This is a genomic window from Enterobacter sp. 186315 (genome assembly GCF_053290175.1).
In genome coordinates, this window is the sequence record NZ_JBPTTK010000006.1 from 172,245 (window position 1) to 263,351 (window position 91,107).

Here is a 91,107-nt window from a genome sequence, read left to right on the forward strand (position 1 = left end):
CCAACGCCTACGCCGCCGGGGAGGAGTATTTCCCGCAGGAAATGGCACAAACTCGCTATTATCACCCGACAAACAGAGGTCTTGAGGGCAAGATTGGTGAAAAGCTCACCTGGCTTGCCGGACAGGATCAAAATAGCCCTATAAAACGCTATCGTTAGCGCGATCGTTGCGGTAATGTTTGCAATTGTATCTTTGTGGCCGCAGGCTGTGGCCACATTTCCTATTTAATTCGATAAGCACAGGATAAGCATGCTCGATCCCAATCTGCTGCGTAATGAGCCAGACGCAGTCGCTGAAAAACTGGCACGCCGGGGCTTTAAGCTGGATGTAGATAAGCTGCGCGCTCTTGAAGAGCGTCGTAAAGTTTTGCAGGTACAAACTGAAAATCTGCAAGCAGAGCGTAACTCTCGATCGAAATCCATCGGCCAGGCGAAAGCGCGCGGGGAAGACATCGAGCCATTACGCCTGGAAGTGAACAAGCTGGGTGAAGAGCTGGATCAGGCGAAAGCGGATCTGGATGTGCTTCAGGCTGAAATTCGTGATATCGCCCAGGCGATCCCGAACATCCCTGACGACAGCGTTCCTGTCGGTAAAGACGAAAACGACAACGTTGAAGTTAAACGCTGGGGCACGCCTCGTGAGTTCGACTTTGAAGTTCGCGATCACGTCACCCTGGGTGAAATGCATTCAGGTCTGGACTTTGCCGCTGCGGTTAAGCTGACCGGCTCTCGCTTTGTGGTTATGAAAGGCCAGATTGCTCATCTGCACCGCGCCCTGGCGCAGTTCATGCTGGATTTGCACACCGAGCAGCACGGCTACAGCGAAACCTACGTCCCGTATCTGGTAAACCACGATACGCTGTACGGTACCGGTCAGCTGCCGAAATTTGCCGGCGATCTGTTCCACACTCGTCCTCTGGATGAAGAAGCAGACAGCAGCAACTACGCGCTGATCCCAACGGCTGAAGTGCCGCTGACCAACCTCGTTCGTGATGAAATCATCGACGAAGACGATCTGCCAATTAAGCTGACCGCGCATTCTCCATGCTTCCGTTCTGAAGCCGGTTCTTATGGTCGCGACACCCGTGGTCTGATCCGTATGCACCAGTTCGACAAAGTTGAAATGGTGCAGATTGTCCGTCCTGAAGAGTCCATGGACGCGCTGGAAGAGATGACCGGCCACGCTGAAAAAGTGCTGGAGCTGCTGGGTCTGCCGTACCGTCGTATGGCGCTTTGCACTGGTGATATGGGCTTTGGTGCCTGCAAAACCTACGATCTCGAAGTCTGGGTTCCTGCGCAGAACACCTACCGCGAAATCTCCTCGTGCTCCAACGTCTGGGATTTCCAGGCTCGCCGCATGCAGGCGCGCTGCCGCAGCAAATCTGACAAGAAGACCCGTCTGGTCCACACCCTGAACGGTTCCGGTCTGGCTGTGGGTCGTACGCTGGTTGCCGTGCTGGAAAACTACCAGCAGGCAGACGGTCGTATTGAGATCCCGGAAGTGCTGCGTCCTTACATGAAAGGTCAGCAGTACATCGGCTAATAGTTTGCCCTAAAACAAAAAAAGCGCCTTTGGGCGCTTTTTTTATGCCTCTGCTTTGACACGAGGCAATAACTCCTCCCTCCAAAGTAGTAATACTCCCCGAACGAAAGTCAGCATAAAAGACCAGAAACGAAGTAATTCGTTATATATAAAACTACATAGCAGCCTGTGCCGCCTCTCTTTTCTTTGTGAGCAACCAAAGTGAGTCTTTATGAAAATCAAAGCGCCTGAAGCATTAATGGCTGCCGAGGTCACTCGCCGTGGGTTGATGAAAACCACGGCAATTGGCGGACTGGCCGTTGCCAGCAGCGCGTTCACTTTACCTTTTTCACGTCTGGCATCGGCGGCGGACGCGCTGTCCCCGGCCACGGCCCCGGAAAACGTAGTGTGGAGCGCCTGTACGGTAAACTGTGGGAGTCGTTGCCCGCTGCGTATGCATGTGGTGGATGGCGAGATCAAATATGTCGAAACCGATAATACCGGGGACGATAGCTACGAAGGGTTACACCAGGTTCGCGCCTGTCTGCGTGGCCGCTCTATGCGCCGCCGCGTCTATAACCCGGATCGCCTCAAGTATCCAATGAAGCGCGTCGGCAAGCGTGGGGAAGGAAAGTTCGAGCGTATCAGCTGGGACGAAGCCTACGAGATCATCTCCACCAACATGCAGCGGCTGATCAAAGAGTACGGTAACGAGTCTATCTACCTCAACTACGGTACAGGTACGCTGGGCGGCACCATGACCCGCTCATGGCCGCCGGGAAAAACGCTGGTTGCCCGTCTGATGAACTGCTGCGGCGGTTATCTGAATCACTACGGCGATTACTCTTCCGCACAGATTGCCGAGGGCCTGAATTACACCTACGGCGGCTGGGCAGACGGCAACAGCCCGTCCGATATCGAAAACAGTAAGCTGGTGGTGCTGTTCGGTAACAACCCTGGCGAAACCCGCATGAGCGGCGGCGGGGTGACTTACTATCTTGAACAGGCGCGTGCGAAATCCAACGCGCGGATGATCATTATCGATCCGCGTTACACCGATACCGGTGCCGGACGCGAAGACGAGTGGATCCCAATCCGTCCGGGCACCGATGCCGCGCTGGTAAATGCTCTGGCGTGGGTGATGATCACCGAAAACCTCGTTGACCAACCTTTCCTCGATAAATACTGCGTCGGCTATGACGAGAAAACCCTGCCGGCCAGCGCGCCTGCAAACGGGCACTACAAGGCCTATATCCTCGGTCAGGGCAGCGATGGCGTGGCGAAAACGCCGGAGTGGGCATCAACCATCACCGGGATCCCTGTCGAGCGTATCGTTCAGCTGGCGCGTGAAATTGGCTCGGCAAAACCGGCCTATATCAGCCAGGGCTGGGGACCGCAGCGCCACGCTAACGGTGAAATTGCGACGCGTTCGATTTCCATGCTCTCCATTCTGACCGGCAACGTGGGGATCCACGGCGGTAACAGCGGCGCGCGTGAAGGGTCGTATTCCCTGCCGTTTGAGCGTATGCCGACGCTGGACAACCCGGTTCAGACCAGCATCTCCATGTTTATGTGGACCGACGCCATCGAGCGCGGCCCGGAAATGACCGCTCTGCGCGATGGCGTGCGCGGTAAAGATAAGCTGGATGTGCCGATCAAGATGATCTGGAACTATGCCGGTAACTGCCTCATCAACCAGCACTCCGAAATCAACCGCACCCATGAGATCCTCCAGGACGACAAGAAGTGCGAGATGATTGTGGTAATTGATTGCCACATGACCTCGTCGGCGAAATATGCCGACATCCTGTTGCCGGACTGCACCGCGTCCGAGCAGATGGACTTCGCGCTGGATGCCTCCTGCGGCAACATGTCCTACGTAATCTTTACTGACCAGGCCATCAAACCACGCTTCGAGTGCAAAACCATCTATGAGATGACCACCGAGCTGGCGAAGCGTCTTGGGGTTGAACAGCAGTTTACCGAAGGGCGTACCCAGGAAGAGTGGATGCGCCATCTGCATGAACTTTCCCGCGAGAAGATCCCCGGTCTGCCTGATTTCGATACTTTCCGCAAGCAGGGTATTTACAAACAGCGCGATCCGGAAGGGCACCATGTTGCCTATAAAGCCTTCCGTGAGGATCCGCACGCCAATCCGCTGACCACCCCGTCGGGCAAAATCGAAATTTACTCCGAAGCGCTGGCGAAAATCGCGGCGACCTGGGAGCTGCCGGAAGGGGATGTTATCGATCCGCTGCCAATCTACACGCCGGGCTTCGAAAACTACAACGATCCGCTGGCGGCGAAATTCCCGCTGCAATTGACCGGTTTCCACTACAAGGCGCGCGTTCACTCCACCTACGGCAACGTCGACGTGCTGAAAGCCTCGTGTCGTCAGGAGATGTGGATCAACCCGATGGATGCGAAAGCGCGCGGCATTGCCAATGGCGATCGCGTACGCATCTTCAACGGCCGTGGCGAAGTGCATATCGAAGCCAAAGTCACACCGCGCATGATGCCTGGCGTTGTCGCGCTGGGGGAAGGGGCCTGGTATAACCCGGATGCAAACCGCATCGACCAGGCAGGCAGCATTAACGTGCTGACCACACAGCGTCCGTCGCCGCTGGCGAAGGGCAACCCGTCCCACACGAACCTCGTTCAGGTTGAGAAGGTGTAAGGAGTAACCGATGACAACCCAGTATGGATTTTTTATTGATTCCAGCCGCTGCACCGGTTGCAAAACCTGCGAACTGGCCTGCAAGGACTACAAAGATTTAACCCCCGACGTCAGCTTCCGCCGTATTTATGAATACGCGGGCGGCGACTGGCAGGAGGACAACGGCGTCTGGCATCAGAACGTCTTCGCCTATTACCTGTCGATTGCCTGCAACCACTGCGAAGATCCGGCCTGTACCAAGGTCTGCCCGAGCGGGGCGATGCACAAGCGCGACGACGGCTTTGTGGTGGTGAACGAAGATGTCTGTATCGGCTGCCGCTACTGCCACATGGCCTGCCCGTACGGTGCGCCGCAGTACAACGAAGCCAAAGGGCACATGACCAAGTGTGACGGCTGCCACTCCCGCGTGGCCGACGGCAAAAAGCCGATCTGCGTCGAGTCCTGCCCGCTGCGCGCGCTGGACTTCGGCCCGATTGAGGAGCTGCGTAAAAAACACGGTCAGCTGGCGGCGGTTGCGCCGCTGCCGTCCGCGCACTTCACCAAACCGAGCATTGTGATTAAACCTAATGCCAACAGCCGCCCGACAGGGGACACCACCGGCTACCTGGCAAACCCGAAGGAGGTGTGAGATGGGAAGTGGATGGCATGAATGGCCGCTGATGATCTTCACGGTCTTCGGGCAGTGCGTGGCGGGTGGTTTTATTGTGCTCGCGCTGGCGCTGTTAAAGGGCAATCTGAACGCCGAGCAGCAGCAGCGTGTCGTGCTGAGCATGTTTGGCCTGTGGGTGCTGATGGGGATTAGCTTTATCGCTTCAACGCTGCACCTTGGTTCGCCGATGCGCGCCTTTAACTCGCTGAACCGCGTGGGTGCCTCTTCGCTCAGCAATGAAATTGCCAGCGGCGCAATTTTCTTTGCCGTCGGCGGTCTTGGCTGGCTGCTGGCTGCACTGAAAAAATTACCTGCGGGTCTGCGCGGTATCTGGCTGATCGTCACGATGGTGCTGGGCGTGGTCTTCGTGTGGATGATGGTGCGCGTTTATAACACCATCGACACCGTCCCGACCTGGTACAGCGTCTGGACGCCAATGAGCTTCTTCCTGACGATGTTTATCGGCGGGCCGCTGCTGGGCTTCCTGCTGCTGCGCGTAGCGGGCGTGAACGGCTGGGCGATGCGTCTGCTGCCGGTGGTTTCCATGCTGGCGCTGCTGGTGAGCGCGGTCGTCGCGCTGATGCAGGGGGCAGAGCTTGCCACTATTCACAGCTCCATTCAGCAGGCGTCTGCGCTGGTACCTGACTACGGCTCGCTGATGGCCTGGCGCGTGGTGCTCCTGACGGCGGCGCTGGCGTGCTGGGTTGTGCCTCAGGTGAAGGGTTATCAGCCCGCGCTGCCGCTGCTGTCCCTGGCCTTTGTGCTGGTGCTGGCAGGTGAGTTGATTGGTCGCGGAGTGTTCTACGGCCTGCATATGACGGTTGGTATGGCTATCGCCAGTTAATACCGTTATTTGTTATATAAAGCCGGGACTTAGTGCCCGGCTTTCTTTTTTTGAATCATGAAATTTTTCGACTGTCGTCCGGCCTATATTTTTCCCTTAAATAAACAAAAACAATCAGATAATAAATATTGGTAGCAGGCGTTGCATTAGCAGGATTAGTTTTTTAAATCGACGCTGTACATATCGTGCTTGCCGCGTAAATCGGTGGATTGACTTTGTTTTTGCCAGTGGCATGATGCGCACGAAATCTGAACTTCCTCACGGTTTTTAATCCATGACCACTTATACCCGGCCAGTGCTCCTGTTGCTCTGTGGCCTGCTTCTGCTGACCCTGGCGATCGCAGTGTTAAATACGCTCGTCCCGCTGTGGCTCGCCCATGAAAACTTACCGACCTGGCAGGTGGGTATGGTTAGCTCGTCCTTTTTTACCGGGAACCTGCTGGGCACGTTATTAACCGGTAGCCTGATTAAGCGCGCGGGCTTTAACCGCAGCTATTATCTTGCCTCGCTGATTTTCGCCGTGGGATGCGCGGGGCTGGGCCTGATGGTCGGCTTCTGGAGCTGGATGCTGTGGCGCTTCATTGCGGGCGTAGGCTGCGCGATGATCTGGGTAGTCGTGGAAAGCGCGCTGATGTGCAGCGGCACGTCACGCAACCGCGGCCGTCTGCTGGCGGCCTATATGATGGTTTACTACGTGGGTACCGTGCTGGGCCAGCTGATGGTCAGCAAGCTGCCAACCGACCTCATGAGCGTCCTACCGTGGGTGACGGGCATGGTGCTGGCTGCGATTTTGCCGCTGCTGTTCACGCGTATCGTGAACCAGCAGAGCGAGCATCAGGAAGCGACCCACGTCTGGCCGATGCTGAGACTGCCTCAGGCGCGCCTCGGCGTTAACGGCTGCATTATTTCGGGTATCGTGCTGGGCTCGCTCTACGGGCTGATGCCGCTTTATCTGAACCATCAGGGCGTGAGCGATTCCGGTATCGGCTTCTGGATGGCGGTGATGGTCAGCGCGGGGATTGTCGGTCAGTGGCCGATTGGCCGTCTGGCGGATCGCTTTGGTCGTCTGCTGGTCCTGCGCGTGCAGGTGTTTGTGGTAATTATGGGCTGCGTGGCCATGCTCAGCAACGCAGCGATGGCGCCAGCGCTGTTTATTCTGGGCGCGGCGGGTTTTACGCTTTATCCGGTGGCGATGGCCTGGGCCTGTGAGAAAGTGGAACACCATCAGCTGGTGGCGATGAACCAGGCGCTGTTGCTGAGCTACACCATCGGCAGTTTACTTGGGCCGACGTTTACCGCGATGCTGATGCAGAACTATTCCGACAATCTGCTGTTTATCATGATTGCCAGCGTGTCGTTTATTTATCTCCTGATGCTGCTGCGTAAAGCGGGTGAACATCCAACCCCGGTTGCGCACGCCTGATTAAATAAAAGCCTGTCGATGACAGGCTTTTTTGTCTCCGTCACAACTAAGAGTTTTACTTATTGTTTGTTTATTGCGCCGGGCGATAATTCAGGTGAGTCCTACCACTATAAGGCAGCCATCATGTCTATTCGTCGTTTATCCACTGCCGCACTGGCAGTAGTGTTGTCTTTAACCTTTGCAACGGCTCCGGTTATGGCGAACCCGGGAAACGGGAACGGTCACGGAAATGGTAACGGACAAGGTAATAGCGGCAATCATGGAAACGGAAATTCCGGTAACCATGGCAATAAACAAAATAACGGTCATCAGGATCCCGGCAAATCGAATAAAAGCGTCGGTGATGATGTAGATGCCCGCGTGAGCTTCGATCATGCCCGCCACCTGGCGCTGAATTATGGGCTGACAGGCTATGATTCACTGCCGCCGGGCATTGCGAAAAATCTCGCTCGGGGTAAACCTCTGCCTCCGGGAATAGCTAAAAAGACGGTGCCTGCCTCGATGCTCGGCCAGCTTCCGTCTTATCCGGGCTATGAATGGCGGGTCGTGGGGGACGACCTGGTGTTAATTGCGCTCAGCACGGCAATCGTGACCACGATTATTAACGGCGTCTTTAAATAGAATAAAAAAAGCCCGGTGCAATCACCGAGCTTTTTATTATCACGTCTAAACCCTCACCTGAGGAGTTGTGATTAATACATCACTTTGTGACCGTACTGCTCAAGAATGCCTTTAACGCGCTCCATGGTCTCTTTCTTCGGCGGCTTCACGCCATCGAGCTTATACTCTTCGCCCATCGCCACCCATTTATGTTTACCCAGCTCGTGGTAAGGCAGCAGCTCAATTTTCTCAACGTTACCCATGTCGCGGGTAAACTCGCCGAGGCGGTGCGCGGAATCGTCATCATCTGACCAGCCTGGCACAACCACATAGCGGATCCAGGTTTTAATGCCTTTACCGGAGATGTATTTCGCAAACTCCAGGGTACGGTGGTTAGACACGCCAACCAGATTCTGGTGGATCTCGTCGTTCATCTGTTTGAGATCGAGCATCACCAGGTCGGTCACTTCAAGCAGCTCATCAATGACCGGATCGTAGCGGCGCACGAAGCCGTTGGTATCGAGACAGGTGTGAATACCTTCTTTGCGGCAGGCGCGGAACCAGTCGCGCACGAACTCTGCCTGAAGGATAGCCTCACCGCCGGACGCGGTTACGCCGCCGCCGGATGCATTCATAAAGTGACGGTAGGTCACGACCTCTTTCATCAGATCTTCAACGGTGACCTCTTTGCCGCCGTGCGTGTCCCAGGTATCGCGGTTGTGACAGTACAGGCAACGCATCAGGCAGCCCTGGAAGAAGGTAATGAAGCGGATCCCTGGGCCATCAACGGTGCCACAGGATTCAAAGGAGTGAATGCGACCAATAATTGACATTGCGGTGATATCTCCGAATTTGGCCCATCCGGGGGCCTATGTAGATGCATAGCTCAAAGGCTATGTCGAGTCTGTTTTGGCTGTTATCCATCAAGTATAGATAACGGACAAAAGAGACTGGGGTGGGGGAGGTGCTAAAAAGGCCCCACTGACGTGGAGCCTTTATTGTACGCTTTTTAACGCGTGATTTCAGTCAAATCCAATTACATGGACTGAGTGAAGGTACGGGTAATAACGTCCTGCTGCTGTTCTTTAGTCAGGGAGTTAAAACGTACTGCGTAGCCAGATACGCGGATGGTCAGCTGAGGATATTTCTCAGGATGTTCCATTGCGTCGAGCAGCATTTCACGGTTCATCACGTTCACGTTCAGGTGCTGACCACCTTCGATGGACGCTTCGTGGTGGAAGTAACCATCCATCAGACCCGCGAGGTTAGTTTTACGCACTTCGTCGTCTTTACCCAGCGCATTTGGAACGATAGAGAAGGTGTAAGAAATACCATCTTTAGCGTAAGCAAACGGCAGTTTCGCAACGGAGGTCAGAGAGGCAACTGCACCTTTCTGGTCACGACCGTGCATTGGGTTAGCACCTGGGCCGAATGGCGCGCCAGCACGACGACCGTCTGGGGTGTTACCGGTTTTCTTACCATACACAACGTTAGAGGTGATGGTCAGAACAGACTGAGTCGGGATAGCGTTACGGTAAGTAGTCAGTTTCTGAATTTTCTTCATGAAACGTTCTACCAGGTCAACCGCCATGTCATCAACGCGAGAGTCGTTGTTACCAAACTGCGGGTATTCGCCTTCGATTTCGAAGTCTACAGCCAGGCCGTCTTCGTCACGAATTGGTTTAACTTTCGCATATTTGATTGCAGACAGGGAGTCAGCAGCAACGGACAGACCTGCGATACCACACGCCATGGTGCGGATAACGTCACGGTCGTGCAGAGCCATCAGGGAGGCTTCGTAGCTGTACTTGTCGTGCATGTAGTGGATAACGTTCAGTGCGGTAACGTACTGTTTTGCCAGCCAGTCCATGAAGTGATCCATGCGGTCCATGACTTCGTCGAAGTTCAGAACGTCGCCTTTGATCGGTTCAGATTTAGGACCAACCTGCATTTTCAGTTTTTCATCAACGCCGCCGTTGATTGCGTACAGCATGGTTTTCGCCAGGTTTGCACGCGCACCGAAGAACTGCATTTGTTTACCAACAACCATTGGGCTTACGCAGCAAGCGATAGCGTAGTCGTCGTTGTTGAAGTCCGGACGCATCAGGTCATCGTTCTCGTATTGCAGAGAAGAGGTATCGATAGACACTTTAGCGGCGAATTTCTTGAAGTTCAGAGGCAGTTTTTCAGACCACAGAACGGTGATGTTCGGCTCCGGAGAAGGACCCATGGTGTACAGGGTGTTCAGGAAGCGGAAGCTGTTTTTGGTAACCAGAGTACGGCCATCAACGCCCATACCACCGATTGACTCAGTTGCCCAGATTGGGTCACCAGAGAACAGTTCATCATATTCAGGAGTACGCAGGAAGCGAACCATACGCAGTTTCATGACCAGGTGGTCAATCATTTCCTGAGCGTCTTGTTCGGTGATTTTGCCTGCTTTGATATCACGTTCGATGTAAGCATCCAGGAAGGTGGATACGCGACCGAAGGACATTGCTGCACCGTTCTGAGACTTAACTGCGGCCAGGTAGCCGAAGTAAGTCCACTGGATAGCTTCCTGAGCGTTGGTAGCAGGACCAGAGATATCACAGCCGTATTTCGCTGCCATTTCTTTGATCTGACCCAGCGCGCGGTGCTGTTCAGCGATCTCTTCACGCAGACGGATAGTTGCTTCCAGGTTTACGCCGTTTTCCAGATCGGATTGCAGAGAAACGAACTGTGCGTATTTGTCTTTCATCAGGAAGTCGATACCGTACAGCGCAACGCGACGGTAGTCACCGATGATACGGCCACGGCCATACGCATCTGGCAGACCAGTCAGAACGCCAGACTTACGGCAGTTCAGAATGTCTTTGGTGTAAACATCGAATACGCCCTGGTTGTGGGTCTTACGGTATTCGGTGAAGATTTTTTTCAGCATTGGGTCCAGCTCGCGGTTGTACGCTTTGCATGAACCTTCAACCATTTTGATACCACCGAACGGGATAATCGCGCGTTTCAGTGGTGCTTCAGTTTGCAGACCAACGATTTTCTCAAGGGCTTTGTTGATGTAGCCAGCATCGTGAGAAGTGATGGTGGAAGCAACGGAGGTGTCAAAATCAACTGGCGCGTGAGTGCGGTTTTCCAGTTTAACGCCTTCCATTACGCTGTCCCACAGCTTGGTGGTCGCGTCAGTTGCGCCAGCCAGGAAGGATTCGTCACCTTCATACGGGGTATAGTTTTTCTGAATGAAGTCACGGACGTTTACTTCATTCTGCCAGTCACCTTTAGTAAAACCTTCCCAGGCTGTGGCTAACTTTTCATTAAGCTCGGACATGTAACACCTACCTTCTTAAGTGGATTTTTTATTTTCTGCCTGAAGTAACCATCAATGATGGTCGCCACCACGCAGATAAATGACCCAGTATGTCAACCCAACTAGCAGACCCCCACCGATAATGTTCCCAATAGTGACGGGGATCAGGTTATCAGTAATAAAGTTCATGATAGTCAGGTGAGAGAAACTTTCCGGGGATGAACCAACTGCGGTCCAGAACTCCGGGCTCGCAAAGTCGCGGATGACGATACCCATCGGGATCATAAACATATTCGCGATACTGTGCTCAAAGCCGCTGGCAACAAACATCGCAACCGGCAGAACCATAATTAAGGCTTTGTCCATCAGGCTGCGACCCGAGTAGCTCATCCATACAGCCAGGCAGACCATGAGGTTAGCGAGGATGCCGAGAGCGACGGCTTCGATAAATGTGTGGTGCATTTTGTGGTCGGCGGTTTGCAGGACGTTGAGTCCCCAGGCGCCGTTGGCGGTCATGTACTCGCCAGAAAGCCACATCAACAAAACAAAGAGCAGACAGCCAACCAGGTTTCCAACGTAGACGTTTAACCAGTTGCGTGCCAGTTGGCCCCAGGTAATTCTTCCGCTGGCTTTCGCGACAACGATCAGCACCGTCGAGGTGAAGAGGTCAGCACCGCAGATGACGCAAAGAATCAGACCCAGTGAGAAGCAGATACCACCAATCAGTTTCGCGATGCCGAAGGGCATTGCAGCAGTACCGGTTGTGGCGGTGATGTAGAAGACAAAAGCAATCGAGATGAACACGCCCGCGGTGATAGCCAGATAGAAGGTTTTCATCGGGTGCTTCGTTGCTTTATAGACACCCGCTTCTTCGGCAACTTTGGCCATCGCAGCTGGGAGTAATAGATCAAAAGGGTTGTCAGCTTTCACACTAACTCTCTCTTTATTAAGTCGGCGACGAGATACTAACAAAGCATTATAGAAGAGAAATTGATATAGATCATATCTCGCCTGGCTTATAGGCCCGCAATGTGTATGGTTTTACAGCAAATGCGGAGTAAGTATTTGATTATCCGTATAAAAATAAATTTTAAAAGTTACGAAAAGAGTTGAATTATTTTGTTCGCGCTCCCTTAAAACAGTTAATTAAAATGGAGTATTTATCATAAATAGTAACAGTCAAACCTGGATAAGTATTATTATATTTACCCGTGATTAACTTAATTATTACAATTAAAAATCATTGCGAAAAAAATAAAAAAACGGGGCAATGAAATTGCCCCGTAATATAGCCCAGGCGATTGAATACGCCTACAGTCTGTAATGTTGTATGCGCTTATTTTGACCAGTAAGCGGCTTTTGCTTTTTGCAGTTTCTCGTACGCCTTCAGCAGCGACTGGTGTGCCGGGAAGGCCTTAAGATCGCTATCGACAGCCTGAAGGCCATAGAACGGCGCTTCACCGCTCAGCGCCGCGCTGGCGGCTTCTACCGCATCCGCACCGTACATCCGCACGAACGCATTCAGGTATTGCAGCGGCTGACGATCTTCTTCCAGTGCCAGCAGCAGCAGGGTTTGCAGGCAGCGGTAATAGTTTGCGCGCTCCGGGCTGAAGACCGACTGGTTGAACTCCATCGTCCATTCCGTCCACGCCAGCGCCTGATCCAGATCGCCGCCCGCCAGTGCCAGCATCGCTTTCAGCTCGCCAATACGCAGGGTGTACCAGCCATTGTCTTTGCCGGTCGCCAGACCTAAGAGTTCACGAACGCGCGTAAAGTCATCGTGGCCTTCATCGTCCAGCTGTGCGATCAGATTCAGATAATCTTCTTTTTCCCACTCGCTGCCAGGCAGGGCGAGGATAGTGTCACGATGATGCGCGCCCATGCTGTTATTGGCCAGCCACAAATCTTCTGCCGGATAAATATCAGACATGCCCGGGACCAGAATACGGCATGCGTAGACGCTCAGGTGTTCGTAGTCGGCGATATAGACTTCTTTATCTTCCGCGTTGAAAATCGCCATCAGCGTGGCGAACTCCTCTTCGGTTGTTCCGGCAAAGCTCCAGTCCACGAACGGGTAGTCGGCGTCTTGCTTGAACATATCCCATGAGATCAAACCGCTGGAATCGATAAAGTGGGTTTCGAGGTTCGCGTGTTCAGCCACTTCTTCGTCATCAAACGTCGGCGGGGTAAACACGTCCAGATCTTTCAGCCCGCGGCCCTGTAACAGCTCGGTGACGGTACGCTCCAGCGCCACGCCAAAGTCCGGGTGCGCGCCGAAGGAGGCGAAGCAGGTTCCGTTAGCCGGGTTGAACAGCACCACGCAGATAACCGGGTATTTACCGCCCAGCGAGCCGTCGTAGGCAAAAATTGGGAAACCTTCTGCTTCCAGTTTGGCGATGGATTCCACCACGCCAGGGTAGCGCGCCAGCACGTCGGCCGGGATTTCTGGCAGGCTGATGGATTCGGCGATAATACGGTTTTTAATATGACGTTCGAAAACTTCAGACAGACCCTGAACGCGCGCTTCGTTGCGGGTGTTACCGGCTGACATGCCGTTAGACACGTACAGGTTGCCCACGATATTCATCGGAATATAGACGGTCTGCTCGTCAGACTGGCGGGTAAACGGCAGAGCACAAATCCCGCGCTCGTCATTACCTGACTGCAAATCAACCAGCATACTCGCGGTCAGCTCGTTGTCCGCATCGTAAAACGCGCGCAGACGCTCATCCAGAATGCCTTCCGGCAGTTCGTCGTCTTCAGGCAGTGGGAACCATTTTTCGTTCGGATAATGCACGAACGGGCCATTTGCGATGGTGTCACCCAGCCAGAAATCGGCGAAGAAATAGTTGGTCGACAGACGCTCAAAATACTCTCCCAGCGCAGAGGCCAGAGCCGCCTTTTTGGTGGCGCCTTTACCGTTGGTAAAGCACAGCGCGCAGTCTTTGTCGCGAATATGCACGGACCAGACGTGAGGCACCGGGTTAAGCCAGGAGGCTTCTTCGATATTAAAGCCCAGGTCGGTCAGTTTCTGCTGGAAGCGAGCGATGGAATCTTCCAGAGCGGCGTCTTTGCCGGGGATAAAGGTTTGAGTCATGGCGTTCACTTTATTCGTACGTAAAGCGCGCAATGATACGGGTTTTGCGTGACGGGTGCTATCTTCGGCGAAAATAAAAGACTGGACTATGCTTAATGGCAGTAACCTACTGTTAAGGCATAGAAAAATGAAAGCATTCGATCTCCAGCGGATGGCGTTTGATAAAGTCCCACCCGAATTTTTAGGCGAAGTCGCCCTGCGCAGCGTTTATACCTTCGTGCTGGTGTTTCTCTTTCTCAAAATAACCGGGCGTCGTGGCGTGCGGCAGATGTCGCTCTTCGAGGTATTGATCATCCTGACGTTAGGCTCGGCGGCGGGGGACGTGGCCTTTTATGACGATGTTCCGATGGTGCCGGTGTTTCTGGTGTTCGTCACCCTGGCGATACTTTACCGCCTGGTGATGTGGCTGATGTCTAAAAGCGAAAAGCTGGAAGATCTGCTGGAAGGAAAGCCGGTAGTGATTGTCGAGGACGGTCAGCTGGCCTGGGAAAACGTGCGCAGCGCCAACATGACCGAATTTGAATTCTTTATGGAGCTCCGCCTGAGCAGCGTCGAACAGCTCGGGCAGGTGCGTCTGGCGATCATGGAAACCAACGGTCAGATAAGCGTTTATTACTACTCCGACGAGGAGGTCAGGCCCGGCCTCTGTATCCTGCCGGACATGCTTATCGAGCGCCATACCACGGTGCCGGAAACGGGCGAGTACGCCTGCCTGAAGTGCAGCAACGTCCTGACCATGCAGGCGGGCGATCATCAGTTATGTCCGCGCTGCGCAAATCCAGAATGGACAAGGGCCAGCCGGGCGAAGCGTATCACCTGACAGCGATTTTGTCGGTTTTGTGACGGGAGGATGGCAGATTGTTTTGTGTGACGAGGGGCACATTTCTTCGGTCATAAGTTTTAGACATTGCGGCGCGTGTCACTGAATGATAAAACCGATATCCACAGTTATAACTTATTGCTTTTAGCGTGGTGAGGGGAAATGGCACAAGTCTTTAATTTCAGTTCAGGTCCGGCAATGTTACCGGCGGATGTACTTAAACAGGCTCAGCAGGAACTTTGCGACTGGAACGGTCTGGGTACGTCGGTAATGGAAATCAGCCACCGGGGTAAAGCGTTTATTCAGGTGGCCGAAGAAGCAGAACAGAATTTTCGCGATCTGCTGAACATCCCCTCGAACTACAAAGTATTGTTCTGCCACGGCGGCGGACGCGGTCAGTTCTCTGCGATCCCGCAAAACATTCTCGGTGACAAAACCACCGCAGACTATGTTGATGCCGGTTACTGGGCGGCCAGTGCTATTAAAGAAGCCAAAAAATACTGCACCCCGAACGTCATCGACGCCAAAGTAACCGTCGACGGACTGCGCGGCGTGAAGCCGATGAGCGAGTGGCAACTTTCCCGTGATGCGGCCTACCTGCATTACTGCCCGAACGAAACCATCGACGGCATCGCCATCCATGAAGAGCCAAACTTTGGCGAAAACGTGGTGGTCACCGCCGACCTCTCTTCGACCATTCTCTCTACTCCGCTGGACGTCAGCCGCTATGGCGTGATCTACGCGGGCGCGCAGAAAAACATCGGCCCGGCGGGTCTGACTATCGTTATCGTCCGTGACGATCTCCTCGGTAAAGCGCACACCTCGTGCCCGTCCATCCTTGATTACACGGTGCTGAACGACAACGACTCCATGTTCAACACGCCGCCTACCTTTGCCTGGTATCTCTCTGGCCTGGTCTTCAAATGGCTGAAGCAGAAGGGCGGCGTGGCTGAGATGAACAAGATCAATCAGCAAAAAGCGGAGCTGCTGTATGGCGTCATTGATAAGAGCGATTTCTATCGCAACGACGTCGCGAAGGCCAACCGTTCCCGCATGAACGTGCCGTTCCAGCTGGCGGACAGCAGTCTGGATAAGCTATTCCTTGAGGAGTCGTTCGCTGCTAGCCTGCATGCCCTGAAGGGCCACCGCGTCGTGGGCGGGATGCGCGCTTCTATTTATAACGCCATGCCGCTGGAAGGCGTTAAAGCGTTAACAGATTTCATGATCGATTTCGAACGTCGTCACGGTTAATCGCGCTGTTTTTCACCCCCGCAGTTTCGCTGCGGGGTTTTTTATTATGTTGAGTTGAGAGTTACGTTTCATGGAATCCCTGACCTTACAACCTATCGCGCGGGTAGATGGCACCATTAATCTGCCTGGTTCAAAGAGTGTCTCGAACCGCGCTCTGCTGCTGGCAGCTCTGGCAAATGGCACCACCGTCCTGACAAACCTGCTGGACAGCGATGATGTTCGCCACATGCTCAATGCGCTGAAAGCGTTGGGAGTCCGATATACCCTGTCTGACGATCGTACCCGCTGTGAAGTCACCGGCAACGGCGGCGCGCTGCGTGCTAATGAAGAGCTTGAGCTGTTTCTCGGCAATGCAGGCACCGCGATGCGTCCGCTGGCGGCGGCCCTGTGTCTGGGAAGTAACAACATCGTTCTGACCGGCGAGCCGCGCATGAAAGAGCGTCCGATTGGTCATCTGGTGGATGCCCTTCGTCAGGGCGGCGCGCAGATTGATTACCTGGAACAGGAAAATTACCCGCCGCTGCGTCTGCGCGGTGGGTTTACGGGCGGTTCCGTTGAGGTTGACGGCAGCGTATCAAGCCAGTTCTTAACGGCGCTGCTGATGACCGCGCCTCTGGCACCGCAGGACACGGTTATCACCATTAAAGGTGAGCTGGTTTCCAAACCTTATATTGATATCACGCTGCACCTGATGAAGACCTTTGGTGTTGAGGTTGAAAACCAGGCGTACCAGCGCTTTGTTGTGCGCGGAGGGCAGCAGTACCAGTCACCGGGCAACTACCTGGTCGAAGGCGATGCGTCATCCGCGTCTTATTTCCTCGCTGCCGGCGCCATTAAAGGCGGCACGGTGAAAGTGACCGGCATTGGCAGTAACAGCGTGCAGGGCGATATTCGTTTTGCCGATGTGCTGGAGAAAATGGGCGCCGTGGTGACCTGGGGCGATGATTTCATCTCCTGTACCCGCGGCGAGCTGAACGCCATCGATATGGACATGAACCATATCCCTGACGCGGCGATGACCATTGCAACGGCGGCGCTGTTTGCGAAAGGCACGACCACGCTTCGCAATATCTATAACTGGCGCGTGAAAGAGACCGACCGTCTGTTTGCGATGGCGACCGAGCTGCGTAAAGTCGGTGCCGACGTCGAAGAGGGCGAAGATTTCATTCGCGTCACGCCGCCTGCTCATTTGCAGGTTGCGGAGATTGGCACCTACAACGATCACCGCATGGCGATGTGCTTCTCGCTGGTGGCGCTGTCCGATACCCCGGTGACCATCCTCGACCCGAAATGTACCGCAAAAACCTTCCCGGACTACTTCGAGCAGCTGGCGCGTATTAGCACGCTCGCCTGATCTCCCCGCTTTGTCCTTTAGCGCCAGCCGTCCGGCTGGCGCTGTGCTGTCTGCTTCAGTACTTCCGCGTTATCAGACGCAATGTTAATATAATTATGCTTTAAGCATTTGATTTATATATATTAATTATTGATATCAACGGAAGATTCTCATGACTAATAAATCATTATTAATGGCACTTGCCATTTCCTCTGCGCTGCTAGCGGGATGTTCGAATAATCTTAATGGCGACATGCTGGCTAAGGCCGGCATGTCTGCCTATAAAGCCGCCACGCTCTCTGATGCGGACGTGAAATCACTTTCTGACGCATCTTGTAAAAAGATGGATAGCGCAAATCAGCTGGCAGGGGCCAAAAGCAAGTACACCAAACGCCTGAACAAAATCGCTAAAGCGCTGGGCAACAACATTGACGGCACGCCGGTTACATACAAAGTCTATATGACTAAGGATATCAACGCCTGGGCGATGGCTAACGGCTGCGTTCGCGTCTATTCCGGCCTGATGGACCTGATGACTGACAATGAAATTGAAGGCGTTCTGGGACACGAACTGGGCCACGTGGCGTTGGGACACTCTCGTAAAGCGATGCAGACGGCCTATGCCACGCTGGCTGCGCGCGACGCACTGGCAGCAACCGGTGGCGTTGCGTCTAAACTCTCGCAGTCACAGTTGGGCGATTTGGCGGAAGGCGTCATTAACTCCTCCTTCTCACGTAGCCAGGAATCAGATGCGGATGATTTCTCCTACGATCTGCTGAAAAAACGTGGCATCAATCCGCAGGGACTGGTCACGGGCTTCGAAAAATTCGCGACTATGGATGCAGGCCGCGCGAAATCGTTAATGGATTCCCATCCTACGTCTAACGATCGTGCCCGACATATCCGCGAGCGCATCGCCGCAGACAAAAAGTAAAACAATATAAACTTCCGGGCTGGTTCCTCCCCAGCCCGCTATAATTGCGCAATTATTCCTCATCTAAGCACAGACAATTCGGGTTTTTGAATGCAACGTTAACGATTGAGGCGCCTGACGCGTATAATGCGCGGCGTTCATGTTAACGGTATGCCTTTATTAAGGAGAGAAAGATGACGGCAGTTGCCCCGGTAATCACTATTGATGGGCCAAGTGGCGCAGGGAAAGGTACTCTGTGCAAAGCGATGGCGGAAGCATTGCAATGGCATCTTCTAGACTCGGGAGCAATCTATCGCGTGCTGGCTCTGGCTGCGCTCCATCACCATGTTGATGTGGCATCAGAAGAGGCGCTGGTGCCGCTGGCTGCCCATCTGGATGTACGATTTGTCTCCACCGATGGCAACCTCGAAGTGATTCTGGAAGGGGAAGATGTGAGCGGTGAAATCCGCACCCAGGAAGTCGCCAATGCGGCCTCCCAGGTCGCTGCGTTCCCGCGCGTTCGTGAGGCGCTGCTGCGTCGCCAGCGAGGTTTCCGTGAAGCGCCGGGCCTGATTGCTGACGGGCGCGACATGGGCACGGTGGTTTTCCCTGACGCGCCGGTGAAAATTTTCCTTGATGCCTCTTCGGAAGAACGCGCCCATCGCCGTATGCTTCAGTTGCAGGAAAAGGGCTTTAGTGTTAACTTTGATCGCCTTTTATCCGAGATAAAAGAGCGCGACGACCGCGATCGCAACCGCGCCGTTGCCCCACTTGTTCCGGCAGAAGATGCCTTAGTTCTGGATTCCACCAGTTTAACTATTGAGCAAGTGATTGAAAAAGCGCTACAATATGCGCGCCAGAAATTGGCACTCGCGTAATCGCGACCGATTTAGTAGTACCCCCGCTGCAATGGATTGTCGGCGGGTATGTGAAACAACCCCATCCGGCACGGAGCCAGGTGGACGTTAATATTAACCTGAAGATTAAACATGACTGAATCTTTTGCTCAACTATTTGAAGAATCCTTAAAAACAATCGAAACCCGTCCGGGTTCCATCGTTCGTGGTGTTGTTGTTGCTATCGACAAAGACGTAGTACTGGTTGACGCCGGTCTGAAATCTGAGTCCGCCATTCCGGCAGAGCAGTTCAAAAACGCCCAGGGCGAGCTGGAAATCCAGGTTGGTGACGAAGTTGACGTTGCTCTGGATGCAGTAGAAGACGGCTTCGGTGAAACCCTGCTGTCCCGTGAGAAAGCTAAACGTCACGAAGCTTGGATCACGCTGGAAAAAGCTTACGAAGAAGCTGAAACTGTGGTCGGTGTTATCAACGGCAAAGTTAAAGGCGGCTTCACTGTTGAGCTGAATGGTATTCGTGCGTTCCTGCCAGGTTCACTGGTAGACGTTCGTCCAGTTCGTGACACTCTGCACCTCGAAGGCAAAGAGCTTGAGTTCAAAGTAATCAAGCTGGACCAGAAGCGTAACAACGTTGTTGTTTCCCGTCGTGCCGTTATCGAATCCGAAAACAGCGCAGAACGCGATCAGCTGCTGGAAAACCTCCAGGAAGGCATGGAAGTTAAAGGTATCGTTAAGAACCTCACTGACTACGGCGCATTCGTTGACCTGGGCGGCGTTGATGGCCTGCTGCACATCACTGACATGGCGTGGAAACGCGTTAAACACCCAAGCGAAATCGTGAACGTTGGCGACGAAATCACTGTTAAAGTGCTGAAGTTCGACCGCGAACGTACTCGTGTATCCCTCGGCCTGAAACAGCTGGGCGAAGATCCATGGGTAGCTATCGCTAAGCGTTACCCAGAAGGTACTAAACTGACTGGTCGCGTTACCAACCTGACCGACTACGGCTGCTTCGTTGAAATCGAAGAAGGCGTTGAAGGCCTGGTGCACGTTTCCGAAATGGACTGGACCAACAAAAACATCCACCCATCCAAAGTTGTTAACGTTGGTGATGTAGTGGAAGTAATGGTTCTGGATATCGACGAAGAACGTCGTCGTATCTCCCTGGGCCTGAAACAGTGCAAAAACAACCCATGGCAGCAGTTCGCGGAAACCCACAACAAGGGCGACCGTGTTGAAGGTAAAATCAAGTCTATCACTGACTTCGGTATCTTCATCGGCCTGGACGGCGGCATCGATGGCCTGGTTCACCTGTCTGACATCTCCTGGAACGTTGCAGGCGAAGAAGCAGTTCGTGAATACAAAAAAGGCGACGAAATCGCAGCAGTTGTTCTGCAAGTTGATGCAGAGCGTGAGCGTATCTCCCTGGGCGTTAAACAGCTCGCAGAAGATCCGTTCAACAACTGGGTTGCACTGAACAAGAAAGGCGCAATCGTAAACGGTAAAGTGACTGCTGTTGACGCTAAAGGCGCAACCGTAGAACTGGCTGACGGCGTTGAAGGTTACCTGCGCGCTTCTGAAGCTTCACGTGACCGCGTTGAAGATGCAACTCTGGTTCTGAGCGTTGGCGACGACGTTGAAGCTAAGTTCACCGGTGTTGACCGTAAGAACCGCGCTATCAGCCTGTCCGTTCGTGCTAAAGACGAAGCTGATGAGAAAGATGCAATCGCAACTGTTAACAAACAGGAAGATGCAAACTTCTCTAACAACGCAATGGCTGAAGCTTTCAAAGCAGCTAAAGGCGAGTAATATCAAGTTCTCACATCCTTTGAGCCGTAACGCATTACAGTGAGAAGGATGACGAGCAGACTTGACAGATTGCAGGATTCGTCCTGTAATCAATAACAAAGGGCGGCTACGGCCGCCCTTGTTTAATGAGCTGTTCAGCTAAATGGTTTGAAGGAACCGGAGGAATCATGACCAAGTCAGAATTGATTGAAAGACTTGCCAGTCAGCAACCGCATGTCCCTGCCAAAGCAGTGGAAGATGCTGTTAAAGAGATGCTGGAGCATATGGCCACCACTCTTGCCCAGGGCGAGCGCATTGAAATCCGCGGTTTCGGTAGTTTTTCTCTGCACTATCGTGCACCACGTACCGGGCGTAACCCGAAGACAGGCGATAAAGTCGAGCTGGAAGGTAAGTACGTTCCACACTTTAAGCCAGGCAAAGAGCTGCGCGATCGCGCCAATATTTATGGCAACTGAGTTTGGCCTTACGGGTTGAACTGGGTTAAAGAAAAAAGCACCTTTGGGTGCTTTTTTTGTTTTTGTCTCACCTGTTCTGAAGCGTCGCCGCAATTTTGATTGCGCGCTTCTGCAAACCCGTCGAAATGCCTCAGCCCTCGCCGTAAATCTCACTTTCTCCACCTGACGCCCATCTATTACCGCCACATACTGCCCGAAACAGGGAGGTTGAGATGGGAATACCGTTAGTCAGCATATGCGCCATTCTGGCAATTTTGCCGTTGCTCTGGATGCCCGTTTTGCCGGGTATTCATACCCTCTGGGTGATGATAGGCGCCGGTGTGATGTTAGCTTCCCGCCGTTTGCTGGCTTTGCGATTTACCGGGCTGTGGCTGCTTATCTTCTCCCTTGGCGTGCTGGATGCCATGACGCAGGTATGGCCGATGCAGCACTTAACCTCTAAAGCGCAGCGGGCGGAGGTGGTGATTACGGAAACCGATGGCGCGACGAGCCACAAGGTCAATATTGTCGCCCTGGACGGTAAGCGCTGGTATGCGCAAACAGGTGTGGCGTTGTACGGCAATTATCTGCCGCAGCCTGCCTGTGCGGGTCAGCGATGGGCGATGACGCTTCGCCTGAGGGCCGTTCACGGTGAACTCAATGACGGCGGCTTTGATTCGCAGCGAAATGCATTTGCCCGGCATCAGACCTTAACCGGCAGATTTACCCATGCAGAGGCGATCGACAGCACCTGTAGCCTGCGCTCGCGCTACCTGAGCTCGTTGCAGCAGACGCTTTCGCCTTATCGCTGGGGGCCGGTGATCCTGGGACTGGGGTTGGGGGAACGCCTCGCAGTGTCCCGTGACATCAATAACTTGATGCGAGAGACAGGTACGCTGCATTTGATGGCGATTTCCGGCTTACATATCGCGCTGGCCGCGTCCGTGTTCTGGCTGCTGGCGCGTGGCTTTCAGCTAATCTTGCCTGCCCACAGGGTTAACTGGCGAATGCCGGTACTCGCGGGGCTGTGTTTCGCCGCGTTTTACGCGTGGCTGACAGGACTTCAGCCCCCCGCATTACGCACGGTGATTTCACTCGGCGTGCTGGCTGCACTGAAGATAAGCGGTCGCCGCTGGTCACCCTGGCAGGTCTGGTTGTGCTGCGTGGCGGTCATCGTCATTACTGACCCTATGGCGATCCTTTCCCAGAGCCTGGCGCTATCGGCCTTTGCCGTCGCGGCGCTGATTTTCTGGTATCAGTGGCTCCCGATACCGCCGCTTAACCGCTGGATCCGACCCTTTGCGAATTTACTTTATTTGCAGGCAGGGATGCTGCTGCTCCTGTTACCGCTACAGATCGTGATATTTCACGGATTCAGTATTTCATCGCTGGTGGCCAATCTCTTCGCCGTACCGCTGGTGACCTTTGTTTCGGTACCGCTGATCCTGCTCGGTATGCTGCTGCATTTAACACCGCTGGAGTGGCTTGAAACCGCCGTCTGGCAGGCGGCGAACAGCTCGTTGGCCGGACTCTTCTGGCTGTTGATGCGCCTGCCGGACGGCTGGGTGAACGTGGATGAGCGCTGGCAATATCTGACGCTGCTCCCGTGGTTAGCCACGATCGGCTGGCGTTTTCGTTGCTGGAAGGTCACACCTGCGGTATGCCTTGCGGGCTGCATCCTGATGACGTTTCCGCTGTGGCGAACAACGAAAAACGACGGCTGGACGCTGCATATGCTGGATGTCGGGCAAGGGCTGGCGATGGTGGTAGAGCGTCAGGGCAGGGCTATTTTGTATGACACCGGGCTTGCCTGGCCGGGTGGGGACAGCGCGCAGCAAATCATCATTCCCTGGCTGCGCTGGCATCACCTGATACCTGACGGCGTTATTCTCAGCCATGAGCATCTCGATCATGCCGGTGGGCTGGCATCGTTACAAAAAAGCTGGCCAGCCATGTGGGTAAGAAGTCCGCTGCGCTGGGCCGGGCATCGACCCTGTTTTCGCGGGCAGCAATGGCGGTGGCAGGGATTAACCTTCACCGTCCACTGGCCACCCCAGGAGCAATCGGTAAAGGGGAACAATCAGTCATGCGTGGTCAAAATCGATGACGGCGAACAGAGCGTATTGCTGACAGGGGATATTGAGGCGAAGGCAGAACTGGCGATGGTGAGCCACCATTGGCGCTATCTACGGTCTACACTCATTCAGGTACCGCATCATGGAAGCAATACGTCGTCATCGCTTCCGCTTGTACAGCGTACAGATGGAAAAATCGCCCTGGCCTCGGCTGCACGCTACAACGCGTGGCGATTTCCGTCGACGAAAGTGGTGAAACGCTATCGCAAAGAGGGCTATTTTTGGCTAGATACACCCCGGTCAGGACAAATCTCTGTGACCTTTTCGCAACATAGCTGGCAAATCCGACGCTTACGCGATCAAATTTTACCACGTTGGTATCATCAGTGGTTTGGCGTGCCCGTAGATAACGGGTAGAATATGCGGCTATTTCAACAAAGCTGGTTTTTTGAATGCATAACGACAAAGATCTCTCCACGTGGCAAACCTTCCGCCGACTCTGGCCGATGATTGCACCCTTTAAAACAGGCTTGATCGTGGCGGGCGTAGCGTTAATCCTCAACGCAGCTAGCGATACGTTTATGCTATCGCTCCTTAAACCGTTACTGGATGACGGTTTCGGTAAAACGGATCGCTCAGTGTTGCTATGGATGCCTCTGGTGGTTATCGGTCTGATGATCTTGCGTGGCATCACCAGCTATATTTCCAGCTACTGCATCTCATGGGTATCGGGGAAGGTGGTCATGACCATGCGCCGCCGCCTGTTCAGCCATATGATGGGAATGCCAGTCTCTTTCTTTGATAAACAGTCCACGGGTACGCTGCTGTCGCGTATTACGTATGACTCAGAGCAGGTGGCGTCGTCCTCTTCCAGCGCGCTGATTACCGTGGTGCGTGAAGGTGCGTCGATCATCGGCCTGTTTATCATGATGTTCTACTACAGCTGGCAGCTGTCGATTATCCTTATCGTTCTGGCTCCGATTGTCTCTATTGCTATCCGCGTGGTGTCGAAGCGTTTTCGTAACATCAGTAAAAACATGCAGAACACCATGGGGCAGGTGACGACCAGCGCCGAGCAGATGCTGAAAGGGCACAAAGAAGTGCTGATTTTCGGCGGCCAGCAGGTTGAAACCAAACGCTTTGACAAGGTCAGCAATAAAATGCGCCTGCAAGGGATGAAAATGGTGTCCGCCTCTTCCATCTCTGACCCGGTTATTCAGCTGATTGCGTCGCTGGCGCTGGCATTCGTGCTGTACGCCGCGAGCTTCCCGAGCGTAATGGAAACGCTGACTGCCGGTACGATCACCGTTGTCTTCTCCTCCATGATTGCGCTGATGCGTCCGCTGAAATCCCTGACCAACGTCAACGCGCAGTTCCAGCGCGGTATGGCCGCTTGCCAGACGCTGTTCAGCATTCTCGATTCCGAGCAGGAAAAAGACGAAGGTACGCGCGTCATTGAACGCGCTAAAGGCGACGTTGAGTTCCGCAATGTAACCTTCACCTATCCTGGCCGCGATACCCCCGCGCTGCGTAGCATTAACCTGAACATTCCAGCGGGTAAAACGGTTGCACTGGTCGGGCGTTCTGGCTCCGGTAAATCAACCATCGCCAGCCTGATCACGCGTTTCTACGACATCAACGAAGGCGAAATTCTGTTAGACGGCCACGATCTGAGAGAGTACACGCTGCAATCGCTGCGTAACCAGGTCGCGCTGGTCTCCCAGAACGTCCATCTGTTTAACGATACGGTCGCCAACAACATCGCCTACGCCCGTACTGAAGAGTACAGCCGCGAGCAAATTGAAACCGCGGCGCGCATGGCTTACGCAATGGACTTCATCAACAAGATGGATAACGGGCTTGATACGATCATCGGTGAGAACGGCGTCCTGCTTTCCGGCGGTCAGCGTCAGCGTATTGCGATTGCCCGTGCGCTGCTGCGCGACAGCCCGATCCTGATCCTTGATGAAGCGACCTCTGCGCTGGATACTGAATCTGAACGTGCTATTCAGTCTGCGCTGGACGAGCTGCAAAAGAACCGTACCTCACTGGTCATTGCGCATCGTCTGTCGACTATCGAACAGGCTGATGAAATTGTCGTGGTTGAAGACGGCGTTATTGTTGAGCGCGGTAGCCATGCCGACCTGCTGGCCCATCGCGGCGTTTACGCCCAGCTTCACAAGATGCAGTTTGGCGAATGATTGCCCGCATCTGGTCAGGTGAATCACCGCTGTGGCTGCTGCTTCTGCCGCTCTCCTGGCTTTATGGCCTGGTGAGCGGTGCGATCCGCTTACTCTATCGTCTGGGGCTGAAACGCGCCTGGCGCGCCCCGGTTCCGGTGGTGGTGGTGGGTAACCTGACCGCTGGCGGAAACGGCAAAACCCCGGTGGTTATCTGGCTGGTTGAGCAACTTCAGAAACGCGGTATCCGCCCGGGCGTGGTGTCGCGGGGCTACGGTGGCAAAGCGGCAACCTATCCGCTGCTGCTGAATGCGCAAACCACCACGGCTGAAGCCGGTGATGAACCGGTGCTGATCTCTCAACGTACCGGTGCGCCGGTGGCCGTTTCCCCTGTGCGCAGTGACGCGGTTAAAGCGTTGCTTGCCGAGCATTCGGTGCAAATCATCATCACTGACGATGGCTTGCAGCACTACGCGCTGGCGCGTGATAAAGAGATCGTCGTGATTGATGGCGTTCGTCGCTTCGGGAACGGCTGGTGGCTCCCGGCCGGGCCAATGCGCGAGCGTGCTTCACGTCTGAAAACGGTAGATGCCATTATCGTTAACGGCGGCGTGGCGAAGCAGGGCGAAATCCCAATGCAGCTTCATCCTGGTCTTGCCGTTAACCTGTTGACCGGCGAACGTCGGGAAGTGGCAGCCCTGCCAAATCTGGTGGCAATGGCGGGTATCGGCCACCCGCCGCGTTTCTTCGCGACGCTTGAGCAATCCGGCGCCCGGCTTGATAAGTGCATCCCGCTGGCCGATCATCAGGCCTTAACGCCCGAGCAGGTTAACGCCTTCACCGCTAGCGGCCAGACGCTGATCATGACGGAAAAAGACGCGGTGAAATGCCGCGCCTTTGCGAAAGAAAACTGGTGGTATCTGCCGGTCGACGCCGAACTCAGCGGCGAACAGCCGGAACAACTGCTAAAAGAACTGATGGCGTTGGTGCATTAATCACACGCGCGGTTCTGGCGGCGCTTTGACTGACAGGAAAACGCATGTCTTTACCGCAGCTCTCGCTCTCAGCCGCTCGCAACCTGCATCTCGCCGCGCAGGGGCTCCTGAAAAAGCCCCGTCGCCGCGCGCAACCTGCCGATATCCTCACTACTATTCAGCGCATGTCGCTGCTGCAAATCGACACCATTAACATTGTCGCCCGTAGCCCCTATCTGGTGCTGTTTAGCCGCCTCGGGGAGTATCAACCCCAGTGGCTCGACAACGCGCTACGTCAGGGCGAGTTAATGGAGTACTGGGCGCATGAAGCCTGCTTCCTGCCGCGCAGCGATTTCTCGCTGGTGCGTCACCGCATGCTCTCTCCGGACAAGATGGGCTGGAAATACCGTCAGGAGTGGATGCAGGAACATGCCGCTGAAATTGAAGAGCTTATCGCGCATATTCAGGAAAATGGCCCGGTACGTTCGGCGGATTTTAAGCATCCTGAAAAAGGCAGCAGCGGCTGGTGGGAGTGGAAACCGCATAAGCGTCATCTGGAAGGGCTGTTCACTTCGGGCAAGGTGATGGTGATCGAGCGGCGTAATTTCCAGCGGGTCTATGACCTTACCCACCGCGTGATGCCGCACTGGGACGACCAGCGAGATTTGCTCACCCAGGACGCCGCCGAAGCGATCATGCTGGAGAACAGCGCCCGCAGCCTCGGGATTTTCCGTCCTCAGTGGCTGGCGGATTACTATCGGCTCCGTCAGCCTGCGTTAAAGCCGCTTCTGGAAGCCTGGCAACACAGCCAGCGGGCTGTTCCCGTCGAGGTCGACACGCTGGGTGATATGTGGCTTCATGCCGATTTACTCCCCCTGTTACCGCAGGCTCTGGAGGGCAAACTTCAGGCAACGCACAGCGCCGTGCTATCGCCATTCGATCCGGTCGTCTGGGACCGAAAACGCGCCGAGCAGCTGTTTAACTTCAGCTACCGGCTGGAGTGCTATACCCCAGCGCCTAAACGACAATACGGCTATTTTGTTTTACCGCTGCTGCACAAAGGGCAGCTGGTCGGACGGATGGATGCCAGAATGCAGCGTAAGCTCGGCGTTCTGGAGGTTATCTCGCTCTATCTGGAAGAGGGGGTAAAGGTGACGCAGAGCCTGGAGAAAGGATTGACCGGCGCAATCAGCGATTTTGCGCGCTGGCAGGGGGCAAACAACGTGACGCTGGGGCGTCTGCCAGACGGGTTATTCGCAACCTGTCGAAGTGGCTGGGAAACAGGCACTCCCTGAAAAAGGAATGTGATAAGCTTTATCGATTACCCATACGGAGGAACTATGGATCACCGTTTACTCGAAATTATTGCCTGCCCGGTGTGCAACGGCAAACTGTATTACAGCCAGGATAAACAAGAGCTGATTTGCAAACTCGACAACCTGGCATTCCCGCTGCGTGACGGCATTCCGGTACTGCTGGAAAACGAAGCCCGCTCGCTGGTGGCAGAAGAGAGCAAGCCATGAGTTTTGTTGTCATTATTCCTGCGCGCTATGCGTCAACGCGCCTGCCGGGTAAACCGCTGGTGGATATCAACGGCAAGCCGATGATTGTCCATGTGCTCGAGCGCGCCCGCGAGTCCGGTGCCGATCGCGTGATTGTCGCGACCGATCATCCTGACGTGGCCCGTGCCGTTGAGGCTGCCGGCGGCGAAGTGTGCATGACCCGCGCCGACCATCAGTCGGGTACGGAGCGTCTGGCGGAAGTGGTCGAAAAATGTGGTTTCAGCGACGACACCGTGATCGTGAACGTCCAGGGCGACGAGCCGATGATCCCGGCGGTCATTATCCGCCAGGTTGCGGAAAATCTCGCCCGGCGTCAGGTGGGAATGGCAACGCTTGCCGTGCCCATTCATCACCCGGAAGAGGCGTTTAATCCCAATGCCGTGAAGGTAGTGATGGACGCTGAAGGCTACGCGCTCTATTTCTCCCGAGCGACTATTCCCTGGGATCGCGACCGCTTTGCCGTCTCTAAAGAGGCGATTGGCGATACCTTCCTGCGCCACTTAGGGATTTACGGCTATCGTGCCGGTTTCATCCGCCGCTACGTCACCTGGGCGCCAAGCCCGCTGGAGCATATCGAGATGCTTGAGCAGCTGCGCGTGCTGTGGTACGGCGAGAAGATCCACGTTGCGGTTGCCGAGCAGGTGCCCGGAACGGGCGTTGATACCCCTGAAGATCTCGAACGCGTTCGCGCTGAGTTACGCTAATTTTTTCTGCATCCCCTCGTTCGGGGGGATGCTATCCCGCCTGGTTTATTCTTCTTTTTCCTTTCGATAATTGATCTCATCAGGGTGACAATCCTGACCCGCGCGCTCATTATAAAAGCAGTGGTTTTTATGGGGGTAATCTCAGATGGAACAGCTGCGAGCCGAACTGAGTCACCTGCTCGGCGAGAAATTAAGCCGGGTGGAGTGCGTGAATGAGAAGGCGGATACCGCGCTATGGGCTTTGTATGACAGCAATGGAAACCCGATGCCGCTGATGGCCCGAAGTTTCTCTTCGCCGGGCGTCGCAAGGCAGCTCGCCTGGAAAATTTCCATGTTAGCGAGGGAAGGGACGGTACGGATGCCCACCGTGTACGGCGTGATGACCCACGAAGAGCACCCGGGCCCTGATGTTCTGCTGATTGAACGGCTACGCGGTGTCTCGGTGGAAGCCCCAACCCGCACCCCGGAGCGCTGGGAACAGCTTAAAGATCAGATCGTTGAAGGCCTGCTGGCCTGGCACCGGCAGGATAGCGGCGGCCTGGTTGGCCCCGTCGATAGCACGCAGGACAACCTGTGGCCCCTCTGGTATCGCCAGCGAGTGGAAGTGCTGTGGGGCACCCTCAATCAGTTCAGCAATACTGGATTAACCATGCAGGACAAACGCATTCTGTTCCGCACCCGCGAGTGCCTGCCGACGCTGTTTGAAGGATTCAACGACAACTGCGTGCTGGTTCACGGCAATTTTACCCTGCGCAGTATGCTCAAAGATCCCCGCAGCGATCAGCTGCTGGCGATGGTGGGGCCGGGGATTATGCTCTGGGCCCCGCGCGAGTACGAGCTGTTCAGACTATGCGACAGCGCCTCGGCGGAAGGATTGCTCTGGCACTACCTGCAACGCGCACCCGTCGCGGAAGCCTTCGTCTGGCGGCGCTGGCTCTATCTGCTGTGGGATGAAGTGGCGCAACTGGTGAATACCGGTCGGTTCAATCGCGCCAACTTCGATCTGGCAAGCAAATCACTCCTTCCCTGGCTCGCCTGACGCGCCTTTCAGCCACTGCCAGATCCGCCCGAGGGTTTCATAGCCCACGCGATCGCTGTGCATCAACCATACCGGGGACGGGATCGCCCGTTCCCACGGGTTGAGCGGTGCATTGATAGCCAGCTGGTTAGCGGGCGCGGGCAGCGGATGCAGCCCCTGTTTCTCGAAGAAAATCATCGCTCTTGGCAGATGCGACGCGGAGGTCACCAGCAGGAACGGGGCATCGCCAATGGCCTGTTTCACCGCGGCCGCTTCCTCTTCCGTGTCCTTCGGGCTGTCGAGCGTGATAATCGATGCGCGCGGTACGCCCAGCGATTGCGCTACCCGGGCACCGGCCTCGGCCGTACTCACCGGATTGGTTTTAGCGGCAGCGCCGGTGAAAATCAGCTTCGCGCCAGGATTTGCCAGCCACAGACGGATGCCCTCGTTGAGCCTCGGCAGGCTGTTATTAATCAGATTCGAGCTGGGCGCCCAGTCAGGATCCCAGGTGTATCCCCCGCCCAGCACCACAATGTACTGAACATTCTGATTTCCTCGCCAGGTCGGGTAGCGGTTTTCGATCGGGCGCAGCAGGCTGTCGGCGACCGGTTGCAGGCTTAACAGCAGCAGCATCAGCCAGCCCAGCGTAATCAGCGTTTTGCCACTTTTCTGATAGCGGCTAAACCAGACCAGCACCAGGCCCAGCGCGATCAGCAGGAGCAGCAGCGGAAGGGGAAGCATCATGCCTCCAACGTATTTTTTCAGGGTAAAAAGCATCTTCCTGGTTCCTTTTTTAACCATACAGCAGGCGATAGCCAGTGATATTACACCAGAGAGGTTTATTCTCTGCCCGGGTGTGACAAAATAGCGGTTTTGCTGTTAGCGAGTGGAACTCTCCCAATGCGGGATCGCAATTTTGATGACATCGCGGAAAAGTTTTCGCGCAACATTTATGGCACCTCTAAAGGCCAGCTGCGCCAGACGATCCTCTGGCAGGATCTGGACCAGATTCTGGACGCCTTCGGTGACCGCAGGTTGCGCGTGCTGGATGCGGGCGGAGGCGAAGGCCAGACCGCCATTTTAATGGCTGAACGCGGCCATCATGTCACGCTCTGCGATCTTTCCGGGGAGATGGTCGCCCGCGCGAAACGGGCGGCGCAGGAGAAAGGTGTGAGCGACAACATGCATTTTATACAATGCGCCGCTCAGGATATTGCGCAGCATTTGGAAACGCAGGTTGATCTGATATTGTTTCATGCTGTGCTGGAGTGGGTCGCTGAACCGCAAGAGGTGTTACAAACCCTGTGGTCGGTATTGTGCCCTGGCGGTGCGCTCTCGCTGATGTTCTACAACGCTAACGGTCTGTTGATGCGTAACGTGCTGGTGGGTAACTTCGGTTACGTGCAGCAGGGTATGTACAAAAAGAAACGGCGCACGCTTTCGCCGGATTTCCCGCGCGATCCGCAGCAGGTCTATGGCTGGCTGGAGGCGATCGGATGGAAGATCACCGGCAAAACGGGCGTCAGGGTGTTTCATGATTATCTGCGCGACAAACAAAAGCAGGATGACTGCTTAGACGCATTAACTGAAATAGAAACGCGGTATTGCCGCCAGGAGCCGTATGTGAGCCTTGGCCGTTATATTCACGTCACTGCGTACAAACCCGCAGATGCAAGGATAACCTATGAGTGAATTTTCCCAGACAGTCCCCGAACTGGTTGCCTGGGCCAGGAAAAACGATTTCTCCATTACGCTGCCGGTTGACCGACTCTCTTTCCTGCTGGCGGTTGCCACGTTGAACGGTGAGCGTCTTGATGGGGAAATGAGCGAGGGTGAACTGGTGGACGCGTTCCGCCATGTCAGTGATGCGTTTGAGCAAACCAGCGAAACCATTAACGTGCGTGCCAACAACGCGATCAACGATATGGTGCGTCAACGTCTGCTGAACCGCTTTACCAGCGAGCAGGCGGAAGGAAACGCCATCTATCGCCTGACGCCACTGGGCATCGGCATTACCGACTACTACATCCGCCAGCGCGAATTTTCTACCCTGCGCCTCTCTATGCAGCTGTCCATCGTGGCCGGTGAGCTGAAGCGTGCGGCGGATGCGGCGGATGAAAACGGCGACGAGTTCCACTGGCACCGCAACGTCTACGCGCCGCTTAAATACTCGGTGGCGGAAATCTTCGACAGTATCGACCTGACCCAGCGTCTGATGGACGAACAGCAGCAGCAGGTTAAAGACGATATCGCGCAGCTGCTGAATAAAGACTGGCGCGCGGCGATCTCCAGCTGTGAACTCTTGCTGTCAGAAACCTCCGGTACGCTGCGTGAGTTGCAGGATACGCTGGAAGCGGCAGGCGATAAGCTACAGGCTAATCTGCTGCGTATTCAGGACGCGACGCTCGCGCATGACGATCTGCATTTTGTCGACCGTCTGGTGTTCGACCTGCAAAGCAAGCTCGACCGTATTATCAGCTGGGGCCAGCAGTCTATCGACCTGTGGATCGGCTATGACCGTCACGTGCATAAATTTATCCGTACCGCGATTGATATGGATAAAAACCGCGTCTTCGCCCAGCGTCTGCGTCAGTCGGTACAGACTTACTTCGACGCGCCGTGGGCGTTGACCTACGCGAACGCCGATCGCCTGCTCGATATGCGCGATGAAGAGATGACGCTGCGTGACGAAGAGGTGACGGGGGAGCTGCCGCCGGATCTTGAATTCGAAGAATTTAATGAAATTCGTGAGCAACTTGCGGCGATGATCGAAGAACAGCTCGCAATATATAAAACCAGACAAGTGCCGCTGGATCTTGGACTCGTGGTGCGCGACTATCTGGCGCAATATCCGCGGGCGCGTCATTTCGATATTGCGCGCATCGTTGTCGATCAGGCGGTTCGCCTGGGCGTAGCACAAGCAGATTTCACCGGCCTGCCGCCGAAATGGCAGCCGATTAACGATTACGGAGCCAAGGTACAGGCGCATGTCATTGACAAATATTGAACAAGTGATGCCAGTTAAGCTGGCACAGGCGCTGGCGAATCCGTTGTTTCCGGCGCTGGACAGCCAGCTGCGTGCCGGTCGTCACATTGGCCTTGACGAGCTGGACAATCACGCCTTTTTGATGGACTTCCAGGAATATCTGGAAGAGTTTTACGCACGCTATAACGTTGAGCTGATCCGCGCTCCGGAAGGCTTCTTCTATCTGCGTCCGCGCTCCACCACGCTTATCCCGCGCTCGGTGCTCTCCGAGCTGGATATGATGGTCGGTAAAATCCTGTGTTACCTCTATCTCAGCCCGGAACGTCTGGCCAATGAAGGCATCTTCACCCAGCAGGAGCTTTACGACGAGCTGTTATCTCTGGCCGATGAAGGCAAGCTGCTGAAGCTGGTGAACAACCGCTCGACGGGCTCCGATCTCGATCGCCAGAAATTACAGGAAAAAGTGCGCTCTTCCCTGAACCGTCTGCGTCGTCTGGGCATGGTCTGGTTTATGGGCCATGACAGCAGCAAATTCCGCATCACCGAGTCCGTCTTCCGCTTTGGCGCCGACGTGCGCGCGGGCGACGACGCGCGTGAAGCACAGCTGCGTATGATCCGCGACGGTGAAGCGATGCCGGTCGAAAACCATTTACAGCTCAATGACGAGCATGAAGACAATCAGCCGGATAGCGGGGAGGAAGAGTAATGATTGAACGCGGTAAATTTCGCTCACTAACGCTGATTAACTGGAACGGCTTCTTTGCCCGAACCTTCGATCTGGATGATCTGGTTACGACGCTCTCCGGCGGTAACGGTGCGGGTAAATCCACCACCATGGCGGCCTTTGTCACGGCGCTGATCCCCGATTTAACGCTGCTGCACTTCCGTAACACTACCGAAGCGGGGGCCACAAGCGGCTCTCGTGATAAAGGCCTGCACGGTAAGCTGAAAGCGGGCGTCTGTTATTCCGTTCTGGACGTGATCAACTCCCGCCACCAGCGCGTGGTGGTGGGCGTACGTCTGCAACAGGTCGCGGGCCGCGATCGTAAAGTGGACATCAAACCGTTCGCGATCCAGGGGCTGCCAACCTCTATGCAGCCGACCGCGCTGCTGACCGAAACCCTCAACGAACGCCAGGCGCGCGTCCTGACGTTGCAGGAGCTGAAAGACAAGCTCGAAACCATCGAAGGCGTGCAGTTCAAGCAGTTCAACTCTATTACCGACTACCACTCCCTGATGTTCGATCTGGGCGTGGTGGCGCGTCGTCTGCGCACGGCATCCGACCGTAGTAAATACTACCGTCTGATCGAAGCCTCGCTGTACGGCGGTATCTCCAGCGCCATCACCCGCTCCCTGCGCGACTACCTGCTGCCGGAAAACAGCGGCGTGCGCAAGGCCTTCCAGGATATGGAAGCGGCGCTGCGTGAAAACCGCATGACGCTGGAAGCCATTCGCGTTACCCAGTCTGACCGTGACCTGTTCAAACATCTGATCAGCGAAGCCACCAACTACGTGGCGGCGGACTACATGCGTCACGCCAACGAGCGTCGCATTCATCTCGATCAGGCGCTGGAGTATCGCCGTGAGCTGTTTACCTCACGTAAGCAGCTGGTGGCAGAGCAGTATAAGCATGTCGAAATGGCGCGCGAGCTGGGCGAGCATAACGGGGCAGAAGGGGATCTGGAGGCAGATTATCAGGCTGCCAGCGATCACCTGAACCTGGTGCAAACCGCGCTGCGTCAGCAGGAGAAAATCGAGCGCTATGAAGCCGATCTCGATGAGCTGCAAATTCGCCTCGAAGAGCAAAATGAAGTGGTGGCGGAAGCCGCCGACATGCAGGAAGAGAACGAAGCCCGCGCCGAAGCTGCCGAGCTGGAAGTGGATGAGCTGAAAAGCCAGCTTGCCGATTACCAGCAGGCGCTGGACGTACAGCAGACCCGCGCGATTCAGTACACCCAGGCGCTCCAGGCGCTGCAACGTGCGAAAGAGCTGTGTCACCTGCCTGATTTAACGCCGGAAAGCGCCGACGAATGGCTGGAGACCTTCCAGGCCAAAGAGCAGGAAGCGACCGAAAAACTGCTCTCTCTCGATCAGAAAATGAGCGTCGCGCAAACCGCGCACAGCCAGTTTGAACAGGCTTATCAGCTGGTCGTGGCCATCAATGGCCCGGTTGCCCGTAGTGACGCCTGGGAAACGGCCCGCGAGCTGCTGCGCGACGGCGTTAACCAGCGCCATCTGGCCGAGCAGGTTCAACCGCTGCGCATGCGTCTGAACGAGCTGGAGCAGCGTCTGCGTGAACAGCAGGAGGCCGAGCGTCTGCTGGCTGACTTCTGCAAGCGTCAGGGTAAACAGGTCGATATCGACGACTTAGAAAGCCTGCATCAGGAACTGGAAGCGCGCATTGCCGCTCTTTCTGATTCCGTTTCCAGCGCCAGCGAACAGCGTATGACGCTGCGCCAGGAGCTGGAACAACTCCAGTCCCGCTCGCAAACGCTGCTACAGCGTGCGCCGGTCTGGCTGGCCGCGCAAAGCAGCCTCAGCCAGCTCAGCGAACAGTGCGGAGAAGAGTTTACGTCCAGCCAGGACGTCACCGAATACCTGCAACAGCTGCTGGAGCGCGAGCGCGAGGCGATTGTAGAGCGTGACGAAGTGGGCGCGCGTAAACGCGAAGTCGACGAAGAGATCGAACGTTTAAGCCAGCCGGGCGGTGCGGAAGATGCGCGCCTGAACGCCCTGGCAGAACGTTTTGGCGGCGTGCTGCTGTCCGAGATTTATGACGATGTGGGTCTTGACGATGCGCCGTACTTCTCCGCGCTGTATGGCCCGTCGCGTAACGCCATCGTGGTGCCCGATCTGTCGCAGATTTCCGAGCAGCTAGCAGGGCTGGAAGATTGTCCGGAAGATCTCTATCTGATCGAAGGGGATCCGCAGTCCTTCGATGACAGCGTTTTTAGCGTTGATGAGCTGGAAAAAGCGGTCGTCGTGAAAATCGCCGATCGCCAGTGGCGTTATTCGCGCTTCCCGGAACTTCCGCTGTTCGGTCGTGCGGCGCGTGAAAACCGTATCGAGAGCCTGCACGCCGAGCGTGAAACGCTCTCTGAACGTTTTGCCACGCTGTCGTTTGACGTCCAGAAAACCCAGCGTCTGCACCAGGCCTTCAGCCGCTTTATCGGCAGCCATCTGGCCGTTGCGTTTGACGCGGATCCGGAAGCAGAAATCCGCAAGCTCAACACCCGTCGCGGTGAGCTGGAGCGGGCGATTTCGAACCATGAAAATGATAACCAGCAGAGCCGCGTTCAGTTTGAACAGGCGAAAGAGGGCGTTGCTGCCCTTAACCGCATTCTGCCGCGCCTGAATCTGCTGGCGGACGACACGCTGGCCGACCGCGTGGATGAAATCCAGGAGCGCCTGGATGAAGCGCAGGAAGCCGCGCGTTTCGTTCAGCAGCACGGTAACCAGCTGGCTAAGCTGGAGCCAGTCCTGTCCGTATTGCAGAGCGATCCGGAGCAGTTTGAACAGTTAAAAGAAGATTACGCCTGGTCCCAGCAGGTGCAGCGCGAAGCGCGTCAGCAGGCGTTTGCCCTGACGGAAGTGGTTCAGCGCCGCGCGCACTTCGGCTACTCCGATTCCGCTGAAATGCTGAGCGGCAACAGCGATCTGAACGAAAAGCTGCGCCAGCGCCTTGAGCAGGCGGAAGCAGAACGTACCCGCGCCCGTGAAGCCATGCGTAGCCATGCCGCGCAGCTGAGCCAGTACAGCCAGGTCATGGCCTCGCTGAAAAGTTCGTTCGACACCAAGAAAGAGCTGTTAAACGATCTGCATAAAGAGCTTCAGGACATCGGCGTACGCGCCGACAGCGGTGCAGAAGAGCGCGCGCGCATTCGTCGCGACGAGCTGCACAGCCAGCTCAGCAACAACCGCGCTCGCCGCAATCAGCTGGAAAAAGCGCTGACCTTCTGCGAAGCGGAGATGGACAACCTGACCCGCCGCCTGCGCAAGCTGGAACGCGACTACCACGAGAAGCGCGAGCAGGTCGTTACCGCTAAAGCGGGCTGGTGCGCGGTGATGCGTATGGTGAAAGACAACGGCGTTGAACGCCGTCTGCACCGTCGCGAGCTGGCCTACCTCTCCGGCGATGAGCTGCGTTCAATGTCGGATAAGGCGCTCGGTGCGCTGCGTCTGGCGGTGGCGGATAACGAACACCTGCGCGACGTGCTGCGCATGTCGGAAGATCCGAAACGTCCTGAACGCAAAATTCAATTCTTCGTGGCGGTTTATCAGCACCTGCGTGAACGTATTCGCCAGGACATCATCCGTACCGACGATCCGGTCGAAGCCATCGAACAGATGGAGATCGAACTGGGCCGTCTGACGGAAGAACTGACCTCCCGCGAGCAGAAGCTGGCTATCAGCTCACGCAGCGTGGCAAATATCATTCGCAAGACGATCCAGCGCGAGCAGAACCGTATTCGTCAGCTCAACCAGGGGCTGCAAAGCGTATCGTTCGGCCAGGTCAACAGTGTGCGTCTGAACGTTAACGTCCGTGAAGCGCACTCCACGCTGCTGGACGTGCTCTCTGAGCAGCACGAACAGCATCAGGATCTGTTCAACAGCAACCGTCTGACCTTCTCGGAAGCGCTGGCGAAGCTGTATCAACGTCTGAATCCGCAGATTGATATGGGGCAGCGTACGCCTCAGACTATCGGTGAAGAGCTGCTGGACTACCGAAACTATCTGGAAATGGAAGTGGAGGTTAACCGTGGCTCCGACGGCTGGCTGCGTGCCGAGTCCGGGGCGCTCTCTACCGGTGAAGCGATCGGTACCGGGATGTCGATTCTGGTGATGGTGGTTCAGAGCTGGGAAGATGAAGCGCGTCGTCTGCGCGGGAAAGATATCTCACCTTGCCGACTGCTGTTCCTTGATGAAGCGGCGCGTCTTGATGCCCGCTCTATCGCCACGCTGTTTGAGCTGTGCGACCGTCTTGATATGCAGCTGATTATCGCGGCGCCGGAAAACATCAGTCCGGAAAAAGGGACCACTTACAAGCTGGTGCGTAAGGTATTCCAGAACACCGAGCACGTTCATGTGGTCGGGCTGCGCGGTTTTGCACCGCAGCCGCCGGAGTCCTTACCGGGAACTGCTGACGCATCGTAACGCGTTTTGTTACCAAAAGCGGCGCAGAGGCGCCGCTTTTTTTATTCACTAAACTTGTACTTACGGCTGCGTTATCTTTAAACTTCTTTACATAAGGAGAGGCAACAGCGTTTATGCCTTCCTATACTGAAGAAAAGCCCCAATGTGATGGGCATGTCGTAAGAGAACAGGGGGCAAGGGATGTTGCTAAAAAAAAATCGTGGTCATCAGCTGTCTGCGCTGAGTTTGTGCCTGACGGTGATGTTTGCTCCACTGTTAAGCGCGCAGGCCAATGAGCCTGAAATCGTGCCGGTTGACAGTTCTGCGACCGTAGGAAGTCAACCGACGTCATTATCTGAACCGCTTGAGCAGTCAGCGGCGACGGCAATCATGGCGGGTATTAAACCGCTACCGGAAGGTATTAATCTCGACACGCTGCAACAACAGCTTCTTGCCGGGCTGCCTTCGGGTTACAAACCTGCGTATATCAATCAGTTAACGCTTCTCTACGCTGCGCGCGATATGAAACCCATGTGGGACAATCGCGATGCGGTGCGTGCGTTCCAGCAACAGCTGGCTGAGGTGGCGATTGCTGGCTTCCAGCCGCAGTTCACCACCTGGGTTGAGCTGCTGACTGACCCGTCCGTTACCGGACAGGCGCGCGATGTGGTGCTTTCCGATGCCATGATGGGCTACCTGCAATTTGTGGCGGGGATCCCGGTCAACGGCAACCGCTGGCTTTATAGCGACAAACCTTACAAGCTGGCCACGCCTGCGCTGTCGGTCATTAACCAGTGGCAGCTGTCGCTGGATAAAGGCGACCTGCCGCGCTTTATCGCAAGCCTGGCGCCGGCCCATCCGCAATACGCGACCATGCATCAGTCGCTGCTGACGCTGGTGGCGGATTCCCGCCCGTGGCCGCAGCTGCGCGGTACGGGCTCGTTGCGTCCTGGCCAGTGGAGCAGCGATGTGCCTGCGCTGCGCGAAATTCTTAAACGTTCCGGCGCGATGGAAAGCGGGCCGAAAATTGCCCTGCCGGGGGACGATCCGCAAAGCGTGGTGGTGAGTCCTTCCGCGCCGGTTAAACAGAAGAAACCGCAGGCGAGCGACAAACCCGCGGCGTACGATCGTGAACTGGTGGCGGCGGTTAAGCAGTTCCAGGCCGCTCAGGGTCTGGGGGCCGACGGCGTGATTGGTCAGTCCACGCGCGAGTGGTTAAACGTTTCTCCTGCGCAGCGCGCGGGCGTATTAGCGTTAAACATTCAGCGCTTGCGTTTACTGCCGGGCACGTTATCAACCGGTATTATGGTGAACATCCCGGCCTACTCGCTGGTCTATTACCAGAACGGTAGCGAGGTGCTGGCCTCACGCGTGATCGTCGGGCGTCCCGATCGTAAAACACCGATGATGAGCAGCGCGTTGAATAACGTCGTGGTGAACCCGCCGTGGAACGTCCCGCCGACGCTGGCGCGCAAGGATATCCTGCCGAAGCTATGGAACGATCCGGGGTACCTGGAGCGTCATAACTACACGGTCATGCGCGGCTGGAACAGCAAAGAGCCGATTGATCCTTATATGGTCGACTGGTCAACCATTACTGCCTCCAACCTGCCGTTCCGCTTCCAGCAGGCGCCGGGTGCGCATAACTCGCTGGGGCGTTACAAATTCAACATGCCAAGTTCAGATGCGATCTATCTGCACGATACGCCAAACCACAACCTGTTCCAGAAAGATACGCGCGCGCTTAGCTCCGGCTGCGTTCGCGTAAATAAAGCCTCTGAACTGGCGAATATGCTTTTACAGGATGCGGGCTGGAACGACACGCGAATTTCAGATGCTCTGAAGCAGGGGGATACGCGTTACGTGAATATTCGTCACAATATTCCGGTCAATCTTTATTATCTGACCGCGTTTGTTGGCGACGATGGGCGGACCCATTATCGTACAGATATTTACAATTATGATCTGATCTCGCGATCCAGCGCACAAATTTTGCCAAAAGCGGAACAATTAATCAGGTAAATGAAGCAGTTCTGGGGAAACGATTGTCGTAAGTTATGGTGAAAAGGCGGCTGTAGTGCTCCAGGCCGCATTTTTACTGGGGTTGGGTGCCTTGACGTAGGTTCTATTGCCAGTTAAGGTGCCCTTCGTGCGCTAAGCATATTTACGATTTCATTGACCTGTAGACCTGATTATCATGGACAAATTTGACGCTAATCGCCGCAAACTGCTGGCGTTAGGTGGTGTTGCGCTCGGCGCGGCGGCCATCTTGCCTACGCCAGCATTTGCCACCCTCTCGACACCTCGTCCGCGTATTTTAACGCTCAACAATCTGCATACCGGTGAGTCGCTTAAAGCGGAATTTTTCGATGGCAGAGGCTATATTCAGGATGAATTAGCAAAACTAAACCATTTTTTCCGTGATTTCCGCGCGAATAAAATAAAAGCCATCGATCCTGGATTATTCGATCAGCTTTTCCGCCTCCAGGGCCTGCTCGGAACCAGCAAGCCTGTGCAACTCATCTCCGGTTATCGCTCTCTTGATACCAATAATGAACTGCGCGCCCATAGCCGTGGGGTAGCGAAAAAAAGCTATCACACCAAAGGACAGGCGATGGATTTTCATATTGAAGGCGTTTCGTTAGCCAATATTCGCAAAGCTGCGTTATCTATGCGTGCAGGTGGTGTAGGATATTACCCCAGCAGCAACTTTGTACATATTGATACCGGGCCGGTTCGGCACTGGTAATAACGAAATACAGGAGCAGTATGAACTATCGTATTATTCCGGTTACCGCGTTCGCACAGAACTGTTCGCTTATCTGGTGTGAACAAACCAAACTGGCCGCGCTTGTCGATCCCGGTGGTGACGCCGAGACCATCAAGCAAGAAGTCGCCGCGTCGGGTGTGACGCTGATGCAGATTTTGCTGACCCATGGTCATCTCGATCATGTGGGGGCTGCGGCGGAGCTGGCGCAACATTACGGTGTGCCGGTGATTGGCCCGGAAAAAGAAGATGAGTTCTGGTTGCAAGGGTTACCCGCCCAAAGCCGCATGTTTGGTCTCGATGAGTGTCAACCGCTGACGCCCGATCGCTGGCTGAACGAAGGGGAGAGCGTTAACGTAGGGAATGTGACTTTACAGGTGTTGCATTGTCCTGGGCATACGCCAGGTCATATCGTCTTCTTTGATGATAAATCGCGGCTGCTGATTTCCGGCGATGTGATTTTCAAAGGCGGCGTAGGACGCAGCGATTTCCCGCGCGGCGATCACGGTCAGCTGATCCAGTCGATTAAACAGAAATTGTTGCCGCTGGGTGACGACGTGACGTTTATTCCGGGTCACGGCCCGATGTCGACGCTGGGTTATGAACGTTTGCACAACCCGTTCCTGCAAGATGAAATGCCGGTCTGGTAATTCTCTTTAAATAAAAAAGCCTGCATATCGCAGGCTTTTTTGTTTGTCATGCTTTACAGCACGGCAACGATGGCTTCGCACAGTGGCGCCATGTTGTCCGGGGTCATGCCCGCAACGTTGACGCGGCCAGACGCGACGGCGTAGACGCCAAACTCTTCACGCAGACGCAGAACCTGTTCTTTGGTCAGGCCGCTAAAGGAGAACATGCCGTTCTGCTTGATGATGAAGCTAAAGTCGCGGTTCGCGCCTTTCTCTGCAAGCGTGTTCACGAACAGCTGACGCATGCGCTGAATACGCTGGCGCATATCGTTCAGCTCTTGTTCCCAGATAGCGCGCAGCGCGTCGTTACCCAGGATCGTTGCAACAACGGACGCACCGTGAGCAGGTGGGTTGGAGTAGTTAGCGCGGATCACGGATTTCATCTGGCTGAAGGCGCGGTCAATGGTCTGATCGTCAGCCGCAACCAGCGTACAGGCGCCTACGCGCTCATTGTACAGGCCAAAGTTCTTGGAATAGGAGCTGGCAACAATCAGTTCCTGATGCACGGCGGCGAAGGCGCGCAGGCCTTCTGCATCTTCTTCCAGACCACGGGCAAAGCCCTGATAGGCGAAGTCGAACAGCGGCAGCCAGCCTTTTTCTACCGACATTTTCGCCAGCTGTTCCCACTGCTCAAGCGTCGGATCGATACCCGTTGGGTTATGGCAGCAGCCGTGGAACAGCACCACGTCACCCGCCTGCGCGTTGTTCAGGCTGGAGAGCAGACCGTCGAAGTCGAGAGTGTGATTTGCCGCATCATAGTAGGCATATTCACACACTTCCAGACCCGCAGAGTTAAACACGCCTTTGTGGTTCGGCCAGCTTGGGTTGCTGACCCACACGCGTTTAGCGGAGGTGTTTTTAGCCAGGAAGTCCGCCGCAACGCGCAGCGCACCGGTACCGCCAGGGGTCTGTGCCGTGCGGGCGCGCTTATCGTTAACGATCGCGCTGCCTTTACCGAACAGCAGTTCCTGCGTGCAGCGACCAAATTCAGGGATACCATCAATACCGAGGTAGTTCTTGGTGGTTTCATTTTCCAGCAGATACTGCTCAGCTTTCTTAACGCTGGTCAGTACCGGAGTTTTGCCGGTTTCATCTTTATATACACCAATACCCAGGTTGATTTTGCCAAGGCGGTCGTCGGCACGAAACAGATCGGCCAGGCCCAGAATAGGGTCGGCAGGAGCGGCGGTAATGTTCTCAAACATGACGAAGTTCCATTGTGATTACAGAAGTGAAATCCGCTATCAGGTTAACGGTAGATTTACAAAATGCCAACCGTTTGCGACGAAAAGCGTGCTGCTTTTCAAAAGTCGCCATTATTTTCTGTCGGGCATAAAAAAACAGGGCCGAAGCCCTGTTTCTCAAGCATATAACAAAGTGGTGTACTGATTAGAACTGGTAAACGATACCAACCGCTGCCTGATCGTCAGTCGCCAGACCAGCGGCTTCAGAGTAGGAGTTGTCGTCCAGCAGGTTGAATTTGTACGCAGCGTACACGTTCATGTTCTTGTTGAAGTAGTACCAGGTACCCACTTCGATGTATTTCACCAGGTCAGCATCGCCGCCGCCGAAGGTAGAGCCGTTAGCAGTACGACCTTTCAGGTCCTTACCTTTAGACTGCACGTAGCCCACGGATGGACGCAGACCGAAGTCGAACTGGTACTGAACAACCGCTTCGATGTTCTGAGTTTTGTTTGCGAAGTTGTTGTCAGCTTCACGGGTCATGTTAGTGGTTTCAGCGTACTGAACCGCTGCATAGATGTTGTTCGCATCGTATTTAGCTGCGGTAGACCATGCTTCTGCACGATCGCCGCCTGCGCTTGCCCAGTCAGCAGAGGTGCCAGCGGCAACCTGCTCGTTGGTACGGTCAGCAGTTTCATAACCCGCTGCCAGCGCGAAGCCTTCACCCAGTTCGTACTGAACAGAGGAGCTGAAGCCGTCGCCGTTACCTTTCGCGCCGTTACCGCCACGACCGATGCTGATCAGCTGGCCATCGTCGGTGTAAGTTGGGGAAATCACGTTGCTGCGCTCGTTTTTGCCCTGATATTGCAGAGCAAAGCTCAGGCCATCAACCAGGCCGAAGAAGTTTTTGTTACGGTAGGTCAGCAGGCCGGAAGCACGACCGTTCATGAAGTTGTCAGTTGCAACCCATGAGTCGCCGCCCCACTCAACCAGCATATCGGTGTAAGCCGCTGCGTCGTAGATAGCACCGTAGTTACGACCGTAGTCCAGAGAACCTGCATCGCCGAAGTTCAGACCAGCAAATGCCAGACGGGTCTTAGTACCCTGAGAACCTTCCGCGTTGGACGCATCCATGTTGTATTCCCACTGACCGTAACCAGTGATCTGGTCATTGATCTGGGTTTCACCTTTGAAGCCGATACGGGCATAGGTGGTGTCTTCGTTGCTGGTGTCACCGTTGGTGGTCCAGATGTGCTCACCAACTGCTTTACCGTAGAAGTCCAGCTTGTTAGCGTTTTTGTTGTAGATTTCAGCAGCGTTTGCTGCACCAGCTACCAGCAGAGCAGGGATAACCACTGCCAGAATATTGCGCTTCATCATTATTTATTACCCTCATTGGTTTTTTTATGACACTCGCCACTGCCGTCAATAAATTCTGTCAATAAATATTTCCGGAACTATTGATGAGAGTTTGGTGTCTTTATGTGTCTGACAGGCATCTTTCCATTCATAGAACCGTTTCGCTAGCCTGAAAATGCTACAATTCTCAAGATTGAGTAACAAAAAGAAATAATGTGTAAGAGAATGTGTAAAATCAGGAACTTTGTGAAGCACCTCAAATTTCAGAACGACCTGGCGAAATATCAGCCTGACTCAATCCTATATATATGAATTGCTTATATTTATTTTGGATAAAGGGATTTCATATAAACAGAAGTTAAACGGCTCATTTTTTCTTATGAATAAAAATAGCCTTCCAGAAGGCCATTAATCGTCTGAAAATTGTGCTAAAGCGTAAGAAAGGTATTAAGCGCAATAAGAATGCGGTTTATTTTTTGTTCGTAGATGTTTCTGGGAAACAAAAGGTAACAACCAGGGGTTTTGACGGGGTTGAGCTTTAAAGATGCTTACTTTTCGCTGACGAAAACTGACAGAGCAGAATAAAATAATGGCCAGCAATTGCTGGCCATTTTAAATACCGCGGAATTAGAAGCTTGCGTTACGCGGGGTACGTGGGAATGGGATCACGTCGCGAACGTTCTGAACGCCGGTCACGTAGGCGATCAGACGCTCAAAGCCCAGACCAAAGCCGGAGTGTGGTACGGTGCCGTAACGACGCAAGTCACGATACCAGCTGTAATCTGCCGGGTTCAGACCCATCTCTTCCATACGGGCGTCCAGCACGTCCAGACGCTCTTCACGCTGAGAGCCACCGATGATTTCACCAATGCCCGGTGCCAGAACGTCCATCGCGGCAACGGTTTTACCGTCTTCGTTAAGGCGCATATAGAAGGCCTTAATGTCTTTCGGGTAGTTTTTCACCACAACCGGTGCTTTGAAGTGTTTCTCTGCCAGATAACGTTCATGCTCGGAGGAGAGATCCACGCCCCAGTAAACCGGGTTCTCGAACTTCTCACCGCATTTTTCGAGGATGGCGACCGCATCGGTATAGTCAACCTGCGCGAAGTCGGCGGACACGAAGCGTTCCAGACGGGCAATCGCATCGTTATCCACGCGCTCGGCGAAGAACTTCATGTCGTCAGCGCGTTCTTCAAGTACCGCTTTGAAGACGTATTTCAGCATCGCTTCTGCCAGACCCGCCACATCGTTCAGATCGGCGAAGGCCACTTCCGGCTCCAGCATCCAGAATTCCGCCAGGTGGCGGCTGGTGTTGGAGTTTTCCGCGCGGAAGGTTGGGCCGAAGGTGTAGATTTTAGACAGCGCACAGGCGTAGGTTTCGCCGTTGAGCTGGCCGGAAACCGTCAGGAAGGCCTCTTTACCAAAGAAGTCTTTGTCGTAATCTACTTTGCCTTCCGGCGTGCGCGGCAGGTTTTCCATATCCAGCGTGGAAACGCGGAACATCTCGCCAGCGCCTTCGGTGTCGGACGCGGTGATCAGCGGCGTCGATACCCAGAAGTAACCCTGCTCATCGAAGAAGCGATGCAGCGCCTGCGCCAGGGTGTGACGCACGCGGGCAACTGCACCGATCAGGTTGGTGCGCGGGCGCAGGTGAGCCACTTCACGCAGGTACTCGATGCTGTGGCGTTTTGCCGCCATCGGGTAGGTATCAGGATCTTCAACCCAGCCGGTCACTTCAATCGCTGAAGCCTGAATTTCAAAGCTCTGGCCCTGGCCCGGAGAAGCAACGACCACACCGGTGACGATCACGGAGCAGCCTGTCGTCAGGTGCAGGACGTCATCATTGTAATTGGGCAGAGAATTATTGATGACGGCCTGTACAGGATCAAAGCAGGAACCGTCATAGACGGCGAGGAAGGAGATGCCAGCTTTAGAATCTCGGCGAGTACGCACCCATCCGCGCACGGTGACTTCTTGGTCAACGGCGACGCGGCCCTGGAGTACGTCGGCTACAGGCACAACGCTCATAATAATCTCTCTGTTAATTGACGGAATAATATAACCTTGTCCGCCCTCATAGGGGGGATATCTATGTTACCTGGCATCCGCCATCAGACAAGCAGATTTCGCAGTCAAAAGAGAAGAAATCAGAAATAAATAAGAAGAAGGGAGCCTGAAGGCTCCCAGAAGCGGTTAACTGGCTTTTTTGACCTGAGGCAGATCGAAGGCTTTGCGCAAGGCACGAACAAAGGCTTTGTCGTGGCAGATGGTTTTGCCCGGGCTGTCGGAGAGTTTTGCCACCGGCTTACCGTTACATTCCACCAGCTTTATGACGATGTTCAGAGGTTTTACCTGGGGAAGATCGCAGCTCAGGCGGGTGCCGATACCGAAGCTCAGGTTCACTCGAGACGAGAAATGACGATACAGGTCGACCGCTTTCGGCAAATCGAGATTATCAGAGAAGACCAGCACCTTGCTCATCGGGTCGATACCCAGTTTTTCGTAGTGGGCAATGGCTTTTTCGCCCCATTCAACCGGATCCCCGGAGTCGTGGCGTAGCCCCTGGTAGCGCCCGGCAAACTCAGGGCCAAAGTCGCGCAGGAAGGCGTCCATGGTGATACAGTCGGTCAGGGCGATACCCAGCTGGTCCGGGTATTCATCCAGCCATGCGGCCAACGCGGCGCGCTGGCTGTTGGCGAGGTCAGGGCTGATCTGCTGATGCGCCTGGAACCACTCGTGCGCCTGGGTGCCCATCGGGGTAAGATCGAGGCGGCGCGCCAGGTCGTAATTGCTCGTGCCCACAAACCACGGCTCCTGCTGCAAGCGCATGACGATGGCCTGCTGCACCTCGCGTGAGAAACGACGGCGCGTGCCGAAGTCCATCAGGCGGAAGCGGGACATATCCAGATCGTCGGTCAGCGCGGCGAACTCAATGAGTTTGTTTTCCAGCGTTGCCACGGCCTCCGTCACGCCCACCTCTGGCGAGCGGTAGCGGTGGGCGAGCTCGCTGATCACCGCCAGTAAAGGCACTTCCCACATGATCACTTCACGCCACGGCCCTTCAAGACGGATATTGAGCTTACCGTTATCGTTGGTGACGGTGACCTGCTGCGGGTTATAGCGGAAGTCGCGCAGCCAGTTAAGGTAGTCGGCTTTGAAAAAGGGGAGGCCTGAAAGCCACTGGTATTCGTCTTCCGACAGCGTCAGATGCTGCATAGCATCGACCTGTTCGCGAATAGAGTCTGCGTAGATACCCAGCAAGTCGTCGCCCCGGCAGCGAAACTCCGCCGCAACGTGGACGTCATAATAATGGTGGAAAACGGCTTGCTGCATATGCAGTTTATACGCATCGGTATCCAGCAACGTATGCAGAACAGGGGCAGCGAATTGAGTCATAGGTGCGCAGTAGCATCCTCTCACAGGAGCGTTTAGTACAATAAACAACTCCGGAGTATACCTTGTTTAGTGATTTATTGAACCCCGATCACAACATAAGCCGCATTTATGGTCGAGCGCATTTCGTGCCCCTTGTTATATAAATGTAGCGAAAAAGGGATTTACACCTGAAAAGATGAACATTCTGCATAGCGCGTTTTACACAACAGGAATATATTGAAACGTTACACGACAAACGATGCATAAGGTTTTCTATGACACAACAGCCACAAGCCAAATACCGCCACGACTACCGTGCGCCGGATTACCTGATTAGCGATATCGATCTGACTTTTGACCTGGATGCCACTAAAACCGTTGTGACGGCGGTGAGCCAGGTAACGCGCCAAAGCGCCTCGGCTGTTCCGCTGCGTCTTGACGGTGAAGACCTGACCCTGGTCTCCCTGCATATAAATGAAGAAGCCTGGACGGACTATAAAGAAGAAGGCAACCAGCTGGTCATCGACAACCTGCCGGAACGCTTTACGCTGCGCATCGTAAACGAAATTAGCCCGGCGTCGAACACGGCGCTGGAAGGGCTTTACCAGTCTGGCGTGGCGCTCTGCACCCAGTGTGAAGCCGAAGGCTTCCGCCACATCACCTGGTATCTGGATCGCCCGGACGTGCTGGCGCGCTTCACCACCAAAATCATCGCCGACAAAACGCTCTATCCGTTCCTGCTCTCCAACGGTAACCGCATTGCGGAAGGCGAGCTGGACAACGGCCGTCACTGGGTACAGTGGCAGGATCCGTTCCCGAAACCGTGCTACCTGTTTGCGCTGGTGGCGGGGGACTTCGACGTCCTGCGTGACACCTTCAAAACCCGCTCTGGCCGCGACGTGGCGCTGGAGCTGTTCGTGGACCGTGGCAATCTTGACCGCGCGCCGTGGGCAATGACCTCGCTGATCAACTCAATGAAGTGGGACGAGGAGCGCTTTGGCCTCGAATACGATCTCGACATCTATATGATCGTTGCCGTCGACTTCTTCAACATGGGCGCGATGGAGAACAAAGGGCTAAATATCTTTAACTCCAAATACGTGCTGGCGCGTACCGACACCGCCACCGATAAAGATTATCTCGATATCGAACGCGTCATTGGTCACGAGTACTTCCACAACTGGACCGGCAACCGCGTCACCTGCCGCGACTGGTTCCAGCTGAGCCTGAAAGAGGGGCTCACCGTGTTCCGCGATCAGGAGTTCAGCTCCGATCTGGGTTCACGCGCGGTTAACCGCATCAATAACGTGCGCACCATGCGCGGGTTGCAGTTCGCGGAAGACGCCAGCCCGATGGCGCACCCGATCCGCCCGGACAAGGTGATTGAGATGAACAACTTCTACACCCTGACGGTGTATGAGAAGGGTTCTGAAATCATCCGTATGATCCACACCCTGCTGGGCGAAGAGAATTTCCAGAAAGGGATGCAGCTGTACTTTGAGCGTCACGACGGCAGCGCCGCCACCTGCGACGACTTTGTGCAGGCGATGGAAGATGCTTCTAACGTTGACCTCTCGCACTTCCGCCGCTGGTACAGCCAGGCCGGGACGCCGATTGTGTCCGTTAAAGACGACTACAACCCGGAAACCGAGCAGTACACGCTGACCATCAGCCAGCGCACGCCGCCAACCGCCGAGCAGGAAGAGAAGCACCCGCTGCACATTCCGTTCAGCATTGAACTGTACGACAACGAAGGGAAAGTCATCCCGCTGCAAAAGGGCGGCCATCCGGTTCATTCCGTTCTGAACGTAACCCAGCCGGAGCAGACCTTTATCTTTGATAACGTCTACTTCCAGCCGGTTCCGGCGCTGCTGTGCGAGTTTTCTGCGCCGGTGAAGCTGGAATATAAGTGGAGCGATCAGCAGCTGACCTTCCTGATGCGTCACGCGCGTAACGACTTCTCCCGCTGGGATGCGGCTCAGAGCCTGCTTGCTACCTACATCAAGCTCAACGTGAACCGCCATCAGCAGGGCCAGCCGCTGTCGCTGCCTGTTCACGTCGCGGACGCGTTCCGCGCGGTGCTGCTGGACGAGCATATCGACCCGGCGCTGGCAGCCGAAATCCTGACCTTACCGTCAGCGACGGAAATTGCCGAGCTGTTTGAGATCATCGATCCGATTGCTATTGTGGCGGTGCGTGAAGCGCTGACCCGCACGCTGGCGACCGAGCTCGCGGACGAGTTCCTCGCGATTTACAACGCCAACAAACTGGACGAATATCGCGTTGAACACGCGGATATCGGCAAGCGTTCCCTGCGCAACACCTGCCTGCGCTATCTGGCGTTTGGTGACGTTGAGCTGGCGAACACGCTGGTCAGCAGACAGTATCACGACGCCGACAACATGACCGATGCGCTGGCTGCCCTGGCCGCAAGCGTTGCCGCCGAACTGCCGTGCCGCGATGCGCTGATGCAGGAGTACGACGACAAGTGGCATCAGGATGGTCTGGTGATGGACAAATGGTTCATTCTGCAAGCCACCAGCCCGTCTGAAAATGTGGTCAGCACCGTGCGCGGTCTGCTCAAACACCGTTCGTTCACCATGAGCAACCCGAACCGCGTGCGTTCGCTGATTGGCGCCTTTGCCAGCAGCAACCCGGCCGCGTTCCATGCGGAAGACGGCAGCGGTTATCAGTTTATGGTTGAAATGCTGACCGAGCTGAACAGCCGTAACCCGCAGGTGGCGTCGCGTCTGATTGAGCCGCTGATCCGCCTGAAACGCTACGATGCCGAGCGCCAGGCGAAGATGCGTGCCGCGCTTGAGCAGCTGAAAGGTCTGGAGAATCTGTCCGGGGATCTGTACGAGAAGATTTCTAAGGCTTTGGCGTAATAGGTAAAAGCAAAACGGCAACTTCGGTTGCCGTTTTTAGTGTTTTCTCCCTCTCCCTGTGGGAGAGGGCCGGGGTGAGGGCATCAGGCATTCGCCGTCTTCAGCGTCCGCTCACCCGCACCGCGCTTCATCACCCGCTCCAGCACTTCCGCCTCCAGCTCCGCCAGCCTGACCGAGCCCAGCCGGCGAGGGCGAGGAATATCCACCGTCAAATCCAGTCCAATTTTTCCGTCTTCTATTAATAGCACCCGGTCCGCCATCGCCACCGCTTCGCTCACGTCATGCGTGACCAGCAGAACCGTAAAGCCGTGCTCCTGCCAGAGCGATTCAATCAAATCCTGCATCTCGATCCGCGTCAGCGCATCCAGCGCGCCCAGCGGTTCATCGAGCAGCAGCAGACCGGGGCGATGGATCAAGGCACGCGCCAGCGCCACGCGCTGCTTTTGCCCGCCGGACAGCGCCGCAGGCCACTCGCCCGCGCGAGTTTCCAGCCCGACGGCAGCCAGGGCCCGCTTTGCGCTCTCTTTCCAGTTTCCCTTCAGGCCCAGCCCGACGTTCTCAATCACCGTTTTCCACGGCAGCAGGCGCGCGTCCTGGAACATCATGCGGGTATCGTCCTGAATATCGGCAAGCGGCGTATTGCCTGCCAGAATTTCCCCGCCGTTAGGGGCTTCCAGCCCGGCCAGCAGCCGCAGCAGCGTACTCTTGCCGCCGCCGCTGCGTCCGACCACGGCGACAAACTGCCCGGCGGGAATGTGCAGATCCAATGCGTTCAGAATGGTGTTTTCGCCGTAGCGTTTGGTGACGCCGTTCAGCAGCAGCGGCGTCCCCTGATTCAGTCGGGCGGTATTCATGCTTTTGCCTCCTGATGTGAATAGGCCGGGTTCCAGCGCAGCCAGATGCGTTCGAGCCACTGGGCGCTGACGTCGGCGAGTTTGCCGAGCAGGGCATAAAGAATGATGGCAACCACCACCACGTCGGTTTGCAGGAATTCACGCGCGTTCATTGCCAGATAGCCAATCCCGGAGTTGGCGGAAATGGTTTCTGCCACAATCAGCGTCAGCCACATCAGGCCGAGGGCGAAACGCACGCCGACCATAATCGAGGGCAGGGCGCCCGGGAGGATCACGTGGATGAACAGCGCGAAACCGGATAACCCGTAGCTGCGCGCCATCTCCACCAGCCCGCGATCGATATTGCGGATCCCGTGCCAGGTGTTGATATAAATCGGGAACAGCGTCCCCAGCGCGACGAGAAAGATTTTGGCGCTCTCATCAATGCCAAACCACAAAATGACCAGCGGGATCAGCGCCAGATGCGGCACGTTGCGCAGCATCTGAATCGAGGTGTCCAGCAGCCGCTCGCCCCAGCGGGACAGGCCGCTGATTAATCCCAGCACCAGACCAATGCTGCCGCCAATCGAGAAGCCAATCACCGCCCGCCAGGAGCTAATCGCCAGATGCTGCCACAGCTCACCGCTGACGCTCAGCGACCAGAACGCCTCAACGACGCCCTCCGGAGAGGGCAGAATGCGGCTCGACAGCCAGCCGGTTGACGACGCAAGCTGCCAGATAACCACAATGCCGACGGGCACAAACCAGGGGGCGGCACGCAGCAGCCATTTTTGGGAGGTGGCAGACATATCGGCTCCTTAGCTTTGCGCCGCTTTTCGCGGAATAAATTCGTTGGCGACCGCTTCACCCTGCAACTGTAGCGGGCGAGGCTGCGGGATCTCCGGGATGGCGACGTCGAGGTGCGGGAATAACAGCTCGCCCACCTTGTAGGCCTCTTCCAGATGCGGGTAACCGGAGAGGATAAAGCTGTCGATCCCGAGATCGGCATATTCATTAATGCGTGCCGCCACGGTTGGTCCATCTCCGACCAGCGCCGTGCCTGCGCCGCCTCGCACCAGCCCCACGCCTGCCCACAGGTTCGGGCTGATCTCCAGCTGCTCGCGTTTTCCGTTGTGTAGCGATGCCATGCGGTGCTGGCCGACGGAGTCGGTTTTGGCGAAGGCCGCCTGCGCTTTGGCGATGGTCTCGTCGTCCAGATGTGAGATCAGGCGGTCGGCGGCCTGCCACGCCTCGGCGTTGGTCTCGCGCACGATGACGTGCAGGCGAATACCGAATCGTACCGTGCGGCCCTGCGCCGCCGCTTTCGCGCGCACCTGGGCAATTTTCTCTTTTACCAGCTCCGGCGGCTCGCCCCAGGTCAGGTAGAGATCAACCTGCTCCGCCGCCAGATCCTGCGCCACGTCGGAAGAGCCGCCAAAATAGAGGGGCGGGCGCGGCTGCTGCACCGGCGGGAAGTAGAGTTTCGCGTCGCGTACGTGAATATGCTTGCCTTCGAAGGTGACGGTTTCCCCCTCCAGCAGGCGTCGCCAGACGCGGGTAAATTCCGCCGAGGCTTCATAACGTTCCGTATGATCCAGAAACACGCCATCGCCAGCCAGCTCCTGCGGATCGCTGCCGGTCACCAGGTTGAACAGCGCACGCCCGTTCGACAATCTGTCGAGCGTGGCGGCCTGACGCGCCGCAACGGTCGGGGAGACCACGCTTGGACGCAGCGCGACGAGGAACTTCAGGCGCTGGGTCACCGGGATCATGGAGGCCGCGACCAGCCAGGCGTCTTCGCAGGAACGTCCAGTAGGGATCAGCACGCCGGTAAAGCCGATGCGGTCGGCGGCCTGCGCAATCTGCTGAAGGTAGCCGTGGTCAACCGGGCGGGAGCCTTCTTCTGTGCCAAGATAGTGACCATCACCGTGGGTGGGTAAAAACCAGAATAGATTCAGACTCATGATTTCTTTCCTTCAATGCCAGTGGGTTGCCAGATGCGTTCGCGGATGTTCACCTGTTTTGGAACCAGGCGGTTCTGATAGAAGAGGTCAGCGGTTTGTTGCTGGAGCGCAGCGACGTGCGCATCCACCGGGGTAATGGTGGTCGGTGGACGGTGGTCGAGATAGCTGGCAATGACCGGCTCAGGCAGCCCCATCGTTTTCGCCAGCAGGGCGATGCTCTCGCTGCGCTTGCTCTGCGTCAGCGCATCGGCCTGGGTAAAGGTATCAAGCACGCCCTGAATAAAGGCGCCGTTTTTCTCGGCGTACGGACGCGCGGCGAGATAGAACGAGCCGGTCTGCTTCAGGGTGGAGCCATCTTTCAGCACCCGCACGCCGCCCTGGAGAAGCGCGGCGGAGTAGTACGGATCCCAGATGGCCCATGCATCCACGTTACCCTGCTGGAAGGCAGCGCGTGCGTCTGCGGGCGTCAGGTAGACGGGCTGGATGTCGGTAAATTTCAGCCCTGCCTCCTGTAAGGCGCGCAGCAGCAGGTTATGGGAGCTGGAACCTTTCTGGAACGCAACCTTTTTGCCTTTGAGCTCAGCGACGCTCTTGATGGCGCTGTTTTCAGGCACCAGGATCACTTCCGCTTTTGGCTTAGCGGGCTCTACGCCGACATACACCAGATCCGCGCCCGCGGCCTGGGCAAATATCGGCGGGATGTCCCCGGTACTGCCGAGATCGATACTGCCGACGTTAAGCGCCTCCAGCATCTGCGGCCCGGCCGGGAACTCAACCCAGGAGAATTTGGTGTCCGGGTAACGTTTTTCTAAAAGCTGATGGCTTTTGGCCAGCACCATGCTGACGCTGCCTTTCTGGTAGCCAATCCGCAGGCTGTCCGGTGCAGGGTCTGCCGCGTACGCCAGGGAAGAGAGGGCGACCAGCCCGGCCAGCCCCACGCGGGCTAAGGTTTTAAACATGGGCAACTCCTTGCGGTTGGCTGAAGGCGGGCACCTGAACGTCGCGGCGGTGCAGCGCCTGCCAGAAGGTTTCCAGGGCGCCGTCGAGGCGGGTTTGCAGGTTCGGCGTAAAGTGCGGCTTGTGCTGATAGTCGATAACCTGGGAGTCATCGGCGAAGACGCCGTGCAGGATCTCCTGCGCTTTTAAGGCATTCAGCACCGGCTTGAGGGCGTAATCGACCGCTAACAGATGGGCAACCGTGCCGCCCGTCGCCAGGGGTAGCACCACTTTTCCGTCCAGCGCGCGTTCCGGCAGCAGGTCGAGTAAGGTTTTTAATGCGCCAGAAAACGAGGCTTTATAAACAGGGGTCGCCACGATTAATCCGTCTGCCTCTTTAAGCTGTTCCGTCAGGGCCTTAAGCGCCGGGCTGTCGAAACGGGCATACAGCAGATCTTCCGGCTCAAAGTTGTGCAGGTTCCAGTGGCACACTTCAACGCCGATTGAGTTCAGCTTGTCGCGAGCATATTCCAGTAACGCGCTGGAACGGGAAGGGAAACGTGGACTTCCGGCCAGAGTAATGACGCGCATGTTTTCTCCTTATAACCAATTGTTTGCTTTTATCTAACATTCATAACAATTTTCTGGAGTGTGACACCGGGCGGTTATTCCACTAAATGATTTATCCGCAATTTAAAAGCCATAAACTGCATAAGAAGTCGCCTGAAAGGAAAACGATTGCGTTTTAAGCGGCTTTTTTGCCACAGGTCAATTCCCTTTCCGGACGGGATCGAAGATAATCCCCTCCCGGTTTGCACACCGGGAATCCAGGAGAGTTCATGTACTACCCCTTCGTTCGTAAAGCCCTTTTCCAGCTCGATCCAGAGCGCGCTCATGAATTGACATTCCAGCAGTTACGTCGCCTTACCGGCACGCCACTGGAAGCTCTGGTGCGCCAGAATGTTCCAGAAAAACCCGTGCAGTGCATGGGCCTGACCTTCAAGAATCCGCTGGGTCTGGCGGCCGGGCTGGACAAAAACGGCGAGTGTATTGATGCCCTGGGCGCGATGGGGTTTGGCTCCATCGAAATCGGCACGGTTACGCCGCGTCCGCAGCCGGGAAATGACAAACCGCGCCTGTTCCGTCTGGTCGAGGCTGAAGGTTTGATCAACCGCATGGGCTTTAATAACCACGGCGTTGATAACCTGGTTGAGAATGTAAAAAAAGCCCATTTTGACGGGGTTTTAGGCATTAATATCGGCAAGAATAAAGACACGCCGGTCGAGCAGGGTAAAGATGACTATCTGATTTGTATGGAAAAAGTCTATGCCTATGCCGGGTATATCGCGGTGAATATTTCCTCTCCCAATACCCCGGGCCTGCGCTCTTTGCAATATGGTGAAGCGCTGGACGATCTGCTTAGCGCGATTAAAAATAAGCAAAATGCGCTTCAGGCGATCCACCATAAATATGTTCCGGTGGCGGTGAAGATCGCGCCCGATCTTTCTGTCGAAGAATTGATCCAGGTGGCCGACAGTTTAGTTCGCCATAATATTGATGGTGTTATTGCCACCAATACCACGCTCGATCGTTCTCTCGTTCAGGGAATGAAAAATTGTGACGAAGCGGGGGGCTTAAGCGGTCGTCCGGTACAATTAAAAAGCACCGAAATTATTCGCGCGTTGTCTGCCGAATTAAAAGGCCGCCTGCCTATTATTGGCGTCGGTGGTATCGACTCCGTCATTGCTGCGCGTGAGAAGGTCGCCGCAGGCGCAACGCTGGTGCAAATTTATTCCGGCTTTATTTTTAAAGGCCCGCCGTTGATTAAAGAAATCGTTACGCATATCTAATCTTTTAGGTGTTATCAGACAACCAGGGCTTTATTTCCAGCCCTGGTTGTTTTATATTCCGTCATTGTTGCTTATTTAGACATTATGGTCTTTTATTATTGGTGTTAAAAGCGAAGCGGCAATCAGGACATTTTTAGAACAGGATGTTTGGGGGACGGGAGAGAGAAATGCGAATTAAACCTGACGATAACTGGCGCTGGTATTTTTGCGATGAGCATGACCGCATGATGCTCGATTTAGCCAATGGTATGTTGTTTCGCTCTCGTTTTGCTCGCCGAATGCTAACCCCAGATGCTTTCGCCCCTTCCGGTTTTTGCGTTGATGACGCTGCCCTTTATTTCTCATTTGAAGAGAAATGTCGCGATCTCGACCTCTCTAAAGAACAGCGTGCAGAACTGGTGCTTAATGCGCTGGTGGCTATTCGTTTCCTGAAACCGCAAATGCCAAAAAGCTGGCACTTTCAGGCGCACGGCATGAGCTGGACACCGGCTATCGGTGACGCAGCCAGCGTAAACCTCAGCGATACCGCCGAAGAGGTGAACCTGCTGGTGGTTGAGCCGGGCGAGAATGCGGCGCTCTGCTTGCTGGCGCAGCCCGGCGTGACGATTGCCGGGCGGATGATGCAGCTAGGGGATGCCATCAAAGTGATGAACGACAGGCTGAAACCGCAACTGCGCGTTGACGCCTTCAGCTTGGAGCAGGCGGTTTAAACGTCCAGCTGCACCGATGTTTTCGGAATGCAGCTACAGCATAAAATGGTTCCGTCATTGCCGATGGCTGATTTCTTCAGCGCGCTCACTTCCCCTTCAACCAGCTTGATTCGACAGCATCCGCAGATACCCGCACGACAGGAGTAGGGGACGCGAATTCCCGCCTGTTCCAGCTGCTCAAGTAACACCTGCTGATTGTTGCCGCGAATCACCTGACCCTGCCAGTGAATATCGACCACTGAAGTGGTCTCCATCTCGACGTCGACAAACTCCTCTTCCTGACCTGAGCCGTAGGCTTTTGCCGGACCGCGCGCGAGGATTTCAACCTCGTCGCCCACGCGGATCACGCCGCTGGAGCGCGGGATCAGGTTCTGACCAAAGTCCACGTCGCCGTTGTCCTGCGCGGTGCGAAATGATTGCAGGGTTTTCAGCGGCTCGCCGGACGGGTGCTTCTGGCCTTTCTCCGGGCTGACGGTGGTAAAGATGCAGCGGCTGCACGGCTTCACCACGTCAAAAATCACGCTGCCGATGCGGATCACTTTCCAGGTATCTTCATCCCAGGCCTCTGTGCCGGTGACCACCAGGTTAGGGCGGAACTGCTCCATCTGTACGCTGGCCTTGCAGCGCTGTTGTAAATCACGCAGCGAGGCTTCGTTGGTCAGCAGGAAAGGGAAACCGTCGGCGAAGGAGAGCGGTACCGCGTCGTGGCGCTTCACGCGGCGCGTCAGCTCAGGCCCGACCCAGCGCAGCTGAACGTCGCGGGAAAAGAACGGGCTCAGCCAGCGGTTGATGTCGTCAGGTGCGACCCGCGCGGTAAAATGGTTGCCCCACACTTCCGTTGGCGCATCCACAGGCGCAAAATCACTGAAGCGAACGACCGCGCTCGACCCATCCGGCGCGGTCAGGTGCAAGCCGTCATGCAGAGGGGAAGGGGTAAAGCGAACCATTTGCGGGAACTGGCGTGCTGTAATAAACGTACCGTCAGGCTCGGTGATCATAAATATACGATCGAAGGCAAATCCGCTCATGTCGGCCAGCGCGTGAGAAACGCCAATGCCGCGCATGGATTTCACCGGATGAATAAAAAGCCTGGATAAGGTCGCCACTGCACAGTCCCTCTTTTGAAAATAAGCCTTCAACTTTATGACATACACGCCATATTAGCTATAATGCGCGACAATTTTCTAAGTGTAAAAGTGATGATATGAATTCTCTGTTTGCCAGTACGGCCCGTGGGCTGGAAGAGCTGTTAAAAACTGAACTGGAAGCCCTGGGCGCGCAAGAGTGCCAGGTGGTTCAGGGTGGTGTCCATTTTGAGGGCGACACGCGGCTTATTTACCAGAGCCTGATGTGGAGCCGTCTGGCGTCGCGCATCATGCTGCCGATGAAAGAGTGCAAGGTCTACAGCGATCTTGATCTCTACACCGGCGTACAGATGATCGACTGGACAGAGATCTTCACGCCGGACGCCACCTTCGCCGTTCACTTCAACGGCGTCAACGATGAGATCCGCAACAGCCAGTACGGTGCGCTGCGCGTAAAAGACGCCATCGTTGACTGCTTCACGCGTAAAAATAAGGAACGTCCGAACGTCGATCGCGAAAACCCGGATCTGCGTATCAACGTCTGGCTGAACGGCGACACCGCCAGCATCTCTCTGGATCTGAGCGGCGCGGGTCTTCACCTGCGCGGCTACCGCGATCGTACCGGGATGGCGCCTATCAAAGAAAACCTGGCGGCGGCCATCGTGATGCGCTCCGGCTGGCAGCCGGGCACGCCAATGCTCGATCCGATGTGTGGTTCCGGTACGCTCCTGATTGAAGCGGCTATGCTGGCGACCGATCGCGCGCCTGGCCTGCATCGCGGGCAGTGGGGCTTTAGCGGTTGGGCGCAGCACGACGACGCCATCTGGAAAGAGGTGAAAGCCGAAGCCCAGACCCGCGCGCGCAAAGGCCTGGCAGAGTACACGTCCCACTTCTACGGTTCAGACAGCGACCCGCGCGTCATCGAACGCGCCCGCAGCAACGCCCGTCGCGCCGGTATCGGCGAGCTGATCACCTTCGAAGTGAAAGACGTGGCGAACCTGACTAACCCACTGCCGAAAGGCCCTTACGGTACGGTTATCAGCAACCCGCCTTACGGCGAACGTCTGGACAGCGAACCGGCGCTGATTGCTCTGCACAGCCTGCTCGGTCGCAATATGAAAGATTATTTCGGCGGCTGGAATCTGTCGCTCTTTAGCGCCTCACCGGAGCTGCTGAGCTGCCTGCAACTGCGCGCCGACCGTCAGTTTAAGGCGAAGAACGGCCCGCTGGACTGCGTGCAGAAAAACTACCATCTGGCGGAGAAATCAGCCGACAGCAAGCCGTCAGGCGTGGCGGAAGATTACGCCAACCGTCTGCGTAAAAACCTGAAGAAATTTGAAAAATGGGCGAAGCAGGAAGGCATCGAATGCTATCGCCTGTACGACGCCGACCTGCCGGAATATAACGTGGCGGTTGACCGCTACGCCGACTGGGTCGTGGTTCAGGAATATGCGCCACCGAAAACCGTGGATGCGCAGAAAGCGCGCCAGCGAATGCTGGACGTGATTGCCGCCACCATCGGCGTGCTGGGCATTTCGCCGAACAAGCTGGTGCTGAAAACCCGCGAGCGTCAGAAGGGCAAAAACCAGTATCAGAAGATGAGCGAGAAGGGCGACTTCATTGAAGTGGGCGAATACAACGCGCGCCTGTGGGTCAACCTGACCGATTATCTGGATACCGGCCTGTTCCTCGATCACCGCATTGCCCGCCGCATGCTGGGCCAGATGAGCAAAGGCAAAGATTTCCTTAACCTCTTCTCCTACACCGGCAGCGCCAGCGTTCACGCCGGGCTGGGCGGCGCGCGCAGCACCACCACGGTGGATATGTCCCGCACCTATCTGGAGTGGGCGGAGCGCAACCTGCGTCTGAACGGCTTAACCGGACGTCAGCATCGCCTGATGCAGGCCGACGTGCTCGGCTGGCTGCGCGATACCAACGAGCAGTTCGACCTGATCTTTATCGATCCACCGACCTTCTCCAACTCCAAGCGTATGGAAGATAGCTTTGACGTTCAACGCGATCACCTGCGCCTGATGACCGACCTGAAACGCCTGCTGCGTAAAGGCGGCACCATTATGTTCTCGAACAATAAACGCGGCTTCCGCATGGATCATGACGGTTTAGCAGCCCTGGGCCTGAAAGCACAAGAAATCAGCCAAAAAACGCTGTCCCAGGACTTCGCCCGTAACCGCCAAATCCATAACTGCTGGTTGATCACCGCGGTCTGAAAGGAAAAATAAATGTCATTAATTAGTATGCACGGTGCCTGGCTGTCGTTCAGCGACTCACCGCTTCTCGATAACGCTGAACTGCACATCGAAGATAACGAGCGCGTCTGTCTGGTAGGCCGTAACGGCGCGGGCAAATCGACGCTGATGAAGATCCTTAACCGCGAGCAGGGCCTGGATGACGGGCGTATCGTGTACGAGCAGGATCTGATTGTCTCCCGTCTGCAACAGGATCCGCCGCGCAACGTCGCGGGGACGGTGTATGACTTTGTCGCCGAGGGTATTTCTGAACAGGCGGAATACCTGAAGAGCTACCACGAGATCTCGCATCTGGTGATGACCGACCCGAGCGATAAAAACCTCAATGAGATGGCGCGTCTTCAGGAGCTGCTGGATCACCACGGCCTGTGGCAGCTGGAAAACCGCATCACCGAGGTGCTCGACCAGCTCGGCCTTGATGCGGATACGGAACTGGCTTCCCTGTCCGGCGGCTGGCTGCGTAAAGCGGCGCTGGGCCGTGCGCTGGTCAGCGGCCCGAAAGTGCTGCTGCTGGACGAACCGACGAACCACCTGGATATCGAAGCCATCGACTGGCTGGAAGGGTTCCTGAAAACCTTCGGCGGGACCATTATCTTCATCTCCCACGACCGTTCGTTTATCCGCAATATGGCGACGCGCATTGTCGATCTCGATCGCGGCAAGCTGGTCACCTATCCGGGCGATTACGACACCTATCTGCTGGAAAAAGAAGAAAACCTGCGCGTGGAAGAGCTGCAAAACGCCGAGTTCGATCGCAAGCTGGCGCAGGAAGAGGTGTGGATCCGTCAGGGCATTAAGGCGCGTCGTACCCGTAACGAAGGGCGCGTGCGCGCGCTGAAAGCGATGCGTCGTGAACGCAGCGAGCGCCGTGAAGTGATGGGCAGCGCGAAAATGCAGGTCGAAGAGGCCTCCCGCTCCGGCAAAATTGTCTTTGAGATGGAAAACGTCAACTATCAGGTTGATGGCAAAGTGCTGGTGAATGATTTCTCCGCTCAGGTTCAGCGCGGTGACAAAATTGCCCTTATCGGCCCGAACGGCTGCGGTAAAACCACGCTGCTTAAGCTGATGCTGGGACAATTGCAGGCCGACAGCGGGCGTATCCACTGCGGTACCAAGCTGGAAGTGGCTTACTTCGACCAGCACCGCGCGGAGCTGGATCCGGACAGAACGGTGATGGATAACCTCGCCGAAGGTAAACAAGAGGTAATGGTTAACGGCAAGCCGCGCCATGTTTTAGGCTATTTGCAGGACTTCCTGTTCCACCCTAAACGCGCGATGACGCCGGTGCGCGCCCTGTCCGGCGGTGAGCGTAACCGTCTGCTGCTCGCTCGATTATTCTTAAAACCAAGCAACCTGCTGATCCTCGATGAACCGACGAACGATCTGGATGTCGAAACGCTCGAATTGCTTGAAGAGTTAATTGATGGCTACCAGGGGACGGTAATGCTCGTGAGCCACGATCGTCAGTTCGTGGATAACACGGTCACCGAGTGCTGGATTTTTGAAGGCGAAGGGCGAATTGGTCGTTATGTCGGCGGTTATCACGACGCTCGCGGCCAGCAGTCTCAGTCGCTGATGCAAAAACAGGCGAAGTCCAAAATAGTACCGGAAACTGTTGTCGCAAAAGCAGAAACAGTTAAAAAATCCCCTGCTAAAATGAGCTATAACCTGCAACGCGAACTGGAAGCGCTACCCCAGCGCCTCGAAGAGCTTGAAGCCTCGCTTGAAGCACTCCAGGTTCAGGTCGCCGATGCATCATTCTTTACGCAACCGCACGACTATACTCAGAAAGTATTGGCTGACCTCTCCCAGGCCGAGAAGGCACTGGAAGAAGCTTTTGAGCGCTGGGAGTACCTTGAGTCTCTGAAAAACGGCGCATAAACAGGGATAAACTATGTGTGACCAGCACCATGCCGACAGGCATATATTATGCTCTCAATGCGATATGCTCGTTGCGCTGCCAGTGTTGGGTCACGGACATAAGGCTACCTGTCCACGCTGCGGCGCAACCCTGACTACCCAGTGGGACGCGCCAAGACAGCGTCCTACTGCCTATGCCATTGCTGCGCTGTTCATGCTGCTGCTCTCGAATCTCTTCCCCTTCATTTATATGAAGGTGGGAGGGATCACCAGTCAGGTCGATCTGCTCGAAATCCCTGGCGTGATGTTCTCGGAAGATTACGCCAGCCTCGGCACCTTTTTCCTTCTGTTTGTTCAGATAGTTCCGGCGTTTTGTCTGGTGGTGATCCTGCTGCTGGTCAACCGCGTGCGAATGCCCACCGCCCTGAAAATTAAGCTCGCGCGGATCCTGTTCCAGCTTAAAAGCTGGGGAATGGCGGAGATCTTCCTCGCGGGTATTTTGGTCAGCTTCGTAAAACTGATGGCCTACGGTGACGTGGGGATCGGCAGCAGCTTTATCCCCTGGTGCCTTTACTGTGTGCTGCAACTGCGCGCCTTCCAGTGCGTTGACCGACGCTGGGCGTGGGACGATATCGCCCCTGCGCCCGTGCTTTCGCAAAAGATAAAAGTGGGCGTGCCGGGCATCCGTCAGGGGCTGCGCTCCTGCTCATGCTGCACCGCGGTGCTACCCGCCGAGCAGGAAGTCTGTCCGCGCTGTGGAACCAAAGGCCACGTGCGGCGCAAAAACAGCCTCCAGTGGACCATGGCGCTGCTGGTCACCTCGATCATGCTGTATCTGCCCGCCAATATCTTGCCCATCATGATCACCGATTTGCTCGGCGACAAAATGCCGTCGACCATTCTGGCCGGGGTGATACTGCTGTGGGGAGAAGGTTCGTACCCGGTCGCGGGGGTGATTTTTATCGCCAGTATCATGGTGCCGACGTTGAAGATGATTGCAATTGCGTGGCTCTGCTGGGATGCCAAAGGCAACGGTAAACGCGACAGCGAGCGTATGCATTTGATTTATGAAGTTGTGGAGTTTGTTGGACGCTGGTCAATGATTGACGTGTTCGTCATTGCCGTTTTGTCTGCGCTGGTGAGGATAGGGGGATTGATGAATATTTACCCCGCTATGGGAGCGCTGATGTTTGCGTTGGTCGTTATTATGACCATGTTTGCGGCCATGACCTTCGACCCTCGTTTATCGTGGGATCGTGAGCCCGAGTCAAGCCATGAGGAAGAGTAAGAGCATGGAAAATAAGAGTGGAGAGGCCAAAGTGCAGAAGGTCAGGAATTGGTCGCCGGTGTGGATTTTCCCCATCGTGACCGCGCTGATCGGTGCATGGATACTGTTTTACCATTACAGCCATCAGGGGCCGGAAGTCACGCTGATCACCACCAACGCGGAGGGGATTGAAGGCGGGAAAACCACCATCAAGAGCCGCAGCGTGAATGTGGGGGTGGTTGAAAGCGCGACCCTGACGGACGATCTGACCCACGTTGAAATTAAGGCGCGCCTGAATGCCGGAATGGAAAAACTGTTGCAAGGTGACTCCGTCTTCTGGGTCGTCAAGCCGCAGGTCGGGCGTGAAGGGATCAGCGGGCTAGGCACGCTGTTATCAGGCGCGTATATCGAGCTGAAGCCGGGCAATAAAGGCGCCCAGCCAGCGCAGTATCAGCTTCTGGACGCGCCGCCTCTCGCGCCGCCGGACGCTAAAGGCATTCGCGTGATCCTCGACAGTAAAAAAGCGGGACAGCTCTCCGCGGGCGATCCGGTGCTTTTCCGTGGCTATCGCGTGGGATCGGTTGAAACCAGCACCTTCGATCCGCAAAAGCGCACCATCAGCTACCAGCTGTTTATCAACGCGCCAAACGATCGCCTGGTCACCAGCAACGTGCGTTTCTGGAAAGACAGTGGTATTGCCGTCGATCTGACCTCTGCGGGAATGCGTGTTGAAATGGGCTCACTGACCACCCTATTTGGCGGCGGCGTCAGTTTTGATGTGCCTGAAGGACAGGATCTGGGTCAGCCGGTTGCCGAAAAAACCGCGTTCAGGCTGTTTGACGATCAAAAAAGTATTCAGGATGCGCTCTATACCGATCACATCGACTACCTGATGTTCTTTAAAGATTCCGTGCGTGGCCTCCAGCCGGGCGCGCCTGTGGAATTCAGAGGGATCCGTTTAGGTACGGTCGGACAGGTGCCGTTCTTCGTGCCGGGCCTTAAGCAGATGCTGGATGATGATTACCGCATTCCGGTGCTGATCCGTATCGAACCGGAGCGTCTGATCAACCAGATTGGTGAGAATCAGGATATCGGTGAACATATCTCCGATCTGATGAATCGCGGCCTGCGCGGCTCGCTGAAAACCGGCAACCTGGTGACCGGCGCGCTGTACGTGGATATGGACTTCTATCCGAAAGCGCCGGCGATCACCGGTATTCGCGAGTTCGGCGGTTATAAGATTATCCCAACGGTGAGCAGCGGCCTGGCGCAGATCCAGCAGCGACTGATGGATACGCTGGATAAGATTAACAATCTGCCGCTCAATCCAATGCTTGAAGCCGCGACAGGTTCGTTACATCAGAGCCAGGCGACGATGCAGCGTCTGCAAAAAACGCTGGATAACATCAACAACATCACCGCAAGCCAGTCGATGCAGCAGCTGCCGCAGGATATGCAGAAAACGCTGCGCGAGCTAAACCGCAGTATGCAGGGCTTCCAGCCGGGCTCAGCGGCGTACAACAAGATGGTGGCGGATATGCAGCGTCTTGATCAGGTTCTGCGTGAGCTGCAACCGGTCCTGAAAACGCTCAATGAGAAGAGCAACGCGCTGGTGTTCGAAGCGAAAGATAAAAAGGATCCTGAGCCGAAGAGGGCAAAAGAATGAAAAAGTGGCTATTGAGTGCGGGCGTTCTGCTGTTAACGGCGTGCAGTTCGGGTGTTGATAACAAGAGCTACTACCAGCTGCCTGTGGCGACGCAAACCGGGGTGCAGAGTAGTACCGCCAGCCAGGGCAACCGGCTTTTGTGGGTTGAGCAGGTAAACGTGCCGGACTATCTCGCCGGTAACGGTGTGGTCTACCAGACCAGCGACGTGAAGTATGTTATCGCCGCGAATAACCTGTGGGCCAGCCCGCTGGATCAGCAGCTGCGCAACACGCTGGTGGCCAATCTGGGCAACCAGCTTCCTGGATGGGTTGTCGCTTCGCAGCCGCTGGGCTCCGATCAGGATACGCTTAACGTCACGGTGACGGGCTTCCATGGCCGTTACGACGGTAAAGTTATCATCAGCGGTGAATGGCTGTTAAACCATCAGGGACAGCTGATAAAGCGTCCTTTCCATCTTGAGCTAAAGCAGCAGCAAGACGGTTATGATGAAATGGTCAAAGTGCTGGCTCAGGGATGGGCACAAGAGGCGGCCAGCATCGCCAGAGAGATTTCACCTCTGCCATAAGTAAAATTCATGATAAAAAACCGCTCTCAGTTTCTCGTTGACGGCGGTTTTTTTTTTCGTTTTACGTTCAGGTTGTTACTTGTGCCGCATCACATTTTTTGTACAAATGATTTTCCGCATAGCTCACAAATATGACACCCGTATGAATTTTGAACGTTGACGCTGAGGCTGATTCGGGTTATTCGTTATCTGTGCTTGCACATTTTGCAACCACTGTTTTCTTTCCACCAGACAAAAGAATGAGGGAAACGAGGCATGAAGAGACAGAAACGAGATCGCCTGGAAAGGGCTCATCAACGTGGTTATCAGGCTGGCATCGCCGGACGTTCTAAAGAAATGTGTCCCTATCAAACCTTGAATCAAAGGTCGCAATGGTTAGGGGGCTGGCGAGAAGCCATCGGAGACAGGGCAGTACTTGCTTGATAGCGTCTCTTTAAAAAAGAAACCTCCGCACTGCGGAGGTTTCGCCTTTCTGAAGCCGCTAAATGCGTGTCTTAGAACGCAGAGGTGTCCTGGAACAGACCGACTTTCAGGTCGTTCGCGGTATAGATCTGACGACCATCAACCAGCACTTCACCATCCGCCAGGCCCATAATCAGACGACGGTTAACGATGCGCTTGAAGTGAATGCGGTAGGTGACTTTCTTCGCGGTCGGCAGAACCTGACCGGTGAATTTCACTTCGCCAACGCCCAGCGCGCGGCCTTTGCCTTCGCCGCCGAGCCAGCCCAGATAGAAACCAACCAGCTGCCACATCGCATCGAGGCCCAGGCAGCCTGGCATTACCGGATCGCCAATAAAGTGGCAACCGAAGAACCACAGATCGGGGTTGATATCGAGTTCCGCTTCTACGTAGCCCTTATCATAGTTGCCGCCGGTTTCGGTCATTTTAACGACACGGTCCATCATCAGCATACTTGGTGCCGGTAACTGCGGGCCTTTCGCGCCAAACAGTTCACCGCGACCAGAGGCAAGAAGGTCTTCTTTTGTATAGGATTCGCGTTTATCTACCATGTTCTCAGTAAGCCTTATTTTAGTGAAGCACGCAGGATAGCTAACACGTGTACGCTGAACAAGTCCGATCAGTTCGGACTAAACCAGCCGAGCCAGCGTAACGGCCACGGATAACGATGACGCGCGTCCTGCTGCGTCGCCTGTGCAATACGTTCCTGAATCGTCTGCATCAGGGTTGTCTGGCCTTCGCCATCCCACACCAGATTTGTCAGTAAGGGTAGCGCATCCTCAATGCCTTCGATGGCCCAGATAGCAAATTGCTCCTGCTCTACGGCGTCCAGAAGCGCCTGGCTCAGGCTCAAATGACGCGCATTCGGTGCAGGAATGATAACGCCCTGTTTGCCGTTCAGACCGCGCTGCTGGCAGATAGAGAAGAATCCTTCGATTTTCTCATTCAGACCCCCTACTGGCTGCGCGCGACCAAACTGATCGACCGAGCCGGTGATGGCGATGTTCTGGTTGATCGGCACTTCTGCAAGGGCGCTGATTAACGCGCACAGCTCGGCCATAGAGGCGCTGTCGCCGTCGACTTCGCTGTACGATTGCTCAAAGGTCAGCGAGGCGGAGAAGGGGATCTGCTGCTCAAGCTGCAATTCAGACATCAGGAACGCCTGCATGATCATCATGCCTTTGGCGTGAATGTTTCCGCCAAGTTCCGCCTTGCGCTCGATGTCGACAAATTCGCCGTCGCCAATATGCACAACGCAGCTAATACGAGAAGGCTCACCAAAGGCGCGCGGATGACCCGGAAACTCGATAACCGACAGGGCGTTAATTTGCCCGATGCGCTCACCCTCGGTTTCCACCAGGATCTGTTCCAGCAGAATTTCATCCTGCATACGCTCAGCCAGATACCCTTCACGCCATTCGCGCTGCACCAGCATCTGTGTCAGCGCTTCAGCGCTGAACGTTCCTTCACCGCTGATTACGCCCACTTCACGCAGCTGCCTGCTTATCCAGAGAGGACACAGCGGCAGGGTATCCTGATCGCCGGTATAGCGAACCGCTTCCCGGATCAGCCCGGCCCAGGCATCAGCAGCGGGCACAGGCAGTTCATAGCGCGCCGCGACCGCCAGTACCCACTGACACCACTGCGCCATGTCGTCGGCGTCGGCAATCTGAATGTTGTCTTCAAATTCGCTGTAAACGGCCTGGCTGGCGAGTTCCGGCTCCATCTCCTGGAGATCGGCCAGCGACTCACGATCGCCCGTCAGCACCACGGTCAAGGACATCGGCATGGACGGAACGGCAACCGGAAGAGGGCGGGATTCGTCGAAGCTTACCCAGTCAAAACGCTGCTCGGTGACGATGGTTTTAAGACGCATCCACAGCAGCGGCTGGGCCAGCAGCGTTCTCAGGGAAATAATGAGCACGCCGCCATTGGCGCGATGCACCAGTCCCGGCTGAAGCGACAGTTCGCCATTGAACTGGCGCAGGCAGCCAAAGAGCTGCTCCGCCTCGACCCAGTTAGCGGTGACGACTTCACTCTGCGCGGCAAAACGATTATCAGCCTGCGCGGCAGGTTCGAAGAGAATATGTTGACCTGCGATACGATACTGGCCGCCAAAAACGGTATCTGTTTCTGGCTGCAACTGGCGCACGGCATCGCCCAGAAGCGTCAAATACTCGGCTTCTTCCGGGGCCTTGAGCAGCATGAAGGGAGATGTGGCCCACGGGCTTAACACCTGCTCCAGCGCATAATGCAAACGCGGTTGTGTATCGCTAAGTATAAATTCGTGTTCTTTGGCGAGATCTGGCTGTGTAAATAGCGCCTGATAACTTTCGGTATCGGGAACCAGGTCACGCCATGCAAGTTTCGTAATGGTCAAAGTTGATGTTTTTTAGTCAGATGTAAAACCGTGGAGTATACCGTAAGGGGCAGTCTCTTCCCAAGCAGGATTGGGTATTTACGCGGGGGTTTCTCCTGTAATGATAAGCAGGATATGATTTCTTTTCAGCAGATTGGCAAAAAACTGATATTCTGAACAGAGTTACGAGGTAACACTGAGATCGCAATGAAATATCAACAACTGGAAAATCTCGAAAGCGGCTGGAAATGGAAGTACCTGGTCAAAAAACACCGTGAAGGCGAATTGATCACCTGCTACATCGAAGCCAGCGCTGCAAAAGAAGCAGTGGATATGTTGCTGACCCTCGAAAATGAACCGGTTCAGGTTAACGGCTGGATTGAGAAGCATATCAATCCGGCGCTGCTCAATCGGATGAAGCAAACTATCCGTGCGCGTCGCAAGCGGCATTTTAATGCTGAGCATCAGCACACCCGCAAGAAATCTATCGATCTTGAATTTATCGTCTGGCAAAGGCTGGCAGGGCTGGCACAACGGCGCGGTAAAACATTATCGGAGACTGTCGTTCAGCTGATTGAAGATGCAGAGCATAAAGAGAAGTATGCCAACCAGATGTCGACGCTGAAGACAGATTTGCAGGCGCTTCTGGGTAAAAAGTAAGTTTTTACGTTTCTTCAGACAATAAAAAACCCCGCAATGCGGGGTTTTTTTAAGACGATAACTTATGCCGCAGGCTGAGTTACAACGTCTTTGATGCCTTTAACTTCGATCTCAACGCGACGATCTGGTGCCAGGCAGTCGATCAGTGCTGCGCGAGCTTTAACGTTGTCACAGGTAGAACCGGTAACTGGGTTAGCTTCGCCCATGCCACGTGGGGAGATCTTGTTAGCTGGGATACCTTTAGAGATCAGGTAATCAACAACAGACTGAGCACGTTTCTCAGACAGACCCTGGTTGTAAGCATCAGAACCGATACGGTCGGTGAAGCCCAGAACCACTACAGAACCATCTTTAGGATCCAGGTTGCTCAGCTGGGTGTACAGCTGATCCAGTGCCTGCTGACCTTCTGGTTTCAGGGTAGCTTTGTTGAAGTTGAACAGAACGTCAGACTTCAGAGTGAAGTGCTTGGTCTGTACTTCTGGAGCTGGAGCCGGAGCTGGAGCTACGACTGGCGCATCTTCCTGCTGACCGAAACGGTAGGAAACACCTACGCTCAGCATGCCGTTGTCTGGACGAACACCAACGGTGTTGCCGTCGCCGATGTTGTTAACCCACTGGTATTCCAGACGGGTAGCGATGTCACGGGTCATAGCCCACTCAACGCCACCAGCGAATACTGGGGAAACACCAGTGTCGTGGTCGTCGCCAGCGATGCTGTTGCTGGAGTCAGCGCGCCATACCATGCCGCCCAGACGGGTATACACGTCCAGATCGTCAGTTACTGGGTAACCCAGTTTAGCGGTCAGCTGAACGCCTTGTGCTTTGAAAGCGCCATTTACGTTGTTGCCTTTGTATGGCATACGACCTAACCAGTCGTAACCCATTTCAAAACCAACATACGGGTTAACCTGATAGCCACCGAACGCACCTGCACCAAGCTGGCTCTCGTGAGTCGGGCCATCGTTGTTCAGATCGCTGTTGTACCAGCCGGTGTCATGGAACTGAGACCAGCCCAGTTTACCACCTGCATACCAGGTATTATCTTTCGGAGCGGCCTGCGCTACGGTAGCGAAGCCAGCCAGTGCCACTGCAATCGCGATAGCTGTCTTTTTCATTTTTTGCGCCTCGTTATCATCCAAAATTTGCCATGAAAATCTTTATCAAGAGATCACGGTTAAATCCTTCACCGGGGGGCGTGGTCAAATATAAATCTACCGATATCTTCGGCTTAGGCCGAGCACCCCTGGCGATGTAAAGTCTACAACGTAGCTAGAAACTTACAAGTGTGAACTCCGTCAGGCATATGAAAAAAAAAGTTCCGTATACCTAATATTTAACATTTTTTGTACGGAATTTGTGCAGTAAAATTAACGAGAACCGCACCAGACAAGCCTTGCCGAAGATTTCGCGATCTGAACTATTTCTCAATCTTATGGTCAAAAAAAATTCCAGGAATAGTCTTAATTTCGCTCAATGATACAAATTAGAGTGAATTTTTACCCCGGATAGTTGTCCTTTGCGATGAGGATCTGGACGAACCGGACGCATAATGAACCCGATCGCATTACCTTCTTCTGCCGCTTCGGTCAGTCGGAAATGCTCTTCTTCCGTCAATTCATCTGACAACCATCCAATCACGACGCTGTAGTTCCCCGTGCGTAAGGCGCGGATCATAGACTCGACCGTATCGCAGGGTGAAAGCTGATTAATCTGCATCACCTTTGTCAGCGGCAGTCCAGCCGACAGCACCCATTCACGGCTTAATTTTTGTTGCGGCGTCAGCCAGAGCTGCCAGCGAGACTGCTGACCAAGCTGTTGTAATAATGGCAGTAAAAGGAGTTGCGTCAACAGAGGCTGGTCTTCGCGATAAACCACTTCACTGATAAGACCTGTCGAAACACTCCCGACGGATTTCTTCGCGGTATTGCCCGCGGTAGAAGAGAGAGAGGTTGAGCGATTTGCATAGCCTGAAGTGTACATATTCATTCCAGCCCTGTAGTTACTGTATGGATATACAGTAACCCCTGTATGTATAAAGATCAACTTCAATTTCTGAAAGCCCCTCGCAAATTTCGCTCATGAACTGCGCATAACTCAAATTGATCTTGCTCACAAACGATAAGTTGCCTATTTTCCTGATAACGGATCCGGTAGTCAGTAAACGCCCTTTTACCATTTGATTTTTATAGAGAAATATCATGAAAAAGATATCGTACGAGAGGATTTATAAATCTCAGGAATACCTTTCACCTTTGGGCAATATCCAGCATCGTGCGCTTTTTGGCGGTTATACCCTGGCGGTGGATGATGCGGTTTTTGCCATGGTGGCAGAGGGGGAACTTTACATCCGGGCCTGCGAAGAGAGCGCAACATACTGTGTGAAACACGCCTCGTCCTATTTAACGCTCATGAAGCGGGGCCGTCCGGTACCCCTGAACTATTTCCGCGTTGACGACGGCCTGTGGCAGGACAGGGATAAATTACTCCAGCTCTCTTCCTATGCGCTGGCGGCAGCGAGGCACGAGCGGGTTCAGCGCTATCAGCGAAACCGGCTAAAAGATCTGCCAAACCTGACGTTCCAGCTCGAAGTTCTGCTTTACGAAGCAGGCATCACCAATGAGAAAACGTTACGGGAGCTTGGGGCGAAGCGGAGCTGGCTGAAGGTGCGGGCCATCAATAAACAGCTGGGGATCAAGGTGCTGTTTGCGCTTAAAGGGGCTATTGAAGGGATGCATGAGGCGGCGCTCCCGGCTGACACTCGCCAGGAGCTAACCGACTGGTTTAACGCGTTACCGGATCCAGTGGAGAATTACTCCGCCAGGTAGCAATGAGCTGCTGAAGGCGACAGATTTCCGGCAGCAGGGCAATGAGCAGGCCAATCTGTTGGAGAACCAGCGGTGCTTTGCTGTCGGAACCGGGATCGAGATGGGCGATACGCTGGGACAGCTCGTCCAGCGCCTGGCGAACGCGTGGTTCATCGGCCGGGCGATGGTGAAGGGCATCATCAACGTAACAGACGGCATCATCCAGCAGGGCAAGAATACCCGGGTTGCTCAGCTTTTCACGGTGGGCGCCCAGCGTAGAGATGTAGCTGGTAAAAGTATGGTTCAGGCAGAGCAGACGAAACGCGGTTTCCTTAATTTCAGGGGTGGCACCGGGTTCCGTAGACATATTTGACACCACGGAAGCCAGCTCTGAATCGCTGTTGTGCGCGTCACGGCGGGCGATACGGTAGGCCAGCCGGTTGTCACGTCCCTGGTGATACTGCTCCAGAATGGCATCCAGATAGCGGCAGTTGGCGTTCATCGCTCTGTTCAGCACGCGCGGTAGATTGCGAAAACGCCAGTCCGGCCAGATAAAGCTCACGGCGGCCCAGGCTATTGCACAGCCGATTAAGGTATCAATCACGCGCGGCAGGGCGACTTCAAAACCTTCACCCAGCAGGTTAAAGCAGAGCAGCACCAGCAGGGTGATGAACATCGTGGCGTGGGCGTACTGTACGTTACGAAACGCGAAGAACAGTACGCCGGTTATCACGATAAGAATCAGCTGCCCTTCTATAGAAGGCACGAAGTAGAGCACGGGCAGGCCAATTGCGACCCCGACCAGAGTACCGATGATTCGCAGCGCCAGGCGGTGGCGCGTGGCGTTGTAGTTCGGCTGGCAAACAAACAGGCTGGTCAGCAAGATCCAGTAGCCGTGATGCAGCCCGGTTATCTGTATAAAGGCATAGCCCACGCAGAGCACCAGCGACATTCGTACCGCGTGGCGGAACAGCGCGGATTCCGGCGTAAAGTTCCGGCTCAGGCGCAACCACATGTCGCTAAAGCTGTGAACGCCATCATCGGACAGCTGGCTGTTCGCATCATTACCCGGCATCGCCATCGCCTGCTCGGACTCAATGGTGGCAAGCTGGGCATCGATTGCCCGCAGGTTATTGAGTAAAAAGCCCAGCGCTTTAATCTGATCCGGCGAAGTGCCGCTGGCCTGCACGCGATCGAGCGCCGCGTCCAGATGGCTGAAAGCGCGTTCGAAACGCGGATCGTGCTGGTAGGGCGTTCGCAGCAGAATTGAGCGCGCCAGCTGCTGGCAGGCCTGGGACTGCATCGAGAGCAGACGCTGGAAGCGGAACATCACGTCGCTATAGCGGAACTTCTCTCTGAGGGCGGCATATTGCACGTGGGACGAACTGGCGCGTTCGTGAATATCCTGCGCCGCAAAATAGTAGTGCAACGTTCTGCGGGTGCCGCGCTGACCGCGATCGCCACGCAGTCGGGTCAGAAGAGACGCTTTCGTCTGGTTCAGGGTCGCAACAAGCTGACCGTTTGCCAGCGCCAGATCGTAAAGCGGGGCCTGGCTCTCCTCTTCAATATCCGGATCGAAGAGTCGGGATTTGAGTTCCAGATAGTGCGCCAGCTGTTCATAGCTGCGCGCGAGGTTGTCCTGCAAGGCGCGAACCGGGAAGATCAGGTGCCCGGTCAGGGTAAGCAGGTTATACCAGATTGCCCCCAGCAGCAGCAGGACCGGCTGTTGATACCACTGGTCGTAAAGCGACACGCCGAGCATGGTATAGACCGCAATCAGCAGCGCGCCAAAGGCGATGGTAGCGTAGCGTTGCCCCAGCCCGCCCAGCAGAATAAACCCGCTGGTGGAGAGCGTCAGGCCGATGGCAAAGAGCCACGGCCACGGGAACAGCAGCTCCACGGACGCCGAGGCGATAAAGAAGCAGATAAGCGTGATGACCAGGTTACGCAGCCGTCCGGCAAGACGGTCGTCCAGATCCGCCAGCGCCCCGGCAACCACGCCGAGGGTTAGCGGAATGGTGAGCTTAACGTCGTCTATCCACCACGGCAGGGCAACCGTGCCGCACAGGGCGATAAAGATCCTGACGTTATAGAGCCAGTTACTGTTCCAGGTATAGCGGCGAAGCAGTGGGCTTAGCATATGCGCGGCCTGTCCTTATTACTGAAAACGACGGCGGGCATTGGCTTCGCGCGCGGCCTGCGCCACTTCAACCGGAACGACTCTGCGCCCGACGGGCCACAGGGCGATTGCCGCGATTTTGAAATTCGCGATCCCAACCGGAATACCGATAATCGTAATGCACTGGGCGATACCGGCAAAAATGTGCATCACGCACAGCCACCAGCCAAAGAAAATCAGCCACAGAATGTTGAGCAAGGTTCCGCCGGTGTTCATCAGCGCGCTTTTCCCTTCCGGGTTCAGCTCGTCCACGTGAACGGCCTCGTTACCATAAGGAAGCAGCGACAGTTTGGTGATTTCCCAGCAGGAGCGCGTCAGGGGAAGCGTGAAAATGAGCACGATGCTCACCAGGGTGGCAAAAAGCCATGAAAGGGTGGTGGCAAAACCGCCAAGGACAAAATTCAAAATATTCAGAACGGTACGCATAAACCCTCAGTTCCTTTCGATATGATTAACGCCCAATGATTGTAACGTTTTTTTAGGCTGGAGCACCTTAAAACTGGCAGTTAAACTATCTGACAAATTATCTCTTCGTGGATCCGGCCGGACATGGAATTGAAAGCAACTTCACTGGGCAAACGCCTGGCGCAACATCCTTATGACAAGGTTGTCCTTCTTAATGCAGGCGTCAAAGTCTCTGGCGAGCGTCACGAATACCTCATTCCGTTTAACCAGCTTTTAGCTATCCACTGCAAGCGCGGGCTGGTGTGGGGCGAGCTGGAGTTTGTTCTGCCTGCTGAAAAAGTGGTGCGCCTGCACGGCACCGAGTGGGCCGAAACCCAGCGTTTTCACCACCATCTGAATACCCGCTGGCGTCAGTGGAGCGAAGAGATGAGCAACGTCGCCGCGCAGGTTTTGCAGCAGGTCGTGGATGACATTGCGCAAAGCAGCGAGCAGAAAAAATGGCTCACGCGCCAGCAAACCGCAGGCCTACAGCAAAAAATTAAGCAGGCGCTAACCGCGCTGCCGCTGCCGGTGAGCCGTCTTGAGGAATTTGAGAACTGCCGCGAAGCGTGGCGGCAGTGCCAGGCGTGGCTTACGGATATCGATCAAAGCCGTCTGGCCCACAATCAGGCGTGGACCGACGCCATGCTGACGCAATACGCTGATTTCTTCAGCCAGATTGAATCCTCACCGCTGAACCCTGCCCAGGCGCGGGCGGTGGTCAACGGCGAGCAGTCGCTTCTGGTGCTGGCGGGGGCGGGAAGCGGCAAAACCTCCGTGCTGGTTGCCCGCGCGGGCTGGCTTCTGACTACCGGTGCTGCCGCGCCGGATCAGATTTTACTCCTGGCGTTTGGCCGCAAGGCTGCGCAGGAAATGGACGAGCGAATTCAGGCGCGCCTGCATACCCAGGACATCACCGCCCGAACCTTTCACGCCCTTGCGCTGCACATCATCCAGCAGGGGAGCAAAAAGATCCCGGCCATCAGCAGGCTTGAAAACGACACCCAGGCGCGCCAGTCGCTGTTTATCAAAACCTGGCAGCAGCAGTGCAGCGAGAAAAAAGCGCAGGCGAAGGGCTGGCGGCAGTGGCTTGAAGAGGAGCTGAACTGGGAAGTGCCTGAGGGCAGCTTCTGGCAGGATGAAAAGTTCGCGCGCCGCCTCGGCTCACGCCTTGACCGCTGGGTCAGCCTGATGCGCATGCACGGCGGCACGCAGGCGGAGATGATTGAAAGCGCGCCGGAAGAGATCCAGTCGCTGTTTTCAAAGCGGGTCAAGCTGATGGCACCGATGCTGAAAGCGTGGAAAACGGCGTTGAAAGAAGAGAATGCGGTCGATTTTTCCGGGCTGATCCACCAGGCCATTATCATTCTCGAAAAAGGGCGGTTTGTCAGTCCCTGGAAGCACATTCTGGTGGATGAGTTTCAGGATATCTCGCCCCAGCGCGCCGCGCTGCTGTCGGCCCTGCGTGCGCAAAATAAACATACGTCGCTCTTTGCGGTGGGGGATGACTGGCAGGCAATCTACCGCTTCAGCGGGGCGCAGCTCTCATTGACCACCGCTTTCCACGCGTATTTTGGCGAAGGCGATCGCAGCGATCTGGACACCACCTACCGCTTCAACTCGCGGATCGGTGAAATCGCCAACCGCTTTATTCAGCAAAACCCGCATCAGCTGGCCAAGCCGCTTAACAGCCTGACGACCGGGGATAAAAAAGCGGTGACGCTGATGTCGGAAGATCAGCTTGAGCCGCTGCTGGACAAGCTGAGCGGTTACGCGAAACCGGACGAGCGCATTCTGGTGCTGGCGCGATATCACCACCTCAAACCGGCGGCGCTGGAAAAAGCCGCGACCCGCTGGCCAAAGCTCCAGCTTGATTTTATGACTATCCACGCCAGTAAGGGCCAGCAGGCGGATTACGCGATCGTGGTGGGGCTAAAGGAGGGCAGCGATGGCTTCCCGGCGCCCGCACGCGAGTCGGTGATGGAGCAGGCGTTACTGCCGGTACCGGAAGATTTCCCGGATGCTGAAGAGCGCCGTTTGCTGTACGTGGCGATCACCCGCGCGCGGCATCGCGTCTGGCTGCTGTTCAATAAAGAGGCGCCGTCCGTGTTTGTCGATATTCTGAAGAGTATGGATGTGCCGGTGGCGAGGAAGCCGTAGGGGAATGGCCGGGTGGCGGCGTCGCCTGACCCGGCCTGCAAAAAGCTACTTCAGCCGCTCAGCAAGATAGCGCTGATAGTCCGGGATCAAAATATCCACCGGGGCGCTGAACTGCGGGGAGGCAATAATAAAGTCGGCGGTGGACAGGTTAGTCGCTACCGGAATATTCCACACCGTTGCCAGACGCAGCAGCGCTTTTACATCCGGGTCGTGCGGTACGGCGTTCAGCGGATCCCAGAAGAAAATCAGCACATCAATTTTCCCTTCCGAAATCTGCGCCCCGACCTGCTGATCGCCACCCATCGGGCCGCTCAGCATGGCATTGACCTCCAGGCCGGTTTCGCGCTGGATGAGGTTGCCGGTCGTGCCCGTCGCAGAGAGCCTGTGCTGTTCCAGCACGGACCGATGATGACGAACCCAGTTCAGCAGCATCTGTTTGCAGTGATCGTGCGCTACGAGAGCAATATGTTTGCGCGCAGGAAGCGTGCGTGTTGTCAGTTCCATAATCTTTCCCGTCAGGTTAACTGGCTACAAGATGACTGGAAGCGCCTGATGCTGCAAGAGAAAGGGCGTAAAAATGTGTATTACGACGAGGGCTGCTGCTTTGCCCATTGCAGGAACCGCGCGCGCGTATCCGGGTCGGCCTGCTGAAACCAGAATTTCAGCCGCTGCTCGGTGAGCGTCTGGGACTGCGGAGGAATGACGTCCAGCTCGGACACGCCCGACAGCAGCGTGCTGTCATCCGCCATCATGGTGGCGAACTGCGGCAGCGAGGCGCGTTTGCCCGCTTTGTTGTAGATTTCGGTATCCGCTTCATAGTTAACGCCGTTCGGCGTGGTGGTGATGGCGAGGATATCCAGCTTCACCGGGATGCTCATGGCATCGCCGTCCAGCAGCTCCATGCGCGGGGCCGATTCAAACGCCTGCGCCTCTTTTTCCGTTTCCAGCCGGGGCAGGCTAAAATTTACCTGGCTAATCCGCTGCGTATTAAAGCTGACGACAAGCGGCGGCGAGATGTACATACGCTGTTCGTGGTTGGCGACCCGGATTGTCTTTTCCACGCGAAACACCACCTGATGCGGCCCGTTGTCCAGCTCAATGCTGTCTGCACCCCGCAGCAGCGAACTGGAGACTTTTTTACCGTCCAGCACCAGCAGATCGATATCGGTGGAGAGCCGTAGCGTAGTCGCAAAGACGCAAACCGGCATAACGAGTGCGATGACAGCGGAGGCAAGGCCGGTTTTCATAGGGTGCTCCTGTCTAAAAGACGTTCCCAATAATGTATCTAAATTTTTCGATAATCACGTTTACTAACATATAGACATATTCTGCGATTTTGCCCTCATACATCTGTATGGGTTGGATGGTTGAGCGGGCGGCTTTGACGTACACTTTAAAAAAAGCCTGGAGGAAGATTATGAAAGAGAACGAGATTGCTGACATTCTGACATCGACCCGAACCATCGCGCTGGTGGGGGCGAGCGACAAGCCCGACCGCCCAAGCTATCGGGTGATGAAATATCTTCTCGATCAGGGCTATCACGTGATCCCCGTATCGCCAAAAGTGGCCGGGAAAACGCTGCTCGGACAGCAGGGGTATGGAACCCTGGCCGAGGTGCCGGAAAAAGTGGATATGGTGGATGTGTTCCGTAATTCCGAAGCGGCCTGGGGCGTCGCCCAGGAGGCTATCGCGATTGGTGCGAAAACGCTGTGGTTGCAGCTTGGCGTGATCAACGAACAGGCCGCGGTGCTGGCGCGCGAGGCGGGGCTGAACGTGGTGATGGACCGATGCCCGGCGATTGATATTCCCCGACTGGGGCTGGCGAAATAATAAAAAAGCCCGGTAGCGATACCGGGCTTTTTTCATCTGCTAGTTCCGCAAGCGCGGAGCCTGGAGCTGTTTACGGATAGTCTGGGCAAGCTCATCCAGCGTGGGCTGTTCAGGATGCTCATCCTGAAGTTCTCCGCTAAGCTGCGCTTCGGCAAGATAGGTATGAACAGGCTGCCCATCATCACCTTCCATCACCACGTGATACCACGGGGTCGCGCGAAGCTCCGCATCAACCGCCAGCTCGTCTGCTGATGGCTCATCAAGCGAATATTCCGGGTCGATATCCACGACCACGCCCAGATACCCAAGTAAGGTGTGGCGGACCTGCTGGCCGATACCGAATTTGCTGGCAATCATAGTCACCTCCCGGGAAACATTACATACACCTTATGTGTGGGCAATATTTCTCATTTCAAGTTACATGACGCGACAGGCAAACCCTTTCAGATACAGCCCTTCCGGGTAGGTAGCGCTCACCGGATGATCGGCGGCCTGACGGAACTGCTCTATAAATTGTACATCACGCCCGGCATCTATAGCGGCGTCGGCGATGATTTTCTGAAATAAATCTGTGGTCATCAGGCCGGAGCAGGAGAAGGTCAGCAGGACGCCGCCGGGGTTCAGCAGCTGGATCGCCAGCATGTTGATATCCTTATAGCCACGGCAGGCGCCCATCAGCTGGCTTTTGTTCTCCACGAACTTCGGCGGATCCATCACGATGACGTCGAACTTTTCGCCCTGGTCACGGTATTTGCGCAGCAGCTTGAACACGTCGTCGCGGATGAATTCCGCTTTGCTCAGATCCAGCTTGTTCAGCTCAACGTTCTGCTTCGCCACGTCCAGCGCTTCCTGAGAAGTATCAACGCTGACTACCTGAGCGCAGCCGCCCATCAGCGCGGACACCGCGAAGCCGCCGGTATAGGAGAAGCAGTTCAGCACGCGCTTGTCCGCCACGTACTGGCGGGTCGCCAGACGGCTGTCGCGCTGATCGAGGTAGTAACCCGTTTTGTGGCCGCCCTGAATATCCACCAGCAGCTTCATGCCGTGTTCTTCGATAGGCAGCAGGGCAGGTGGAAGCTCGCCGGTAACAGGACCTTGCGTCAGCTCCAGCCCCTCTTTCTTACGTACCGCCACGTCGCTGCGATCGTAGATTGCGCATTCCGGGAAGCAGGTTTGCAGGGCGCTGATTAACGCCGCGCGCTGATATTCCGCCCCGGCGCTTAACAGCTGGAGCACCAGGAAGTTGCCGAAGCGATCGATCGTTACGCCCGGCATCCCGTCGGATTCACCGGCAATCAGTCGATAGCTGTCCAGCCCGTCGCGTTTTGCGAGCCACTCGCGCCACTGCTGCGCCTGCTGCAAACGGCGGGTAAAGAAGTCGATATCAACAGTCTCGTCTTTATCGAAGGTCCAGACGCGCGCGCGGATCTGGGAGGCCGGCGAGTATGCGCCGCGCGCTAACCATTTCCCCTGATGGTCAACGATATCGATGGTTTCACCGAGGCTGGCTTTGCCTTCCATACGGGCAACGGCGCCGGAAAAGACCCAGGGATGGCGGCGCAATAATGACTTCTCGCGCCCTTTGGCTAACACTAAACGTACACTCATAATTTGCTATTCTGTCGATTCCAATAAAATGGCCGCCATTTTCCCGAGTTCAGTGGGGAAATGCAACGCGCCAGACGGATAAGGAGAAGGAAGATGTCAAAAGTCTGCACTATCGCCTGGGTTCACGGCATCGTTCAGGGCGTGGGATTTCGCTACAGCACGCAGCGCGAAGCCCTTCAGCTTGGGCTGACGGGATATGCGAAGAATATGGACGACGGCAGCGTCGAGGTGGTGGCCTGCGGGGAGGCAGAAAAGGTTGATGCGCTGGTGGCGTGGCTGAAGGCGGGCGGACCGCGCAGCGCCCGGGTGGATAAGGTCTTAACGCAACCGCATCAACCCGGCCGGGAAATGACGAAGTTTGATATTCGCTATTAAATGCATTTTACCGGTTTCGGCAGACCCGCGATTTTCGTCGCCTGTTTTGCCGGGCCTTTCGGGAACAGGCGATAGAGATAACGGCTGTTGCCTTTCTCTTCGCCGAACGTGTTCGCCATCGCCTTGACCAGCATGCGGATAGCCGGAGAGGTGTTAAATTCGAGGTAGAATTCGCGCACGAAACGCACCACTTCCCAGTGCTCGGGGGAGAGGGTAATGCCTTCGTTTTCGGCAATTTTCTCCGCCAGCGGTTCGCTCCAGAGGGTGGTGTCTTTCAGATAGCCGTCGCTATCGGTCTCAATTTCCTGGCCTGCAAAAATGAACATAGTGCTCTGTCGATGAAGTAAAAACCGCCCCCAGTGTAGCAAATAAGGGGCGGCGTGAGAAACCTCGACCTACAGGAGCAGCTGTAGCAGGTTGCTGGCGTTGAGCTTCTTCAGCGCATTGCATTTATGGGTGGAAACCTGTTTCTCAGACATCTGCGTGGCGATCGCTATGTGGCGTACAGGCAGACCGGTAAGCATGAGATCGAGCACGTTGAACTCATGATCGGTAAGGCAGCAGTCAAGGCTTCGAATGCGGCGGGGCTCTTTTATCAGCAGATAGGCCGCATCCGCCACGGCGATCCGGTCATCGAGGATATAAAGGGTTAACGCCCCGAAACGCTTGCGTAAATGGGTCGCCAGCGCCCACCCCTTTTCGTTGCACACCAGATAAAGGCTTCCGTTCCAGCGGGCGGCCTCCAGCCTGAGCAAAATGGCGATCAGCGCCTGATGCGTGGCCGCCACGGAAAAGCGGCAGCGGACGACAATCACGCGACGGGTAAGCAGCGAGGGCTGCCACCGTACGGTGTCGCTTTGCACCTCCAGCTGAACGCCCCGACGCAGCAGCGCATAGCGCAGCCCTTCGGCGTAAAATCGATTATTGTCGAGAATGGCGTAACTCACGGTAACCTCGTTATAACGTGCTGGGCGTATAGATAACGCGCAGCGTGCCGGTATAGTCGCCCGCGTTTTTGCTGCTGGCGGCAAACGCGGGGGTTTTCAGGATAATGGGCGCAGGAATGCACAGCACGCTCTCGCGTCCGCCGGGCAGCACAACCTGGCGCAGATACTGCGGATCGTTGGTGCCTTGCCAGACCAGGGTTTTGCCGTTCGCGACGGTCTCGGTTGCGCCCGTAACGGGATGGGTGACGAGCACCTGATAATCAAGACGATCCCGCGCGTCGGTCTGGCTGCCCCCGCGTCGGCGGATAGAAAACGCGCCGTCGGCACGATCCGCAGACGGGAGTCCGTCATCCTCAAATCGAAGATAGGCACGGGTGCTGGTGCTGTTTTTACCGTCGTACAGGCACATATCCAGCGTGTTTTCCCCCTGGATCTCGCTGCCACCCGGGCGTCCCGGGAAGTTGGTCAGGTTGAGGTTCACGATCGGCGTGGAGTGCGGAAAGGCCGGCAGATAAATCTGCTGGTTACCCGGATCGACCACCTCAATGCGAATATTTGCCTGCCAGCTGGCGATGGAGAGATAGCCGGGGCAGCCCACATTCACGTTATTAAAGTCCCCGCCGCAGTCGGCGCTTCCCCACTGACGCAGGTTTTGCTTGAGCGTGGCGGTCCAGATCCCCGGCAGGGTGAGCTTGTCCAGTTCGCTCTTCACGATGTAGTAATCGAAGTAGGGCTCTCTGTTCCAGGCGGCGATATCCCCCGTTCCCCCCGTCACGAAGCTGGCAAAGGTAAACACTTTGCCGTTGATAAACATGTAGTGGTCGCCATACACCTTGATATCCACCGTCCTGGCGGTGAGGGCGTGCGTAAAACGTAACGTGATGGCGTAGGGCGAAGCCGGGTTCGCCGAGAACCAGACCGGCGCGGTCATGCAGGCCCCGTTAGCGGTGTCCGTGCGGGACAGACAGGTTAGGGTATTACGTCCCCACTTTTGCGGATCGGCGAGGTCATAGCCGCTCGGTTCATGAAACCAGATATCAAAACGCGCGGGCGGTGCCGTGCGATCGAAGCTGATCCCTGCGCTGGTGTTTCTTCCCGCAGGAGCGCCCGCCAGCGTCTGGCCTGCCCACAGGCTTAAGATCAGTAAAATAAAGAAGCTCGTCTTCACATCATTTCCCTTTCGTGAGGTTATCGGCGTTCATGGCGGTCGGGCCTGTCGCAACCGTTCGTCTGGCTAGCATCAGCTGCGCCTGCTGCTGGACGGCATCCGGCAAGGCGGAGAAGGTGAGTTCCCGGCACGGGATCGCGCCCACGTAACGCACGACGTCGCGCATGCTCTTCACGTTCAGCGCGCACTGATAAAACTGCTCCTGACGCACCAGGTAGAGGCTATGCAGCAGGGCGTCGCTTTGGGCGCTAAAGCCGCCGTTGCCCAGATCGCTCCAGCCGTTCACGTTCAGCGGCACGCCGCCGATAAACGGTGAATGGTCCTGGTCGGTTAACTGGCCGAGCCAGGTGTAGCTTGCGGTGGTTTGCACGTCCCGGCGCAGCAGTTTGCCCGGCACCATAAACAGCGTTCTGCTGCCCGAACCCTGCGTGATTTCACTGCTGGCCCCGCGCGACACGTCCAGCGATTCGTTTATCGTCAAGGTCGTCTGCTGGTAGCCCGGCACGGCAAAGAGGGCGCGGCTGTTCCCCGGAACGTTCGCGCTGCCGCCGTTATCCAGCGACACCGCGACGCCCGGATCCTGAGTCTCTTCCGGTGTAGCAACCTTCACCGCGACGGCTGAAGCCGGGCGGCCGTCGCTCCAGCGGCCCAGCCACAGGCCAGAGCGCGACAGCGCAAGGGTCGAGCTGTAGTTGCCGCTGCTGCTCAGGGTGTGGCGGCTGTCCTGACGATCCCAGGCATCGCTCACGGTGAGGCTGCCGTTGCCATATCGTCCGCCCTGGCGCGTATAGGCGGAGGTATTCAGCGAATCGCTGTTGATGCCCGACGCGCTCAGGCCGTACTCATTTTCACCGCGCGCATCGGCGTACCAGTTGCGCGCCACGCTGTAGCTCATCTGATTCTTTTCACGCTGCTGGTGCTGCCAGGTTGCCCCCATCGAGGTGTAGCTGGACGCATCGCCCTGACGGTTATGCGCCATGGACAGGCTTACGCTGAGATATCCGCCTTTATCCTTGCCCGCGCGAGAGTCATCGTCGCGCATGAACAGGTTGATGCTGCTGTTAATGTTCAGGCCACGGGTGCTAAACGCATTGCTCAGCCCACCCTGCCACGCACGCGTGCGGGAGCGGGTCACGTAGACCGACTCCCACGGCAGGCCCGCGTCGTGGCGATCGTCGCTGTCCGGGAGCGCCCGGCGAGAAACGTAACGCCCTTCGTTGCGGTTATCCGAATACCCGAGGCTCGCATACCATGAGCCGACGGGGACGGAGAACATCACCGAGAGGGTGCGATAGCAGCCGTTCACGGCGTCAAACCCCGCGCTTCGGGTATTGCAGTTTTCCGCTGAAAGCGCGTTGCGATAGAGGCTCAGCGAGAAGCCGTCGTTATAGCTGATTTGCTGAATATTGCCGCGCTGGCCTTCGCTGCCGTAGAGGTAGCTAAAGCGGGTGCTCAGCACGCCGTCGATCGGGCCCGCGTTAAAGCCCCGGCTCCAGTCGAGCGCATTTTCCAGGAAACGCTGGCTTTTCTTTATCGTTGCGCCGCTGGTCAGCGCCAGCGTTGGGGTGACGGGCAGGCGCACGCCCGCCTGCGCTACCGCGCTGCGCGCGTCGTTTTGATCGCTGTTGTCGGTTTCGCCCGCCTGGAGGAACCACTCGACGCGGTCGAAGGGGGTTATTCCGGTACGGGTAAACGGCACCTGCTCGGTGCGCGTCAGGCGGTTATTTTCATAGATGGAGAGCGTCACGGTGTAGCTCCCGTCCGGGAACGCGCGCGTGTCCAGGGTTTGCGCCCCGGCATTCAGGTAAAAGCTGGCAAGCAGCTGGTCGCCGCGACGGGCGTCGATACGCGCGTCGTGAGAAAGCAGCACGGTGATGGGCGTTCCCTTCGACTGCTGAACCGGGTTAATCCACGCCCTTGTCGAACCGGTGCGCAGACCGCGAATTTTGCCCAGCGGCAGCTGGCTGAGGTTGATATTGCCCCCGGCGTTGCTGAACAGATCGCGGGTGTCCATCTCACCAAGCTGAACGTAGTACTGACGCAGGATATCCTGGCGGAACCAGGCGTTGTTGACGGTGACGTCCTGCTGCTGCTGGTGTTTAGAACGCTGCCCCAGCCAGATCCAGTCGAGGTTCAGATAGCCGTCCTGGGTCAGCGCCAGCGCGCCGTTGCCCTGCACGGTGGCTGACTGGTAATCCCTGTCGGCCACGAAATTGATATTCTGCTGATGGACGAGGGCATTTTCGGTGTCCTGCGTTGGCTGATACCACTGCTTTTCCTCAGTGGGTTTCGGCAGGAATTTCCTGTTCAAAAACAGGCTAATGCGGGCGTTATTTTCGTCATAAATAATGGCCGCGCGATCGGTATCAATGTAGTCGCATCCCGTGGCGGAGCCGTTGCTGCTACAGGCCAGGTTGCCGTTACGGGCAAGCGGAACGGCCAGCGCGGCAGACACGGTGGCAATCAGCGCGGGATCGTCATTAAACCGGCGCTTGATGGCCGCTATCACGGTTTCAGGTGCGACAAAGCTGACCGTTTCAAGGGTAATATCCGTTTCAAAAAGGCCAAGCGACTCGCCGTAGAGGTTCACCTCTGTCCAGAGGCGCTGCGTTTTCGCCAGATCTTCAAAACCCGGCGGGACGGCCATCCCGGCACAGGCGAGTTGGATGGATGCGGGTAGCAAAGCAACAAAGAGGAGAGTATTTCTGTGAAACGCCATGAACGAGCCTCGACATCATCCTGACGTCAGAGGGTGGGCACCCTCTGACGTTCTTCCTTAGGTGCTGGGGTGTTACGCACCGCCTTCCGTGGTAGTCGCCTGCGTCAGCATCAGGCTGACTACGCCGCTGTACTGACCGGTTTTCAGAATGCCTTTGGTGGTCTGAGAAATGGTCAGAGGCAGTACCGCTGAACCGTTTTCAATGCTTCCCGGGAACAGTTCGGTGCCGGTGTATTCAACATCGGCGGTGGACAGGGTTTTATCGCCCAGCTTCACCGTCATTGGGATGGTTTCAGCGCCGTCGGTGTTCGCCAGCTTAGCTGCGCTAACAAGACGGACCTTCACGTTGCTGGTGGCGGAGTTAGACCATACCTTGGTATTCAGACGGTAGCTTTCCAGACCGCGACCCGGCAGGTACTGCATATCGATGCTTGCCGGCAGCGGCGTGTTATCGGCCTGAGTCATATCCAGCTGTGAATCCACGCTGGCATTAACGGTAATATCTTTTTGAATCGCCAGCGCGCTAACGGACGTGGTCATCGCGGCAACAATCATCAGGGGTTTAAAATACTTACGCATTGGTATCTCCATATTTACAAATGAGCGCCTTGGCTCTTTAAACAAACCCAGTGGGTTTTTAGTGACGCCGTGTTATTGCACGACGGGTAAATCAGCTTCTTCAGCGGTTTTATTCACCCAGTTGAAGTAGCGAAATTTATATTTCTGGCTATGTATATTTGTAAGCGTTTTTAATTTCCGTTCGGTGTCCGGATAAATCGTCGCGTCTTCTTTAATCCATTTACACGACGCGTCGGCATTACACATTCCAATTTCCCTGAGCGGCACCCGCAGCGTGCCGCTGTTTTTTAGCGTCCCTTTGAGAGGATCTATTGACAGCGACACCACGCTTTTTTCCGGAGCGAGGTGGACCAGCGCTCCCCAAATGACGTTGACGCCCAGCGTAGCCGTTGCAGCCGGCGTTTCCGCCCTGCCGGGAATAATGCTGTCAGGCTGCTTTACACCTTCAAAATAGACGCGCCAGGTGGTCTCTTTTTCCGGTGGCGTGAGCGAAACCAGCCGAACCACGCGCATTGCGCCTGCCGCAAGGGCAAATTTTTCGGGCGTGACGACGACGCCACCTTCTTTCCACGAGGCCACATCAATCTCTTTTTCCTGGGCCGTGCCGGAATTAAGAATTTTCTTTTGCCTCACCCGAATGAACTGAATATCATCGGTTTTTGAAGCCACCTTAATTTGCGCTGCACCGGATCTGTCCACATTCAGCTCCATGGGGTACACGCTCATATTGGCCATTGTCATTTCTGAGAAAAATGGCAATGACAGCGCGGCAACATAAAAGGCGGTTTTCATGTTCACTCTATTTTTTTGTTTCACGTTAAGTCTGCCTGCTCTGAATTTATCGGCGGTGCGTTAACACCAGGATACCGTCTGCTTTCGTATCGCTTCAGGGCAGGGAAACTTTAACCAGAACAGCGGTTTGTGAAAATTTGTATTAATTAACTAGCAAGATACAGTTTTTTATCCTGCCTTTCTGGCTTTAAGGTTGTATAGTTAAGCGAAAATACCGCGACCAGGGATGGAAAGAAAATTCCTTCTGATGAAAAAATAAGCAGATCAGGGGGTGGTTTTCATGTCGATATACCAGGGATTAAAAAAACATGCGGTAACAGCCGAGAATAAAAGATGTTCTTTATATGCAATAATTCGTTGTTATTCGATCCTGAAGCACATGCAATAAGTCTTGTGGGGCAACCTGAATCTGTATTAACGCTTTCGGCGCCGGCCGTTCGGCTTTTGCAAGAATTTATTAAACACCGAGGACGCAACCTGAGCCGGGAGGAATTGATCACTCGCGTGTGGGAAGAATTCGGCTTTACGCCGTCGGGAAATAACCTCAATAAAGCGGTTAGCGAATTACGTAAACACTTCCAGGCGCTGGGAGAGGGGCACGAATTTATCGTGACCGTGCCCCGGTTTGGATTCCGCTTTGAAGCCGAGGTTATTTTCCAGCCCACGGAGAACGCTTCTCCTGCCGTTTCGACACCGACGCCAGAGCCAGCGATGGAACAGCCGACAGGCTATAAACGGTTATCCAAAAAGTGGTGGCTGGTTTTAGCGATATTCACCCTGTTGGCCATGCTGGTTAGCCTCTATTTTAGCCGACAGCTTGAAATAACCGTGCCTGCGAGGCTAAAGCCCGTTCAGGAAAAAATAGCCGGCTGCCGCTTCTGGTTGATTAACGATCATGGCCGACCGCTGGTGCTGTCGAAAATGGCCGAGCGGCTAAAGCAAAATGACGTGGCCTGCGATCGTGAGGAGTACAACGTTTATTATTTTAGCGCCCATTTTTCGCTGGCCGCGGCCGATGAGGTGTTTATCGGTGCCTGTCCGGTAAATGAAACCAGCCTGTGTAAAACCATTCGCTACAAAAGCGGGGCAGAAGAATGAAAATTAAGCTTCTGTTCGGTATGGCGGGTGCGATAGTCGGCGGCGCGGTTGTGCTCTTCATCTGTACTGGCGGAGTCTATAAACGCGATGCGCTGGCCTGTAGCACCGAGTTTAATTTTACCCGCAATGAAGGAAAGCAGAATGAAGTGAAGGTCAACGCCGTTGCCCAGTTCTATTTTCATCGCAACGGGACCGGCGTGACGACCTACAAGGGAGCGGCAAAGTATGAGGGCCGGAACCTGATTGTTGACAGGGATATCGATTTTACGTGGGCGCGACGGGACGATGATAAGGTGATCGTGTTGAGCTACACCAAAACCTGGCGTCGGCACAACGACAACACGCCTGATGCCCAGTGGGGAAGCTTTGCCTGGCCAACCGCCCGCTACTATCTGACGATAGCGGAACTCTCGCCTTCCGTGTGGCTGATTCAGGACCGGCATTATCCCACCTATATTTGCCGGGGTGAGTAGGGCATAAAAAAAGGAGAATGCCGGGGGCATTCTCCTTTTTATTTCAGCAGGTCTGCTTAGTCGCGGCTTGCGAAGCCCAGGATGCTCAGCAGGCTGACGAAAATGTTGTACAGCGACACATACAGGCTCACGGTAGCGCGGATGTAGTTAGTCTCGCCGCCGCGAATGATGTTGCTGGTTTCAAACAGGATTGCGCCAGATGAAATCAGGATGAACACCGCGCTGATTGCCAGGTGCAGGGCAGGCAGCTGAAGGAAGATGTTCGCCACCATACCGACCAGCACCACCACGATACCCGCCATCAGCATGCCGCCGAGGAAGGACATGTCCTTACGCGTGGTCAGCACGTAGGCCGAGCAGCAGAAGAACACAAGCGCCGTACCGCCCAGCGCCATACCGATAAGGTCACCCATACCGGCAGACAGATAGGCGTTCAGGATTGGCCCCAGGATATAGCCCAGGAAGCCGGTGAAGGCGAACGCAGACAGAATACCGACCGGTTTATCCGCCGTTTTGTAGGTCAGGAACATCAGTCCGTACATGCCCACCAGCGTCAGGATAAGGCCCGGAGAAGGCAGCATCAGAACGGTGCTGGCGGTTGCGGTAATAGCAGAAAACGCCAGCGTCAGGCTGAGCATGAAATAGGTATTGCGCAGCACCTTGTGGGTGCTGAGTAGCGATGTGCGGTCGCGTGAAGAACTAATAATACGATCCATGAGTCACTCTCTTATGACAGATGTAATTAGCGGCAAGCATAGGAAAAGGCGCGTCAGTTACAAAGTGGTTTTACCCATCTTTACTCATCCCCTTCGCGCTGAAGGTGGTTGTTTCTTCTGCATAAATCTCGTTGAGCAGAATGAACCTCGTTTTAACGGGTTTGTTCAGATCAACCTCTTATAGGTTACTGAAAAATATTGCGTTATTACAATCAGAACGCTAAGAGTAAACACGGATGGTCCTAAAACAAACTATAAGGCGAAGGAAATGACACCACAATCACGCACGCGCTTTACGCTTTCTTTGTTAACCGCAGGCATCCTGTGCGCAAGCACGACGGCCTGGGCTGCAACGGTGCCGGCAGGGACTGTGCTTGCAGAGAAACAGGAGCTGGTCAGGAACAACGGTAATGAACCCGCGTCGCTGGATCCGCATAAGGTGGAAAGCGATGTCGAATTCAATATTATCAGCGATTTATTCGAAGGGCTGGTGAATGTATCCCCGAAGGGCGACATCGAACCGCGCCTGGCAGAGAAGTGGGAAAACAAAGACAACACCGTCTGGACGTTCCACCTGCGCCCGGGCATTACCTGGAGCGACGGTACGGCGATAACCGCTCAGGACGTAGTATGGAGCTGGCAGCGCCTGGTGGATCCTAAAACGGCATCCCCTTACGCCAGCTATCCGGGCAATATGCATATCGTCAATGCGGCCGATATCGCACAGGGCAAGCAGGCGCCCGATACGCTGGGGGTAAAAGCCCTGAACGACACCACGCTTGAAGTGACGCTCACCCAGCCCAACGCCGCGTTCCTTGCCATGCTGGCGCACCCGTCGCTAGTGCCCGTCGATAAAGTATTAATCGGCAAATTCGCTGAGAAGTGGACCAAGCCGGAGCATATCGTGACCAGCGGGGCCTACACGCTTTCGCAGTGGGTCGTCAACGAGCGCATCGTCGCCGAGCGCAATCCGCGCTACTGGGATAACGCGCATACGGTGATCAACAAGGTGACCTATCTGCCGATCACCTCCGAAGCGGCAGAGGTGAACCGCTACAAAGCGGGCGAGATCGATATCGTCTATACCGTGCCGATTAATCAGTTTGCCCAGCTGAAGAAAACCATGGGCAGCGAGCTGGATGTCTCCCCGCAGCTGGCGACCTACTATTACGAATTCAACACCACCCGCCCGCCGTTTAACGACGTGCGCGTGCGTAAGGCGCTCAACATGGCGCTTGATAAAGACATCATTGCCGAAAAAGTGCTGGGGCAGGGGCAGCGCCCGGCGTGGCTGATAAGTCAGCCGGAAATTGGCGGCGTGACGCTAAAAACGCCGGACTACGCCAGCTGGCCGATGGATAAACGCATTGCCGAAGCGAAAAAACTGCTGGAAGAGGCCGGGTTTAACGCCGGTCATCCGCTGAGCTTCAACCTGCTCTATAACACCTCCGAATCGCACCAGCGCATTGCGATTGCCGCCAGCTCCATGTGGAAGAAAAACCTCGGCGTGGAAGCGAAGCTGCAAAATCAGGAGTGGAAAACGATGCTGGACACCATGCACACCCACAATTTTGATGCGGTGCGCTACGCCTGGATCGCCGACTACGACGATGCGGCGACCTTCCTGAACAACTTCCGTACCGGCGACAGCGAAAACACCAGCCAGTACAGCAACCCGGAATACGACCAGGCGCTGGTGGATGCGGCCAAAGCGAAAACAACCGAGGAGCGCGGCAAGTATTACCAGAAGGCCGAAGATCTACTGGGACGCGATGTTCCGGCGATCCCGGTCTATCACTACGTTCGCACGCATCTGGTGAAGCCGTGGGTGGGCGGTTTTACGCCGGATAAGCTGGGGTACTACTACACCAAAGATATGTACATCAAAAAACATTGAGCCAGAGAGCAGCGTTTTGCGCTGGCAAAATAGCCAATCTGCTGTTGTTTCAACCGACTAACCGCATTTTGGCTGTTTTTCAGGCAAACAAATTATTTGCCTCTTTACAGGGCGCAAGCGGATGTTTATAGTGCGCCTCACTTAGGAAGCGTGGCCGAGCGGTTGAAGGCACCGGTCTTGAAAACCGGCGACCCGAAAGGGTTCTAGAGTTCGAATCTCTACGCTTCCGCCAAATTCGAAACCCTGCGATAGCAATATCGCAGGGTTTTTTGCTTTTATCGCGTCCAGAATGCGGCAGATGAAATTTAGAAAAATTCCTGCTTTACAAGGCGCTAATAGATGTTTATAGTGCGCCTCACTTTGGAAGCGTGGCCGAGCGGTTGAAGGCACCGGTCTTGAAAACCGGCGACCCGAAAG

The 91,107-nt window shown here is 55.5% G+C and carries 77 protein-coding genes and 1 tRNA gene (1 of these 78 cut by a window edge); 46 read left to right on the forward strand and 32 right to left on the reverse strand.

Annotation, left to right across the window (positions count from 1 at the left end; all coding sequences use genetic code 11):
• From rarA to ACSVHP_RS09465, 7 genes are all read left to right on the forward strand, one after another.
• Window positions 1-158 carry the 3' portion of a replication-associated recombination protein RarA gene (rarA, locus tag ACSVHP_RS09435; protein WP_234673989.1) on the forward strand. Its footprint begins 1,186 nt before the window's first position, so the window shows 158 of its 1,344 coding nt (coding positions 1,187-1,344); its start codon lies beyond the left edge, outside the window; it ends in the stop codon at window positions 156-158.
• 91 nt (window positions 159-249) lie between these two features.
• On the forward strand, window positions 250-1,542 hold the full coding sequence (gene serS, locus ACSVHP_RS09440) for a serine--tRNA ligase (protein ID WP_234673988.1): 1,293 nt from the start codon (window positions 250-252) through the stop codon (window positions 1,540-1,542).
• 211 nt (window positions 1,543-1,753) lie between these two features.
• Complete coding sequence (gene dmsA, locus ACSVHP_RS09445) at window positions 1,754-4,198, forward strand: dimethylsulfoxide reductase subunit A (protein WP_447551756.1); 2,445 nt, start codon at window positions 1,754-1,756, stop codon at window positions 4,196-4,198.
• A gap of 10 nt (window positions 4,199-4,208) precedes the next feature.
• A complete protein-coding gene (locus ACSVHP_RS09450) occupies window positions 4,209-4,826 on the forward strand; it encodes a DMSO/selenate family reductase complex B subunit (protein WP_447551757.1) in 618 nt (205 codons plus the stop codon).
• A gap of 1 nt (window position 4,827) precedes the next feature.
• Window positions 4,828-5,691, forward strand: coding sequence for a dimethyl sulfoxide reductase anchor subunit family protein (locus ACSVHP_RS09455; RefSeq protein WP_447551758.1), 864 nt, complete (start codon window positions 4,828-4,830; stop codon window positions 5,689-5,691).
• Between the two features lie 274 nt (window positions 5,692-5,965).
• Window positions 5,966-7,114, forward strand: coding sequence for an MFS transporter (locus ACSVHP_RS09460; RefSeq protein WP_447551759.1), 1,149 nt, complete (start codon window positions 5,966-5,968; stop codon window positions 7,112-7,114).
• Window positions 7,115-7,237: 123 nt separating this feature from the next.
• Complete coding sequence (locus ACSVHP_RS09465; protein ID WP_447551760.1) at window positions 7,238-7,735, forward strand: anti-virulence regulator CigR family protein; 498 nt, start codon at window positions 7,238-7,240, stop codon at window positions 7,733-7,735.
• A gap of 71 nt (window positions 7,736-7,806) precedes the next feature.
• On the opposite strand, the gene pflA is transcribed toward ACSVHP_RS09465, so the two are convergent.
• The 4 genes from pflA to ycaO all read right to left on the reverse strand — a co-directional run bounded on the left by pflA (window position 7,807) and on the right by ycaO (window position 14,109).
• Window positions 7,807-8,547 (reverse strand): pyruvate formate lyase 1-activating protein, encoded by a 741-nt coding sequence (gene pflA, locus ACSVHP_RS09470; RefSeq protein WP_137848949.1) that lies wholly within the window; start codon window positions 8,545-8,547, stop codon window positions 7,807-7,809.
• Window positions 8,548-8,750: 203 nt separating this feature from the next.
• On the reverse strand, window positions 8,751-11,033 hold the full coding sequence (gene pflB, locus ACSVHP_RS09475; protein ID WP_234673982.1) for a formate C-acetyltransferase: 2,283 nt from the start codon (window positions 11,031-11,033) through the stop codon (window positions 8,751-8,753).
• A 51-nt stretch (window positions 11,034-11,084) separates the two neighbouring features.
• Window positions 11,085-11,942, reverse strand: coding sequence for a formate transporter FocA (gene focA / locus ACSVHP_RS09480; RefSeq protein ID WP_234673981.1), 858 nt, complete (start codon window positions 11,940-11,942; stop codon window positions 11,085-11,087).
• A 406-nt stretch (window positions 11,943-12,348) separates the two neighbouring features.
• Window positions 12,349-14,109, reverse strand: coding sequence for a 30S ribosomal protein S12 methylthiotransferase accessory factor YcaO (gene ycaO, locus ACSVHP_RS09485; RefSeq protein ID WP_447551761.1), 1,761 nt, complete (start codon window positions 14,107-14,109; stop codon window positions 12,349-12,351).
• Window positions 14,110-14,236: 127 nt separating this feature from the next.
• On the opposite strand from ycaO, the gene ACSVHP_RS09490 reads away from it, so the two are divergent.
• From ACSVHP_RS09490 to ACSVHP_RS09555, 14 genes are all read left to right on the forward strand, one after another.
• Window positions 14,237-14,929: a DUF421 domain-containing protein gene (locus tag ACSVHP_RS09490; protein ID WP_447551762.1), complete on the forward strand. Its 693-nt coding sequence runs from the start codon at window positions 14,237-14,239 to the stop codon at window positions 14,927-14,929.
• A 162-nt stretch (window positions 14,930-15,091) separates the two neighbouring features.
• On the forward strand, window positions 15,092-16,180 hold the full coding sequence (gene serC / locus ACSVHP_RS09495; protein ID WP_447551763.1) for a 3-phosphoserine/phosphohydroxythreonine transaminase: 1,089 nt from the start codon (window positions 15,092-15,094) through the stop codon (window positions 16,178-16,180).
• Between the two features lie 70 nt (window positions 16,181-16,250).
• Window positions 16,251-17,534, forward strand: a complete 1,284-nt coding sequence (aroA, locus tag ACSVHP_RS09500) for a 3-phosphoshikimate 1-carboxyvinyltransferase (RefSeq protein WP_447551764.1) — start codon at window positions 16,251-16,253, stop codon at window positions 17,532-17,534.
• A 151-nt stretch (window positions 17,535-17,685) separates the two neighbouring features.
• Window positions 17,686-18,447: a metalloprotease LoiP gene (gene loiP / locus ACSVHP_RS09505; RefSeq protein WP_417314317.1), complete on the forward strand. Its 762-nt coding sequence runs from the start codon at window positions 17,686-17,688 to the stop codon at window positions 18,445-18,447.
• A 173-nt stretch (window positions 18,448-18,620) separates the two neighbouring features.
• Window positions 18,621-19,304, forward strand: coding sequence for a (d)CMP kinase (gene cmk / locus ACSVHP_RS09510; RefSeq protein ID WP_014069582.1), 684 nt, complete (start codon window positions 18,621-18,623; stop codon window positions 19,302-19,304).
• 111 nt (window positions 19,305-19,415) lie between these two features.
• A complete protein-coding gene (rpsA, locus tag ACSVHP_RS09515; protein WP_010429251.1) occupies window positions 19,416-21,089 on the forward strand; it encodes a 30S ribosomal protein S1 in 1,674 nt (557 codons plus the stop codon).
• A 167-nt stretch (window positions 21,090-21,256) separates the two neighbouring features.
• On the forward strand, window positions 21,257-21,544 hold the full coding sequence (gene ihfB, locus ACSVHP_RS09520) for an integration host factor subunit beta (RefSeq protein ID WP_014069584.1): 288 nt from the start codon (window positions 21,257-21,259) through the stop codon (window positions 21,542-21,544).
• Between the two features lie 212 nt (window positions 21,545-21,756).
• Window positions 21,757-24,015, forward strand: coding sequence for a ComEC family protein (locus ACSVHP_RS09525; RefSeq protein WP_447551765.1), 2,259 nt, complete (start codon window positions 21,757-21,759; stop codon window positions 24,013-24,015).
• 35 nt (window positions 24,016-24,050) lie between these two features.
• Entirely contained in the window at window positions 24,051-25,799 is a 1,749-nt protein-coding gene (gene msbA, locus ACSVHP_RS09530; RefSeq protein ID WP_234673974.1) for a lipid A ABC transporter ATP-binding protein/permease MsbA, read from the forward strand.
• A complete protein-coding gene (gene lpxK / locus ACSVHP_RS09535; protein WP_447551766.1) occupies window positions 25,796-26,773 on the forward strand; it encodes a tetraacyldisaccharide 4'-kinase in 978 nt (325 codons plus the stop codon). Before msbA ends, lpxK begins: the two co-directional genes overlap by 4 nt.
• A 44-nt stretch (window positions 26,774-26,817) precedes the next feature.
• Complete coding sequence (locus ACSVHP_RS09540; RefSeq protein WP_447551767.1) at window positions 26,818-28,047, forward strand: winged helix-turn-helix domain-containing protein; 1,230 nt, start codon at window positions 26,818-26,820, stop codon at window positions 28,045-28,047.
• Between the two features lie 45 nt (window positions 28,048-28,092).
• The gene (gene ycaR, locus ACSVHP_RS09545) at window positions 28,093-28,275 is read left to right on the forward strand and encodes a protein YcaR (RefSeq protein WP_152084094.1); all 183 of its coding nucleotides are present in this window, start codon (window positions 28,093-28,095) and stop codon (window positions 28,273-28,275) included.
• Complete coding sequence (gene kdsB, locus ACSVHP_RS09550) at window positions 28,272-29,018, forward strand: 3-deoxy-manno-octulosonate cytidylyltransferase (RefSeq protein ID WP_234673971.1); 747 nt, start codon at window positions 28,272-28,274, stop codon at window positions 29,016-29,018. The genes ycaR and kdsB overlap by 4 nt, the downstream gene beginning before the upstream one ends.
• A 145-nt stretch (window positions 29,019-29,163) precedes the next feature.
• The gene (locus ACSVHP_RS09555; RefSeq protein ID WP_447551768.1) at window positions 29,164-30,057 is read left to right on the forward strand and encodes a YcbJ family phosphotransferase; all 894 of its coding nucleotides are present in this window, start codon (window positions 29,164-29,166) and stop codon (window positions 30,055-30,057) included.
• Here ACSVHP_RS09555 and elyC read toward each other — a convergent pair.
• Window positions 30,034-30,813 carry an envelope biogenesis factor ElyC gene (elyC, locus tag ACSVHP_RS09560; protein ID WP_447551769.1) on the reverse strand — a complete coding sequence of 260 codons (780 nt, stop codon included), beginning with the start codon at window positions 30,811-30,813 and terminating at the stop codon, window positions 30,034-30,036. The two genes, ACSVHP_RS09555 and elyC, sit on opposite strands and share 24 nt — an antisense overlap.
• A 123-nt stretch (window positions 30,814-30,936) precedes the next feature.
• Between elyC and cmoM the strand changes: the two genes are divergently transcribed.
• The 7 genes from cmoM (at window position 30,937) to ACSVHP_RS09595 (ending at window position 41,572) form a co-directional block, all read left to right on the forward strand.
• The gene (gene cmoM, locus ACSVHP_RS09565) at window positions 30,937-31,728 is read left to right on the forward strand and encodes a tRNA uridine 5-oxyacetic acid(34) methyltransferase CmoM (RefSeq protein WP_234673968.1); all 792 of its coding nucleotides are present in this window, start codon (window positions 30,937-30,939) and stop codon (window positions 31,726-31,728) included.
• Window positions 31,721-33,043, forward strand: a complete 1,323-nt coding sequence (mukF, locus tag ACSVHP_RS09570) for a chromosome partition protein MukF (protein WP_234673967.1) — start codon at window positions 31,721-31,723, stop codon at window positions 33,041-33,043. Before cmoM ends, mukF begins: the two co-directional genes overlap by 8 nt.
• Complete coding sequence (mukE, locus tag ACSVHP_RS09575) at window positions 33,024-33,728, forward strand: chromosome partition protein MukE (RefSeq protein WP_234673966.1); 705 nt, start codon at window positions 33,024-33,026, stop codon at window positions 33,726-33,728. The genes mukF and mukE overlap by 20 nt, the downstream gene beginning before the upstream one ends.
• Window positions 33,728-38,176 (forward strand): chromosome partition protein MukB, encoded by a 4,449-nt coding sequence (gene mukB, locus ACSVHP_RS09580; RefSeq protein ID WP_447551770.1) that lies wholly within the window; start codon window positions 33,728-33,730, stop codon window positions 38,174-38,176. The genes mukE and mukB overlap by 1 nt, the downstream gene beginning before the upstream one ends.
• Before the next feature lie 180 nt (window positions 38,177-38,356).
• Window positions 38,357-40,177 (forward strand): L,D-transpeptidase, encoded by a 1,821-nt coding sequence (gene ldtD, locus ACSVHP_RS09585; protein WP_447551771.1) that lies wholly within the window; start codon window positions 38,357-38,359, stop codon window positions 40,175-40,177.
• A 175-nt stretch (window positions 40,178-40,352) separates the two neighbouring features.
• Entirely contained in the window at window positions 40,353-40,904 is a 552-nt protein-coding gene (locus tag ACSVHP_RS09590; protein WP_234673963.1) for a DUF882 domain-containing protein, read from the forward strand.
• Between the two features lie 20 nt (window positions 40,905-40,924).
• Window positions 40,925-41,572, forward strand: a complete 648-nt coding sequence (locus tag ACSVHP_RS09595) for an MBL fold metallo-hydrolase (protein WP_417314776.1) — start codon at window positions 40,925-40,927, stop codon at window positions 41,570-41,572.
• A gap of 53 nt (window positions 41,573-41,625) precedes the next feature.
• On the opposite strand, the gene ACSVHP_RS09600 is transcribed toward ACSVHP_RS09595, so the two are convergent.
• The 4 genes from ACSVHP_RS09600 to pncB form a co-directional block, all read right to left on the reverse strand.
• On the reverse strand, window positions 41,626-42,816 hold the full coding sequence (locus ACSVHP_RS09600; protein WP_447551772.1) for an amino acid aminotransferase: 1,191 nt from the start codon (window positions 42,814-42,816) through the stop codon (window positions 41,626-41,628).
• Window positions 42,817-43,000: 184 nt separating this feature from the next.
• Window positions 43,001-44,173 (reverse strand): porin, encoded by a 1,173-nt coding sequence (locus ACSVHP_RS09605; protein ID WP_279642136.1) that lies wholly within the window; start codon window positions 44,171-44,173, stop codon window positions 43,001-43,003.
• 606 nt (window positions 44,174-44,779) lie between these two features.
• Complete coding sequence (gene asnS, locus ACSVHP_RS09610) at window positions 44,780-46,180, reverse strand: asparagine--tRNA ligase (RefSeq protein ID WP_218307980.1); 1,401 nt, start codon at window positions 46,178-46,180, stop codon at window positions 44,780-44,782.
• Between the two features lie 165 nt (window positions 46,181-46,345).
• Window positions 46,346-47,548 (reverse strand): nicotinate phosphoribosyltransferase, encoded by a 1,203-nt coding sequence (gene pncB / locus ACSVHP_RS09615; RefSeq protein WP_234673960.1) that lies wholly within the window; start codon window positions 47,546-47,548, stop codon window positions 46,346-46,348.
• Between the two features lie 254 nt (window positions 47,549-47,802).
• On the opposite strand from pncB, the gene pepN reads away from it, so the two are divergent.
• On the forward strand, window positions 47,803-50,415 hold the full coding sequence (gene pepN / locus ACSVHP_RS09620) for an aminopeptidase N (RefSeq protein ID WP_417314772.1): 2,613 nt from the start codon (window positions 47,803-47,805) through the stop codon (window positions 50,413-50,415).
• An 83-nt stretch (window positions 50,416-50,498) separates the two neighbouring features.
• Here the strand turns inward: pepN and ssuB are convergent, their stop codons facing one another.
• The 5 genes from ssuB to ssuE are packed head-to-tail and all read right to left on the reverse strand — an operon-like array spanning window position 50,499 to window position 54,739.
• Window positions 50,499-51,269, reverse strand: coding sequence for an aliphatic sulfonates ABC transporter ATP-binding protein (gene ssuB, locus ACSVHP_RS09625; RefSeq protein ID WP_234673958.1), 771 nt, complete (start codon window positions 51,267-51,269; stop codon window positions 50,499-50,501).
• Window positions 51,266-52,057: an aliphatic sulfonate ABC transporter permease SsuC gene (gene ssuC / locus ACSVHP_RS09630; protein WP_447551773.1), complete on the reverse strand. Its 792-nt coding sequence runs from the start codon at window positions 52,055-52,057 to the stop codon at window positions 51,266-51,268. The genes ssuB and ssuC overlap by 4 nt, the downstream gene beginning before the upstream one ends.
• A 9-nt stretch (window positions 52,058-52,066) precedes the next feature.
• Window positions 52,067-53,212, reverse strand: coding sequence for an FMNH2-dependent alkanesulfonate monooxygenase (gene ssuD, locus ACSVHP_RS09635; RefSeq protein ID WP_417314767.1), 1,146 nt, complete (start codon window positions 53,210-53,212; stop codon window positions 52,067-52,069).
• Window positions 53,209-54,171, reverse strand: a complete 963-nt coding sequence (locus tag ACSVHP_RS09640) for a sulfonate ABC transporter substrate-binding protein (RefSeq protein ID WP_234673955.1) — start codon at window positions 54,169-54,171, stop codon at window positions 53,209-53,211. The genes ssuD and ACSVHP_RS09640 overlap by 4 nt, the downstream gene beginning before the upstream one ends.
• Window positions 54,164-54,739, reverse strand: a complete 576-nt coding sequence (gene ssuE / locus ACSVHP_RS09645) for an NADPH-dependent FMN reductase (RefSeq protein WP_417314766.1) — start codon at window positions 54,737-54,739, stop codon at window positions 54,164-54,166. The genes ACSVHP_RS09640 and ssuE overlap by 8 nt, the downstream gene beginning before the upstream one ends.
• Window positions 54,740-54,987: 248 nt before the next feature.
• On the opposite strand from ssuE, the gene pyrD reads away from it, so the two are divergent.
• Together pyrD and zapC are read left to right on the forward strand one after the other, a co-directional pair.
• The gene (pyrD, locus tag ACSVHP_RS09650) at window positions 54,988-55,998 is read left to right on the forward strand and encodes a quinone-dependent dihydroorotate dehydrogenase (RefSeq protein WP_234673953.1); all 1,011 of its coding nucleotides are present in this window, start codon (window positions 54,988-54,990) and stop codon (window positions 55,996-55,998) included.
• Between the two features lie 167 nt (window positions 55,999-56,165).
• The gene (zapC, locus tag ACSVHP_RS09655; RefSeq protein ID WP_447551774.1) at window positions 56,166-56,708 is read left to right on the forward strand and encodes a cell division protein ZapC; all 543 of its coding nucleotides are present in this window, start codon (window positions 56,166-56,168) and stop codon (window positions 56,706-56,708) included.
• On the opposite strand, the gene ACSVHP_RS09660 is transcribed toward zapC, so the two are convergent.
• Complete coding sequence (locus ACSVHP_RS09660) at window positions 56,705-57,814, reverse strand: YcbX family protein (RefSeq protein ID WP_447551775.1); 1,110 nt, start codon at window positions 57,812-57,814, stop codon at window positions 56,705-56,707. The genes zapC and ACSVHP_RS09660 overlap by 4 nt on opposite strands.
• 98 nt (window positions 57,815-57,912) lie before the next feature.
• Between ACSVHP_RS09660 and rlmKL the strand changes: the two genes are divergently transcribed.
• From rlmKL to rmf, 6 genes are all read left to right on the forward strand, one after another.
• Window positions 57,913-60,021: a bifunctional 23S rRNA (guanine(2069)-N(7))-methyltransferase RlmK/23S rRNA (guanine(2445)-N(2))-methyltransferase RlmL gene (rlmKL, locus tag ACSVHP_RS09665; protein ID WP_447551776.1), complete on the forward strand. Its 2,109-nt coding sequence runs from the start codon at window positions 57,913-57,915 to the stop codon at window positions 60,019-60,021.
• A gap of 12 nt (window positions 60,022-60,033) precedes the next feature.
• Window positions 60,034-61,941 carry an ABC transporter ATP-binding protein gene (locus tag ACSVHP_RS09670; RefSeq protein ID WP_447551777.1) on the forward strand — a complete coding sequence of 636 codons (1,908 nt, stop codon included), beginning with the start codon at window positions 60,034-60,036 and terminating at the stop codon, window positions 61,939-61,941.
• A gap of 13 nt (window positions 61,942-61,954) precedes the next feature.
• Window positions 61,955-63,208 carry a membrane integrity-associated transporter subunit PqiA gene (gene pqiA / locus ACSVHP_RS09675; protein WP_447551778.1) on the forward strand — a complete coding sequence of 418 codons (1,254 nt, stop codon included), beginning with the start codon at window positions 61,955-61,957 and terminating at the stop codon, window positions 63,206-63,208.
• 4 nt (window positions 63,209-63,212) lie between these two features.
• Window positions 63,213-64,853, forward strand: a complete 1,641-nt coding sequence (pqiB, locus tag ACSVHP_RS09680) for an intermembrane transport protein PqiB (RefSeq protein ID WP_447551779.1) — start codon at window positions 63,213-63,215, stop codon at window positions 64,851-64,853.
• Complete coding sequence (gene pqiC, locus ACSVHP_RS09685) at window positions 64,850-65,419, forward strand: membrane integrity-associated transporter subunit PqiC (protein WP_447551780.1); 570 nt, start codon at window positions 64,850-64,852, stop codon at window positions 65,417-65,419. Before pqiB ends, pqiC begins: the two co-directional genes overlap by 4 nt.
• A 255-nt stretch (window positions 65,420-65,674) precedes the next feature.
• Complete coding sequence (gene rmf, locus ACSVHP_RS09690) at window positions 65,675-65,842, forward strand: ribosome modulation factor (RefSeq protein ID WP_010429337.1); 168 nt, start codon at window positions 65,675-65,677, stop codon at window positions 65,840-65,842.
• Window positions 65,843-65,913: 71 nt separating this feature from the next.
• On the opposite strand, the gene fabA is transcribed toward rmf, so the two are convergent.
• The gene (gene fabA / locus ACSVHP_RS09695; RefSeq protein WP_234673945.1) at window positions 65,914-66,432 is read right to left on the reverse strand and encodes a bifunctional 3-hydroxydecanoyl-ACP dehydratase/trans-2-decenoyl-ACP isomerase; all 519 of its coding nucleotides are present in this window, start codon (window positions 66,430-66,432) and stop codon (window positions 65,914-65,916) included.
• 68 nt (window positions 66,433-66,500) lie between these two features.
• Window positions 66,501-68,261, reverse strand: coding sequence for an AAA family ATPase (locus ACSVHP_RS09700; protein WP_447551781.1), 1,761 nt, complete (start codon window positions 68,259-68,261; stop codon window positions 66,501-66,503).
• A 186-nt stretch (window positions 68,262-68,447) separates the two neighbouring features.
• Here ACSVHP_RS09700 and matP point away from each other — a divergent pair, with 186 nt between their 5' ends.
• On the forward strand, window positions 68,448-68,900 hold the full coding sequence (gene matP / locus ACSVHP_RS09705; RefSeq protein ID WP_234673943.1) for a macrodomain Ter protein MatP: 453 nt from the start codon (window positions 68,448-68,450) through the stop codon (window positions 68,898-68,900).
• A 62-nt stretch (window positions 68,901-68,962) separates the two neighbouring features.
• Here the strand turns inward: matP and ompA are convergent, their stop codons facing one another.
• Both ompA and sulA read right to left on the reverse strand, forming a co-directional pair.
• A complete protein-coding gene (gene ompA / locus ACSVHP_RS09710; protein WP_234673942.1) occupies window positions 68,963-70,015 on the reverse strand; it encodes a porin OmpA in 1,053 nt (350 codons plus the stop codon).
• A gap of 355 nt (window positions 70,016-70,370) precedes the next feature.
• Complete coding sequence (gene sulA / locus ACSVHP_RS09715; protein WP_417313482.1) at window positions 70,371-70,880, reverse strand: SOS-induced cell division inhibitor SulA; 510 nt, start codon at window positions 70,878-70,880, stop codon at window positions 70,371-70,373.
• Window positions 70,881-71,098: 218 nt separating this feature from the next.
• On the opposite strand from sulA, the gene ACSVHP_RS09720 reads away from it, so the two are divergent.
• Complete coding sequence (locus ACSVHP_RS09720; protein ID WP_447551782.1) at window positions 71,099-71,725, forward strand: TfoX/Sxy family DNA transformation protein; 627 nt, start codon at window positions 71,099-71,101, stop codon at window positions 71,723-71,725.
• Here the strand turns inward: ACSVHP_RS09720 and yccS are convergent.
• Both yccS and ACSVHP_RS09730 read right to left on the reverse strand, forming a co-directional pair.
• On the reverse strand, window positions 71,682-73,844 hold the full coding sequence (yccS, locus tag ACSVHP_RS09725; RefSeq protein ID WP_447551783.1) for a YccS family putative transporter: 2,163 nt from the start codon (window positions 73,842-73,844) through the stop codon (window positions 71,682-71,684). The genes ACSVHP_RS09720 and yccS overlap by 44 nt on opposite strands.
• Window positions 73,845-73,862: 18 nt before the next feature.
• Window positions 73,863-74,309, reverse strand: a complete 447-nt coding sequence (locus ACSVHP_RS09730) for a YccF domain-containing protein (protein WP_234673939.1) — start codon at window positions 74,307-74,309, stop codon at window positions 73,863-73,865.
• Between the two features lie 123 nt (window positions 74,310-74,432).
• Between ACSVHP_RS09730 and helD the strand changes: the two genes are divergently transcribed.
• On the forward strand, window positions 74,433-76,487 hold the full coding sequence (helD, locus tag ACSVHP_RS09735; RefSeq protein ID WP_447551784.1) for a DNA helicase IV: 2,055 nt from the start codon (window positions 74,433-74,435) through the stop codon (window positions 76,485-76,487).
• Between the two features lie 45 nt (window positions 76,488-76,532).
• Here the strand turns inward: helD and mgsA are convergent, their stop codons facing one another.
• Window positions 76,533-76,991, reverse strand: coding sequence for a methylglyoxal synthase (gene mgsA / locus ACSVHP_RS09740; RefSeq protein WP_234673937.1), 459 nt, complete (start codon window positions 76,989-76,991; stop codon window positions 76,533-76,535).
• Window positions 76,992-77,071: 80 nt separating this feature from the next.
• Complete coding sequence (gene csgI / locus ACSVHP_RS09745; protein WP_234673936.1) at window positions 77,072-77,734, reverse strand: curli synthesis inhibitor; 663 nt, start codon at window positions 77,732-77,734, stop codon at window positions 77,072-77,074.
• Between the two features lie 170 nt (window positions 77,735-77,904).
• On the opposite strand from csgI, the gene ACSVHP_RS09750 reads away from it, so the two are divergent.
• Window positions 77,905-78,318 (forward strand): CoA-binding protein, encoded by a 414-nt coding sequence (locus ACSVHP_RS09750; protein WP_417314304.1) that lies wholly within the window; start codon window positions 77,905-77,907, stop codon window positions 78,316-78,318.
• Window positions 78,319-78,357: 39 nt separating this feature from the next.
• Here the strand turns inward: ACSVHP_RS09750 and hspQ are convergent, their stop codons facing one another.
• Both hspQ and rlmI read right to left on the reverse strand, forming a co-directional pair.
• Window positions 78,358-78,675, reverse strand: a complete 318-nt coding sequence (gene hspQ / locus ACSVHP_RS09755) for a heat shock protein HspQ (RefSeq protein ID WP_447551785.1) — start codon at window positions 78,673-78,675, stop codon at window positions 78,358-78,360.
• A 60-nt stretch (window positions 78,676-78,735) separates the two neighbouring features.
• The gene (gene rlmI / locus ACSVHP_RS09760; protein ID WP_447551786.1) at window positions 78,736-79,926 is read right to left on the reverse strand and encodes a 23S rRNA (cytosine(1962)-C(5))-methyltransferase RlmI; all 1,191 of its coding nucleotides are present in this window, start codon (window positions 79,924-79,926) and stop codon (window positions 78,736-78,738) included.
• 93 nt (window positions 79,927-80,019) lie between these two features.
• On the opposite strand from rlmI, the gene yccX reads away from it, so the two are divergent.
• Window positions 80,020-80,301 (forward strand): acylphosphatase, encoded by a 282-nt coding sequence (gene yccX / locus ACSVHP_RS09765; RefSeq protein ID WP_234673932.1) that lies wholly within the window; start codon window positions 80,020-80,022, stop codon window positions 80,299-80,301.
• On the opposite strand, the gene tusE is transcribed toward yccX, so the two are convergent.
• From tusE to ACSVHP_RS09795, 6 genes are all read right to left on the reverse strand, one after another.
• Window positions 80,298-80,627, reverse strand: coding sequence for a sulfurtransferase TusE (gene tusE, locus ACSVHP_RS09770; RefSeq protein WP_234673931.1), 330 nt, complete (start codon window positions 80,625-80,627; stop codon window positions 80,298-80,300). The genes yccX and tusE overlap by 4 nt on opposite strands.
• A gap of 69 nt (window positions 80,628-80,696) precedes the next feature.
• Window positions 80,697-81,248: a helix-turn-helix transcriptional regulator gene (locus ACSVHP_RS09775; RefSeq protein ID WP_447551787.1), complete on the reverse strand. Its 552-nt coding sequence runs from the start codon at window positions 81,246-81,248 to the stop codon at window positions 80,697-80,699.
• A gap of 10 nt (window positions 81,249-81,258) precedes the next feature.
• On the reverse strand, window positions 81,259-82,416 hold the full coding sequence (locus ACSVHP_RS09780; protein WP_447551788.1) for a CfaE/CblD family pilus tip adhesin: 1,158 nt from the start codon (window positions 82,414-82,416) through the stop codon (window positions 81,259-81,261).
• A 1-nt stretch (window position 82,417) separates the two neighbouring features.
• On the reverse strand, window positions 82,418-85,135 hold the full coding sequence (locus ACSVHP_RS09785) for a TcfC E-set like domain-containing protein (protein ID WP_447551789.1): 2,718 nt from the start codon (window positions 85,133-85,135) through the stop codon (window positions 82,418-82,420).
• Between the two features lie 72 nt (window positions 85,136-85,207).
• Complete coding sequence (locus tag ACSVHP_RS09790) at window positions 85,208-85,714, reverse strand: CS1 type fimbrial major subunit (RefSeq protein ID WP_234673927.1); 507 nt, start codon at window positions 85,712-85,714, stop codon at window positions 85,208-85,210.
• A 72-nt stretch (window positions 85,715-85,786) separates the two neighbouring features.
• Window positions 85,787-86,530 carry a hypothetical protein gene (locus ACSVHP_RS09795; protein WP_447551790.1) on the reverse strand — a complete coding sequence of 248 codons (744 nt, stop codon included), beginning with the start codon at window positions 86,528-86,530 and terminating at the stop codon, window positions 85,787-85,789.
• A gap of 309 nt (window positions 86,531-86,839) precedes the next feature.
• On the opposite strand from ACSVHP_RS09795, the gene ACSVHP_RS09800 reads away from it, so the two are divergent.
• Complete coding sequence (locus ACSVHP_RS09800) at window positions 86,840-87,604, forward strand: winged helix-turn-helix domain-containing protein (protein ID WP_447551791.1); 765 nt, start codon at window positions 86,840-86,842, stop codon at window positions 87,602-87,604.
• Entirely contained in the window at window positions 87,601-88,077 is a 477-nt protein-coding gene (locus tag ACSVHP_RS09805; protein ID WP_447551792.1) for a hypothetical protein, read from the forward strand. The genes ACSVHP_RS09800 and ACSVHP_RS09805 overlap by 4 nt, the downstream gene beginning before the upstream one ends.
• A 56-nt stretch (window positions 88,078-88,133) precedes the next feature.
• Here the strand turns inward: ACSVHP_RS09805 and yccA are convergent, their stop codons facing one another.
• Complete coding sequence (gene yccA / locus ACSVHP_RS09810; protein ID WP_234673923.1) at window positions 88,134-88,793, reverse strand: FtsH protease modulator YccA; 660 nt, start codon at window positions 88,791-88,793, stop codon at window positions 88,134-88,136.
• 268 nt (window positions 88,794-89,061) lie between these two features.
• Between yccA and ACSVHP_RS09815 the strand changes: the two genes are divergently transcribed.
• Both ACSVHP_RS09815 and ACSVHP_RS09820 read left to right on the forward strand, forming a co-directional pair.
• On the forward strand, window positions 89,062-90,690 hold the full coding sequence (locus tag ACSVHP_RS09815; RefSeq protein WP_447551793.1) for an ABC transporter substrate-binding protein: 1,629 nt from the start codon (window positions 89,062-89,064) through the stop codon (window positions 90,688-90,690).
• A gap of 144 nt (window positions 90,691-90,834) precedes the next feature.
• Window positions 90,835-90,922 (forward strand) — tRNA-Ser (locus tag ACSVHP_RS09820).
• The last annotated feature ends 185 nt before the right edge of the window (window positions 90,923-91,107 follow it).

What these genes read in the sequence shown, in the direction of transcription:
- serS (WP_234673988.1), top strand. Translation starts at nt 250, where the DNA reads ATGCTCGATCCCAATCTGCTGCGTAATGAGCCAGACGCAGTCGCTGAA.
- dmsA (WP_447551756.1), top strand. Translation starts at nt 1,754, where the DNA reads ATGAAAATCAAAGCGCCTGAAGCATTAATGGCTGCCGAGGTCACTCGC.
- ACSVHP_RS09450 (WP_447551757.1), top strand. Translation starts at nt 4,209, where the DNA reads ATGACAACCCAGTATGGATTTTTTATTGATTCCAGCCGCTGCACCGGT.
- ACSVHP_RS09455 (WP_447551758.1), top strand. Translation starts at nt 4,828, where the DNA reads ATGGGAAGTGGATGGCATGAATGGCCGCTGATGATCTTCACGGTCTTC.
- ACSVHP_RS09460 (WP_447551759.1), top strand. Translation starts at nt 5,966, where the DNA reads ATGACCACTTATACCCGGCCAGTGCTCCTGTTGCTCTGTGGCCTGCTT.
- ACSVHP_RS09465 (WP_447551760.1), top strand. Translation starts at nt 7,238, where the DNA reads ATGTCTATTCGTCGTTTATCCACTGCCGCACTGGCAGTAGTGTTGTCT.
- pflA (WP_137848949.1), bottom strand. Translation starts at nt 8,547, where the DNA reads ATGTCAATTATTGGTCGCATTCACTCCTTTGAATCCTGTGGCACCGTT.
- pflB (WP_234673982.1), bottom strand. Translation starts at nt 11,033, where the DNA reads ATGTCCGAGCTTAATGAAAAGTTAGCCACAGCCTGGGAAGGTTTTACT.
- ycaO (WP_447551761.1), bottom strand. Translation starts at nt 14,109, where the DNA reads ATGACTCAAACCTTTATCCCCGGCAAAGACGCCGCTCTGGAAGATTCC.
- ACSVHP_RS09490 (WP_447551762.1), top strand. Translation starts at nt 14,237, where the DNA reads ATGAAAGCATTCGATCTCCAGCGGATGGCGTTTGATAAAGTCCCACCC.
- serC (WP_447551763.1), top strand. Translation starts at nt 15,092, where the DNA reads ATGGCACAAGTCTTTAATTTCAGTTCAGGTCCGGCAATGTTACCGGCG.
- aroA (WP_447551764.1), top strand. Translation starts at nt 16,251, where the DNA reads ATGGAATCCCTGACCTTACAACCTATCGCGCGGGTAGATGGCACCATT.
- loiP (WP_417314317.1), top strand. Translation starts at nt 17,686, where the DNA reads ATGACTAATAAATCATTATTAATGGCACTTGCCATTTCCTCTGCGCTG.
- cmk (WP_014069582.1), top strand. Translation starts at nt 18,621, where the DNA reads ATGACGGCAGTTGCCCCGGTAATCACTATTGATGGGCCAAGTGGCGCA.
- rpsA (WP_010429251.1), top strand. Translation starts at nt 19,416, where the DNA reads ATGACTGAATCTTTTGCTCAACTATTTGAAGAATCCTTAAAAACAATC.
- ihfB (WP_014069584.1), top strand. Translation starts at nt 21,257, where the DNA reads ATGACCAAGTCAGAATTGATTGAAAGACTTGCCAGTCAGCAACCGCAT.
- ACSVHP_RS09525 (WP_447551765.1), top strand. Translation starts at nt 21,757, where the DNA reads ATGGGAATACCGTTAGTCAGCATATGCGCCATTCTGGCAATTTTGCCG.
- msbA (WP_234673974.1), top strand. Translation starts at nt 24,051, where the DNA reads ATGCATAACGACAAAGATCTCTCCACGTGGCAAACCTTCCGCCGACTC.
- lpxK (WP_447551766.1), top strand. Translation starts at nt 25,796, where the DNA reads ATGATTGCCCGCATCTGGTCAGGTGAATCACCGCTGTGGCTGCTGCTT.
- ACSVHP_RS09540 (WP_447551767.1), top strand. Translation starts at nt 26,818, where the DNA reads ATGTCTTTACCGCAGCTCTCGCTCTCAGCCGCTCGCAACCTGCATCTC.
- ycaR (WP_152084094.1), top strand. Translation starts at nt 28,093, where the DNA reads ATGGATCACCGTTTACTCGAAATTATTGCCTGCCCGGTGTGCAACGGC.
- kdsB (WP_234673971.1), top strand. Translation starts at nt 28,272, where the DNA reads ATGAGTTTTGTTGTCATTATTCCTGCGCGCTATGCGTCAACGCGCCTG.
- ACSVHP_RS09555 (WP_447551768.1), top strand. Translation starts at nt 29,164, where the DNA reads ATGGAACAGCTGCGAGCCGAACTGAGTCACCTGCTCGGCGAGAAATTA.
- elyC (WP_447551769.1), bottom strand. Translation starts at nt 30,813, where the DNA reads ATGCTTTTTACCCTGAAAAAATACGTTGGAGGCATGATGCTTCCCCTT.
- cmoM (WP_234673968.1), top strand. Translation starts at nt 30,937, where the DNA reads ATGCGGGATCGCAATTTTGATGACATCGCGGAAAAGTTTTCGCGCAAC.
- mukF (WP_234673967.1), top strand. Translation starts at nt 31,721, where the DNA reads ATGAGTGAATTTTCCCAGACAGTCCCCGAACTGGTTGCCTGGGCCAGG.
- mukE (WP_234673966.1), top strand. Translation starts at nt 33,024, where the DNA reads ATGTCATTGACAAATATTGAACAAGTGATGCCAGTTAAGCTGGCACAG.
- mukB (WP_447551770.1), top strand. Translation starts at nt 33,728, where the DNA reads ATGATTGAACGCGGTAAATTTCGCTCACTAACGCTGATTAACTGGAAC.
- ldtD (WP_447551771.1), top strand. Translation starts at nt 38,357, where the DNA reads ATGTTGCTAAAAAAAAATCGTGGTCATCAGCTGTCTGCGCTGAGTTTG.
- ACSVHP_RS09590 (WP_234673963.1), top strand. Translation starts at nt 40,353, where the DNA reads ATGGACAAATTTGACGCTAATCGCCGCAAACTGCTGGCGTTAGGTGGT.
- ACSVHP_RS09595 (WP_417314776.1), top strand. Translation starts at nt 40,925, where the DNA reads ATGAACTATCGTATTATTCCGGTTACCGCGTTCGCACAGAACTGTTCG.
- ACSVHP_RS09600 (WP_447551772.1), bottom strand. Translation starts at nt 42,816, where the DNA reads ATGTTTGAGAACATTACCGCCGCTCCTGCCGACCCTATTCTGGGCCTG.
- ACSVHP_RS09605 (WP_279642136.1), bottom strand. Translation starts at nt 44,173, where the DNA reads ATGATGAAGCGCAATATTCTGGCAGTGGTTATCCCTGCTCTGCTGGTA.
- asnS (WP_218307980.1), bottom strand. Translation starts at nt 46,180, where the DNA reads ATGAGCGTTGTGCCTGTAGCCGACGTACTCCAGGGCCGCGTCGCCGTT.
- pncB (WP_234673960.1), bottom strand. Translation starts at nt 47,548, where the DNA reads ATGACTCAATTCGCTGCCCCTGTTCTGCATACGTTGCTGGATACCGAT.
- pepN (WP_417314772.1), top strand. Translation starts at nt 47,803, where the DNA reads ATGACACAACAGCCACAAGCCAAATACCGCCACGACTACCGTGCGCCG.
- ssuB (WP_234673958.1), bottom strand. Translation starts at nt 51,269, where the DNA reads ATGAATACCGCCCGACTGAATCAGGGGACGCCGCTGCTGCTGAACGGC.
- ssuC (WP_447551773.1), bottom strand. Translation starts at nt 52,057, where the DNA reads ATGTCTGCCACCTCCCAAAAATGGCTGCTGCGTGCCGCCCCCTGGTTT.
- ssuD (WP_417314767.1), bottom strand. Translation starts at nt 53,212, where the DNA reads ATGAGTCTGAATCTATTCTGGTTTTTACCCACCCACGGTGATGGTCAC.
- ACSVHP_RS09640 (WP_234673955.1), bottom strand. Translation starts at nt 54,171, where the DNA reads ATGTTTAAAACCTTAGCCCGCGTGGGGCTGGCCGGGCTGGTCGCCCTC.
- ssuE (WP_417314766.1), bottom strand. Translation starts at nt 54,739, where the DNA reads ATGCGCGTCATTACTCTGGCCGGAAGTCCACGTTTCCCTTCCCGTTCC.
- pyrD (WP_234673953.1), top strand. Translation starts at nt 54,988, where the DNA reads ATGTACTACCCCTTCGTTCGTAAAGCCCTTTTCCAGCTCGATCCAGAG.
- zapC (WP_447551774.1), top strand. Translation starts at nt 56,166, where the DNA reads ATGCGAATTAAACCTGACGATAACTGGCGCTGGTATTTTTGCGATGAG.
- rlmKL (WP_447551776.1), top strand. Translation starts at nt 57,913, where the DNA reads ATGAATTCTCTGTTTGCCAGTACGGCCCGTGGGCTGGAAGAGCTGTTA.
- ACSVHP_RS09670 (WP_447551777.1), top strand. Translation starts at nt 60,034, where the DNA reads ATGTCATTAATTAGTATGCACGGTGCCTGGCTGTCGTTCAGCGACTCA.
- pqiA (WP_447551778.1), top strand. Translation starts at nt 61,955, where the DNA reads ATGTGTGACCAGCACCATGCCGACAGGCATATATTATGCTCTCAATGC.
- pqiB (WP_447551779.1), top strand. Translation starts at nt 63,213, where the DNA reads ATGGAAAATAAGAGTGGAGAGGCCAAAGTGCAGAAGGTCAGGAATTGG.
- pqiC (WP_447551780.1), top strand. Translation starts at nt 64,850, where the DNA reads ATGAAAAAGTGGCTATTGAGTGCGGGCGTTCTGCTGTTAACGGCGTGC.
- rmf (WP_010429337.1), top strand. Translation starts at nt 65,675, where the DNA reads ATGAAGAGACAGAAACGAGATCGCCTGGAAAGGGCTCATCAACGTGGT.
- fabA (WP_234673945.1), bottom strand. Translation starts at nt 66,432, where the DNA reads ATGGTAGATAAACGCGAATCCTATACAAAAGAAGACCTTCTTGCCTCT.
- matP (WP_234673943.1), top strand. Translation starts at nt 68,448, where the DNA reads ATGAAATATCAACAACTGGAAAATCTCGAAAGCGGCTGGAAATGGAAG.
- ompA (WP_234673942.1), bottom strand. Translation starts at nt 70,015, where the DNA reads ATGAAAAAGACAGCTATCGCGATTGCAGTGGCACTGGCTGGCTTCGCT.
- sulA (WP_417313482.1), bottom strand. Translation starts at nt 70,880, where the DNA reads ATGTACACTTCAGGCTATGCAAATCGCTCAACCTCTCTCTCTTCTACC.
- ACSVHP_RS09720 (WP_447551782.1), top strand. Translation starts at nt 71,099, where the DNA reads ATGAAAAAGATATCGTACGAGAGGATTTATAAATCTCAGGAATACCTT.
- yccS (WP_447551783.1), bottom strand. Translation starts at nt 73,844, where the DNA reads ATGCTAAGCCCACTGCTTCGCCGCTATACCTGGAACAGTAACTGGCTC.
- ACSVHP_RS09730 (WP_234673939.1), bottom strand. Translation starts at nt 74,309, where the DNA reads ATGCGTACCGTTCTGAATATTTTGAATTTTGTCCTTGGCGGTTTTGCC.
- helD (WP_447551784.1), top strand. Translation starts at nt 74,433, where the DNA reads ATGGAATTGAAAGCAACTTCACTGGGCAAACGCCTGGCGCAACATCCT.
- mgsA (WP_234673937.1), bottom strand. Translation starts at nt 76,991, where the DNA reads ATGGAACTGACAACACGCACGCTTCCTGCGCGCAAACATATTGCTCTC.
- csgI (WP_234673936.1), bottom strand. Translation starts at nt 77,734, where the DNA reads ATGAAAACCGGCCTTGCCTCCGCTGTCATCGCACTCGTTATGCCGGTT.
- ACSVHP_RS09750 (WP_417314304.1), top strand. Translation starts at nt 77,905, where the DNA reads ATGAAAGAGAACGAGATTGCTGACATTCTGACATCGACCCGAACCATC.
- hspQ (WP_447551785.1), bottom strand. Translation starts at nt 78,675, where the DNA reads ATGATTGCCAGCAAATTCGGTATCGGCCAGCAGGTCCGCCACACCTTA.
- rlmI (WP_447551786.1), bottom strand. Translation starts at nt 79,926, where the DNA reads ATGAGTGTACGTTTAGTGTTAGCCAAAGGGCGCGAGAAGTCATTATTG.
- yccX (WP_234673932.1), top strand. Translation starts at nt 80,020, where the DNA reads ATGTCAAAAGTCTGCACTATCGCCTGGGTTCACGGCATCGTTCAGGGC.
- tusE (WP_234673931.1), bottom strand. Translation starts at nt 80,627, where the DNA reads ATGTTCATTTTTGCAGGCCAGGAAATTGAGACCGATAGCGACGGCTAT.
- ACSVHP_RS09785 (WP_447551789.1), bottom strand. Translation starts at nt 85,135, where the DNA reads ATGGCGTTTCACAGAAATACTCTCCTCTTTGTTGCTTTGCTACCCGCA.
- ACSVHP_RS09790 (WP_234673927.1), bottom strand. Translation starts at nt 85,714, where the DNA reads ATGCGTAAGTATTTTAAACCCCTGATGATTGTTGCCGCGATGACCACG.
- ACSVHP_RS09800 (WP_447551791.1), top strand. Translation starts at nt 86,840, where the DNA reads ATGTTCTTTATATGCAATAATTCGTTGTTATTCGATCCTGAAGCACAT.
- ACSVHP_RS09805 (WP_447551792.1), top strand. Translation starts at nt 87,601, where the DNA reads ATGAAAATTAAGCTTCTGTTCGGTATGGCGGGTGCGATAGTCGGCGGC.
- yccA (WP_234673923.1), bottom strand. Translation starts at nt 88,793, where the DNA reads ATGGATCGTATTATTAGTTCTTCACGCGACCGCACATCGCTACTCAGC.
- ACSVHP_RS09815 (WP_447551793.1), top strand. Translation starts at nt 89,062, where the DNA reads ATGACACCACAATCACGCACGCGCTTTACGCTTTCTTTGTTAACCGCA.